The 115,343-nt window shown below is 54.7% G+C and carries 97 protein-coding genes, 3 tRNA genes, 1 pseudogene and 1 other annotated feature (2 of these 102 running past the window's edge); of the genes and pseudogenes, 42 read left to right on the plus strand and 59 right to left on the minus strand.

Features of this window, described 5'->3' with window-relative positions; all coding sequences use genetic code 11:
• Together ileS and ribF are read right to left on the minus strand one after the other, a co-directional pair.
• Window positions 1-326, minus strand: the 5' portion of a protein-coding gene (gene ileS, locus RAC60_RS04400) for an isoleucine--tRNA ligase (protein WP_058702078.1). 2,494 nt of this gene lie to the left of the window's left edge; the window shows 326 of its 2,820 coding nt (coding positions 1-326); its start codon is at window positions 324-326; the stop codon falls past the left edge of the window.
• 29 nt (window positions 327-355) lie between these two features.
• A complete protein-coding gene (gene ribF, locus RAC60_RS04405) occupies window positions 356-1,282 on the minus strand; it encodes a bifunctional riboflavin kinase/FAD synthetase (RefSeq protein ID WP_006117634.1) in 927 nt (308 codons plus the stop codon).
• Window positions 1,283-1,599: 317 nt separating this feature from the next.
• Between ribF and rpsT the strand changes: the two genes are divergently transcribed.
• The gene (gene rpsT, locus RAC60_RS04410) at window positions 1,600-1,863 is read left to right on the plus strand and encodes a 30S ribosomal protein S20 (RefSeq protein ID WP_006117633.1); all 264 of its coding nucleotides are present in this window, start codon (window positions 1,600-1,602) and stop codon (window positions 1,861-1,863) included.
• 346 nt (window positions 1,864-2,209) lie between these two features.
• Here rpsT and nhaA read toward each other — a convergent pair whose 3' ends face one another.
• The 6 genes from nhaA to tal form a co-directional block, all read right to left on the minus strand.
• Window positions 2,210-3,388 (minus strand): Na+/H+ antiporter NhaA, encoded by a 1,179-nt coding sequence (gene nhaA, locus RAC60_RS04415; protein ID WP_375092753.1) that lies wholly within the window; start codon window positions 3,386-3,388, stop codon window positions 2,210-2,212.
• A gap of 236 nt (window positions 3,389-3,624) precedes the next feature.
• Window positions 3,625-4,767 (minus strand): molecular chaperone DnaJ, encoded by a 1,143-nt coding sequence (gene dnaJ, locus RAC60_RS04420; RefSeq protein ID WP_006117631.1) that lies wholly within the window; start codon window positions 4,765-4,767, stop codon window positions 3,625-3,627.
• A 102-nt stretch (window positions 4,768-4,869) separates the two neighbouring features.
• Complete coding sequence (gene dnaK / locus RAC60_RS04425) at window positions 4,870-6,780, minus strand: molecular chaperone DnaK (protein ID WP_039338776.1); 1,911 nt, start codon at window positions 6,778-6,780, stop codon at window positions 4,870-4,872.
• A gap of 408 nt (window positions 6,781-7,188) precedes the next feature.
• The gene (locus RAC60_RS04430) at window positions 7,189-8,496 is read right to left on the minus strand and encodes an MFS transporter (RefSeq protein WP_375092755.1); all 1,308 of its coding nucleotides are present in this window, start codon (window positions 8,494-8,496) and stop codon (window positions 7,189-7,191) included.
• A gap of 104 nt (window positions 8,497-8,600) precedes the next feature.
• On the minus strand, window positions 8,601-9,188 hold the full coding sequence (mog, locus tag RAC60_RS04435; protein WP_006117627.1) for a molybdopterin adenylyltransferase: 588 nt from the start codon (window positions 9,186-9,188) through the stop codon (window positions 8,601-8,603).
• 97 nt (window positions 9,189-9,285) lie between these two features.
• Window positions 9,286-10,239 (minus strand): transaldolase, encoded by a 954-nt coding sequence (gene tal, locus RAC60_RS04440; protein WP_006117626.1) that lies wholly within the window; start codon window positions 10,237-10,239, stop codon window positions 9,286-9,288.
• Between the two features lie 207 nt (window positions 10,240-10,446).
• Between tal and yaaA the strand changes: the two genes are divergently transcribed.
• On the plus strand, window positions 10,447-11,220 hold the full coding sequence (gene yaaA / locus RAC60_RS04445) for a peroxide stress protein YaaA (RefSeq protein ID WP_006117625.1): 774 nt from the start codon (window positions 10,447-10,449) through the stop codon (window positions 11,218-11,220).
• Window positions 11,221-11,272: 52 nt separating this feature from the next.
• Here the strand turns inward: yaaA and thrC are convergent, their stop codons facing one another.
• The 5 genes from thrC to RAC60_RS04470 all read right to left on the minus strand — a co-directional run bounded on the left by thrC (window position 11,273) and on the right by RAC60_RS04470 (window position 16,998).
• Complete coding sequence (gene thrC, locus RAC60_RS04450) at window positions 11,273-12,556, minus strand: threonine synthase (RefSeq protein WP_006117624.1); 1,284 nt, start codon at window positions 12,554-12,556, stop codon at window positions 11,273-11,275.
• A gap of 3 nt (window positions 12,557-12,559) precedes the next feature.
• Entirely contained in the window at window positions 12,560-13,489 is a 930-nt protein-coding gene (gene thrB / locus RAC60_RS04455) for a homoserine kinase (RefSeq protein WP_006117623.1), read from the minus strand.
• Between the two features lie 2 nt (window positions 13,490-13,491).
• Window positions 13,492-15,954 (minus strand): bifunctional aspartate kinase/homoserine dehydrogenase I, encoded by a 2,463-nt coding sequence (gene thrA / locus RAC60_RS04460; protein ID WP_033740220.1) that lies wholly within the window; start codon window positions 15,952-15,954, stop codon window positions 13,492-13,494.
• 25 nt (window positions 15,955-15,979) lie between these two features.
• Window positions 15,980-16,099, minus strand: a sequence feature (Thr leader region).
• The gene (thrL, locus tag RAC60_RS04465) at window positions 16,038-16,106 is read right to left on the minus strand and encodes a thr operon leader peptide (protein ID WP_071988721.1); all 69 of its coding nucleotides are present in this window, start codon (window positions 16,104-16,106) and stop codon (window positions 16,038-16,040) included. It overlaps the preceding feature by 62 nt.
• Before the next feature lie 187 nt (window positions 16,107-16,293).
• Window positions 16,294-16,998: a tRNA/rRNA methyltransferase gene (locus tag RAC60_RS04470; protein WP_058702081.1), complete on the minus strand. Its 705-nt coding sequence runs from the start codon at window positions 16,996-16,998 to the stop codon at window positions 16,294-16,296.
• A gap of 601 nt (window positions 16,999-17,599) precedes the next feature.
• Here RAC60_RS04470 and arcA point away from each other — a divergent pair.
• Window positions 17,600-18,316: a two-component system response regulator ArcA gene (arcA, locus tag RAC60_RS04475; RefSeq protein WP_006117620.1), complete on the plus strand. Its 717-nt coding sequence runs from the start codon at window positions 17,600-17,602 to the stop codon at window positions 18,314-18,316.
• 40 nt (window positions 18,317-18,356) lie between these two features.
• Here the strand turns inward: arcA and creA are convergent, their stop codons facing one another.
• A complete protein-coding gene (gene creA / locus RAC60_RS04480; RefSeq protein ID WP_006117619.1) occupies window positions 18,357-18,830 on the minus strand; it encodes a protein CreA in 474 nt (157 codons plus the stop codon).
• A 197-nt stretch (window positions 18,831-19,027) separates the two neighbouring features.
• Between creA and robA the strand changes: the two genes are divergently transcribed.
• Window positions 19,028-19,894 carry an MDR efflux pump AcrAB transcriptional activator RobA gene (gene robA / locus RAC60_RS04485; RefSeq protein WP_006117617.1) on the plus strand — a complete coding sequence of 289 codons (867 nt, stop codon included), beginning with the start codon at window positions 19,028-19,030 and terminating at the stop codon, window positions 19,892-19,894.
• 46 nt (window positions 19,895-19,940) lie between these two features.
• Here the strand turns inward: robA and gpmB are convergent, their stop codons facing one another.
• Window positions 19,941-20,588, minus strand: coding sequence for a 2,3-diphosphoglycerate-dependent phosphoglycerate mutase GpmB (gene gpmB, locus RAC60_RS04490; protein ID WP_033740218.1), 648 nt, complete (start codon window positions 20,586-20,588; stop codon window positions 19,941-19,943).
• 60 nt (window positions 20,589-20,648) lie between these two features.
• Between gpmB and yjjX the strand changes: the two genes are divergently transcribed.
• Window positions 20,649-21,164: an inosine/xanthosine triphosphatase gene (yjjX, locus tag RAC60_RS04495; RefSeq protein ID WP_006117615.1), complete on the plus strand. Its 516-nt coding sequence runs from the start codon at window positions 20,649-20,651 to the stop codon at window positions 21,162-21,164.
• Here the strand turns inward: yjjX and trpR are convergent.
• Both trpR and sltY read right to left on the minus strand, forming a co-directional pair.
• Window positions 21,142-21,489, minus strand: coding sequence for a trp operon repressor (trpR, locus tag RAC60_RS04500; protein WP_033740217.1), 348 nt, complete (start codon window positions 21,487-21,489; stop codon window positions 21,142-21,144). The two genes, yjjX and trpR, sit on opposite strands and share 23 nt — an antisense overlap.
• 45 nt (window positions 21,490-21,534) lie before the next feature.
• Window positions 21,535-23,454 (minus strand): murein transglycosylase, encoded by a 1,920-nt coding sequence (gene sltY, locus RAC60_RS04505; RefSeq protein ID WP_058702082.1) that lies wholly within the window; start codon window positions 23,452-23,454, stop codon window positions 21,535-21,537.
• 270 nt (window positions 23,455-23,724) lie between these two features.
• Here sltY and atzF point away from each other — a divergent pair, with 270 nt between their 5' ends.
• The 9 genes from atzF to RAC60_RS04550 all read left to right on the plus strand — a co-directional run bounded on the left by atzF (window position 23,725) and on the right by RAC60_RS04550 (window position 37,759).
• A complete protein-coding gene (atzF, locus tag RAC60_RS04510; RefSeq protein ID WP_058702083.1) occupies window positions 23,725-25,521 on the plus strand; it encodes an allophanate hydrolase in 1,797 nt (598 codons plus the stop codon).
• A 2-nt stretch (window positions 25,522-25,523) separates the two neighbouring features.
• Complete coding sequence (uca, locus tag RAC60_RS04515) at window positions 25,524-29,141, plus strand: urea carboxylase (protein ID WP_058702084.1); 3,618 nt, start codon at window positions 25,524-25,526, stop codon at window positions 29,139-29,141.
• Window positions 29,142-29,150: 9 nt separating this feature from the next.
• Window positions 29,151-29,852, plus strand: a complete 702-nt coding sequence (locus RAC60_RS04520) for a GntR family transcriptional regulator (protein ID WP_058702085.1) — start codon at window positions 29,151-29,153, stop codon at window positions 29,850-29,852.
• A gap of 30 nt (window positions 29,853-29,882) precedes the next feature.
• Complete coding sequence (urtA, locus tag RAC60_RS04525) at window positions 29,883-31,151, plus strand: urea ABC transporter substrate-binding protein (protein ID WP_033740212.1); 1,269 nt, start codon at window positions 29,883-29,885, stop codon at window positions 31,149-31,151.
• A gap of 77 nt (window positions 31,152-31,228) precedes the next feature.
• Complete coding sequence (gene urtB, locus RAC60_RS04530) at window positions 31,229-32,794, plus strand: urea ABC transporter permease subunit UrtB (protein ID WP_375092982.1); 1,566 nt, start codon at window positions 31,229-31,231, stop codon at window positions 32,792-32,794.
• Window positions 32,794-33,870 (plus strand): urea ABC transporter permease subunit UrtC, encoded by a 1,077-nt coding sequence (urtC, locus tag RAC60_RS04535; RefSeq protein WP_033740211.1) that lies wholly within the window; start codon window positions 32,794-32,796, stop codon window positions 33,868-33,870. Before urtB ends, urtC begins: the two co-directional genes overlap by 1 nt.
• Window positions 33,863-34,654, plus strand: a complete 792-nt coding sequence (gene urtD, locus RAC60_RS04540) for an urea ABC transporter ATP-binding protein UrtD (RefSeq protein ID WP_039338787.1) — start codon at window positions 33,863-33,865, stop codon at window positions 34,652-34,654. The genes urtC and urtD overlap by 8 nt, the downstream gene beginning before the upstream one ends.
• Entirely contained in the window at window positions 34,655-35,353 is a 699-nt protein-coding gene (gene urtE / locus RAC60_RS04545; RefSeq protein WP_033740208.1) for an urea ABC transporter ATP-binding subunit UrtE, read from the plus strand. It abuts the gene before it with no gap.
• Window positions 35,354-35,641: 288 nt separating this feature from the next.
• The gene (locus RAC60_RS04550; protein WP_058702086.1) at window positions 35,642-37,759 is read left to right on the plus strand and encodes a TonB-dependent siderophore receptor; all 2,118 of its coding nucleotides are present in this window, start codon (window positions 35,642-35,644) and stop codon (window positions 37,757-37,759) included.
• A 38-nt stretch (window positions 37,760-37,797) separates the two neighbouring features.
• On the opposite strand, the gene RAC60_RS04555 is transcribed toward RAC60_RS04550, so the two are convergent.
• The 5 genes from RAC60_RS04555 to RAC60_RS04575 all read right to left on the minus strand — a co-directional run bounded on the left by RAC60_RS04555 (window position 37,798) and on the right by RAC60_RS04575 (window position 46,345).
• Window positions 37,798-39,030 carry an MFS transporter gene (locus RAC60_RS04555; protein ID WP_033740203.1) on the minus strand — a complete coding sequence of 411 codons (1,233 nt, stop codon included), beginning with the start codon at window positions 39,028-39,030 and terminating at the stop codon, window positions 37,798-37,800.
• Between the two features lie 78 nt (window positions 39,031-39,108).
• Complete coding sequence (locus RAC60_RS04560; RefSeq protein ID WP_058702087.1) at window positions 39,109-41,460, minus strand: GNAT family N-acetyltransferase; 2,352 nt, start codon at window positions 41,458-41,460, stop codon at window positions 39,109-39,111.
• Between the two features lies 1 nt (window position 41,461).
• A complete protein-coding gene (locus RAC60_RS04565; RefSeq protein ID WP_058702088.1) occupies window positions 41,462-42,754 on the minus strand; it encodes a lysine N(6)-hydroxylase/L-ornithine N(5)-oxygenase family protein in 1,293 nt (430 codons plus the stop codon).
• Between the two features lie 10 nt (window positions 42,755-42,764).
• Window positions 42,765-44,318, minus strand: coding sequence for a pyridoxal phosphate-dependent decarboxylase family protein (locus tag RAC60_RS04570; protein ID WP_375092757.1), 1,554 nt, complete (start codon window positions 44,316-44,318; stop codon window positions 42,765-42,767).
• A gap of 440 nt (window positions 44,319-44,758) precedes the next feature.
• A complete protein-coding gene (locus tag RAC60_RS04575; protein WP_375092759.1) occupies window positions 44,759-46,345 on the minus strand; it encodes a methyl-accepting chemotaxis protein in 1,587 nt (528 codons plus the stop codon).
• Between the two features lie 551 nt (window positions 46,346-46,896).
• Here RAC60_RS04575 and deoR point away from each other — a divergent pair.
• Together deoR and ettA are read left to right on the plus strand one after the other, a co-directional pair.
• Complete coding sequence (deoR, locus tag RAC60_RS04580; protein ID WP_033740198.1) at window positions 46,897-47,661, plus strand: DNA-binding transcriptional repressor DeoR; 765 nt, start codon at window positions 46,897-46,899, stop codon at window positions 47,659-47,661.
• Window positions 47,662-47,858: 197 nt separating this feature from the next.
• The gene (gene ettA, locus RAC60_RS04585) at window positions 47,859-49,526 is read left to right on the plus strand and encodes an energy-dependent translational throttle protein EttA (protein ID WP_006118292.1); all 1,668 of its coding nucleotides are present in this window, start codon (window positions 47,859-47,861) and stop codon (window positions 49,524-49,526) included.
• Between the two features lie 36 nt (window positions 49,527-49,562).
• On the opposite strand, the gene RAC60_RS04590 is transcribed toward ettA, so the two are convergent.
• Window positions 49,563-50,459, minus strand: coding sequence for a LysR family transcriptional regulator (locus tag RAC60_RS04590; protein ID WP_033740197.1), 897 nt, complete (start codon window positions 50,457-50,459; stop codon window positions 49,563-49,565).
• 96 nt (window positions 50,460-50,555) lie between these two features.
• On the opposite strand from RAC60_RS04590, the gene RAC60_RS04595 reads away from it, so the two are divergent.
• Window positions 50,556-51,557 carry a zinc-binding alcohol dehydrogenase family protein gene (locus RAC60_RS04595; RefSeq protein ID WP_375092761.1) on the plus strand — a complete coding sequence of 334 codons (1,002 nt, stop codon included), beginning with the start codon at window positions 50,556-50,558 and terminating at the stop codon, window positions 51,555-51,557.
• 43 nt (window positions 51,558-51,600) lie between these two features.
• Here the strand turns inward: RAC60_RS04595 and RAC60_RS04600 are convergent, their stop codons facing one another.
• From RAC60_RS04600 to serB, 10 genes are all read right to left on the minus strand, one after another.
• Window positions 51,601-52,356, minus strand: coding sequence for a molecular chaperone (locus RAC60_RS04600; protein ID WP_006118290.1), 756 nt, complete (start codon window positions 52,354-52,356; stop codon window positions 51,601-51,603).
• A gap of 1 nt (window position 52,357) precedes the next feature.
• The gene (locus RAC60_RS04605) at window positions 52,358-53,641 is read right to left on the minus strand and encodes a fimbrial protein (protein WP_058702092.1); all 1,284 of its coding nucleotides are present in this window, start codon (window positions 53,639-53,641) and stop codon (window positions 52,358-52,360) included.
• Window positions 53,642-53,655: 14 nt separating this feature from the next.
• On the minus strand, window positions 53,656-56,178 hold the full coding sequence (locus RAC60_RS04610) for a fimbria/pilus outer membrane usher protein (RefSeq protein ID WP_058702093.1): 2,523 nt from the start codon (window positions 56,176-56,178) through the stop codon (window positions 53,656-53,658).
• A 5-nt stretch (window positions 56,179-56,183) separates the two neighbouring features.
• Window positions 56,184-56,873 carry a molecular chaperone gene (locus RAC60_RS04615; RefSeq protein WP_058702094.1) on the minus strand — a complete coding sequence of 230 codons (690 nt, stop codon included), beginning with the start codon at window positions 56,871-56,873 and terminating at the stop codon, window positions 56,184-56,186.
• Between the two features lie 39 nt (window positions 56,874-56,912).
• Window positions 56,913-57,410: a fimbrial protein gene (locus RAC60_RS04620; protein WP_226374626.1), complete on the minus strand. Its 498-nt coding sequence runs from the start codon at window positions 57,408-57,410 to the stop codon at window positions 56,913-56,915.
• Window positions 57,411-57,711: 301 nt separating this feature from the next.
• Window positions 57,712-58,161, minus strand: coding sequence for a hypothetical protein (locus RAC60_RS04625; RefSeq protein ID WP_006121842.1), 450 nt, complete (start codon window positions 58,159-58,161; stop codon window positions 57,712-57,714).
• Window positions 58,161-59,078 (minus strand): transcriptional regulator, encoded by a 918-nt coding sequence (locus RAC60_RS04630; protein WP_375092763.1) that lies wholly within the window; start codon window positions 59,076-59,078, stop codon window positions 58,161-58,163. The genes RAC60_RS04625 and RAC60_RS04630 overlap by 1 nt, the downstream gene beginning before the upstream one ends.
• A gap of 322 nt (window positions 59,079-59,400) precedes the next feature.
• Window positions 59,401-60,639, minus strand: a complete 1,239-nt coding sequence (nadR, locus tag RAC60_RS04635) for a multifunctional transcriptional regulator/nicotinamide-nucleotide adenylyltransferase/ribosylnicotinamide kinase NadR (RefSeq protein WP_375092765.1) — start codon at window positions 60,637-60,639, stop codon at window positions 59,401-59,403.
• Between the two features lie 92 nt (window positions 60,640-60,731).
• A complete protein-coding gene (radA, locus tag RAC60_RS04640) occupies window positions 60,732-62,114 on the minus strand; it encodes a DNA repair protein RadA (protein WP_006121838.1) in 1,383 nt (460 codons plus the stop codon).
• A 13-nt stretch (window positions 62,115-62,127) separates the two neighbouring features.
• A complete protein-coding gene (gene serB / locus RAC60_RS04645) occupies window positions 62,128-63,105 on the minus strand; it encodes a phosphoserine phosphatase (RefSeq protein WP_033740188.1) in 978 nt (325 codons plus the stop codon).
• 107 nt (window positions 63,106-63,212) lie between these two features.
• Here serB and RAC60_RS04650 point away from each other — a divergent pair, with 107 nt between their 5' ends.
• Window positions 63,213-63,881 (plus strand): YtjB family periplasmic protein, encoded by a 669-nt coding sequence (locus tag RAC60_RS04650; RefSeq protein ID WP_033740187.1) that lies wholly within the window; start codon window positions 63,213-63,215, stop codon window positions 63,879-63,881.
• Window positions 63,882-63,994: 113 nt separating this feature from the next.
• Here the strand turns inward: RAC60_RS04650 and yjjG are convergent, their stop codons facing one another.
• The 3 genes from yjjG to RAC60_RS04665 are packed head-to-tail and all read right to left on the minus strand — an operon-like array spanning window position 63,995 to window position 65,517.
• The gene (yjjG, locus tag RAC60_RS04655) at window positions 63,995-64,675 is read right to left on the minus strand and encodes a pyrimidine 5'-nucleotidase (protein WP_006121835.1); all 681 of its coding nucleotides are present in this window, start codon (window positions 64,673-64,675) and stop codon (window positions 63,995-63,997) included.
• Window positions 64,676-64,694: 19 nt separating this feature from the next.
• Window positions 64,695-65,135: a ribosomal protein S18-alanine N-acetyltransferase gene (rimI, locus tag RAC60_RS04660; protein ID WP_006121834.1), complete on the minus strand. Its 441-nt coding sequence runs from the start codon at window positions 65,133-65,135 to the stop codon at window positions 64,695-64,697.
• On the minus strand, window positions 65,107-65,517 hold the full coding sequence (locus RAC60_RS04665; protein ID WP_006121833.1) for a DNA polymerase III subunit psi: 411 nt from the start codon (window positions 65,515-65,517) through the stop codon (window positions 65,107-65,109). The genes rimI and RAC60_RS04665 overlap by 29 nt, the downstream gene beginning before the upstream one ends.
• 105 nt (window positions 65,518-65,622) lie before the next feature.
• On the opposite strand from RAC60_RS04665, the gene rsmC reads away from it, so the two are divergent.
• From rsmC to RAC60_RS04685, 4 genes are all read left to right on the plus strand, one after another.
• Window positions 65,623-66,654, plus strand: coding sequence for a 16S rRNA (guanine(1207)-N(2))-methyltransferase RsmC (gene rsmC / locus RAC60_RS04670; RefSeq protein WP_054634539.1), 1,032 nt, complete (start codon window positions 65,623-65,625; stop codon window positions 66,652-66,654).
• Window positions 66,655-66,813: 159 nt separating this feature from the next.
• Window positions 66,814-66,900, plus strand: a tRNA-Leu gene (locus RAC60_RS04675).
• A gap of 30 nt (window positions 66,901-66,930) precedes the next feature.
• Window positions 66,931-67,017 (plus strand) — tRNA-Leu (locus tag RAC60_RS04680).
• A 28-nt stretch (window positions 67,018-67,045) separates the two neighbouring features.
• Window positions 67,046-67,132: transfer RNA gene (locus RAC60_RS04685), tRNA-Leu, on the plus strand.
• A 45-nt stretch (window positions 67,133-67,177) separates the two neighbouring features.
• On the opposite strand, the gene RAC60_RS04690 is transcribed toward RAC60_RS04685, so the two are convergent.
• On the minus strand, window positions 67,178-67,411 hold the full coding sequence (locus tag RAC60_RS04690) for a DUF1435 family protein (RefSeq protein ID WP_375092984.1): 234 nt from the start codon (window positions 67,409-67,411) through the stop codon (window positions 67,178-67,180).
• A gap of 257 nt (window positions 67,412-67,668) precedes the next feature.
• Here RAC60_RS04690 and RAC60_RS04695 point away from each other — a divergent pair, with 257 nt between their 5' ends.
• Window positions 67,669-68,763, plus strand: a complete 1,095-nt coding sequence (locus RAC60_RS04695; protein ID WP_039338799.1) for a diguanylate cyclase — start codon at window positions 67,669-67,671, stop codon at window positions 68,761-68,763.
• Window positions 68,764-68,963: 200 nt separating this feature from the next.
• Entirely contained in the window at window positions 68,964-69,428 is a 465-nt protein-coding gene (locus tag RAC60_RS04700; protein ID WP_162286091.1) for a YbaK/EbsC family protein, read from the plus strand.
• Here the strand turns inward: RAC60_RS04700 and RAC60_RS04705 are convergent.
• The 4 genes from RAC60_RS04705 to RAC60_RS04720 all read right to left on the minus strand — a co-directional run bounded on the left by RAC60_RS04705 (window position 69,425) and on the right by RAC60_RS04720 (window position 74,307).
• On the minus strand, window positions 69,425-70,645 hold the full coding sequence (locus tag RAC60_RS04705; protein WP_033740181.1) for an MFS transporter: 1,221 nt from the start codon (window positions 70,643-70,645) through the stop codon (window positions 69,425-69,427). The two genes, RAC60_RS04700 and RAC60_RS04705, sit on opposite strands and share 4 nt — an antisense overlap.
• Window positions 70,646-70,845: 200 nt before the next feature.
• A complete protein-coding gene (locus RAC60_RS04710) occupies window positions 70,846-71,832 on the minus strand; it encodes a nucleoside hydrolase (RefSeq protein ID WP_110267883.1) in 987 nt (328 codons plus the stop codon).
• A gap of 9 nt (window positions 71,833-71,841) precedes the next feature.
• On the minus strand, window positions 71,842-72,867 hold the full coding sequence (locus tag RAC60_RS04715) for a LacI family DNA-binding transcriptional regulator (protein WP_033740178.1): 1,026 nt from the start codon (window positions 72,865-72,867) through the stop codon (window positions 71,842-71,844).
• 45 nt (window positions 72,868-72,912) lie between these two features.
• Entirely contained in the window at window positions 72,913-74,307 is a 1,395-nt protein-coding gene (locus tag RAC60_RS04720; protein WP_006121824.1) for an MFS transporter, read from the minus strand.
• 585 nt (window positions 74,308-74,892) lie between these two features.
• On the opposite strand from RAC60_RS04720, the gene RAC60_RS04725 reads away from it, so the two are divergent.
• Window positions 74,893-75,447 (plus strand): histidine phosphatase family protein, encoded by a 555-nt coding sequence (locus RAC60_RS04725; RefSeq protein ID WP_324029112.1) that lies wholly within the window; start codon window positions 74,893-74,895, stop codon window positions 75,445-75,447.
• Here the strand turns inward: RAC60_RS04725 and RAC60_RS04730 are convergent.
• On the minus strand, window positions 75,444-76,394 hold the full coding sequence (locus tag RAC60_RS04730; protein ID WP_054634545.1) for a YncE family protein: 951 nt from the start codon (window positions 76,392-76,394) through the stop codon (window positions 75,444-75,446). The genes RAC60_RS04725 and RAC60_RS04730 overlap by 4 nt on opposite strands.
• 503 nt (window positions 76,395-76,897) lie before the next feature.
• On the opposite strand from RAC60_RS04730, the gene RAC60_RS04735 reads away from it, so the two are divergent.
• The 4 genes from RAC60_RS04735 (at window position 76,898) to RAC60_RS04750 (ending at window position 81,479) form a co-directional block, all read left to right on the plus strand.
• Entirely contained in the window at window positions 76,898-77,911 is a 1,014-nt protein-coding gene (locus RAC60_RS04735) for a glycosyltransferase family 32 protein (protein ID WP_058709271.1), read from the plus strand.
• 180 nt (window positions 77,912-78,091) lie between these two features.
• Window positions 78,092-80,383 (plus strand): phosphatidylglycerol--membrane-oligosaccharide glycerophosphotransferase, encoded by a 2,292-nt coding sequence (opgB, locus tag RAC60_RS04740; RefSeq protein WP_324029115.1) that lies wholly within the window; start codon window positions 78,092-78,094, stop codon window positions 80,381-80,383.
• Between the two features lie 234 nt (window positions 80,384-80,617).
• A complete protein-coding gene (locus RAC60_RS04745; RefSeq protein WP_375092771.1) occupies window positions 80,618-81,232 on the plus strand; it encodes a coiled-coil domain-containing protein in 615 nt (204 codons plus the stop codon).
• A gap of 85 nt (window positions 81,233-81,317) precedes the next feature.
• Entirely contained in the window at window positions 81,318-81,479 is a 162-nt protein-coding gene (locus RAC60_RS04750) for a hypothetical protein (protein ID WP_375092773.1), read from the plus strand.
• A gap of 21 nt (window positions 81,480-81,500) precedes the next feature.
• Here RAC60_RS04750 and RAC60_RS04755 read toward each other — a convergent pair whose 3' ends face one another.
• The 3 genes from RAC60_RS04755 to RAC60_RS04765 form a co-directional block, all read right to left on the minus strand.
• Window positions 81,501-82,208: a GNAT family N-acetyltransferase gene (locus tag RAC60_RS04755; RefSeq protein WP_039338805.1), complete on the minus strand. Its 708-nt coding sequence runs from the start codon at window positions 82,206-82,208 to the stop codon at window positions 81,501-81,503.
• Between the two features lie 152 nt (window positions 82,209-82,360).
• Entirely contained in the window at window positions 82,361-82,885 is a 525-nt protein-coding gene (locus RAC60_RS04760; RefSeq protein ID WP_375092775.1) for an RcnB family protein, read from the minus strand.
• 131 nt (window positions 82,886-83,016) lie between these two features.
• Window positions 83,017-84,183, minus strand: coding sequence for a serine hydrolase (locus RAC60_RS04765; protein WP_033740171.1), 1,167 nt, complete (start codon window positions 84,181-84,183; stop codon window positions 83,017-83,019).
• Between the two features lie 382 nt (window positions 84,184-84,565).
• On the opposite strand from RAC60_RS04765, the gene RAC60_RS04770 reads away from it, so the two are divergent.
• Window positions 84,566-85,234 carry a YecA family protein gene (locus RAC60_RS04770; RefSeq protein WP_033740168.1) on the plus strand — a complete coding sequence of 223 codons (669 nt, stop codon included), beginning with the start codon at window positions 84,566-84,568 and terminating at the stop codon, window positions 85,232-85,234.
• Between the two features lie 50 nt (window positions 85,235-85,284).
• Here the strand turns inward: RAC60_RS04770 and RAC60_RS04775 are convergent, their stop codons facing one another.
• From RAC60_RS04775 to RAC60_RS04790, 4 genes are all read right to left on the minus strand, one after another.
• Complete coding sequence (locus RAC60_RS04775; protein ID WP_033740167.1) at window positions 85,285-86,025, minus strand: FadR/GntR family transcriptional regulator; 741 nt, start codon at window positions 86,023-86,025, stop codon at window positions 85,285-85,287.
• Window positions 86,026-86,127: 102 nt separating this feature from the next.
• A complete protein-coding gene (locus RAC60_RS04780; protein WP_033740166.1) occupies window positions 86,128-87,525 on the minus strand; it encodes an MFS transporter in 1,398 nt (465 codons plus the stop codon).
• 141 nt (window positions 87,526-87,666) lie between these two features.
• Window positions 87,667-88,695 (minus strand): L-idonate 5-dehydrogenase, encoded by a 1,029-nt coding sequence (gene idnD, locus RAC60_RS04785; protein WP_375092986.1) that lies wholly within the window; start codon window positions 88,693-88,695, stop codon window positions 87,667-87,669.
• 42 nt (window positions 88,696-88,737) lie between these two features.
• Window positions 88,738-89,505: an SDR family oxidoreductase gene (locus RAC60_RS04790; protein ID WP_039338810.1), complete on the minus strand. Its 768-nt coding sequence runs from the start codon at window positions 89,503-89,505 to the stop codon at window positions 88,738-88,740.
• A 325-nt stretch (window positions 89,506-89,830) separates the two neighbouring features.
• Here RAC60_RS04790 and RAC60_RS04795 point away from each other — a divergent pair, with 325 nt between their 5' ends.
• Entirely contained in the window at window positions 89,831-91,084 is a 1,254-nt protein-coding gene (locus RAC60_RS04795) for an enolase C-terminal domain-like protein (protein ID WP_033740161.1), read from the plus strand.
• 135 nt (window positions 91,085-91,219) lie between these two features.
• On the opposite strand, the gene RAC60_RS04800 is transcribed toward RAC60_RS04795, so the two are convergent.
• Both RAC60_RS04800 and RAC60_RS04805 read right to left on the minus strand, forming a co-directional pair.
• Entirely contained in the window at window positions 91,220-92,557 is a 1,338-nt protein-coding gene (locus RAC60_RS04800) for an AAA-associated domain-containing protein (protein WP_164482913.1), read from the minus strand.
• A 10-nt stretch (window positions 92,558-92,567) separates the two neighbouring features.
• On the minus strand, window positions 92,568-94,304 hold the full coding sequence (locus RAC60_RS04805) for an ABC transporter permease subunit (RefSeq protein ID WP_054688189.1): 1,737 nt from the start codon (window positions 94,302-94,304) through the stop codon (window positions 92,568-92,570).
• A gap of 501 nt (window positions 94,305-94,805) precedes the next feature.
• Here RAC60_RS04805 and RAC60_RS04810 point away from each other — a divergent pair.
• The 7 genes and pseudogenes from RAC60_RS04810 to RAC60_RS04840 all read left to right on the plus strand — a co-directional run bounded on the left by RAC60_RS04810 (window position 94,806) and on the right by RAC60_RS04840 (window position 103,544).
• A pseudogene (locus RAC60_RS04810) lies at window positions 94,806-95,763 on the plus strand (hypothetical protein).
• 9 nt (window positions 95,764-95,772) lie between these two features.
• A complete protein-coding gene (locus RAC60_RS04815; protein ID WP_375092777.1) occupies window positions 95,773-96,369 on the plus strand; it encodes a hypothetical protein in 597 nt (198 codons plus the stop codon).
• Window positions 96,370-96,853: 484 nt separating this feature from the next.
• Window positions 96,854-97,450: a hypothetical protein gene (locus RAC60_RS04820; RefSeq protein ID WP_375092779.1), complete on the plus strand. Its 597-nt coding sequence runs from the start codon at window positions 96,854-96,856 to the stop codon at window positions 97,448-97,450.
• Window positions 97,451-97,929: 479 nt separating this feature from the next.
• Complete coding sequence (gene kduI / locus RAC60_RS04825) at window positions 97,930-98,766, plus strand: 5-dehydro-4-deoxy-D-glucuronate isomerase (protein WP_375092780.1); 837 nt, start codon at window positions 97,930-97,932, stop codon at window positions 98,764-98,766.
• A gap of 54 nt (window positions 98,767-98,820) precedes the next feature.
• Window positions 98,821-99,582 carry a 2-dehydro-3-deoxy-D-gluconate 5-dehydrogenase KduD gene (gene kduD, locus RAC60_RS04830; protein WP_039338815.1) on the plus strand — a complete coding sequence of 254 codons (762 nt, stop codon included), beginning with the start codon at window positions 98,821-98,823 and terminating at the stop codon, window positions 99,580-99,582.
• Window positions 99,583-99,926: 344 nt separating this feature from the next.
• Window positions 99,927-101,006: a glycoside hydrolase family 105 protein gene (locus RAC60_RS04835; protein ID WP_375092782.1), complete on the plus strand. Its 1,080-nt coding sequence runs from the start codon at window positions 99,927-99,929 to the stop codon at window positions 101,004-101,006.
• 30 nt (window positions 101,007-101,036) lie between these two features.
• A complete protein-coding gene (locus RAC60_RS04840) occupies window positions 101,037-103,544 on the plus strand; it encodes a hypothetical protein (protein ID WP_375092784.1) in 2,508 nt (835 codons plus the stop codon).
• A 163-nt stretch (window positions 103,545-103,707) separates the two neighbouring features.
• On the opposite strand, the gene RAC60_RS04845 is transcribed toward RAC60_RS04840, so the two are convergent.
• Window positions 103,708-105,048, minus strand: coding sequence for an aspartate aminotransferase family protein (locus RAC60_RS04845; RefSeq protein WP_033740150.1), 1,341 nt, complete (start codon window positions 105,046-105,048; stop codon window positions 103,708-103,710).
• Between the two features lie 63 nt (window positions 105,049-105,111).
• Window positions 105,112-106,476 (minus strand): ethanolamine permease, encoded by a 1,365-nt coding sequence (gene eat / locus RAC60_RS04850; protein WP_033740149.1) that lies wholly within the window; start codon window positions 106,474-106,476, stop codon window positions 105,112-105,114.
• Between the two features lie 244 nt (window positions 106,477-106,720).
• On the opposite strand from eat, the gene RAC60_RS04855 reads away from it, so the two are divergent.
• Both RAC60_RS04855 and RAC60_RS04860 read left to right on the plus strand, forming a co-directional pair.
• On the plus strand, window positions 106,721-107,725 hold the full coding sequence (locus tag RAC60_RS04855) for a phosphotransferase enzyme family protein (protein WP_375092787.1): 1,005 nt from the start codon (window positions 106,721-106,723) through the stop codon (window positions 107,723-107,725).
• A 138-nt stretch (window positions 107,726-107,863) separates the two neighbouring features.
• Complete coding sequence (locus RAC60_RS04860) at window positions 107,864-108,931, plus strand: AraC family transcriptional regulator (RefSeq protein ID WP_033740338.1); 1,068 nt, start codon at window positions 107,864-107,866, stop codon at window positions 108,929-108,931.
• Window positions 108,932-109,014: 83 nt separating this feature from the next.
• On the opposite strand, the gene RAC60_RS04865 is transcribed toward RAC60_RS04860, so the two are convergent.
• Window positions 109,015-109,689 carry an EAL domain-containing protein gene (locus RAC60_RS04865; protein ID WP_226374785.1) on the minus strand — a complete coding sequence of 225 codons (675 nt, stop codon included), beginning with the start codon at window positions 109,687-109,689 and terminating at the stop codon, window positions 109,015-109,017.
• Window positions 109,690-110,311: 622 nt separating this feature from the next.
• The gene (locus RAC60_RS04870) at window positions 110,312-111,454 is read right to left on the minus strand and encodes an alpha/beta hydrolase-fold protein (protein ID WP_052133195.1); all 1,143 of its coding nucleotides are present in this window, start codon (window positions 111,452-111,454) and stop codon (window positions 110,312-110,314) included.
• A 276-nt stretch (window positions 111,455-111,730) separates the two neighbouring features.
• Here RAC60_RS04870 and RAC60_RS04875 point away from each other — a divergent pair, with 276 nt between their 5' ends.
• On the plus strand, window positions 111,731-112,159 hold the full coding sequence (locus RAC60_RS04875) for a GNAT family N-acetyltransferase (RefSeq protein ID WP_205955934.1): 429 nt from the start codon (window positions 111,731-111,733) through the stop codon (window positions 112,157-112,159).
• 185 nt (window positions 112,160-112,344) lie between these two features.
• On the plus strand, window positions 112,345-112,557 hold the full coding sequence (locus RAC60_RS04880) for a hypothetical protein (protein WP_033740144.1): 213 nt from the start codon (window positions 112,345-112,347) through the stop codon (window positions 112,555-112,557).
• 151 nt (window positions 112,558-112,708) lie between these two features.
• Here the strand turns inward: RAC60_RS04880 and acpT are convergent, their stop codons facing one another.
• The 4 genes in view from acpT to RAC60_RS04900 are tightly spaced (at most 1 nt apart) and all read right to left on the minus strand, a layout consistent with a single transcriptional unit that may run on beyond the window.
• On the minus strand, window positions 112,709-113,293 hold the full coding sequence (acpT, locus tag RAC60_RS04885; protein ID WP_039338821.1) for a 4'-phosphopantetheinyl transferase AcpT: 585 nt from the start codon (window positions 113,291-113,293) through the stop codon (window positions 112,709-112,711).
• A gap of 1 nt (window position 113,294) precedes the next feature.
• Window positions 113,295-114,524: a beta-ketoacyl-ACP synthase gene (locus tag RAC60_RS04890; RefSeq protein ID WP_205957240.1), complete on the minus strand. Its 1,230-nt coding sequence runs from the start codon at window positions 114,522-114,524 to the stop codon at window positions 113,295-113,297.
• Complete coding sequence (locus RAC60_RS04895; protein WP_205951216.1) at window positions 114,521-115,252, minus strand: 3-ketoacyl-ACP reductase FabG2; 732 nt, start codon at window positions 115,250-115,252, stop codon at window positions 114,521-114,523. Before RAC60_RS04895 ends, RAC60_RS04890 begins: the two co-directional genes overlap by 4 nt.
• Window positions 115,249-115,343, minus strand: partial view of a 3-hydroxy-fatty acyl-ACP dehydratase gene (locus RAC60_RS04900; RefSeq protein ID WP_058708674.1) — the final stretch only. It continues 382 nt past the right edge of the window; 95 of the gene's 477 nt are visible here — the last part of the coding sequence; the start codon falls outside the window, past its right edge — the gene reads right to left on this strand; its stop codon occupies window positions 115,249-115,251. The genes RAC60_RS04895 and RAC60_RS04900 overlap by 4 nt, the downstream gene beginning before the upstream one ends.

The following is a 115,343-nucleotide window of genomic DNA, read 5'->3' on the forward strand; positions in this document are numbered from 1 at the left end:
ATCTGCTCAACTTTGTGCTCGATAGGCAAACCGTGACAGTCCCAGCCCGGCACATACGGTGAATCGTAGCCCGCCATGCCTTTCGACTTGACGATAATGTCTTTCAGAATCTTGTTAACAGAGTGACCAATATGAATGCTGCCGTTCGCATAAGGAGGGCCATCATGCAGGATAAAGGTTTTTTTCCCTTTTTTGGCTTCGCGGATGATGCCGTAAAGATTGTCATCATACCAACGCTGCAGCATTCCCGGTTCGCGTTTGGCCAGATCGCCACGCATGGGGAACCCCGTTTCCGGCAAATTCAGGGTAGATTTATAGTCACTCATCAGATTCTCGATTCCGTTTTTTGCTCAGGTTACAGGCCAAAAAATTGTCGGGCCGTTACCGTGTCTTTCGCAATTTGCTCTTTCAACGCGTCCAGTGAAGCAAAGCGCTGCTCGTTTCGTATTTTCTGCTTCAATACCACATCAATGTGGCGACCATAGAGATCCATATTGATGTCCAACAGGTGAACTTCAAGCTGTTGGCGTAAACCTTTTACTGTCGGGCGCGTGCCAATGTTGGCGACGCCGGGCAGGGGTTTCGGCCCCAGGCCCTCGACTTCTACCGCATACACGCCTTTGACCGGCGAGACGCAGCGGCGTAAAGGGAGATTGGCAGTAGGGAATCCCAGCGTGCGTCCCAGTGCATCACCGTGCACCACGCGCCCTGAGATACTGAAAGGATGGCCCAACAGCGACTGCGCCAGCGCCAGATTGTCCTCAGCCAGCGCCTGACGCACCGCCGTGCTGCTGATGCGTTTACCGCCGTCGCAAAACGTTTCTGTGCTGACGACGTCGAAACCGTATTCTACTCCGGCTTTCTGTAATAGCAGGAAATCCCCCTGCCGACCAGCGCCAAAGCGGAAATCATCCCCAACGGCCAGGTAGTTCACGCCCAGTTTGCTCACCAGCAATTCGCTGATAAAACTTTGCGCCGAGAGTGCGGCGAAGCGATGATCGAACCGCACGCACAGCACATAATCCACGCCGATTTCTGCCAGGTACCTGAGTTTTTCGCGCAGGCGGGTCAGTCTGGCAGGGGCATTGCCACCGGCAAACAGTTCCAGCGGCTGAGGTTCAAATACCATCACCATGACCGGCAATTGACGCTTCCGGCCTTCTTCCATCAACCGCCCCATCAGCGCCTGATGGCCGCGGTGCACACCATCGAAATTACCAATGGTCAGAACGCAGCCGTGATGCTGCGCATTAAGATTATGAATACCGCGGATAAACTTCATGGCTGACTCAAACCGGTGGAAATCGGCGGATTATACCCTCGAAAGCCGCCGAGGTTAACCCGTGAACACGCCTTTCATGCGTAACAGGCCGTATTTACCGGCACGCAGAGCCACAAAGAGAATTTTGTTGCGAAATACTGTATTCAGGACACAGAAGCTGGTAGAATCTTGCGCCATCAAATACGTAACCGAGTGTCGTGCAGGTTATCACTTGTGAACGACGCTTATTTGCACAAATCCATTGACAACAGAAGGTCCAAAAGGCATAGTCCTCGGCCTTTGATTTGTCTCTATCGAACATATTTGGGAGTTGGACCTTGGCTAATATCAAATCAGCTAAGAAACGTGCCGTAACATCTGAGAAACGTCGCAAGCATAACGCAAGCCGTCGCTCTATGATGCGTACCTTCGTTAAGAAAGTATACGCGGCGATCGCTTCAGGCGACAAAGCTGCTGCGCAGAATGCATTTAATGAAATGCAACCAATCGTGGACCGTCAGGCTGCTAAAGGTCTGATCCACAAAAACAAAGCTGCACGTTATAAAGCAAACCTGACTGCACAGATCAACAAACTGGCTTAATCGCCTTTTGTTTATCGCTTTGTTGAAAGAACCGGCTCTGAGCCGGTTTTTTTATGTCTGCGATTCACTGCCGACCTTCCTCTTTCCCGCTTCCTTCGCCAGACAGCCCGCGCAGGTGGCGAACCGCTTCAAAGCTCGCCTTTCTGTGACAACGGATAGCCCACGGACGACGGGAAAACGCTATCAGGCATAAGCGGTAGGTGCCCATGATTCAGCCTGTGCCGCCCCGATCCGATATCTGCCCTTTTCGCGTTATCCCCGTACGCAAAAAAGTAATCTGTTATGTTCGCCCTGGCTGCATAACCGCGTCGGGGAAGACAAAAAGGAGGCGTGCGCCTCCTTTCGTTTACCGCAGTTTATATCGCAATAATGCGTAACCCAGCACAGCCGAGAGCAGTGAACCGCTCAGAATCCCCAGCTTCGAGAATGTCACCAGCTGTTCATGAGCCGCATCAAAAGCCAGCGAGCTGATAAAGATCGACATCGTAAAACCAATGCCGCACAGCACGCCAATCGCCATGATATCGCGCAGCGTTGTGCCATTGGGCAGCACCGCCAGCCTCAGCGTCACCGCCAGCCAACAGAACAGGGTAATCCCTAATGGCTTACCGATCAGCAGGCCAAGGATGATGCCCAGCGGCTCGGGTGACAGCACATCGCCAAAGGTAATCCCCGTCAGCGAAATCCCGGCGTTGGCGAAGGCAAACAGCGGCAGAATCAGCCAGTTCACCCAGGGCATCAAGCCATGCGCCAGATGTTCAGCCGGCGAGTGACCGTCTTTCTCTTCCAGCGGGACAAAGAAGCCGACGACGACGCCCGCAAGCGTTGCATGGACGCCGGACTTCAGTACCGCAGTCCACAGCACCAGCCCGACCAGCACATAAACGGCGATATTACGCACATTACACCGGTTCAGGATGGCCAGCACGACAATGGCTCCTACCGCCACGCTGAGGGACGTGACTGAGAGATCGCTGGTATAGAACAGCGCGATAATGATAATCGCCCCCAGGTCATCGATAATTGCCAGCGCCATCAAAAAAACTTTCAGGGCCGTCGGGACACGGCTGCCCAGCAGGGCCAGCACGCCCAGCGCAAAAGCGATATCCGTCGCGGTGGGAATGGCCCAGCCATTGCGGGCGATCTCATCACCGTGATTAAACAGTAAAAACAGGATGGCAGGTGCCGCCATTCCCCCTAAGGCGGCAATAACCGGGAAGACGGCCCGATCGCGGCTGGCCAGTTCACCCGAGATGAGTTCACGCTTCACCTCCAGACCAATCAGCAGGAAGAACAGCGCCATCAGGGCGTCATTGATCCATAACAACAGATTTTTGCTGATATCCAGCTCACCGAAGCGAATCTGCACCGGTGTCTCCAGTAGCGCCTGGTAGCCCTGAGCGGTTGACGCACTGTTCGCGAGAACCATCGCCACCACGGCAGCCAGAATTAACACCATACCGTTGCTGGCATCACTCTCAATAAAACTTTTAATTAAATGCCTGATACGACGAGGTTTTGACAAAATGCACTCCTCCTGAGCGGAAAACACAATGCTGAGCAGTGTAACGATTCACTGAACCTGATAAAAAGCTAATTTATCCGCTTTTACGTAATGTCGACATTTTGGCGACAGCAAAGAGAAGAAGGAAAACAGGCAAGAGAAGACAGGGCCCTAAGTAACGGCGTACCTCCGCCCTGATGCTGGCATAAAAAAAGCGGAGAATGTTCTCTCCGCTTTAGTGACATACGTCCGTGCGATTAGCGGGTTAAATCGTCAAAAAACTTTTTCACGCCGTCAAAGAAGCTTTTGGAACGCGGGCTGTTGTGCTCGCCGCTGGGTCCACCAAAGCTCTCTTCCAGCTCACGCAGCAGCGCTTTTTGCTTGTCATTCAGGCTGACTGGGGTTTCCACCACAACACGGCACAGCAGGTCACCTACCGCACCACCGCGCACCGATTTCACACCGCGACCGCGCATACGGAACAGCTTACCGGTCTGGGTTTCTGCCGGTACCTTCAGCTTCACGCGTCCGTCCAGGGTAGGCACTTCAATCTCACCGCCCAGCGCCGCCATGGCAAAGTTGATCGGCACTTCGCAGTAGAGGTTGTTCTCTTCACGTTCAAAGATTGGGTGTTTTTTCACCGTCACCTGAACGTACAGATCGCCCGCGGGTGCGCCCTGCTCACCGGCTTCACCTTCACCGCTCAACCGAATACGGTCACCCGTGTCGACGCCCGCCGGAATTTTCACCGACAGCGTTTTGGATTTCTCGACGCGGCCATGACCATGACAGGCGTTGCACGGATCTTTGATCACCGACCCCCGGCCATGACAGGTTGGACAGGCCTGCTGCACGGTGAAGAAGCCCTGACGCATTTGCACCTGGCCTGCACCATGACAGGTCGAACAGGTTTGAGGTTTGGTCCCCGCTTTGGCACCGCTGCCGTGGCAGACATCGCACTCTTCTAACGTCGGAATACGGATCTCTTTGGTCACGCCGCGAACCGCTTCTTCCAGCGTCAGCTCCATGTTGTAGCGCAAATCTGAACCACGGGCTGCGCGCTGACGGCGGCCACCACCAAAGATGTCACCGAAAACGTCGCCAAAGATATCGCTGAAATCTGCACCGCCGCCGCCAAAGCCGCCGCCGAATCCCCCTCCGCCCATACCGCCTTGTTCAAAGGCGGCATGACCGTACTGATCGTAGGCCGCGCGCTTCTGGGCGTCCGTTAAGATTTCGTAGGCTTCTTTTGCTTCTTTAAACTTGGTTTCGGCGTCTTTATCGCCTGGATTACGGTCCGGGTGATATTTCATCGCCAGGCGTTTGTACGCCTTTTTGATTTCACGCTCGTCTGCAGATTTGGCGACGCCTAAAATCTCGTAGTAATCACTCTTCGCCATTTATTTAGCCCTTAACATGATCGCACGGGCGTGGAGAAAACTCCTACGCCCGTGCTGGTTTCAACGGCTGTCAGGGCAACCGTCGCGCCCGGTCAGGGGCAATTATTTCTTATTGTCTTTTACTTCTTCGAATTCAGCATCGACCACATCGTCATCTTTCTTCGCTGACGCATCGTGGGCATCCGCTGCACCCGCCTGAGACTGCTGTGCGGCTTCCATCAGTTTGCTGGAAACTTCCATCAGCGCCTGCATTTTGGCATCGATCTCTGCTTTATCTTCGCCTTTCAGCGCCGTTTCCAGCGCGCTCAGCGCCGCTTCGATTGGGGCTTTGTCATCCGCTGACAGTTTGTCGCCCGCTTCATCCAGCTGCTTACGTGTGCTGTGAGCGATCTGGTCACCCTGGTTGCGGGTCTGCACAAGCTCTTCGAACTTACGGTCAGATTCCGCGTTCGCTTCAGCATCACGCACCATTTTCGCAATCTCGTCCTCGTTCAGGCCGGAAGACGCTTTAATGGTGATCTTCTGCTCTTTACCGCTGTTTTTGTCCTTCGCTGATACGTGCAGGATACCATCCGCATCGATGTCGAAGGTCACTTCGATCTGCGGCATACCGCGTGGCGCAGGCTGAATGCCGTCCAGGTTAAACTGGCCCAGTGACTTGTTGTCGCTGGCACGCTTACGCTCACCCTGCAGCACGTGAATCGTTACCGCAGACTGGTTGTCTTCTGCCGTCGAGAACACCTGGCTGTGCTTGGTTGGGATGGTGGTGTTCTTGCTGATCAGCGAAGTCATCACGCCGCCCATGGTTTCGATACCCAGTGACAGCGGAGTCACGTCCAGCAGCAGAACGTCTTTCACGTCGCCACCTAACACACCGCCCTGTACCGCAGCACCGACCGCCACCGCTTCATCCGGGTTCACGTCTTTACGTGGCTCTTTGCCAAAGAACTCAGTCACTTTAGCCTGAACCAGTGGCATACGTGTCTGACCACCCACCAGGATAACGTCGTTGATGTCCGAAACGGACAGGCCCGCATCCTGCAGTGCGACTTTCAGCGGCTCGATAGAGCGCGCAACCAGATCTTCAACCAGCGACTCCAGTTTAGAACGGGTCACTTTGATGTTCAGGTGCTTAGGACCGGTAGCATCCGCCGTAATGTACGGCAGGTTAACATCGGTCTGCTGCGCAGAAGACAGCTCGATCTTGGCTTTCTCGGCAGCTTCTTTCAGGCGCTGCATCGCCAGTGGATCGTTGTGCAGATCGATGCCCTGGTCTTTCTTAAATTCTGCCACCAGATAGTTGATCAGGCGGCTGTCGAAGTCTTCACCACCCAGGTGTGTATCACCGTTAGTTGCCAGAACTTCAAAGGTCTTTTCGCCATCAACGTCGTCGATTTCGATGATAGAGATATCGAAGGTACCGCCACCCAGGTCATAAACTGCGATGGTGCGGTTGCCCTGGCCTTTATCCAGGCCGTACGCCAGCGCTGCTGCCGTCGGTTCGTTGATGATACGTTTGACTTCCAGACCTGCGATACGGCCAGCATCTTTGGTTGCCTGACGCTGAGCATCGTTGAAGTAAGCCGGAACGGTGATAACCGCTTCAGTTACGGGCTCACCCAGGAAATCTTCAGCCGTTTTCTTCATTTTTTTCAGCACTTCCGCAGAAATCTGCGGCGGTGCCATTTTCTGGCCTTTCACTTCCAGCCATGCGTCGCCGTTATCAGCACCCACAATTTTGTAAGGCATGATTTTGATATCACGCTGTACTTCTTCGTCCTGGAAGCGACGGCCAATCAGACGCTTGATCGCAAACAGGGTATTCTGCGGGTTGGTCACAGCCTGACGTTTAGCCGGTTGTCCGACCAGAGTTTCACCATCCTGTGTGTAAGCGATGATCGAAGGCGTGGTGCGATCGCCTTCGGCGTTCTCAAGCACACGCGCTTTGGTGCCGTCCATGACCGCAACACAAGAGTTGGTTGTACCCAGGTCAATACCAATAATCTTACCCATCTAAACATCTCCCACTTAAATTCGTTGCCAGTTTGGGTTGTGAACCTTTTATGTGGGCAGGTTGATGACATTCAACCCGACCTCACATGCTTTTTTTTCCAACGTCCACAACGCTCGATGACAAGTAAATGGGGTCGCTTAGAAGCGCATCAAGGGTTAAATGAAAAAAAATTTTCAACGGCCGCTCAGGCTGCCTTAACCAAGATAATAAACTGACGCGCTCCCTGACGAGAGTGCGGCAAAATGCCGCCTCGAAACAGTCCACGTTTCGGTTCTGTTCATCCATACAATGGGCAGTCCGGGTACGGTACGCTTTTATCTGGCGCAGGGCGCGGCGGCGAGCATCAGACTGCACGCCGCGGCTGGCAGAGAAAAAGAAAGCGCGGAGCCGGGCTCCGCGTACAGGGTTCAGGCCTGATTGATGCCTTCACTCAGGCAAGGCTCGTGGCTGATATCCTGTCTCAGCCAGACGCTGACGATCAGTCCCACCAGCGCCAGCGCCATGACATACCAGCCAGGCGCCAGGGGAGACACATTCATTAGCAATGTTACGCAAATCGGCGTCAGCCCGCCAAACACCGCATAGGAAAGGTTGTAGGAAAAAGACAGGCCGGTGAAGCGAACCTCGGCGGGGAACGCGCGCACCATGACAAAGGGCACAATCCCGACAACACCCACGCTAAGACCTGCCAGCCCGTAAAGCAAAAACAGGTAATCGGGATGCTGCGGTGCCAGCGAATAGAACAGCCCGCTGCACAGTGCGAGCAATACGCTTCCTGTGCTTAATGTCCGGCTGGTACCGAAGCGGTCCACCAGCAGTCCGGATACGATACAGCCCACACACAGCATAATAATCGCAATGCTGTTGGCTTTTAAGGTCAGCGCCGGCGCCATTCCATGCTGTTTCTGCAACCAGACCGGTGCCATCAAAATCACCACAACGATACAGGCCGACAGCATCCAGGTCAGCAGAATTGAAATCGCTACCGATTTTCGATGTTTCATGACCACGGTTTTCAGCGGCAGTTCCTGCGCCAGCGTTTTGCGCTGCTGCATCTCCACGAAAACCGGCGTTTCATGCAGCCAGCGGCGTAAATACATGGCGCCTAAGCCAAACGCCCCGCCCAGAAAGAAAGGAATGCGCCAGCCGCCATCGTGAATCGCCTGCTGCGTCAGCGTTGTATTAATTAAGGTTGCCACCACCGATCCCAACAGGATGCCAATCGTCAGGCCGGCGGTCAGCGTGCCGCAGGCAATACCAATGCGTTTGTAAGGTACATGCTCCGCCACAAACACCCATGCACCAGGCACTTCACCACCGATAGCCGCCCCCTGCAGCATGCGCAGAAGCAGCATCAACAGCGGCGCGGCAAGACCAATCGACGTCCAGGTGGGCAACGCGCCCATTGCCAGGGTGGGTAAGGCCATCAGCAATATGCTCAGGCTGAACATTTTTTTACGGCCCACTTTGTCGCCAAAGTGCGCCATGATGATGCCACCAAGCGGACGCGCCAGATAACCCGCGGCAAAAATGGCGAACGTCTGTAACTGGCGAAGCCAGTCGGGGATATCGGCGGGAAAGAAGAGTTCACCGATAACGGCGGCGAAAAAAACGAAGATGATAAAGTCGTAAAATTCCAGCGCGCCACCCAGCGCAGCCAGTGCCAGCGTTTTATAGTCCTGAGGTTTCAGGCGAGGCGTCTCAAGTGTGGTCATAGGCGTCCAGAGATAAAGAGAACGGTTGTAAAGCTGTGCTTACTATACCGTCAATTTATCACCACACCAGCCAGGCTGTAGCTTATTCCTGAAAAGCAGAATATTTAGTTATTTATCTCACGTATGGCGCTTTTTGGGCGAAAAGCTGCTACACATTCCGCGTGGGTTTCGACATAAGGTCCGTCGAGCAACTGTAAACAATAAGGTACAGCTGCAAAAATACCTGGGACCAGGACGTTGCCCTGCGCGTCTTTCAGCCCCTCCAGCGTTTCTTTAATGGATTTCGGCTGACCGGGCAGGTTAAGGATCAGGGATTGTTTACGAATCACGCCCACCTGGCGCGATAGAATCGCGGTCGGCACAAACTTCAGACTGATTTGCCGCATCTGCTCGCCAAATCCTGGCATCTCGCGATCGGCCACCGCTAATGTCGCATCCGGCGTCACATCACGACGGGCCGGGCCGGTTCCACCGGTGGTCAGCACCAGATGACAGAAGCGTTCGTCCACCAGCTCGCAAATGGCCTGCTCAATCATGGGCTGCTCATCCGGGACCAGTCGCGTTTCCAGTTCAAAAGGCGTGCTGATCGCACCGCTCAGCCAGGCTTCCAGAGCCGGAATGCCCTGATCCTGATAAATGCCGTTCGCTGCGCGATCGGAAACCGAGATCAATCCGATACGTAATGTGTTCATGATGTTGTTCGCTGTGGTTTACCGCAGTGCGGTGATAAGGAAAGGACGTAGTGAAAAGAATAACAAACCGTGGCGACGGTGCCGCCACGGTGAACGATTACAGCATTTCTGCCAGCATCTTCTCAAGTTTGCCCTGGTCGATGGCGAAGTTGCGGATACCTTCCGCCAGCTTGGTCACCGCCATCGGATCCTGGTTGTGCTGCCACAGGAACTCTGACTCGGTCATTTTCTCCGGACGCGCTTTCACTTCACCGCTGTAGCTCAGCTTACGCTCCAGCGAGCCCTCGCTTTCAGCCAGCTCCTTCAGCAGCGCAGGTGAAATGGTCAGACGGTCACAGCCAGCCAGCTCAATGATTTCACCGACGTTACGGAAGCTTGCCCCCATAACCACCGTTTCATAACCGTGTTGCTTGTAGTAGTTATAGATTTCAGAGACGGATACCACGCCTGGATCTTCGTGTGGCGCGTACTCTTTTTTATCGGTGTTCGCTTTGTACCAGTCGAGGATACGGCCTACAAAAGGCGAAATCAGATACACGCCCGCTTCCGCACAGGCACGCGCCTGGGCGAAGGAGAACAGCAGCGTCAGGTTACAGTTGATGCCTTCTTTTTCCAGCTGTTCTGCTGCACGAATACCCTGCCAGGTTGACGCCAGTTTGATCAGGATACGATCGTTGCTGATACCGGCATCGTTATAGAGTTTGATCAGGCTGCGTGCCTTGGCAATGCTGGCTTCTGTGTCGTAAGAAAGACGCGCATCCACTTCGGTCGAAATGCGGCCCGGGACCAGTTTAAGGATTTCCAGACCAATGTTTACGGCCAGTTTGTCAGAGACCAGTTGCAGTTGTTGCTCTTTATCGTTGCTCTGCTGACGTGCCCACGCGATCGCTTCATCAATCAGTTTACGGTATTCAGGGATTTGAGCAGCGTTAAGAATCAGAGAAGGGTTGGTGGTGGCATCCTGGGGTTGATACAGCTTCATCGCTGCGATATCACCGGTGTCGGCCACTACGGTGGTCAGTTGACGCAGGGAGGTCAGTTTGTCCGTCATGTTCTTTTCTCTTAGTTAACTGTCAGGGTGATAAAAGGCTGTTGGGATAATATCACGCGGCAACGGCGGTGCAAGGTCGGGGAATGCCGTTTACGATAGCGCGAACGAATGGGAGTGATTTGCCGATCCTTGCGGCTTTTTTGCTACACTCGCAGCAACAATGACTGGCTCTCCCCTTTCTGAAAGGGACTTACTGAGGACGCGACGATGTTGATGGTGATCTCGCCCGCCAAAACGCTGGATTATGAAAGCCCCCTGGCCACGCAGCACTTTACCCAACCTGCCCTGTTAGAAAAGTCACAACAGCTGATTCAGATTGCGCGTACGCTGTCGCCTGCGCAGATCGCGTCATTAATGAGTATCAGCGATAAACTGGCCCATCTGAACGCCGAACGTTTCAACAGCTGGCATCCCGACTTCAGCCTGGACAATGCCCGTCAGGCTATTCTGGCGTTCAAAGGCGATGTCTACACCGGTTTGCAGGCTGAAACCTTTAGCGAACACGATTTCGACTTTGCGCAGCAACATCTGCGGATGCTGTCGGGCTTATACGGTTTACTGCGTCCGCTGGATCTGATGCAGCCGTATCGCCTGGAGATGGGCATCAAGCTGGCGAATCCGGCAGGCCAGGATCTTTACAGCTTCTGGGGCGACCTGCTCACTGAAAAACTGAATGAAGCCCTTGCCCGCCAGGGCGATGACATATTGATTAATCTGGCGTCAGACGAATACTTCAAAGCGATCAAACCGAAAAAACTGCAGGCGCGCCTGATCAAGCCGGTGTTTCTGGATGAGAAAAACGGCAAGTATAAAGTCATCAGTTTCTATGCGAAGAAAGCCCGGGGATTGATGAGCCGCTTTATTATTCAGCAGCGCCTGACCCAACCTGAGCAGTTAACCCGGTTTGACCTTGAGGGTTATCGGTTTGTAGCAGAGGAAAGCAGAGACAACGAACTGGTGTTTAAACGCGCCGAACAGTAAACCTGCCCGACGCGCGACTGAATGCAGGAAGGTGGCACGAGCCACCTTTCTTTTATTTCAGCAAAAAGGCACGCAGTGAGGCAAAATCTGCCTTCATGGTATGCGACAGCAACGGCAGATCGGCACGCTCTGCCAGTTCAGTCGGCAGCGCCAGCTTCTGCTCCAGAATACTTTCCACGCTCTCCAGGAACTTCGCCGGGTGCGCCGTGCCAAGGAATAAGCCGTACTCGCCGTCCTGTAACTGGTCACGCAGCAAGCGCCAGGCAATCGCCGCGTGCGGCTCTGATACGTAACCCAGTTTCGCCAGATCACGCATCGCTTCGCGCGTCACCGCGTCGGATACCGCGCCGTAGGCTAAATCACTCAGGCGCCAGGTTTTGCGACGGAACAGCTCCTCAACGCGCGGCCAGTTATTCGGCTGGCTCACATCCATGGCGTTCGACAATGTCGCGACGGTCGCGTTAGGCTGCCATTCGCCGTTGCCAAGAAAGCGCGGCACCGTGTCATTGGCATTCGTTGCCGCAATAAACCGCTTGATCGGCAGCCCAAGTGACTTCGCCAGCAGACCTGCCGTCAAATCACCAAAGTTGCCACTTGGTACAGAGACGACCAGTTGATTACGTTTTTCCTGCGGCAGTTGCGCGACGGCTTCAAAGTAATAACAAATCTGCGCCAGCAGACGGCTGATGTTGATGGAGTTGGCTGAGTTCAGGCCGATAGCTTTCTTCAGTTCCTGATCATCAAAGGCCTGTTTGACCAATGCCTGGCAGGCATCAAAATCGCCGTCAATCGCAATGGTTTCGATGTTGCCGCCCAGCGTACAGAACAATTTCTCCTGCAACGGGCTGATTTTGCCCTGCGGATACAGGATCACGACGCGCACATTTTCCATGCCGTAAAACGCATGGGCGACGGCGGCACCGGTATCGCCAGAGGTTGCCGTCAGAATCGTGATCTGCTCATCTGAACCACTTACATAGGACAGCATCTGCGCCATAAAACGGCCGCCAAAGTCTTTGAACGCCAGGGTTGGGCCGTGGAACAGTTCAAGACAGGCGACATCATCGGTCACCGCTTTGATCGGTGCCGGAAAGGTAAAGGCCGTTTTCAGGCGTTCGGTCAGATGCGCCGCCGGCACTTCGTCGCCAATATAGGCAGAGAGGATTTTGCTGCTGCGTGTAACAAAATCCATCTCCAGCATGGCATCGATGTCGGTCAGTTCAAATTCAGGTAGCTCAAGCGGGAAAAACAGCCCTTGCTGTGAACCCAGACCTTGTTTCACCGCCTGGGCGAAGCTGACCTGCTCGTTATGATCCTTAAGATTGTAGAGTTTCATGCGTTATCCCAGTTTACGTGCGCCAGCCGTATCAAGACGGCAGATATGGACGAAGCCTTCATCGTTCTGCAGATAGTGCTGGCTCAGCCAGTCGGCCATCTGCTGTGCCGTTTCCATCTGGTTGCAAATGGCAAAGAGCGTGGGGCCAGAGCCCGAAATACCGCAGGCCAGCGCCCCGATATCCTGAGCAGCCTGACGTGCCTGGGCAAAGCCCGGTAACAGCTGAGTCCGGTACGGCTCAGCAATCACATCCTGCATCAGTTTAGCCGCCAGCGCGGGTTGGCGCGTATGGCAGGCATGAATGAATCCGGCCAGCAGTCGGCCGTGCTTGATGCAGTCCTGCTTCGCGTACTGCGCCGGTAAAATCGCCCGCGCCTCCGCTGTTGACACTTTGATGCCCGGATAGGCCATCACCCACAGCCAGTCGTCAAAGCCTGGCACCGCCTGGGTAATGATCCCATTTTCCTCGATCATCAGTTGAATACCGCCAAGGAAGCACGGCGCGACATTATCGTAATGTACGCTACCGGAAATGCGCCCTTCCAGCTCCCCCATTAACGTCAGGAGCTGGTTGTCATCCAGCGGTTTGCCACAAAATTCGTTCATGGCCATCAGACCCGCAACCACGGAACAGGCGCTGGAGCCCAGCCCCGAGCCTATAGGCATGTTTTTTTCCAGCGTGATCGCCACCGGCACGCTTTTGCCAATGGCTTCGCAGAACCGCTCCCAGCACTGATAAACGATATTCTCTTTAGGATCGCTGGGCAGTTTACTGACAAAGCGGCCAGTATTGCTCAGGCTAAAGCTGTCGGCCGCCTCGACCGAGACGCAATCTCCCAGCAATGAACCATCCACTGGCGAGACCGCCGCGCCCAGCACATCAAAGCCCACGCTGACATTGCCTATTGAGGCCGGCGCATGAATTTTTACCATCATTACACTCCCAACTTCCACGACAGTGTGCGCAGCAGATCGGCGAACACGCCCGCTGCTGTCACGTCATTTCCTGCACCGTATCCGCGCAACACCAACGGAATGGGCTGATAATAGCGGCTGTAGAACGCCAGTGCATTCTCACCGTTTTTCACTTTAAAAAGCGGATCGTTACTGTCTACTGCCTCGATCTTGACTTTGCACGCCCCGCCTTCTTCGATCACGCCGACCAGACGCAACACTTTGCCCGCCTCACGCGCCTGCGCCACTCGGGCGGCAATCGCCGCATCGACGTCGGGCAGTTGCTGCATAAACTGCTCAACATCGGCGATGGCGGTCAGGTGCGCTGGCAGCAACGGCTCAATCTCAATGTCGTGCATTTCGTGTTGATAGCCGGCTTCGCGGGCCAGAATGAGCAGCTTACGCGCGACATCCGTGCCGGATAAATCGTCACGCGGATCCGGCTCAGTGAATCCCATTTCGCGCGCCATGCGCGTGGCCTCCGACAGCGAGACACCTTCATCCAGTTTGCCAAAAATATACGACAGCGATCCCGACAGAATACCGGAGAAGCGGATCAATTCATCGCCTGCATTCAGCAAATTTTGCAAATTTTCAATAACGGGCAAACCGGCGCCCACGTTAGTGTCGTACAGGAACTTACGGCGCGATCCGGCAGCGGCGGCGCGCATCTTTTGGTAATATTCCCATGACGCGGTATTCGCCTTTTTATTCGGCGTCACTACGTGGAAGCCCTCAGCCAGGAAATCCGCGTACTGGTCGGCAACCGCCTGACTTGATGTGCAGTCCACAATGACCGGATTGAGCAAATGATACTCTTTTACCAGACGAATTAAGCGTCCCAGATTGAACGGCTCTTTGGCCTGCTCCATCTCGCCTTTCCAGTTACTAAGATCAATACCGTGTACATTGGTTAACAGCGCACGGGAATTGGCGATACCGCATACGCGCAAGTCGATATGCTTCTGTTTGAGCCAGGCCTGCTGGCGATGCAACTGATCCAGCAGCGCGCCGCCCACACCGCCAACGCCCACCACGAAGACTTCAATCACCTGATCGGTGGCAAACAGCATCTGGTGCACCACGCGAACACCGGTGGTGGCGTCGTCATTGTTTACCACGACGGAAATTGATCGTTCAGACGAGCCCTGAGCAATCGCAATGATATTGATATTGGCCCGCGCCAGCGCAGAGAAGAACTTGGCTGAAATCCCGCGCAGGGTACGCATTCCGTCACCCACGACCGAGATCACCGCCAGATTTTCGATAACGTCCAGCGCATCCAGCAGACCATCTTTCAGTTCAAGATAGAATTCGTCCTCCAGCACGCGACGGGCGCGGGCCTGCTCGCTCTGAGGGACGCAGAAGCTGATGCTGTATTCAGACGAAGACTGGGTAATGAGCACCACAGAAATGCCGGTGCGCGACATAGTGGCAAAGACGCGGGCCGCCATGCCCACCATGCCTTTCATGCCCGGGCCGGAGACGTTAAACATCGCCATATTGTTCAGGTTGGTGATGCCTTTGACCGGATACTCATCCTGCTCGCCGTTGCCGCTAATCAGCGTACCTGGCGCCTGGGGATTGGCCGTGTTTTTGATCAGGCACGGGATTTGAAACTGCGCGATAGGTGCGATAGTGCGAGGATGCAGAACTTTGGCCCCGAAATAGGACAGCTCCATTGCTTCCTGGTAAGACATGGATTTGAGCAGGCGCGCGTCCGGAACCTGGCGCGGATCGCAGGTATAAACCCCGTCCACATCGGTCCAGATCTCACAGCAATCGGCCCGCAGGCAGGCCGCCAGCACCGCCGCCGAATAGTCAGAACCGTTGCGGCCCAGCACCACCAGTTCACCCCGTTCGTTACCGGCGGTGAAACCAGCCATCAGGATCATGTTTTCTGTTGGGATCTGACTGGCTTCAATGCGGCGGGTTGACTCGGCGATATCCACGGTTGATTCCAGATAATGACCGATGGCCAGCAGTTTTTCGACCGGGTCGATCACGCTGACGCCATAGCCACGGGCTTCTAACAGCTTTTCCATAATGGCAATGGAGAGCTTCTCGCCCCGACAGATAATGGCCGCATTGACGCTGTCAGGGCACTGTCCTAACAGGCTGATGCCGTGCAGAACCTGTTTAAGTTGCGCAAATTCGCTGTCAACACGGCTTTTCAGCCCCTCATAGTCGAAACCGGGTTGTGCCTCGGCCAGCCCCTGCAGCAGTTCTGCGAAGATGCGCGTCGCATCACTCAAATTGGGCAACGCATCCTGACCGCTGATGGTTTTTTCAATCATCGCAACCAGGTGGTTGGTAATCTTTGCAGGTGCAGAAAGCACGGTAGCAACCTGTCCCTGTTGCGCATTACTTTCCAGAATATCGGCGACGCGCAGAAAACGCTCTGCATTGGCCACCGAGGTCCCACCGAATTTCAGCACTCGCATGATGTCAACTCTCCTGATTTTGAGTCAAAAAAAAACCCGCACTCGTGAGGTGCGGGCTTCTTTTTTTGTTTTTCCTGGATGCGTCAGCCCGCCCCGTTACCCATGGTAATGGTGGTGGTAATAATTGTGGTGTTCAGGCTGTGATTACGCATTCAGATTTATTTTCTGTCTGTCATTGATTGTCCGTCTGGTTCTAAGAAGTAAATCAAAGCGCACATCAAGTCAACGGTTTTATCCTTTGTGCAAAAAAAACTCGCCATGCTTAGCGTGTGATTGCAGGAAAAAAACCTGGCGAATCGTTTGGTATCGTGCGCTTAATTAACATCTGTCACTAAATAGTTACGCATTCCCCGAGGATTTCTCTGCGAGCTTTTTTTCCACATCATGTAACAGGCGATGCAGCATTGCACTGTCGCGCTGTTCCAGCAAACCAATACGCTGATTAATCCAGTCTGACATTTTGATGTCGTCGCTGACATCCAGTTGCTGGAGTAGCTGCGTCAGACGCTGGCGCAAGGCATGCAATTGCTGCGCATCGGCAAGCGGCGTAACGGGCGCTGTGACCTGGTTAAGGGCCGCTAACTGATAACAGTACACCATCACCGCCTGCCCGAGATTTAATGAAGGATAGTCCTGCGCCATAGGGATCCCGGTGAGCAGGTCAACATGATCCAGTTCCTCGTTGGTCAGCCCACTGTCTTCGCGACCAAACACCAGCGCCATGCTGTTTACCCACTGCCGCTTTTCAAGCAACCGGGCTTCAACCTGCTGGGGCGTGGCGTAGTAACGGAACCTGGCACGACTGCGCGCGGTGGTGGCGACGGAAAAATCGATATCCGCCAGCGCATCAGCCAGCGTAGCAAATGTTTTCACGTTATCCAGGATGTCCCCCGCGCCGTGCGCCACACGGCGTGCAGCCGGGTCCTGCCAGGCATCGCTGGCGACAATGCGCAGTTCACTAAAACCCATGGTTTTCATGGCACGGGCCGCTGCGCCGATATTTTCCGGCCGGGCGGGCGAGACGAGGATAAGAGGAAAAAGCATGATCATTCCATCAGTAAATGTAGACGGTGCAGTGTAACATGTAGCGTGATATTAAGAGGTATAAGCTTTGAGGTTAACACCCTGAAATACATGTTAAAACACGTTAAAAAAAGCCATTGCGTCCTTTTTTACCATAAAGTGCACATTATCAGAAACTTCAAAATAAAAGCCTTTCAATTCAGCCCCCTGTGATAGTAAGTTTCTAACATCCTGTTTTGTGCTGTGCTGTGCCTGTCGGTACAAAAATGACGTGTAATCGCCTTCTGCGTCAATTTTTCGGGATGTTTTTCACAGAAATGTTAACGTGCTACAATTGCATTTGATATAAGTCAACGAAGCGTTGTTTTTATGCTTAGCAGTTGTTGTTATTGCTGTTAGGTTGCTGTTAAGACAGTTAGTATATGTTTCAATTTATTATTCCGCAGGGCATGGAATTGTCGTTACGGCTGGCTGAGCGAACACGGTTGTTGACCTTGATAAAAGCTTATCACAATGACTTTCGTACAACGGTTCAGCAAAGCTTGCCGTTCTCCGCACTGGAGAGCACCTAACCGCTGTACGCCCTGTTTTCAATTTAGTTGGCAAAATTAGGTAGCTAAACATGCAGACCCCGCACATTCTCATCGTTGAAGACGAACTGGTCACGCGTAATACCCTCAAAAGTATTTTTGAGGCGGAAGGTTATGTCGTGTATGAAGCGACCGATGGTGCAGAAATGCATCAGGTATTGACCGACAATGATGTCAACCTGGTTATCATGGACATCAACCTGCCGGGCAAAAACGGCCTGTTACTGGCGCGTGAACTGCGTGAGCAAGCTAATGTGGCATTAATGTTCCTGACAGGACGCGATAACGAAGTTGATAAGATCCTTGGACTGGAAATTGGCGCAGACGACTACATCACGAAGCCATTTAATCCGCGTGAGTTAACTATTCGTGCACGTAATCTGCTGTTACGCACCATGAACTTACCGCTGCCTAATGAAGAGCGTCGTCAGGTCGAGAGCTATAAGTTCAACGGCTGGGAACTGGATATCAACAGCCGTTCATTGATCAATCCCAACGGTGAGCAGTACAAACTGCCGCGCAGTGAGTTCCGCGCCATGCTGCACTTCTGCGAAAATCCCGGCAAAATTCAGACCCGTGCTGATTTGCTGAAAAAAATGACCGGACGCGACCTGAAACCTCACGATCGTACCGTTGACGTCACCATCCGCCGTATTCGTAAACATTTCGAATCCACACCGGATACGCCAGAAATCATCGCTACCATTCACGGTGAAGGCTATCGTTTCTGCGGTGACCTGCAAGAGTAACGGCCTCAGAAAAACGCCCTTTCGGGCGTTTTTTTATGCGTTAATGCCAGGGCATAATCGGCACGGCACTCAGCGCATTTTTCGGCGAACCATCCACCACCTTATCCGAATACGCCAGGTAGACCAGCGCATTGCGCTTGCTGTCAAAGAAGCGAACAACCTGCAACTTCTTGAAAATCAGGGAAGTACGCTGGCGAAACACAACGTCACCCTGCGCTTTTCCTTTGGCGATCTTATCACTTAACTCAACCGGTCCGGTTTGCTGACAGGAAATAGCGGCGTCAGACGTGTCCTCTGCGAGTCCCAGTCCGCCCTTAATCCCGCCCGTTTTGGCCCGACTGATATAGCAGGTTACATTTTTAACATCAGGATCATCGAACGCTTCCACCACAATTTTGTGGTCCGGCCCAAACATCTTAAATACGGTATCGACCGAGCCAATCTCTTCGGCCAGCAGCGAACTGGAAAATAGCAGACCGGCGAAGGTGGCGATCGCAAGACGAGTTATTGTCATGAGTTACCATTGCAAATGTAATAGATGAGCATGTAATGTACTGTCAATTGATACAATAACCAATGCAAAAAGGGTATAAACTCCCGCGTTAGTGAATAGTACAACTACCCCAATCAAAGCCGATCACGTCTTTACGCTATAAGTACTATTATTCGTCGACTTCATTTAGCTGCGCCACCAGAGTATGAGGATGTTTTATGGACCAAGCCGGTATCATTCGCGATTTGCTTGCCTGGCTGGAGAGCCATTTGGATCAACCCCTTTCACTGGATAACGTTTCCATTAAGGCAGGTTATTCTAAATGGCATCTACAACGGATGTTCAAAGATGTCACCGGGCACGCCATCGGCGCTTACATCCGGGCACGGCGTCTTTCTAAAGCCGCCGTCGCGCTTCGCCTGACCAGTCGCCCGATTCTTGATATCGCCTTACAGTATCGGTTCGATTCCCAGCAGACCTTTACGCGTGCCTTTAAAAAGCAGTTTAATCAAACCCCTGCATGGTATCGCCGTTCATCTGACTGGAACTCCTTCGGCATTCGCCCACCGATTCGCCTGGGCAATGACACACTGCCGGAACACCAGTTCGTTACGCTGCCGGAAACCGTACTGTTTGGTCAGACACAGAGCTACACCTGCACGCTGGAACAAATTTCCAAATATCGTGATGAAATGCGCCTCCACTTCTGGCGGCAGTTTCTGCTGGAAACGGATACGGTGCCGCCAGTGCTTTACGGTCTGCACCAGGTCCGTGCCAGTCATGAAAAGGATGATGAGCAGGAGATTCTGTATACCACGGCGGTGCCTGTGGACAGCGCAACGAATATGCACTCCGGGCAGAACGTCAGCCTGGAAGCAGGCGACTATGTGCAGTTCAACTATGCAGGTCCCCGCGTAGATTTGCAGGAATTTATCCTGTTACTGTATGGCACCTGCATGCCGACACTGGGACTGACTCGCCGTCAGGGCCAGGATATTGAACGTTTTATTACCCATGGCGGAAAGAAACGGACCGAACCCCCAGCAGATATTAAGTGCGAGTATCTGATCCCGATTCGCCGTTAATCGCGTTTGTGATTATGCCGTCGCGATGACGGCATAATCTGTCAACTTACCGCTGGAGTTCGTCCAGCGCGGGCTCGTCAAGATGCGAAATATCTCCCGCCGTTTCGACCACCCAGCCCGCTGCCAGCCAGGCGCTTTGTTGATGATCAACGCGGGAAATCGAACAGTTACGCAGACGAAGACGACGTTCCGCATACGCAGGCAATCCCAGAATGGTGCTCACCAGCACGCCCAGCGCCATACCATGGCTGACAATCAAGGGGCGGCTGCCAGCCGGTAACGCCAGGCAGGCATTCAGGGCATCCTGCATACGCTGCGCCAGTTCTGTCATGGATTCGCCCTGCGGAATACGGCCACCCTCAGTGCCGTTAACCAGCGACGCGCGCCAGCCCTCTTCTTCCGCACTCAACTCGTCCAGCAGGCGTTTTTCCAGCACGCCCATATTCAGTTCGCGCAGGCGGGCGTCAAAGGTGACATCGCAGCCGCAGGCATCGGCAATGATTTCTGCCGTACGTCGGGTACGTCCTAAGTCGCTGGAAATGATATGGGTGATACCTGCGTGTTTAATCCGTTCACCGACCTGACGGGCCTGGTGCTCGCCTTTTGCCGTCAGCGGACTGTCGGAGTGCCCTTGAATGCGGCGTTCTGCATTCCATACCGTTTCACCGTGACGAACAAGATAGACCTGTAGCATGCGTAGTTTCCGTTATACTGCGACCAAAATCGCCTTTATTACCTGAGGGTTCAATTAATTATGTACCATGTCGTCGCAGCTACCACCAATCCAGCGAAGATTCGTGCGATTGCTCAGGCATTCAACGACGTTTTCGGCGAGGGATCCTGCCATACAGAAGGGGTGGAGGTCGAGAGCGGCGTGGCAGCACAGCCCCTCTCTAATCTTGAAACCCGCACCGGCGCACGTCAGCGCGTCATGAATGCCCGTCAGGTTCGCCCGGAAGCCGATTTTTGGGTCGCGATTGAAGCAGGCATTGAAGAAGAGAGTGCGTTTGCCTGGATAGTGGTGGAAAACCACAAGCAGCGGGGTGAATCACGTTCAGCCAGCTTTACGCTGCCGCCGCCCGTGATGGCGGGTTTACGTGAAGGCCGTGAACTGGGCGACGAGATGGCGCGCCTGACCGGCATAGAAAACATTAAACACAAAGGCGGTGCGATAGGCACGTTAACCCATGGTCTGCTCAGCCGCTCCAGTGTGTATCATCAGGCGTTAATTCTGGCGCTCTGCCCGTTTACACATCCTTATTACGCGTAATCGACTCCGGGTGGCGCAGTTGGGCCTCCAGCCAGCGCTTGAGTGCGGGAGGCGCCTCTTTCAGGCTGTTCGATCCCCGGGTGATGGTCGCGATGCCGACGCCAAGCTCATTTTTCAACTCACGCTGGCTCATGTCGCCGTTCAGCAGCGATTCGATGATACGCAGACGTGTGCCAAAGGCTTCACGCTCATCGGGCGTCATCATGAGTTGCAGGAGCGGTAACGCATGCTGGTCGGCAAACGCCTGCTGAATCAGATCAACAAAACGTAGCCAGTTCGACTCCGCAGCCTGTTCAGTTTCGGGTGGCACAGCAGGTTGGTTCATGAGAGGGCTTCCGTACTCACTAAAGAGTACGGAAGCTTAACACAGCTAGTAACGGCGATTCCACTCAGCATCTGACAGGATCTTGTCAGGCTGGCCCAGGAAGTAGCGATAGTAGGCATCATAAGCCAGCACATTCTTCACGTAACCCCGCGTTTCGGAAAACGGAATGGTTTCGATGAAGGCGACGGCACTCAGATTGCCCGCGGTGCTGTTTTGCCAGGTCCGTACGCGACCGGGCCCGGCGTTGTAGGCCGCCGAGGCGAAGATCCGGTTCTTATCAAACTGCTGATAGACATAATCCAGATACTGCGTGCCAATCTGGATATTGGTTTGCGGATCGAACAGCTGAGACGGATTCACATAGCCAGGAATGCTAAACATCTTCACGGTATGCGTGGCGGTGGCGGGCATAATTTGCATCAGGCCACTCGCACCGACCGGGGAACGCGCTTTCGGGTTCCACGCACTTTCCTGACGGGAAATCGCCATCGCATAGCTCTGCGGAATGGTTTTCCCCTGTGTGTTCTGCTTATAAAGATTCTGCCATGCCAGCGGGAAGCGTTCTTTCAGGCTGTCCCACATTTTTGCGGTGATGGTGGCCTGTACGCTGAGATCCCACCAGTCCTGCTCGCTTGCGTAACGCGCCAGCATCTGCTGCTGGACATGGTTTTTGCTGTTAATCAGGTTGGCCCATTCGCTTCGCGCCAGATTATCCAGCCCCCAGTACATCAGCTCGCGAACCCGGGCCAGCTCGGGCCCCTGTATCGTGGCGCTGTCGGGTTTCGGTGCGGCATCTACCTGCAGAGGATAATTCACGCCCAGACGCTGTGCAGCCACCATCGGGTAAAAGCCGCGTGACGTCATCAGTTTGCGCAGAATCTCATCGGCTTCTTCTTTGCGATCTTTGGAATAGAGCAGATCGGCCTGCCAGTATTGCCATTCGTCTTTCTCTTTCGCTTCTACCGGCAGACGGGCAATCCAGGTATTCAGGCCACGACGGTCATTTTCACTCAGCGCCAGGCGGACGCGCCGCTCCAGCAAGGCAGTTGATTCGCTGTTCATCACCACCGCATCGCGCCAGCGCGCTTGCTCAGAAGTCAGATCGCTGCCCATCATGCGCCAGACCACAATCTCCTTCAGCGCCTGCTCATCCTCCGGCCCCATTTTTTGCGCCCGGACCAGTTCGGGAATCATGCTGCGGGCATTTTCCATATCGGCACGCGCCACACGGGCGAAGGCAAAGATAGTGGCCTGGCGCGTAAAGTCGGTGGCGCCAACGCTGTTGGCAAAAGTCGTTACGGACTGGGGATCTTTCTGCAGCGTCAGTAAGGCATCCGACATCGTCTTGTAATCAGCGGGCAGCATCTTCGCCAGATAGCTGACCAGGCTGTCATTGCCCGCTTTCATCGCCAGACGAATGCGCTCCAGCACCGTAATAGGCGAGAGCTGCCCTGAGGCCTGCCAGACTGAAAACAGCTTGTCACAGTCATTCGGCAAGGCGGTGCCGCGCAGCCAAATCGCTTTTGCGCCCGCAAAGGCCGCCTGCTGCTGACCGGTAGACCATTTTGCATAATACCAGTTGCAGCGCGCCTGCACCGGCGTCGGTTCATCCGGGCTGAAATTCAGTACGCCTTGCCAGTCCTGACGATGGGCCAGCACGTTCACAAACCGTGTTTTCAGCGACCGTGCCGGGGGCAAGGTGGGATACTTTTGAATGAAGTTCTGCACCGCCAGGCTGGTTTCCTGATCGAGATCCTGCGCCAGCAAACGGTATTCTAAGTAGGGATAAAGCGGATAATCCTGCAGCGTCGGTAACAGTTGATCGACTGTCGCCATCTGGTTACTGTCCCACGCCTGTTTAATCTGTTGATATCGTTGCCGTTGTTGATCAAGCGAATCAGCCCATGCGCTGCCGGCCATGCTCACCAGGCAGATCCCTATCATCCCGTTACGCCACTTCTCCACGTAAATCTCCTCTGTTGCTGGGCTCTGGCAGGGTGCCAGACGTTATTCATGCTAACCAGGGGAAGCCACTCTTGCCATGTTCTTCACAAAATTTACCTTTGCGCAGGCGTGGCGCACCGCAATGTCACACGTTCTGCGCTACGGCTGTGCATTTTATCATCACATAAACTTATGGCATGCCGCTTTATCTCTTTGATTCATCAAGTTAAAAATCTGGCACAGCCTTTGCTCTGTTGAATGCCATCTTGTATACCAGTTGGAATTTATTGCATGGCTTCAACATCTGGCTTGACCCTTAGCGAATGGCAGCAACGCGCCCGGCAGCACCCACAGCAGCTTCACACGTTGCTGGCAACCCACCTGGCGGAACAGGAACCCAGTGATAATGCCTGGATCTGTCTTGCCAGTCCGGCGCAACTCGAAGCACAAATCACGCCGCTTCTGGCACGCTATCAGCAGGATCCCGACGCGCTTCCTTTGTTCGGTGTGCCGTTCGCGGTCAAAGACAATATTGATGTCGCAGGCTGGCCGACCACCGCCGCCTGCCCGGCGTTTAGCTACACCGCTGAAGAGGATGCCTTTGTGGTGGCTCGCCTGAAAGCAGCAGGTGCGGTGGTCATCGGCAAAACCAACCTTGATCAGTTTGCAACCGGCCTGGTGGGCACACGCTCACCTTATGGCGCGGTGTGTAATACCTTTGATCCGGATTTTGTCAGTGGCGGATCCAGTTCCGGATCGGCCTCGGTACTGGCGCGTGGCCTGGTGGCTTTCTCACTCGGCACTGACACCGCCGGGTCAGGTCGGGTGCCGGCAGGGTTTAACAATATTGTCGGCCTGAAACCGACAAAGGGCTGGTTCTCTGCCCGTGGTGTGGTCCCGGCCTGTCGCCTGAACGATACGATTTCGGTGTTTGCGCTGACGGTTGAAGACGCCTTTACCGTGGCCAGCCTGGCCGGTGGCTACGACGAGAAAGACGCCTATTCGCGCGTGAATCCCCGTACGGCCCCAGCAGGCATGAAAGCCCGTCCTGATTTCGCCATTCCGGCTACACCGGAATTTTACGATGATGCCGCCGCCGAAGCCGCCTGGGATGCCGCGCTCAGCGCACTGAAGGCGACCGGCGCGACGTTGCATCCCATTGACTTTACCCCTTTCCGCCAGCTCGCCGAGCAGCTTTATCAGGGTCCGTGGGTCGCCGAGCGCACCGTCGCCGTAGGCGAGATGCTTAACCAGCCAGAGAACATGGATCCGGTGGTCCACGGCATTGTGGCGAATGGCCTGAAGTACAGCGCCGTGGATGCCTGGCAGGCCGAATACCAGCGTGCCGAACTGGCCCGGCACATTCAGCAGGTTCTGGCCTCGTTTGATGCGCTGGTGGTGCCCACCTCGCCCACCATTTACACGCTGGACGAAATGCAGCAGGAGCCGGTGCTGTATAACGCGCATTTTGGCACTTATACCAACTTCACTAATCTGGCCGATCTTGCTGCACTGGCCCTGCCCGCCCCGTTCAGAAACGACGACCTGCCGGCGGGCATTACGCTCATCGCTCCCGCCTGGCATGACCGCGCGCTGGCGCAGTTTGGCCTGCGCTGGCAGCAGGCTCTGGCCCTGCCTCTCGGCGCAACCGGCCTGCCACTGCCGCCCTCCCCGATGGCGCTTCCTCCATCCCACGATCATGTTCGTGTGGCCGTCGTCGGCGCACACCTGACCGGGATGCCCCTTAATTTCCAGCTCACCACGCGCCAGGCCGTTCTGGTGGAAGAGACGCAGACCGCCAGCCAGTATCGCCTGTTTGCCTTATTAGAGGGTCCGATTAAGAAACCCGGCCTGATGCGCACAGAACAGGGGACGGCCATTACCGTTGAACTCTGGGATATCCCGCTGGCGCGCTTCGGTGAGTTTGTGGCGGAAATTCCTGCCCCACTGGGCATTGGCAATCTGACGCTTGCCGATGGACGTGTGGTGAAAGGCTTTATTTGTGAAGGTGCCGCGCTAACCGGCGCGCTGGAAATCACTGAATTTGGCGGCTGGCGTAACTGGCTTGCCTCGCCTGGGAGTAACTAATTATGTTCAGCACAGTCCTGATTGCTAACCGGGGTGAAATTGCCTGTCGCGCCATCCGCACGCTGAAACGTCTGGGCATTGAAAGCGTGGCCGTGTTTTCCGATGCCGACCGCAACGCGCAGCATGTGAAAGAGGCGGATATCGCCGTGGGTCTGGGCGGCGACAAAGCCAGTGACAGCTATCTGCGCGTCGACAAAATTCTGGCGGCGGCGCAGGAAACGGGCGCCCAGGCGGTCTGGCCCGGCTATGGTTTTCTGTCAGAGAGTCTGCCCTTTGCTGCCGCCTGTGAACAGGCCGGTATCGTGTTTGTCGGTCCCACGGCTGCGCAAATTGGCGAGTTTGGGCTGAAACATCGCGCCCGTGAGTTAGCCGCGCAGGCCGGAGTACCGATGACGCCAGGCACGCCGCTGCTCAACACACTTGATGACGCCCTCAGCGCAGCCGAATCCATCGGTTATCCGGTGATGTTAAAAAGCACGGCAGGCGGCGGAGGCATTGGGCTGACGCGCTGTGCCGACGCCGGGGCACTGCGCAATGCCTGGGAGAGCGTCCGTCGACTGGGCGAACAATTCTTTAGTGACGCCGGCGTTTTCCTCGAACGCTGTATCGATCATGCCCGCCACGTGGAAGTGCAGATCTTCGGTGATGGCAAGGGCACCGTGGTGGCGCTGGGCGAGCGCGACTGTTCGCTGCAACGCCGCAACCAGAAAGTGGTGGAGGAAACCCCCGCGCCCTGCCTGCCCACGGCCACGCGCGCGGCGTTGCTCGCCTCGGCCGTTCGGCTGGGTGAGGTAGTCAATTACCGCAGCGCGGGGACCGTAGAATACATTTATGATGCACAGCAGGACGCCTTCTATTTCCTGGAAGTGAATACCCGCCTGCAGGTTGAGCATCCGGTCACCGAATGCGTCACCGGCCTCGACCTGGTGGAATGCATGTTGCGCGTCGCCGCTGACGAAGCGATCGACTGGCCGCGCCTGCAGCAGGCACCGCAGGGCGCGTCGATTGAAGTCCGTTTGTACGCCGAAGATCCGTTAAAAAACTTCCAGCCCAGCCCCGGCGTGCTCACGCATGTCAGTTTTCCTGACGATGTCCGTGTGGACAGTTGGGTGACGACCGGCAGCGAGGTTTCCAGCTATTACGATCCGATGATCGCCAAGCTCATCGTCCATGCGGACACGCGAGAGGCGGCGCTGAAAAAACTGCAATGCGCACTGAACGCCACACAACTGCACGGTATCGCCACCAATCTTGATTATCTGCGGCAGGTCGTGGCCACCGAGGCGTTCCGTAGCGGCAAGGTCTGGACACGTTTTCTGGACAGCTTTACGCCCGCGGCAGCCGTAGTCGAAGTGCTGCAGGCGGGCACGTTCAGCTCCATCCAGGACGTGCCGGGCCGTCTGGGTTACTGGAATATCGGCGTACCGCCGTCAGGTCCGATGGATGATTATGCCTTCCGCCTTGCCAACCGCATCGTCGGAAATCACGAGTCGGCGGCCGGGCTGGAATTTACCCTGCAGGGCCCAACGCTGCGCTTTCATTGCGCGGCGACCCTTGCTCTCACAGGGGCAGACTGCGGTGCCACGCTGGATGGCATCCCTGTCAGCAACTGGCAGCCGATAACGGTCAATGCTGGCCAAACGCTGACACTGGGTCGCGCCCAGCGCGGTTGCCGCTGTTATCTGGCTATCCGTAACGGCTTTGATGTCCCGGAATACCTTGGCAGTCGTTCCACCTTTTCTCTGGGCCAGTTTGGCGGGCACGCCGGTCGCACGCTTCGGGTTGCCGATATGCTGCCTGTCTCGCAACCGTCACTGGCAGCCTGCACCACGCCCGCGCCGGTCAGCGCTCCGCAGGCACTCAGCCCGGCGCTGATCCCAACGTACACCAGCGAATGGCACATTGGTGTCCTGTACGGACCGCACGGCGCACCTGACTTTTTCACCCAGGCCGCCATCGATGAATTCTTTGCCAGCGACTGGCAGGTTCACTACAACTCCAACCGCCTTGGTGTACGTCTGGTCGGGCCTAAACCGGCCTGGACGCGCGCTAACGGCGGTGAAGCGGGCCTGCATCCGTCCAACGTGCACGACTGTGAATACGCGATTGGCGCAATCAACTTCACCGGTGACTTTCCGGTCATCCTGACCCACGACGGTCCCAGCCTCGGCGGCTTTGTCTGCCCGGTGACGATAGCCAAAGCCGAACTGTGGAAGGTCGGCCAGGTCAAACCGGGCGATAAAATTCGCTTCCATCCCATCAGCGTCGAAGAAGCCGTCGCGCTGGAAAATGCCCAGTTGCAGGTCATCGCCACGTTGCGTCCGCACACGGCGCAGACGTTTGACGTGCCGTCGCTGGCCGACAACCGCTTTGGCTCCGCTACCGTGCTCGCCGCCGTTGCCGCCACCGACACCACACCGCAGGCGGTATATCGTCAGGCCGGCGATAAATACATTCTGATCGAATATGGCGACAACGTGCTGGATCTGGCGCTCCGCCTCCGTGTTCATCTGCTGATGGCGTCGCTGCGTGAGCGACCGGTTGACGGCATCGAAGAGCTCTCCCCCGGCGTGCGTTCACTGCAAATTCGCTATGACAGCCTTACCCTGTCGCAGTCCCAGTTAATGTCCGAGCTGCTGGCCCGGGAAGCCATGCTCGGTGATGTCAGCACGCTGAAAGTGCCCTCTCGCATTGTCTGGATGCCGATGGCGTTTGAAGACAGCGCTACGATCGGTGCCGTCGGACGTTATAAAGAAACCGTGCGCGCCAGCGCGCCCTGGCTACCCAATAATGTCGATTTTATTCAACGTATCAATGGATTATCCGATCGTGAACAGGTCCGCGATACGCTGTTCAATGCCAGCTACCTGATTTTGGGCCTGGGCGATGTTTATCTGGGTGCACCCTGCGCGGTGCCGATTGATCCCCGCCATCGCCTGCTCAGCTCCAAGTACAGTCCGGCCCGTACCTTTACCGCAGAGGGCACCGTCGGCATCGGCGGCATGTACATGTGCATTTACGGCATGGACTCTCCCGGCGGTTACCAGCTGGTCGGCCGTACGTTACCCATCTGGAACACCTTCCTGAAAAACCCGCAGTTCGGTGCCGGTGAGCCCTGGCTCCTGCGCTTCTTCGATCAGGTGCGCTTCTATCCGGTGAGCGAAGAGGAACTGGCGCAACTTCGTGATGATTTCCGCGAGGGCCGTGCTGCGCTGCGTATCGAAGAAACTGAATTCGATTTTGCCGCTCACCAGGCGTTTCTGGCGGCGAACGCCGACGACATTGCGGCGTTTCGCCAGCGCCAGGCCGCGGCATTTGAGCAGGAGGTCCGGCTCTGGTCGCAGGAGGAGCCGGAAGCCCCCGCTTCCACTGAGGCCGAGTCAGACGCGCCCGCTGAGGATAACAGCGCGCAGGCTGTACAGGCAGATATGAACGGCAACATCTGGAAAGTGCTGGTGCAGGCGGGCGAGACGGTGAATGCCGGACAAACGCTGGTGATTGTTGAGGCAATGAAAATGGAACTGGCCATTACGGCTCCCTGCGCGGGTCGGGTGAAACGCGTGGCCTGCCAGGCCGGCCGCCCTGTCAGCCCTGGCGACACGCTGCTGTGGCTGGAATAAGGAGCGCCGATGACGACCCGATCAACACGAAGCAAAGCCCGCCCGGAAGCACTGGCAGAACGGGTTTACCAGGCACTGAAAAACGACATTTTTGAGTTCCGCCTGATGCCCGGCGACCGCTTCAGCGAAAGTGAGATTGCAGAGCGCATGGCAGTCAGCCGCACCCCGGTTCGCCAGGCCCTGTTCTGGCTGGAGCGTGAAGGCTATGTCGACGTGTGGTTTCGCAGCGGCTGGCAGGTGAAAGCCTTTGATTTTGCCTACTTCGAAGAGCTGTACGATTTGCGTACCGTCCTGGAGTGCGAGGCGGTCACGCGCCTGTGTGCGCTGCCGCCGACCCAGTGCGCCGACCGGCTACGCGAGCTGTATCAGTTCTGGTGTGAAGCCGCGCAGGTAGAAGATGGCAAGCGGGTTTCACAGCATGATGAGGCGTTTCATATGACGCTGGTCGCCGCTGCGGGCAATGCGGAAATGGCGCGGATCCATGCCGAGCTGACAGAGAAAATCCGCATTATCCGGCGGCTTGATTTTACCCGGGAAGATCGTATCGCGGCGACCTATCGCGAACACGCACAGATTTTGCGAGCCATTTTATTGCAAGAGACCCGCGACGCCCGCCAGATCCTGACAGGGCACATTGCCGTCAGTAAAGCGGAGGTCAGAAAAATCACGCTACACATGCTCCAGCAGGCCCGGCTTCAACCCATTGAATAACGTATCCATACCATTAGGGGTTTACCATCGATGAAAAGACGTTCATTGCTTAAAGCTTTTGCTCTCTCAGCTACCGTCGCGGGCATGGGGTTCGCCTGGAGCGCTCAGGCGGCTGACACCATCAAAGTAGGCATCATGCACTCCCTTTCCGGCACCATGGCCATTTCTGAAACGCCACTTAAAGATGTCGCCCTGATGACCATCGATGAAATTAACGCCAAAGGCGGCGTGCTGGGGAAAAAACTGGAGCCCGTAGTGGTGGATCCGGCCTCAAACTGGCCGCTGTTCGCCGAGAAAGCCCGGCAACTGCTGACCCAGGACAAAGTGGCTGTGGTGTTTGGTTGCTGGACCTCGGTATCGCGCAAATCCGTGCTGCCGGTCTTTGAAGAACTGAATGGTCTGCTCTTCTATCCGGTGCAGTACGAAGGTGAAGAGATGTCGCCGAACGTCTTTTATACCGGTGCAGCTCCAAACCAGCAGGCGATTCCGGCGGTGGAATACCTGATGAGCCAGGATGGCGGCGGGGCCAAACGTTTCTTCCTGCTGGGAACAGATTATGTTTATCCCCGCACCACCAACAAGATTTTACGCGCCTTCCTGCATTCAAAAGGCGTGCAGGATAAAGATATCGAGGAAGTGTACACCCCGTTTGGCTACAGCGATTACCAGACCATCGTCTCTAATATCAAGACGTTCGCCGCTGGCGGCAAAACCGCGGTGGTCTCCACCATCAATGGCGATTCCAACGTACCGTTCTACAAGGAGCTGGCTAACCAGGGCATCAAAGCCACCGATATCCCGGTCGTAGCCTTCTCGGTGGGTGAAGAGGAACTTCGTGGGATTGATACTAAACCGCTGGTCGGTCAGCTGGCAGCCTGGAACTATTTTGAATCCTTAGATAATCCGACCAACGCGAAATTTGTTGCCGACTATCGGGCTTATGCAAAAGCGCACAATCTGCCGAATGCCAGCACCGTGGTAACCAATGACCCGATGGAAGCCACCTACGTAGGCATTCATATGTGGGCGCAGGCCGTCGAGAAAGCCGGTACGACCAATGTGGATAAAGTGCGTGCGGCCATGGCCGGTCAGACCTTTAAGGCCCCGGACGGGTTTACCCTGACGATGGATCAGACCAACCACCATCTGCACAAACCCGTGATGATTGGCGAAGTTGAAGAAAACGGTCAGTTTAACGTGGTCTGGCAGACGGACAAACCGGTACGTGCCCAGCCCTGGAGCCCGTATATTCCCGGCAATGATAAAAAACCGGATCATCCCGTGAAAACGACGCAGTAAAACTCAGACCGCCCTCGCGCTGGCTGTGAGGGCGGCCGTCAGGACATCCTATGCTCGCCCTTTTGATGAGGCTCACCATGATGCTTCGCCTGAATTTTTTAGCGTTATTGCTGCTTCTGCCGCTGTTTGCCAGCGCCGGACCCGCTACGGACTTTGCCGCCGCCAGCCGAACTCAGCAGGCCGATCTGCTGCAACAGTGGGCCGCTGCGCCAGATGCCCGCCGTTTACCCTTGCTGGAAGCGTTAAAAGCGGAAACCGTCGTAACGGATCAGGACCACCATCCCTTTAGTAAAACCGGGAATACGCTTCAGCCACTGGATGACGCCGCACAGCCCAACGGCGACGTTAAAAAGCTGTTTATGAACAACCGCCTGCGTGTACTGGTCGCCAGTGCTCTCGCCGCCCATCAGTTGGTAAGCCCTGATGCCGGCGTGCGCCTGCGCGCGGCGCAACAGTTACAAAACGACGCGGCCGCTGACCTGCTTCCGCTCATAGAGAAACGCCTCAGTGTTGAAACGGATCCTCAGGTTCATGCTGCGCTGGCCATGACGGCGGCCAGTCTGCAGTTGACCAGCCCGCAGCCGATGGTGCGGCTTAGAGCGGTCAAACTGCTGGGCGAATCCAGCGATCCTAATACTCAGGCCAGCCTGCAGCGCCTGACGCAGCCCGCAGCCGAGCCCGATGAAACGGTACGCGAGGCAGCGGCAGACAGCCTGAAGCAGATGAAAAGTCGCCTGATGTGGGGCGATCTGCTGGGACAGGCATTCAGCGGGCTCTCGCTGGGATCGATCCTGCTGCTGGCCGCGCTGGGCCTGGCCATCACCTACGGTCTGCTGGGGGTGATCAATATGGCGCACGGTGAAATGCTGATGCTGGGCGCGTACGCCACCTGGCTGGTACAAAACCTGTTTCAGCAGTTTGCTCCGCAGTATATCGCCTGGTATCCGCTGCTGGCGCTGCCGGTCGCGTTTCTGATGACGGCAGCCATTGGAATGGCGCTGGAGCGCACCATCATTCGCCATTTGTATGGCCGCCCGCTGGAAACCCTGCTCGCGACCTGGGGCATCAGCCTGATGCTGATTCAGCTAGTGCGTATGCTGTTTGGTGCGCAGAACCTGGAGGTCGCCAATCCCGCCTGGCTGTCGGGCGGATTGCAGGTGCTGCCCAATCTGGTTCTGCCCTGGAACCGCATTGCAGTCATCCTGTTCGTGGTGTTTGTGCTGATACTAACCTGGCTGCTCCTCAACCGTACGCGGCTGGGGATGAACGTGCGCGCCGTCACCCAAAACCGGACCATGGCCGACTGCTGTGGCGTGCCGACGGGCCGCGTGGACATGCTGGCATTTGGTCTGGGTTCCGGTATCGCGGGGCTGGGCGGCGTCGCCCTGTCGCAGTTAGGCAATGTCGGGCCAGAACTGGGCCAGGGCTACATCATCGACTCTTTCCTGGTGGTGGTGCTGGGCGGCGTCGGCCAGCTTGCCGGAACCGTGGTCGCCGCACTGGGACTGGGCATTCTCAACAAAGTGCTGGAGCCGCAGATGGGGGCCGTATTGGGGAAAATCCTTATTCTGGTGTTGATCGTGCTGTTTATTCAAAAACGTCCGCAGGGACTGTTTGCCGTGAAAGGAAGGGTGACTGACTGATGACGCAACCTCTCACCTTACGTCTGACGCGTCAGGCACCGCGCCTGACGCTGGGCATTGGCGCAGTCGTTACGCTGCTGCTGCTGATCATGCCGTTCCTGGCACTGCTGCCCGCCTCGCATCCGCTGGCGATCTCCACCTATACCTTAACGCTGGTCGGTAAAATTCTGTGCTACGCCGTGGTCGCGGTGGCGCTGGATCTGGTGTGGGGTTATGCGGGCTTACTTTCTCTGGGGCATGGCCTGTTTTTTGCGCTGGGCGGCTATGCGATGGGCATGTACCTGATGCGCCAGGCCTCCGGGGACAGCCTGCCCGCGTTTATGACCTTCCTGTCCTGGGATCGGCTGCCGTGGTTTTGGGCAGGCACGCAGCATTTCGCCTGGGCGCTGTGTCTGATTGTCCTCGTGCCGGGCCTGCTGGCGCTGGTGTTTGGTTTCTTTGCCTTCCGCTCGAAAATCAAAGGCGTGTATTTCTCAATCATGACCCAGGCGCTGACCTATGCCGGCATGCTGCTGTTCTTTCGCAACGAAACTGGTTTTGGCGGTAACAACGGCTTTACCGGTTTTACGACCCTGCTGGGCTTTAGTGTGACCTCAACCAACACGCGCATCGGCTTGTTTATTGCTACCGTCATGCTGCTGTTAGCAAGCCTGGTGCTGGGCTTCGCGCTGGCCCGCAGTAAATTTGGCCGGGTGCTGACCGCTGTTCGGGATGCCGAAAACCGCCTGATGTTCTGCGGTTACGATCCCCGGGGTTTTAAGCTGTTCGTCTGGACCCTCTCGGCCATGTTATGTGGCCTGGCAGGCGCGCTCTATGTGCCTCAGGTTGGCATTATTAACCCCAGTGAAATGTCCCCGACCAACTCCATTGAAGCCGCTATCTGGGTCGCACTTGGCGGGCGCGGTACGCTTATCGGTCCGCTGCTCGGGGCCGCCATCGTCAACGGTGCGAAAAGCGTCTTCACCGTGGCTTTTCCGGAGTACTGGCTGTTTTTCCTGGGGATGATGTTTATTTTGGTCACGCTGTTTCTGCCGCGTGGCGTGATGGGTTTACTGCGCCGGAGAAAAGATGACTGAGACCCTGTTCACCCAAACTCTGCCAGCCGATCGTTATCGTGCCCGGCGCGATCCGGTCCTGCAGTTGGCTAACATCACCGTAACCTTTGAGGGGTTTCGTGCGCTTAACAATCTCTCTTTACAGATTGGCGTCGGTGAACTGCGCTGCATCATTGGCCCTAATGGCGCAGGTAAAACCACGCTGATGGACGTTATTACCGGCAAAACGCGTCCCGACACAGGGCAGGTCATTTACGATCAGGATAAAAACCTCATCGCCCTGTCGCCGGTCGAGATTGCCCGTAGCGGAATTGGGCGCAAATTTCAGAAGCCGACAGTGTTTGAAGCGCTGACGGTATTTGAGAATCTGGAGATTGCCCTGAAAACCACCAAAACCGTCTGGGCCAGCCTGCGTGCGCGCCTTGACAGCGCGCAACGGGATCGGATCGATGAGATCCTGACGCTGCTGCGGCTTAGCGCCGCCCGCCAGCGACCGGCAGGTCTGCTGTCGCACGGCCAAAAGCAATTTCTTGAAATCGGCATGCTGCTGGTGCAGGAACCGCACCTGCTGCTGCTTGATGAGCCCGCTGCGGGCATGACCGATGCGGAAACTGACTACACCGCAGAACTGTTTCGCAGTCTGGCGGGCAAGCATTCACTTATGGTGGTTGAGCACGATATGGGCTTCGTGGAAACCATTGCCGATCACGTCACCGTTTTGCATCAGGGAGCCGTACTGGCAGAAGGTTCCCTGCGCGAGGTACAGGCCAACGAGCAGGTCATTGACGTTTATTTGGGGCGCTAAATGTTACAGGTATCTGAACTGCATCAGTATTATGGCGGCAGCCACATTCTGCGTGGCCTGTCTTTTGAGGTTAAACAGGGTGAAGTCACCTGCCTGCTCGGCCGCAACGGTGTGGGGAAAACCACGCTGCTGAAATGCCTGATGGGCTTAATACCGGCTAAATCGGGCGAGGTGCGCTGGCAGGACAATATCATCAACGGGCGAAAGCCCCACCAGCGCGTGCAGGCCGGCATGGCTTACGTGCCGCAGGGGCGGGAGATTTTTCCGCGTCTGACGGTTGAAGAGAATCTGCTGATGGGCCTGTCACGCTTCTCATCCTCGCAGGCAAAGCAGGTGCCTGAAGAGATTTACCAGCTGTTTCCGGTATTGTTCGATATGAAATCCCGCCGGGGCGGCGATCTGTCCGGCGGCCAGCAACAGCAGTTGGCCATTGGCCGGGCGCTGGCCAGCCGTCCACAGTTGCTGATCCTCGACGAGCCTACCGAAGGGATTCAGCCTTCAGTGATCAAAGAGATTGGCCTGGTGATCCGCCAACTGGCACAGCGCGGCGACATGGCGATTCTGCTGGTCGAGCAGTTTTATGATTTTGCCGCGGACCTGGCCGACCGCTATCTGGTCATGTCGCGCGGTGAAATTATCCAGCGCGGGCGCGGTGAAGAGATGGAAACGGATAACGTGCGGAGCCTGGTCGCCATCTGATTCTCCTCCTGTCAGGCAGGTCGGCGCGCAGGCTGACCTGCCTGGATCGCGGCACCCTGCGCTTTCTTCCCACCTGAGCCATGCACGCCCACGGTACGCATCCGTGACCGGCCCGTTTCTTTTCCGTCGTTAAATTCTTGTGTAATAACGCACAAGACATCTTGTAATAAATAACAGTAAGTATAATAATTCTCATTTGCATTCAATGTGCATAACACCTTTGTCACATGACTTTCTGCGCCTTTCTTCTGCCGGGCGCGTTGTATTTGCCTTTGTAAGGGATAAACAATGAGAATGCCTTTTGGCCCGAAACGGTTAGCGCTACTGTGTTCCATCGCCATTGCCGCCCCTGCGGTCTCCTTTGCCGCCGATACGCTGGTGGTGACAGCAAAGCCGGAAGAAACATCGACCACGCCCACTGAAGGCTACACGGCGACCGTCAGTAAAGGGGCAACCAAAACCGATCGTCCTTTGATCACCACCGGTCAGTCCGTTTCGGTCGTGACGCGCCAGCAAATGGCCGATCAGGGCGCAATGGATGTGAATCAGGCGCTTAACTACACTGCAGGTGCCTTCACGAACTTCGCTGGCGCAGCCACCCGCTACGACACGGTCTCTCTGCGCGGCTTCCACGGCGGCGATGTCGATAACATTTTCCTGGACGGTCTGCGCCTGATGAGCGATCCCGGCAGCTATAACGTGCTGCAGGTCGATCCCTGGTTCCTCGACCGTATTGATGTGATCAAAGGTCCTTCTTCTGCCCTGTATGGACAGACGGTGCCGGGTGGCTTAGTGATGGAAAGCTCCAGACGTCCGCAGTATGCGCCTGAGGGACATTTCCGTTTGTCTACCGGCAACCATAACACCAACAGCGCTGCGTTTGATTACACCAATGCCATCAACGATCAGTGGGCGTTTCGTCTGACCGGCATAACGCGCAACAGTGATACGCAGTACGATCATACACGCGAAGAAAAATATGCGATTTCGCCTTCACTGCTGTGGCAACCTGATGAGGATACGTCACTCCTGCTGCGCGCTTATCTGCAAAAAGATCCGTCCGGCGGCTATCACAGTGCCGTGCCAGGGGACGGCAGCATCACCGAACATAACGGGCGTAAGCTCAGCACCGGTTTCTATGATGGCGACAGCGCGCTGGATCAGTTCAAGCGGCGGGAGCAGATTTACAGCGCGGAATTCGCTCACCGCTTTAATGAAACCTGGGCGTTTCGCTCGAATGCCAGCTACTCCCATTCCAATGTCGATCTGGATCAGGTTTATCAGATTGGCTGGGCATCACCGCAGTCAGAACTGCTCAATCGCAACTATTCCGGCTCGCGTTCGTCGCTGCAGGCGTACGCGATTGATAACCAGCTGGAAGCCGACTTTGATACCGGTCCGGTGGATCACAAGGTGGTGCTGGGTGCGGAATACCATCAGTACACGAACGATTTACGGGGTGCCAGCGGCCCGGCCAGTTCACTCAATGCGCTGAGAGGTCAGGCCATGGGCGTGAATCCGGCTTACGTGTTTACAAATTCACAGCGTCGTTACTATCAAACCGGCGTGTACCTGCAGGATGAGCTGAAATGGGACAAATGGCATCTGGATCTCTCAGGCCGCTACGATCGCATCGTGTCTGAAAACCGCCAGTACAGCACCGATACCCAATATCGTCGTCAGGATGATCACGTCAGTGGCCGGGCGGCGCTGCTGTATGCCTTCGATAACGGGATTTCGCCCTACGTCAGCTATAGCCAGGCGATTACGCCACAATCCCTTTCCGGACGGGATGGCAACCTGCTGAAGCCAACGACCTCGGAGCAGTATGAGACCGGCATTAAGTACCAGCCCGTGGGCACGTCCGATCTCTACTCCGCCGCGATCTACGACCTGACACAGAATGATGTCGGTAACCGCGTGGTAGTGGGCTCCTATTATGAACCGGCTGGCAAAGTGCACTCTCAGGGCCTCGAACTGGAAGCGCATAATCAGCTCACCCCGCGACTGAGCACGCTGGCGAGCGTGACGGTGAACCATGTGCGCTTCAAAGATTCCATCGACGGCAATAACGGCCACACGCCTTACGTGACGCCTGACTCGATGGCGTCTGCCTGGGCGAAATACCAGTTTGATGCGGGAATCAGCGTCGGTGCTGGCGTGCGTTACATTGGTCGGCAGTGGGCAGACAATGAGAACACCACACGTCTGCCTTCCGCTACGCTGTTTGACGCCTCGGTCCGCGCTGATTTAGGTGCCTGGAACAGCAACCTCAAAGGCGCGTTTGTGCAGCTTAATGCCAATAACCTGACCGATCGCGACTACGTTTCTGCCTGCTACGGCACGGGCTTCTGCTACTGGGGCGCAGAGCGCACCGTGGTGGCGACCGTCGGCTACGATTTCTGATCCCTGCCAGGGCGGCAATCCGTGCCGCCTGTCAGCGCTTATGCCACAGCGGCGCAATGTCGCCGCTGTTTTTCTCGCAGAAAAACACGTACTAACCACAGCCACAGCACACCACAGATCAGATTCAACAGGCTGAAGCCTGCGGTACCGCCATGAAAATAGGCCGCTTTGCCTGCCTCAATCCCAAAAGCAAAGACCACCATACTGACCATGCCCAGCATCGCTGCCACGCTGCCCTTCCCTGCCTGACTGGAAAATAACGTCAGTCGGTACAGTCCGGCATTGACCATCCCGCTGCCGAAGCCGTACAGGCTGAGGCCAGCAGTGAGCCCAATGTAGCTGTCCGCCTGCCATAACGTGCTCAGCGCAGCGATCAAAAGCCCTGTAACCACAGGCCAGGCCCCCAACCGTAACGGCTGCTCGACGGAGAGACGGCTGGCCAGTCGTCCCAGCGTGAGATTCCCGGCAATCATTGCCATAAAGACCGGCAGTTGAAGCAGTGCGTAATCCAGTCGGCTCAGGCCCAGACCGTGAATCAGGATAACAGGCGAAAGCGCGACCCATGTCAGGCAGGGAATCGTCACCAGGCCAATAGCCAGCGAACCGCACATCACCTGGCGGTCTTTTAGCAACGCATAATAGCCCGCCGCCAGCGACGGCAGCGATACGGAGGTGCGTCTGTCACCTGCGGTTTCCGGCATCGACAGGCCCAGGCCAATGAGCGACAGCGCGGCCAGAGCAGCGAAAAACAGAAACAGTGTGCGCCAGTCTGCGACGGCCAGAAACGCCGTACCCGCCAGCGGCCCGGCCAGCGGAGCCAGCAGCGCAACGTTCGCCATCAGCGCCATCATCTTTACGCTGAGTGCCTCGTCAAAAGCCTCCTGAATGGCGGCATAGCCCACCGCACCGATAAAGCACAGGCTGATGCCCTGCAGAAAGCGCAGCAGGATAAATGGCCCGATGCCCTGCACCCAGTGCGTCGCCAGACAGGTCAGCATAAAAAACGCAACACCGGTCAGCAGGACCGGACGGCGGCCCAGCTTGTCGGACAGCGGCCCCAGGAGCCACTGTAACAGCATCCCGCCCATCAGATAGGCGGTCAACGAGGTGGCCACCCACTCCGGGCCCACGTGAAAAGCCTGTGTGACCCGCAGCATGCCGGGCTGAATCATGTCATGGGCGAGATAGGTGGCAAACTCAAACAGCACCAGCGATAAAGGAAATAACAGATGTCGTCGCGTCAGGCGCGAGACAGGTTGAAAACGAGCCATCGTCAGTATTATCCAGTAAAACGAGAAAAACGCGGCCGCCAGGGCGACCGCGCTGATGGGAAGGCGGTGATGATCCCGTTAACGCCACCGGGCGACAGGATTCTCCAGCGTGCCGGCAAACTTGAGGTTTTCGGCAGGATCGGACAGGTTGATCATCTGCTGATTATTGGCCAGCTGCAGGCGGTTCAGACAGGAGCGGGTAAAGGTGGGCGCAAACATATCGTAGCGAGCAAATTTACTGGCCAGCTGCGGATGCGCCTGCTGATAATCCTTCACGCACTGTGCAACCAACTGCCAGAACTGACTCTCGGGCAGCGTGCCTGACTGGTGCAAAATCGCGCTGATAAAGCGGAAGATACAGTCAAAGACGTCGGTAAAAATCGACAACAGCTTCAGTTCTTCAGGCACGTCTACCGCCAGACGCTGGACGTTCTCCGGCAGTACCGCCTCCGGGTTCATGACGGCGATTTCTTCGCCAATGTCTTTCATGTAGGCGCTGACCGGCACATTGTTTTCCAGCAGCAGGATAAGGTTTTCGCCGTGGGGCATAAACACCAGATCGTGTTGATAGAAGCAGTGCAGCAGCGGACTGAGGTAACAGTTAAGGTAACGTTCAACCCACTGTGCCGCGGGGAGGCCTGAGTCGGCGATCAGTGCGGGCAGTAACGGCTGCTGATGGTGATCAACATGCAGGAACGCCGCCATGGTCATCAAGCGCTGGCCGGGCTGCAGATCAGGAACCGGATTATCGCGCCACAGGGCCGCAAACATTTTCTTATAGGCGGAATCGCCCTTAATGGCACGTTCGTAATGGCGGTTGTGATAGCCCACGGCGGCCACCTCGCGCAGGATGCGGAAGTTGCAGCGCTGAAGCCAGCTGTCGTTTGCCACCAGCGTTTCCAGCCATTCATTAATCGCAGGCGTGGTCGCCATATAGTACGGCGACAAGCCGCGCATAAAGCCCATGTTGAGCACCGACAGGGCGGTTTTCACATAGCGCTTGTGAGGCTGGCTGCGGTTAAAGAAGGTACGAATCGACTGCTGCGCCTGATACTGGTCATCACCGATGCCCAGATAAATAATGTCCCGACTGGCAATATCCGCCGCAAACACCGTCAGCAGCTTGTTCTGCCACTGCCACGGATGCACGGGCATAAAGATATAGTCCTCGGGTTCCACCCCGTGGCTTGTCAGCTGAGCCGCGAACCGATCCAGAATGGACTGCCCTAGCTCCTCCTGCAGCAACTGCGTATAGCTCAGCGCGCTGAGGCTGGAGAAATGTGCATGACGACGATGCACGGCTACCCAGATGAGATTTACCGGCGCGGCGGCCTCTGGAGCATAAGCCAGGTAATCCCGCGCATCGAAGCCGATGCGGCCGTTATTGGCGACGAAGCAGGGATGCCCTTCCGTCATGGAGGATTCCACGGTCTGGAAGTCCGCTTTTACCAGCGCCTGGCTGTCTGGATTCTGCTTCTGCAACTTAAATACGCTGCTGCATAAGGTGCTGCTGATCTCTTCCATGTAGGTGGCTAACAGCGCCTGAGGAATGCCGATCTGCGCATTAAACTCCTCAATAAACTGCAGCGCATCCAGCGGTAACGCCCGACCATTCTCCTGCTTTTCCAGTGAGGCAACGTCGATATCCCAGTGGTCCAGCGCCAGACGCTGAGCGGAAAAATGGTACTCTGCCTCGGCACCCGGCACGGCCAGGCGATAACGTCCTGGGTGCATTTCGTCGGGGACGATCAGCTTTTCATGCGCGAATTCGGCAATCGCTTTACGAATCAGTAAACGGTTAGCCTGCAGCCAGTGAGGTCCGGTGAGATGGGCACCGGTTAACAGTGAGGTGGCGTGATTCATTCGTGAGTCCTGCAGTAATGCCTGTTGATAATCGTCGCGCTGACAGAAGGCGAGCCAGGCGGTTTTGTGGCCCATATCAATGGTGTGCTGGTAGCGAAAACCCGCACGTTTGTTCAGGCGATGGATTTTGTCGTTGCGCACATCCGGTTCGACCACCACGCGACTGACCTCGGGGCGGCTGAACAGGTAGTCCATAACGGTGCTGAAGACCTGCCAGCTAAATTCCCTGACCGGGGTTTCCGCGGGCGCGATCAGAATATGCATGCCGTAGTCGTCCGGCTGAGCGGGATAGTATTTACCTACTTCATCCTCGCGGGCGCGATAGCATTCGACAAGGAAGGCCGGTTCACCATTGCAGCAGCCGATCAACGCCGCATGCGGATCCCTGGCCGTCAGCTGGTGGTAAAAGTCGGCGACCTGCTCTGGTGTGTCATTCTGCATTCCCCAGAAGCGGGCATAGTCGCGCGTCACCCAGCGATGAATCAGCGTGGCGTCAGCGGCCTGCATAGGGCGGAGGGTAAACTGGCCTGCCGGGCGGGCGGCAGTGAAAAGCGTTAACTGTGACATATTACGATTCCGATTGAGCCGGGAAAGTCTGGAAGGCAATCTGCCGTTCGACGGGATAGATCTCTTTGCCGGTGATTTCACGCAGCAGCACCGAATTGCGATAGCAGGCCATGCCCAGATCCGGTGTAACGAAGCCGTGCGTGTGCAGCTCCGCGTTCTGCACGAAGATCTGGTTGTGGCGATCAATGCTGTAGTTACGCTGAACGTCGTAACGGCCCTTCTCGTCCCAGCGCAGACGCTGGCTGATGCCTTCAATAAACATCGGCGGACGATACTGATAGCCCGTTGCCATCACCAGACCGTGCGTACGGCGGGTAAAGGCACAATCCTGCTCCTGCTGATGCAGCGCGAGCTCGAACTCTCCGTTGGGTAATGCGCGCATTCCGGTCAGTTCTGAATGGGTGAACAGATTAACGTTCAGCGCGCCATCCAGTTGCTTAACGTACATCAGATCGTAAATAGCGTTGATCAGCGTGCTGTTGATGCCTTTATAGAGATTTTTGTGGCGCGCATTCAGCGCATCGCGTTTCTCACCCGGCAGCGCGTGGAAATAGTCCACCCATTCTGGCGAGGTCATCTCCAGCGTCAGTTTGGTATATTCCAGCGGATAAAAGCGTGGCGCACGGGTTATCCAGTTCAGCTGATAGCCAAACCGATCGATCTCCGTAAGCAGATCGTAATAGATCTCTGCCGCGCTCTGCCCGCTACCCAGTACGGTAATGGACGGTTTTTTCTGCAAATCCGCCTTATTCGCCAGATACTGACTGGAGTGCGTAAAACGCGACCGGAATGGATGGCTGCAGGCAGGCAGCCAGGCTTCAGGACCGGTGCCCAACACCAGCCTGCGGGTCAGCCAGTCCTGCTGCTGCCCACTGACCGTATCGACTGCCCGCACGCGGTAGCACTGCAACGCTTCGTCGTAGCTCACATAGTCCACGCGCGTGTTCCAGCGCAGGTTACTCAGCTTTGAACAGGCCCACTGACAGTACTGGTTGTACTCTTTACGCATCAGGAAAAAGTCTTCGCGGATATAGAACGAATACAGTTTTCCTTTCTGCTTCATATAGTTCAGCAGACTGTAAGGACTGGTGGGATCGGCCAGCGTCACCAAATCGGCCATAAACGGCGTTTGCAGATGCGCACTTTCCAGCATCATGCCGGTATGCCAGTCAAAGCCCGGATTCTGATCCAGAAAGAGGCCATTCAGCCCTTCAATAGGTTCACTCAGACAGGCCAGGCTGAGATTGAAAGGACCGATGCCAATTCCGATAAAGTCATAAATGTTGTCGTTCATCGTACCGTTCTCACTGGTTAGCGGCTTGCAAAGTCAGGTCACGTGCCTGCTCCCGGCCGTAATGGACAATCAGGGCAATGACGTCTTCCATGTCAGCCACCGTAGTGGTGGGATTCAGCAGGGTAAATTTGAGGTACTGGTGACCCTCGACTTTCGTACCGGCGATCACCGCGTTACCCGAGCGGAACAGCGCCTTGCGGATACCGGCATTGATGGCATCCAGCTGTGCGGCCCGCATGTCAGGCCGGGGTACGAAACGGAAGATTTGTGTGGTCAGTTCAGGCGCATGCAGCACCTCAATGGACGGATGGGCTTTCAGCAACTGATGGGTTGCCTCGGTCAACGTCAGGATGGTATCGAATGCTTCCCCCAGCGCCGCCGGGCCCATGATGCGCAACGTCAGCCACATTTTCAGCGCGTCAAACCGGCGCGTCGTCTGAATACTTTTGTTGACCAGGTTTGGCGTCCCTTCCTGCTGGGCGCTGAGCGGATTGAGGTAATCGGCATGGTGCGTCACATGGCTGAGGTGCTGTTTATCGCGCACGAAAAACGCCCCGCAGCTGACGGTCTGGAAGAATGACTTGTGGTAATCCACCGTCACCGAGTCCGCTTTTTCGATACCACTGAGGCGCTGCCGCTGCGTTTCAGATACCAGCAGGCCACAGCCGTAAGCCGCATCAACATGCATCCAGATGCCGTACTGCTGACACAAATCCGCGATAGCGTTCAGCGGATCGATACTGCCAAAATCGGTGGTGCCACTGGTGGCCACGACGGCGATGGGAATCAGGCCCTGCGCATGGCAGTGCTCAATTTCGCGCTCAAGCTGTACGCTGTCCATGCGGTAGTGTTCGTCGTAATCCACGGAAATCACCGCATCGTAGCCCAGGCCAAGAATCGCCATCGACTTCTGAATACTGAAATGACTCAGTCGGGAGGTCAGCACGCGCCATTTCGCGGCCTCCGCCGGCAACCCTTTATGCTTGATCAGGTGACCCGGATGGTGCGTGGCGCACCAACTGTCCCGCGCCAGCAGCATCGCCATCAGGTTGGACTGCGTACCGCCACTGGTAAAGATGCCGTCTGCGCTCGCAGGCAGGCCGATGCGGCCCAGCGTCCAGTCAATGACCTTCTGCTCAATCAGCGTGCCGCCCGCGCTTTGATCCCAGGTATCGACGGAGCTGTTTACCGCCGCCATGATCTGCTCTGCCAGCAGCGAGGGCAGCACAACCGGGCAGTTAAGATGGGCGACATATTTGGGGTGGTGGAACCAGACGGCATCGCGCAGGTAAAGTGACCGCAGCTCTTCCAGCGCGGCTTCGTTGCTGCCCAGAGGCTGATCAAGGTCGACGGCGCTGAACGCCGGGGCCAGCTCATGGGGCAGGATTCCGCTGAACGGCTTCTCCACGCGCTGCACCGTGCTGCTGATCAGCGCCAGCGCCGCGTGCGTTTGCAGCTGCCACGCCGTAATCTGCGCCTCGTTAAAGATGACGTCCTGAGCCGCAGGAATATCTTCAGACAGATGTCGGCGCGGGACCGACAGAGTTTGCTTACGTAACACCATATCCTGTTCCTTTGTTTAAGACGTAAGTCGCCTGGCCGCCCCGGTAAAAGGGCAGCAGATCGTGCCAGACCGCACGTGTCAGTTCAGATTCGGTAATCTTTAGCCGGTACAGCTAACCCATCAGCCCTGAAAAATTGAGAATTTATGTTCGCAAAAATCCAAAAAACTACATTTTGTGTGGTTTATTTGTATTTACTGAGTGATTGTTAACGAAAATGACAACATAAATAATAATCATTATCATTCAATTTATGGAAGTGTAACCATTCTCATAAGTATGACTAATATCTATTTACGTGATCTTGATCACAAAAAGTAGGCGAAAGGAGCCGCCAGGCTGACAAAACAGGCTTCCCCACGGCCCTGATTCCGTAGGGAAGTGCTGTTTTCAAGATGTGAATACAGATGACGGGATGCAGAGGCTCAGCCCCGGCACGGTTCTACATTGCGGTCTGGGCATCAAGCCTGAATACACTGACGTTCTCAACCAGCGAGCTGACCTGCTGGTCTAATGCCCGTGCGGACTGGGCTGACTGCTGTGATAAGGTTGCGTTTTGCTGCGTCGCGGCATCCATATGCGTCACCGCCAAATTGACTTGTTCAATACCGGCACTCTGTTCAGCGCTGGCAGCAGAGATATTCTCCATGAGCGTACACAGCTGTTTTACGCTCTCAACGATCGCCTGCATGGATGCCCCCGCGCCTTTTACAAGTGAATTGCCTTGCGCAACCAGCGTCACCGATCGATCCGTGAGTCCCCGAATCTCGCGGGCCGCCGTAGCGGAACGCTGCGCCAGTGCACGGACCTCTGAAGCGACAACGGCAAAACCGCGTCCGTCGTTACCAGCACGGGCGGCTTCTACCGCCGCGTTAAGGGCCAAAATATTCGTCTGGAAAGCAATGCCGTCAATTACCGTAACGATGTCATTAATTTCGCGTGAAAACTGATGGATATCTTCCATGGCAATGACCACTTTTTCGACCACCTCACCGCCATCATCGGCGCGCTGGCGCGTATCACGTGCAATGATGCTGGCATGATGGGCATTTTCTGCATTGATTTTTACAACAGAGGTCAGTTGTTCCATTGACGCCGCCGTTTCTTCCAGCGCACTGGCTTGCGCTTCATTACGTGAAGAAAGCTCACGGCTGCCATGTGCCACCTGATCTGTCGTGGCCGCAATGCCCTCTGTTCCACCGCGAACACCGATCACAATGCGTGTCAGGCTCGTATTCATATCGCGCAGTGCGGCCATCAATTGTGCCGTTTCATCACGTCCGCTGACGCTAATACGGGCGCGCAGGTCACCCGCTGCTACCGTTTTGGCTATCGTGATTGCCTGTTTCAACGGTTGCGTAATGCTCTGGATAAGCCACCATGTAATTCCCGCGCCCACTAACAGGATGCATCCCATTGCGATCAGCAACAGCAGGCGCGTTTGTTGGTAATGCGCAAGGTTACTCGCATCAATGTCCCGATGCATTTCCTGCGCACGCGCTAAGGTCGACGTGACCAGCGCATCGATTTGCTGGGTGGGCGCACGATCAATGCCCGTTACCTGATGATCGACCCGCGCGGGGCTGCTGATGTCGTTGATAACATAGCTGTTCAGCGCCGTCAGGTACTGGCGTTCCAGCCCGGCATGCGCCGCGCGCGCCTGCTCAACCGGGGCAACTGGCAGGTTCAGCTTGGCCTGAATCTGACTGAGCCGGGTCAATAATTGCTGCGTTTTCTGGCTTTCATTCAAAAAGGCCGTTTTATATTTATCAAATGTATTTTGTCCTTGTGTCCCACGCAGCAGAATATTCTTCCACTCCTGCACTTGTATTTTGAACTGCACCTGCGCGCTGCGCGCAGTATCAATACTTTCTGCAATGAGCATCTCCTTTGCCATAACGGCCTGACTGTTCTCTAAAGCCTGTCCGTTAACACGTAATCCGTTCACCCCCATCAACAGGGTTGCAAGCAGCAGCAACGTGGCAAGAAAACCGAGTCTTTGACCAATTTTAAATCGATTGAGCTTCATAAAAACTGTTACCTGATGAATAAATAGGAGAACAAACGTGACTTTCGTCACATTGATTATCGTCCTGGCGGGTAGCAACCTTTATGGAGCCGGTTGAGGAAATAACGTGACACTTTTGTGACAGAAAGCCCCCAAATAGCGACATTTTTACCCATAATATCTTGCCTTGCGCTTTCACAGCCTGTGCGCTTTGACCTGTAGAGGAGGTTGCTCAGCGGGCATTGCCGGTGCGACCTGCGCACTGGCATATTGCGCTGCGGTATAAGCCGTCCGATATCGCGCAAAGACATTGTTAAAATTTCAACATCACACATCGGCTTATTGCAGGTTACAGTACGGTTCCCCGGTTGGCATGCCAGCGATTTACGGGATAATCGCTTTGCAGGTAAGATAAAAAACGGATGCGTCGAGCATGCAACGCCTTCTTTTTTTGCCTTTATCAAAGGTCACGAAGTGAAAACGGGCGAGTTGAACGCCCCCGTTACCGGCCACCTTCGCGGTGTAACAGACATATGACGTCCACCTCAAGGAATACAGGTTCAGAGATGACAATGGAAACCCGCCGCGACGAACGTCTGCGCAAACTAGCTCTGGCACTGAAGCGCACCGATAAACTTCACCTGAAGGATGCCGCCCGGTTGCTGGACGTCTCAGAGATGACGATTCGCCGGGATCTGAGCGAACCGACATCCAGCGTCGTCCTGCTCGGCGGCTATATCGTCAGCGATCCCAGAAGCCAACCCGGTCACTATTTTGTCTCCGATCAGCACGGCCAAAACGCCACCCGCAAACAGCAGCTGGCGCAGGCGGCGGCAGGTCTGATCGGGGAGAACGATACCGTCTTTTTCGACTGCGGGACGACCTTGCCCTATGTGGTGGATGCCATTCCGGATGCCCTGCCCTTCACCGCCATCTGCTGTGCCATGAATACCTTTCTGGCATTAAAAGAAAAGCCCGCCTGCCATGTCATCCTGAGCGGCGGTGAATTCCATGCGGATAACGCCTTATTCACGCCGGTGGGCGGACAGTGCATTCTGGATGACCTGTGCCCTGACCTGGCCTTTATTTCTGCGGCAGGCGTCAGCCACGATCAGGGCGCGACCTGTTATAACCTTAATGAACTGCCCATGAAACACCATGCCATGCGGCGCGCCCGCCAGCGGATTCTGGTGGCGGACAGCAGTAAATACGGGAAAGTGTTACCGGCCCGCATTGGCGCACTTTCACGCTTCGACCTGCTGGTCAGCGACAGCGCGCCAGATGCCACGCTGAGTCAGTGGTTAGCGCAACAGTCTATTCCCGTGCGCCTGCCCTGACTTCAGCCTGTCCACCGGCGTTCTGATGCGCGTTGCCCTGTGCCGTGTCGGTCTGACAACGGACATAAATCAAACAGTTATTCTGAACCCGCGGCCGCCATCGAATAATCCCGTCCCCTCGGCTGTGATTAGGCGGCGAAAAAGGCTAAACTTCGACATCATCCAAACGACAAACAGACCCAGAGGCTCAATACAACGTGGCTCAATTCGTCTATAGCATGCATCGCGTTGGCAAAGTGGTACCGCCAAAGCGTCATATTCTGAAAAACATCTCCCTCAGCTTCTTCCCCGGTGCGAAAATTGGCGTACTCGGCCTGAACGGTGCCGGTAAATCGACGCTGCTGCGCATCATGGCAGGCATCGATAAAGACATCGAAGGGGAAGCCCGTCCACAGCCCGGTATCAAAATTGGTTACCTGCCGCAGGAACCGCAGCTCAACCTTGAGCACACCGTGCGTGAATCCGTTGAAGAAGCGCTGTCGGAAGTGGTTGGCGCGCTGAAACGCCTTGATGAGGTTTATGCGCTTTACGCCGAAGAAGATGCGGATTTTGACAAGCTGGCAGCTGAGCAGGGACGTCTGGAAGAGATCATTCAGGCCCACGACGGCCATAACCTGAACACACAGCTGGAACGTGCCGCCGATGCGCTGCGCCTGCCAGACTGGGACGCCAAAATCGCGAACCTGTCCGGTGGTGAACGCCGCCGTGTTGCGCTGTGCCGCCTGCTGCTGGAAAAGCCAGACATGCTGCTGCTGGACGAACCGACGAACCACCTGGACGCCGAATCGGTCGCCTGGCTGGAACGCTTCCTGCATGACTTCGAAGGCACCGTGGTCGCGATTACCCACGACCGATACTTCCTGGATAACGTCGCCGGCTGGATCCTGGAACTCGACCGTGGTGAGGGGATTCCGTGGGAAGGTAACTACTCTTCATGGCTGGAGCAGAAAGATGCCCGTCTGGCACAGGAAGCCTCGACTGAAGCGGCCCGTCGTAAATCTATCGAGAAAGAGCTGGAGTGGGTACGTAAAGGGCCAAAAGGCCAGCAGTCTAAAGGCAAAGCCCGTCTGGCACGCTTTGAAGAGCTGAACAATACCGACTACCAGAAACGTAACGAAACCAACGAACTGTTTATTCCGCCGGGTGCCCGCCTGGGTGATAAGGTGCTGGAAGTCAGCCACCTGCGTAAATCCTACGGTGACCGCGTGCTGATTGACGATCTGTCGTTCTCGGTACCGAAAGGTGCCATCGTCGGCATCATCGGTCCGAACGGGGCCGGTAAATCCACGCTGTTCCGCATGATGTCCGGTCAGGAACAACCGGATTCCGGAGAGATCGTGCTGGGTGAAACCGTGAAGCTGGCCTCTGTCGATCAGTTCCGTGACAGCATGGATAACGCCAAAACCGTGTGGGAAGAAGTCTCCGGCGGCCAGGACATCATGCGTATCGGCAACACGGAAATGCCAAGCCGCGCCTATGTCGGGCGCTTTAACTTTAAAGGCGTCGATCAGGGCAAACGCGTCGGTGAGTTATCCGGTGGTGAGCGGGGCCGCCTGCATCTGGCAAAACTGCTGCAGGTTGGCGGCAACATGCTGCTGCTCGATGAACCGACCAACGACCTGGACATTGAAACCCTGCGCGCGCTGGAAAACGCCCTGCTTGAATTCCCTGGCTGTGCCATGGTGATCTCGCATGACCGTTGGTTCCTTGACCGCATCGCGACGCACATTCTGGACTACCAGGATGAAGGGAAGATCGAGTTCTTCGAAGGTAACTTTACCGAATACGAAGAGTACAAGAAACGCACGCTGGGCGCGGATGCGCTGGAGCCGAAGCGCATCAAGTACAAGCGTATTGCCAAATGATTCAGGGGCGGCAGCAATGCCGCCCTTTTCTTTTCCTCAGCGGTAAAAGTCGCGAAATACCGACGACTGCAACGCAAATTCAATAAACCTCATCAACGCGGGCGAATTCAGTTTACGACTGGGATAGACCAGCCACAGCTCGTTTCCCTCAACCGTCCATTCCGGTAACACCTGCACCAGGCGCGCATCGCGCATCTCCCCGTCCGTTAAGAAACGCGGCAGTAGCGTAATGCCGGCATGCCCCAGCGCCGATTCGCGGGCATAGAGCAAATTGTCGGTCAGGTGCGCGGGCGGCAGCAGCCAGCGATGATACTGACTGTCGCGTTTAAGCACCCACTCGTTCCAGGCGCGGTGCGCGATACAGCGATGTTCAGCCAGCTGCTGCGGATGAGTAACCGGCGGATGCTGATCGAGATAAGTCTGCGAGGCCACCAGCAATCGCTCGCAGTAGCCGACACGCCGCCCAATCAGAGACGATTCCTGTGGCTGGCCGGTGCGTAAGGCAAGATCAAAGCCATCCTGTACCAGGTCGCGAATCTCGTCTGAAACGGAAATGTCCAGCGTGACATCAGGATAACGCCGTAAAAACGCGGCGTTACAGCGCGCCAGTAGGGTTGCCCCAATGCCCGCCGGACTGGTGATGCGCAGGCGACCGCTGGGATTTTCCCGCAGGTTGGCAATCGCCTGTTCGGCGCGTTCGCTGGCCTGCATCATCTCCTGACAGTGCAGCAGATAACGCTCCCCGGCAAAGGTCAGGTTAAGCTGGCGCGTCGTTCGGTTTAACAGCCGGATGCCCAGCCGCTGCTCAAGCTGGCTGATACGTTGACTGACGCTGGATTTGGGCAAACCTGCCCGCTCTGCCGCAGCGGTAAAGCTGCCGCACTCCGCCACCAGCGCAAACAGCGCCATATCCTGCCACTCACGAAACGCCATTGTTCACCTCAGACGAACACTCTAATAACTATTGTCCATCTTATCAGCCTGGCGGTGGGGTTCTACACTTGAAGAAACACTACAGGAGAATAAATTATGTCTGTCCGCGCGATTGCTGTTGATCCCGAAAACCCAAAAAACTTCACCGAAATTTTCCCGGAAACGCCTGTACCCGGCGAGTATGACCTGCGTGTCCAGGTAAAAGCCGCCTCGGTCAACCCGGTGGATACCAAGGTGCATAAAGGCGCGATCAAAAATGGTTTGCAGGTACCGCGTATCCTCGGCTGGGATGCCAGCGGCGTGGTGCTGGAAACCGGCAGCAAAGTCACGGGCTTCAAGCCCGGGGATGAAGTGTACTATGCAGGCGATATTACCCGCCCGGGCAGTAACAGCACCGAACAGTTAGTCGATTCCCGTATCACTGGCCATAAGCCGAAAACGCTCGACTGGGCGGCCTCTGCGGCGATTCCTTTAACGGCGCTTACCGCCTGGGAAGGTTTGTTCGAGCGACTGGATATGGCAGCCGCGCGTGACGATCAAACGCTGCTGATCGTTGGCGGCGCAGGCGGTGTAGGCTCTCTGGCGATTCCGCTGGCGAAAATGCGCAGTAAGGCGAAAGTGATTGCCACCGCGTCACGGGAAGACTCTGCCCAGTGGTGCCGCGATCGCGGGGCCGACCTGGTGATCAACTATAAAGACATGCCCGCTGAGCTGGAAAAGCACGGCATTAAGCAGGTCGACTACATTTTCTGCCTTAACGACACTGACGGCCACTGGGAAACCATGAGCCAGCTCATCGCGCCCCAGGGTCATATCTGCACCATCGTCGAGAACGAACATCCGCTGTCAATGGATCAACTGAAGCTTAAGAGCGCCTCGCTGCACTTTGAGTTTATGTACACTCGCAGCATGTTCACCACGCCGGATATGGCGCAACAGGTTGAGATTCTGAATAGCGTTGCCCGCCTGTTAGATGACGGAAAGCTGCAAACCACCCTGAGTGAAACCCTGCACGGGTTAAGTGTGGAAACCCTGGAAGCGGCCCACCAGCGTGTACTGGAAGGCCATATGCGCGGCAAAGTGGTCATGGTTTACTGATCACCTGCGGATGCCGGTCCGTGCGGCATCCGCTCGGCCCGTTTCACGGGGCTTCCTCGGAGGGAGCCACAGGCGCGGTAAAAGCCTGCGGGTTCCCCTCATCGTCCAGCGCCGTGTAATCAACAAGGATCTGGCTCGCCGCGGAAGGCGACGCGTTTCCCATCAGGGGATACTCTTTGCTGGAAAAAGGCGCGAGCGTTTTATCCCCGTCCAGATAAACGGTGTAGCCTTTTCCGCCTGCCCGCACGGTCATTTTGCCCGGCGTGAAAAAGTAGCCACTACGGTTGGTGGCACGAATGAAAACCTGCCCCTGCATTTTCCTGACCTGAAAGGTGACGGCGTTCACACGTGCCGTAAACGGTATCGCCTTCTTAAACGGTCTGTTGATCACTTTAAGTTGGGTATTCAGCGCCATGCTGATCTTATCGCTGCCCGGCTGTATCGTTCCTTTTTTTACGGCGCTGATTTCGTACAGATTGAGCCAGTAAAGGGATTCTCGATCCTGTGGCAGCGTTGCGGCCAGCTCAGTGCGTAAAACGGTAATCTGTTTTTTTTCATCTTTGTTCAGCGTAAAAACGCCGGGAAGCGCGACAAAAGGAAAGGCTTTACTGCCCGGCGATTTTTCCGGTGCGCCGCTGTCGACCCAGGTCTGGATCAGCACGGGTGCGTCGCCGCTGTTAACCAGCAGTAACGGGGTTTGCACCTCGCCGGGATGGAAGATCAGTCGGCTTTGCTGCGGAATTACCGCGGCCTGAGCGTTAATCACGATACACATCCATAACCAAAGAAACGTTTTCATCTTATTGCAGCCGAATGAGGATAGATGCGGTTGCATCAACATGGCCCGCCGTCACCGTTTTACCCGGGAGCTTTGCTAGACGGGCGTTGAAAGTACGCTGATACAGTTTCTCGTCATTCTGCTGGCTGCCGCTGATCACCTGCGCGTCCTCCAGCACCGGTCGCCAGCCCGCACTCCCGCTGAAGCTGCTCCAGCTTAAAAAGGAGACGGGCTGGCCACCTGACGTTTCCAGCTGAATGCCCACGCCTTTCGCCAGCGACGGTAAACTGTCGTAATGATCGGACACCAGGTAGCGCGAAAGACCGTCTCCCGTCGTCAGTCCCAACTGCTGCGCCTGCAGCCACGCGGCGTAGCTCGGTTGAAACCCCAGAGACAGCTGACCCGACTGAACGCCAGAGAGGTTTTCGGTTCCGTTCGCACAGGCCAGCGTAATGCTGAGCGGCGCCGTCACCGCCTGGCCTTCATTGAGCGCATTGATGCTGATGCCGGGGAAAAGGACGTTTGCGGTATAATTCTCCACCCGGCAGCCCTGGGTCATATTTTGCGTCAGAGTGGCGACCGGCGCGGTATTCATCCCAAAGGCCATGTAACGTCCGGTTCCCCAGGTTTCAAAATGGTTCCAGCTGTCCTGACCCGCTTCGGGCACATTCATCCCCGGCCCCATAAACACCACATAGCCATTGGGCTGGTTGCAACTGTAGGAGCCAGTGTAATTATCAGCCGCCGCCCAGAGGCAGCCCCACGACGCGTAACCCGGCGTGCGGTTGTTTCTGTCGGTACGAATGAGCTCCGCGCTGATGGGGCTGAAGTCGCGTCCCCGGATCAGGATTTTATTTCCCTGTATTTCATACTGGGTGAGCGGTACTTTTTGCCAGATACGGGTAAAGGGCCTGCCACTGCGCACGTGAACCAGTTTTAACGCGGTATAGGGAAAGTAGGTCTGGAAATAACTGTCCCCCATGTCCCAGGCGCCGCCAACGTTACTGTCGCCATTGGTGGCGAAGACCTCATACAGCTGATCTTTATCGGCAAGATCACACTGGTACAACACACGGTCGGGATTGCTGTTATTGACAGCCGGTACGACCCGAAACACCGAGCGAGCCAGCACCGTGCCGGCCGGCTGATAACGCAGATTCATTAATGCGATATTGCCGAAGTTAAGTGGCGCACCGCAGGCATCACAGCCCTGATCGACCGGGTTTACCCGGGTGCAGGTCGCGTAAGCCGGGAGCCATGCGGTCAAAAAAAAGAATGTCATTACCGCTAAAACGCGTTTCATCATTAACACCTTAGAATCTAAAAACGACAGACGGCATCCGCGTAGGTCATCACCGCGTCAGGTTCAGGTTGAGGAATGTGGTAATCCATCACACAGGACGATTGCGCATCGTCACCCCAGACGGCTTTCAGTCGGCCCTGGGTTTTCGCCACACGTAACCAGGCATTGCCGCCCTGGCCAAACGTGCCCACGCGCTTGCCCGTCTCATCCAGCAGATCCGCGCCCACAGGCACCATAGCATCGCGATTCGTGCGGGTTTTCAGCATCAGGGGATAACCGCGTAAGGTTCTGAACGACACCTTCACCATCGCACCGGCATAAGGCGCGACACTTTTTTCGCTGTCCTGAATTTCCACATGACCGTCGCTGCCGCTGGCACCCAGCGTAATGGTGTTGTAGTGATACGGGTTGAGCGAAGGGACCAGCGCATAGCCAAAGCGATCGATTTCACTGCCCTGGCTGTTCAGGATCCGTGCGCCCCTGGCCCCTTTCGCCTCGACGAGGGCGAAGGTATCGCCCAGATAATGGCCTAACGTCACACCACCGCTGTGGATCACCGCCGCCCCCATGGCGTTAACGGACATCTGATTAAACCGTGAAGAGGTCGAGGCAGTACCGGTCACGCTGGCCTCAGAAAAGGTTTTGCCCAGGCTGCCGCTTACTGTCGTGTCACGCTGCTGCTGATCGCGATTCACATTCAGGCTGTAGCTGGTGCCGCTCTCACCACTCAGCCCGCTGAGCGACGCTGTGTAATTACTGCCGTTCTGGCTTCCACGGGATCCCCCCAGAGCCAGGTAAGGTGAAGTGGCGTCCGTGCCCAGCGGCACAGAGACACTGACCTGTAACTGGGTATCTTTATAAAACGTCTCGTCTGCGTACTGAGCCATGACAGCTCTGCGCGGATCGGTGGCATAGGCTCTGCGCGAATACTGGCGGGACAGGGAAATATTCAGTGCGATGTTTTTGGGCAGCACCGTGCCATAACCGACCTGAAACTGTGTCGTCCGTGAGCGACCGTCATAGTAATTTTGCTTCGAGCCGGAGAGATAGATGTTGCCCCACTGCCCCAGCGTCTGATTCAGGGTCATCTGCAGGCGGGTACGCTGCATATATTCGCTGGTAATACTGTTGCGGCCCGGCGTTTCCGCATTATTCAGTGCAATCACGTCGTTGAGATCGCGGTAACCCTGGGTGGAATACTGGTAGCCCGCAAACGTCAGAGTGGTATTCGTGGGCTGAAAGGTCCGGCTGTAACTCAGTGCGTAACGCCATCCCTGGGTCGACTCACCGCCGTTCAGAACCGCGCTGGAATACGCGCTGTTAAATCCCACGGCCCCTATGTCTGAAGCCCAGACGCCGCCAGCCAGCACGGCATGATAGCGTTCGCCCAGCCTGACGCCGCCGTTCAGCGTAATGGCATTGCTCAGGCCGTGCCTGACGGTTAACTCAGTAAAGGTGTTGGCTTTGCTGTAATCCCTGACTTTACCGGCGGCAAAGTTGTAGTCTGTCCGGCCTGGACGCAGCGACTGCGGTAAGACCGCATACGGCACGCTAAAACGATGCAGGCTGCCGTCAGACTCCTGAACCTCCACGCTGAGATCGCCGCCATAGCTCACCGGGCTCAGGTCATTGATCGTAAACGGCCCTGGCGGCACGGTTGTCTGATATATCCGTTGCTTGCCCTGCCAGACCGTCACGCGGGCATTGCTGTTTGCCACGCCGCGCACCAGCGGTGCATAACCCCGAACAGAATCCGGCAGCATACGATCATCAGAGTCCAGACTGACCCCGTTGAAACTGACCGCCGTAAACAGATCGCCGTTACTGAAAAGCTCGCCTATGCCCGCCTCACTTCGCAATGACGGCAGCGCACGTTGTACCCAGGCCCTGGCGCTTTGCCAGCGATTGCCGACCTCGTCATGCGTAAAGTTTCCCTGTTGACGAAAACGCCACATGCCGACATTGATGCCACTGTTAATACCCAGATACGTGGATTCGAAACGCTGCGCATTTTTATAATCGGAATAGAACTGGTTCAGATTGTAATTCACGAACCCCATGGTCGTGCCCGCCGTCAGGTTTTCGGGCGCGATATAGCCGACGGGCCGCTGAACCCGCATCGCCTGTGGGACGGTAACGTCTACACGCAGGCTGCCCGTATTCACGTTAACTGACGCGCCCGTCAAAAGCGCATCGGGCCTGGCACAGTCTTTCGCCTTGAGCGCAGTGAGATAGTGGGCTTTGACGCCGAAGGCCTGATAAAAGGACAACGGCAGGCATACCGAAAGCGCTCTGCCCGCACGAACGATATCAACCGACGTGGACTGTTGAAATTTACCGTTGAGATAAAGATCGACATCATAGCGGCCGGGCTGGAACCAGGCGTCCTGCACATTGTCAGGCATCGCAATCTGTCCAGGCAGCATTTCGCGCACTAAAGCAGGATCAAACAGATAGTCATCCTGACCTTCAGCCGCCTGACCGCCCCGGAGGAAAAGCAGACTCAAAGCGAACAATAAGAATAATGAGACTATATTCATTTCTGCTACTTTTCGTTCACGTTTATTCTTTCGTCGGCACCAAAATCATTAATAAGAACGGCGTTAAGCGTATATCCCTGAAGGGATGACTGGCCTTTTAACGTAATACGCTGCTCACTAAACGGTGCCAGCGTCACGGCTTCATGCCAGGGAACACGGTTATTTCCTTTGACCAACGCAAAAGATCGAATATTGGCGTAAAAGGGCGAGGCATTGCGGAAGACGATGTCATGTCCCTGAATATGGTATGAGAGCGCATTCTTCAGGTTATCCATGGAAAAATTCAGTCCATTTGGGCGAACGATAACCTTTACTCTGTTCTTAATAATCAAATAGAGTTTATTCTTATCCTCCAGCCCTTTTTTTAACGAGGGGATCTCGGTGTAATCCATATAAAACAGTGACTCTCTGTCCTGAGGAAGATTATTCTCCGTCACGTTGAGCTTTACCGTTTGGCCGGCTTCAGGAGCAATCCTGAATATTTGCGGCAACGCCACAAAAGGGGGGACAGAATGATTATTGAGATTGATCGCCTGAATCTGAATCAGCGCTGGCTGATCGCCAGTATTCGTAAACTGAAGCGTTTTTTCTTTTTTCGCACCCTCTACAATGACGCGCGTGCCATTTAATACGACGCTTGCCTGACAAAACATGGCTGAAAAGGCCAGAAAAAGAAGAACAAGAGACTTCAACACAGGGTTCTCCTGCCCCCTTAAAATAAGGGGGCCTGATGATTAGGGATAGCTGACAGAATATTGAACGCTACTTAAAACCGTACCGGCGCCCGCCTTTCCAGAGTCGCTGTAATAGACGACTGAAAAGTTTTGCGATGCGCTGGTGCTTCCGCTTTCCAGCGTCATACCGGTGACCCTGGCCGTCCCACCCGACAAATCTATCGCGTTGTCGTTACTGTCCAGTAAACGCAGCGCCACGTTTTCGGCGGTGCCGGTATTGAGTAAATCGCCGGTGGGTGAAATATTATTGCCAGCCAGATTAATTGCCATTGCCTGTGTTGATCCGGCGTCCGGTGCGACGCAACCGGTTAAGTTAATCGTAAAAGGTGTTTTACCGGCGGTTGATTTTGCTGTACTCAGCTCGGCCGTTGAAACGGTCGGCAGCAAAATAATCGGGCTGCCGGTTGCATCATTAACATTGACGTTACAGGTTTGTGCATTGACCTCGCCCTGAAAGCGAATTGTATTTTCTGAGGCTGCAAAAACATGGCAAGACATTAAACTCGCACTCCATACAACAAGCGTCATGCAGCGTGAAAAAGAGCTGGCTTTCATTGATTCCCTCTTATGCTTTTTGATGAATAAAGATGCGCATTGGCGGCGAGGATCATAAGGCGCACGGCAGGGGAACGGTGTGTGAAGTGTTCTGAGCTTATGTGAAGGAATGCACCATCAAATAGAAAGATATTTAAATTCAATTAGATGGTGTTAATCCTCTGTTACTGAAATGAGAGTCCCCTTAAGATAACCACAGGCCGGGAACCCACAAAGAACGTTAACGATCGCCACGTTTTATGGTTTATTTTTCGCAGAGGTAAAGCGGAACAGGGCCCGAATAAAATGTCCAGGTGTCAATACCCGTCCTTTTGATGACAAAGGGAAACGTCGCCCCCACGTTAATAAAAAATGCCGGCAGCCACTTTTGCTGTTCCTGCTGGGACATTTGATTATCCGGGGACGATTCGATTAATGTTGACCGGGCAAGGTACAGATCGCCCTCGCGCTGATAAGTAAACCGGATAATTTTGCTCAGACGAGTAACGTTATTATCGTGATCGGTGAGTCGGCCGGTGATGGCGATAACACCGTGACCCTCTCGCATATCATGAGAGGTGATGACGGAAAATGTCTCACCATTTCTGATGTAATTACTGTTTGCAATACAATGGACAGAATCCTGTCTGAATAAAAACACGACAATGCCTGCTGCTGTCATCACGATTACAGCCAACAGAAAGGTTAACTTCACTACTTACTCCTTATATAATAATACGAAATACAGTCGGGGGAACCGAAAAACGAGAGTGCATTTTTACATTGCAGTACCGAAATGCGTTCACCATTGGTAAATGCCGTGATATAAATCTTTCGTCGTTCTGTACAACTGACTTTACTGTCAACGGCGATGCGCGCGACCAGGCCATTACCGGCTTTTTCATTGGCGTATATTTCACATCCATTCATATCAAACCGTTTAATAAAAATCATCTCGTTGCGGTGAAGTGAAAAGGTCATGATGGCAAAACCACAAACCAGTATCGTCATCACCGCCAGTCCCGTGATAAAAAGATGCCGTGTCGAAATAGCATAGCGATAAGCGCCTTTGCTGACAGTGAATTCAGCAGGATCAGGACGGCTGATGGGCTGTTGAGATTCTGGCTCAGAATACGGTGCGTTCTTAATAAGGTTTTCTGAAATATCCTCATCATCCTGAATAACGGATTCCGTTGTATCGCACGCACTCGCCTCTTCACCGGACGTAGCGAAGGGCGGAATATTCTGTTCGTCTTTCTGGTCGTTTTTTCCTGCCCCAGCGTCCTCATCAGCAGGCGCAATTGTCGACTCCTCAATAAGAATCGCATTTGCCAGCATGAAGCCACGGCGTGGAATGGTCCTGATCACATCCTGACGGATATTGCATGCCAACAGCGCTTTTCTGATGAGCGAAATACTTTGATATAACGCATTGGCACTGACCTCCATCCCAAACCGTCGCCAGGCATACTGATAAAACGCCTCATGATCGACAATTTCGCCCTGCCGCGCGATCAGCAATTCAAAACAATATGAGACTGAAGAATGCAGCTTCAGCGTCTGATTATTACCAACAATTTCCCTTTTCCCAGGATAAAAAACCACTTCATTACCAATACTTATCTTTTTCATATTATTAAATCCGGATATATCCTTATTTCTGTCTTATGAATGCTCCCTTAATATAAGCCAGTAAATAATATTGAACTTACATTTAACATAAACAAACAGAAGAAATAAAATAATTTCAGACTTTAAATACGAAATAATGTTACTCAGGAATTCAAAATTCTTTATTTTGTTTGTGTATGTTACGTACGTTATTTGGAGGGCGCGGTATTTCGCAAAGCATTATTTTTTGTAAACAAAAAGGCGGGAAAATAACAGGGGCAGAAAACAGGACGTGAGGAGCGGCAGGGTGTCCCCTCACCGCCCCGGCGTGCAGGCAAACATCTCAAAGGGCGCTTTGTTCGCCCAGCATACCGTTCACCAGTTCAATACAGCGCAGGAAGCGCGCGTCATAATCTTCTTCCTGCACATGAACGAAGTCGATGTTGTTTTCACCTAACATCGCTATCAACATGCTCTGGAACTCGCGGCGATCTACAGAGCTGCCCAGGCTGCGTAACCCGTCCGCTACCCAGGGTACGTTGTTTTCCAGCAGGATCACCAGATCGAAGCGATACTCGTCAATCATGGCCTGAACAAACGGATGCTCACGGCCTTCATACTTTTTACAAAATGCCTGGGTCGTGACGAAATCGGTATCAATAAATGCCACTTTATTGGCATATTTCACCGCAAAATCGATGTACTGTGCATGGCCCAGCGCGATCTTGTCGTAGTCTGAATACTGAAGCGCCATCTCATCGCCGCCCAGATGTGAAAAGACATAGTCGCGGCCATATTCCCAGGCGCTGGACGTGTTAAAGATGTTCGCCAGCTTATTCACCAGCATCGATTTCCCACTCGACTCACCGCCCAGAATGGCCACGGTGCGCACAAAGAAGGGCTTCACTTCGGTGGGGATGTAATCCCAGAAGCGGAAAGGATCCTGACGAATCTGCGTGCCGCTGATATTCATAAACGATCGGTTCGGATCAATCAGTATGGTTTGAATGCCCAGATGCTGTTGATACATCTCAGCATCAGGTGCCTCACTGGTATAGACGCAGTCTGCCGCAATCCCCTGCTCTTCCAGAAAGATCTTTACCCCTGCGCTCCACACATCCCAGCCATGAGGATAGGGCTCAATCCCCTCTTCATCGAAGGCGTGAATGCGAATATTTTTCTGGTACTTAAAGGTTTGCAGTAACCAACGCAGACGATCACTGACGGTGGGCTGCTGCGACATGGCGCTGTTTTCAAACAGGCTCAGATCGCGCGGCTCGTCGTAGCCCATGATGATATGCAGCTCATCGACCTGACTACAGGCGCGCTGAATCAGATAGATATGACCAGTATGGAGCGGATAAAACTTGCCAAAAATCACCCCTATTTTTTTATCGCGACGGGGGAATTCCAGGCCGAGAAAACGGTGCAGTGCCTCCAGCTTTTGCGCGCTGGGGCTTTTAATTTTCGCGTTAAGCAGTTGGCTTAAATACCCTTTGGTCATGCCACTGGCATCGGCCACCTGTTGAAGCGTGTGGCCCTGCTGGCGAATCGCCGTTTTTAAATAATCAAACGCCGACATGTGGTGCCTCCTGCAAGCAATGTTCAACGAGGGGAAGAGCGTAGCCTGTCGTCTGCCCGGTGACCATACGGCCACCGGACAAACGGACTCGCTTAGAGATCATCAAGGATAGCCAACGCATCCGCCAGCTTCTTCGCGCTGTATACGCGCATGCCCTCAATCGGCTTTTTCGGTGCGTTACCCGCCGGCACGATCGCCCGCTTAAAGCCATGTTTAGCCGCTTCAGCAATGCGCTCCTGTCCGCTGGGCACCGGACGAATCTCTCCGGCCAGTCCGACCTCGCCAAAGATAACCAGATCCTGCGGCAAAGGGCGATCGCGCAGGCTGGACACCATCGACAGCATCAGGGCCAGGTCAGCACTGGTTTCCGTGACTTTCACGCCGCCGACCACGTTGACGAACACATCCTGATCCGCCATTTGCAAACCGCCATGACGATGCAGCACTGCCAGCAGAATGGCCAGGCGGTTCTGTTCCAGACCGACCGCAACCCGACGCGGATTGCCCATCATCGAATGATCCACCAGCGCCTGAATCTCCACCAGTAAAGGACGGGTGCCTTCCCATAACACCATGACCGAACTGCCGGACGTGATCTCTTCACCACGCGACAGGAAAATGGCGGATGGGTTGCTCACCTCACGCATGCCCTGCTCGGTCATGGCAAATACGCCAAGTTCATTGACGGCACCAAAGCGGTTTTTATGGCTACGTAACGTCCGGAAGCGGGAATCGGCATCGCCGTCCAGCAGGACGGAGCAGTCAATGCAGTGCTCCAGAACTTTTGGCCCGGCCAGCGATCCGTCTTTGGTCACATGGCCTACCATGATAATTGCCACGCCACGGGTTTTAGCGAAACGCGTCAGATAGGCGGCCGTTTCACGCACCTGCGCCACGCTGCCCGGCGACGACTGGATATCCGCCATGTGCATCACCTGAATCGAGTCGATCACCATGATTTGCGGCTGCTCCTGCTCCGCAATCAGGCAGATCTGTTCAATGCTGGTTTCCGACAGCATGTTCAGATTGTCACTCGGCAATCCCAGACGATGGGCGCGCATAGCGACCTGCTGTAATGACTCCTCCCCGGTGACGTAGAGGGTTTTCATGCTCTCGGCTAAACGGCACATCACCTGCAACAGCAGCGTCGATTTCCCGGCGCCGGGGTTACCGCCAATCAGAATGGCACTGCCCGGTACCACACCGCCACCCAGTACGCGGTCAAACTCTTTAAAACTGGTCGAAAAACGGGGCAAGGCTTCCAGACTGATTTCGGACAGCTTTTGCACCCGACTGGTTCCGGCATTGCCTGCATAACCGCTGAGGCGCTCATTGCGCGCCGCCGCCGGTGAGGCAGCAATACGGACCTCGGTAATCGTGTTCCAGGCGTGACAGGCGCTGCACTGCCCCTGCCAGCGTGGATAATCTGCGCCGCACTCGTTACAGACAAATGCGCGTTTTGCCGCTTTGGCCAAAACAACTCCTCAGTTAACGCTCTTCGTGAATCAGGCTACCGGTCAGGATGCAAAACACGCCCATCAAATCGGCATGGCGAATCGTGACGGCGGTTTGCTCATTGACTTTCGGTTTGGCATGGTAAGCAATGCCCAGCGCCGACGCTTTTATCATCAGCAAATCATTGGCACCGTCGCCGATCGCCACGGTCTGCTCTGGCGCAATCTCAAAACGCTTCGCCAGCTTTTTCAACGTCTCTGCTTTGTACTGTGCGTCAACGACAGGACCCAGCACCTCGCCGGTGAGTTTTCCGTCCCGGATTTCCAGTTCATTAGCGGCTATTGCCGCCAGATGCAGCTTATCGCGCAGGAACTCGGCAAAATAGGTGAAGCCACCTGAGGCAATCGCGACCTGCCAGCCCAGCGCCTGTAATTTTTTGGTCAGCGTGGTCAGACCCGGCATTAAGGGCAGTTCGTCGCGCACCTGCTTAAGAATATTGGCATCCGCCCCTTTCAGCGTCGCCACGCGCTGGCGCAGGCTGGCGGTAAAATCCAGCTCGCCGCGCATCGCCCGCTCGGTGACTTCTGCCACCTGCTCGCCGCAGCCCGCCAGTTTGGCTATCTCATCAATACATTCGATTTGGATGGCGGTGGAATCCATGTCCATGACCAGCAGGCCCGGCGTTTTCAGGTGGGGGATTTTCCCCAGCGGCGCTACGTCCAGCGCCAGCTCGTGCGCCAGTTTGCTGGCAAACGGCGTCAGGGACCCCGCCAGGCGGATAACCTGATAGTCGTCGACGTTCCAGGCGCTGACGATCACCATGGCGGCCCCAAGCTGATGCTGGTAATCGGTCAGACGCTGTTTATCCAGACCGCGGCCATAGAGTAACCAGCCGGTTCGGCCAGCACGGTAATCCAGCGGCATGACTTCATCACCGCTCAGTGAAAGGGGCAACCCCGGCCAGAGAGAGACATCAGCAGGCAGATCGCACCAGGTAAGATGATTTGACATCAGGGCTCCTGTAGGAACAACAAAACCACGCAAGAGGCTACCTTGTCTGCGCTGCTTCTGGCAACATAATATCCAGGCTTTCTGTCGTCACGTGATTCGGATAATTAATGGCTAAAACCGCACTGAAATTTCGCTTACATCGCACGGTGATTGTTTTGATTTCACTGGCGCTGTTAGTGGTGCTTATGCAAGGCGCATCCTGGTTTAGCCTTGGCCATCAAATGGCCCGTTCTGAACAGGCAGAAGAGCTGGCCCAGACGCTGACCCGGCAAGTGGCTTTCAGTCTGAAACCCTTAATGGATAACAGCGAAGACAATCGTAGCCAGATTGAGGCCATCATCAGTCAGATGACCGACAACAGCCGTATTCTGGATGCGTCCGTCTACGCAGGCGATGGCAGCCTGGTGGCGCACAGCGGCGAAAATATCAACGTGCGCGATCGGCTGGCGCTGGATGGCAAGCGCGCGGGCAGTTACTTTAATCATCAAATTGTCCAGCCGCTCAGCGGCAGCAATGGCCCAGCTGGCTTTCTGCGCGTTACGCTGGATACGCACGTGCTGGTCACCGAATCACGCCAGGTGGATAACACCACCAATATTCTGCGCCTGATGATGCTGCTGGCGCTGGCCATTGGCATCATCCTGAGTCGCACGTTACTGCGCGACCGTCGCACGCGCTGGCAGCAGTCTCCGTTTTTGCTCACGGCCAGTACGCCTGTGAAAGAGGATGACGAAGAGGACGAGAAAAAAGACGACGCCGCGAAACCTTCCGCGTGACGGAAGGGTTTACAGGTCAACGTCTGACAGCCCTCTCCTGCTTTCCTTAACGCTTAGCCCAATGTAAAAGGCCCGTTTCACGGGCCTTACTGACGTTGCACTTCGGGCGAGAGTCAGCCTCTGAGCAGCGCTTCCAGCTCTGATAACGTGTTCACCCGCCAGTCGGGTTTAATTGCGTCAGGCAAGGGGCGCGTCCCATGGTCAACCCAACAGGTTTTAATACCGGCATTCATGCCGCCAAGGATATCGGATTCCGGCGTATCGCCGACCATCAGCACCCGATCGCGCGGTGGGTTTCCCAGCTGCGCGAGCGCATAGTCAAAGATTCTGGCGTCAGGCTTAGGCACGCCCACTTCTTCTGACACCACCAGCGCAGAGAAGTAATCAAGAAAGCCGGTACGCTCCAGACGGCGCTGCTGCAGGGCGGTAAAGCCGTTGGTAATGATGCCCATTTTGACGCGGCCGTGTAGCAGCGTCATCAGGCTGTCTGCGCCCTCCAGCGGCAGGCAAATTTCCGCCATCGCTGACAGAAAGCCATCGTTAAGAATGGCCGGCGCCACGCTCAGTTTTTGCCCCCAGCCGGCAAAGCGGCGAGTCTGAAGCTCCAGTGCGGATAACTGGCCATTCTGGTATTCCACCCATAACGGCTTGTTGACCGCCTGGTAATCTGCAAAATCCTGGTCGGTAAACCGGACATCGTACCCGGCAAACAGGCGTTGCAGGCCGGCATACGAATCAAAGTGAAACAGCGTGTCATCTGCATCAAACAGAATGCAATCCCAGTTATCTAACATCGACATTCCTTACAAGCGGCTACAGCGTCAGCGCCATGATCAAGGCATCTTCACGGCCACTGGCGCAAGGGTAATAGTTGGGACGGCGGCTGACCTGGTTGAAATCCAGCTGTTCGTACAGCGCGATGGCCGGTGCATTGGACGCACGCACCTCCAGCCACAGCGTCATCACATCGCGTGCAAGCAGTTGATCGATTAAATGCTGCAGCAGCGCCCGCCCGAAGCCGCGCCGTTGATACGCCGGATCGACAGCGATATTAAACAGCGAAGCTTCATCCAGCACCACCTGGGTAATGGCAAAGGCGGCCATCTGGCCCTCGACATCCAGCCGCAGGTTGAGAAACCGCTCGCCCTGGTTGCTGATAAAGGTCTCTTCGCGCCATGGAAACGCATGGCTACGGCACTCAATCGCGAAAGCCTGGGGAATCGCGTCAGGCGTGAGAAAAGAAATGGCTGTCATGTTCACACATTTGTTGCCAGAGCGCGCGCCGGGCGGCACCGCTACTCAGGAGTTCATTGAAAGAGGCGCTCGATAACGCCACGCCGTTAAAGGATTGCTCGCTCTCAACGCCCAGCAACCACCCTGCACAATTCAACGTTTCCGGCAGCATTTGCAGCTGATCCGGCGTAACGGTCATGACCTGCGTGGGTTTCAGACCGAGCGTGTGCAGAACATCACGCAGGAAAGGCTCCTGCAAACCGGGCGGATTTTCCGCCACGATAATCAGTTGGGTATCCGGCAAAAGCCGCACGGCGATTTCGCCCTGGAGCACGCGCGGGCGGCGCAGTTGATACTGCGTTATCCCCATTTGCTGTAAAAGCCAGTCGCGCCTGGACGTCATGGTATACCTGCTTTGCTCGCGGAATGCGACGCTATGCTAGCAAACCCATCGAACATGCGCCAACAAACCACTATAATCTCCGCTCAGATCTTACAGGAGCCCGACATGTCTGCTTTTACCCCGGCCAGTGAAGTCATTCTGCGCCACAGTGATGAATTTTCCACCCGCCACGTTTTATTTGCTGGCGACCTGCAGGATGACCTGCCCGCACAGCTGGAGACCGCCTCTTCCCGTGTGCATACCCAACAATATCATCACTGGCAAAACCTGAGCCGCCGCCTGGGCGACCAGGCGCGTTATGGACTGGTTGCGCAGGCCGACGATGTGCAGGGTTGCGATACGCTGGTTTACTTCTGGACCAAAAACAAACCTGAAGTGCAGTTTCAGTTGCAGAACCTGCTGTCGTTACTGCCCGTCGGCTGTGATGTGTTTGTCGTCGGTGAGAACCGCAGCGGCGTGCGCAGCGCAGAAGGCATGCTGGAGCAGTGGGTGACCCTGGAAAAAATCGACAGTGCGCGTCGCTGCGGTCTTTATCACGGACGTCTGGAGAAGCAGCCCGCCTTTGATGCTTCGGCCTTTGGCAACCGCTATCAGCTGGATGACCTGACCATCCATACCTTACCCGGCGTTTTCAGCCGCGACGGCCTGGATGCCGGCAGCGCGTTACTGCTTTCAACATTCACGCCCCATACCAAAGGCAAAGTGCTGGATATCGGCTGTGGTGCAGGCGTGATTGCGGCGTCGTTACCGGCGCATTCGCCCAAAGTGCGCCTGTGGTTATGCGATGTCCATGCCGCCGCAATCGAGGCCAGCAAAGCCACCCTGGCCGCTAACGGTCTGGAAGGCGAAGTGTTTGCCAGTAACGTCTTTTCCGATGTCACCGGGCGCTTTGACATGATTATCTCCAACCCGCCGTTTCATGAAGGCACACAGACCAGCCTGGATGCAGCACAAACGCTGATTCGTGGTGCCGTTAAGCACCTTAACAGCGGCGGAGAACTGCGCATTGTGGCGAATGCCTTCCTGCCTTATCCCCAGGTGCTGGACGAAACCTTTGGCAATCATGAAGTGCTGGCGCAGACCGGTCGCTTCAAAGTTTACCGTGCCGTTTACGGTCGCGGTGCGAAAGCCCGTTAATCTTTTTTCTGCCTTTTTCGCCCTTTTTGCGTGTTGCCAGGCTGAAAACGTTGCTTTTTGCAGCGATCGTTTCCGTCTGGCGAAATATGTGTTGACGCATTGAGTAAAATCTCTAAAATGCGCCTCCGTGGTTGTAATACGGTAACGTATTACGGGTATGCGAAGGTGGCGGAATTGGTAGACGCGCTAGCTTCAGGTGTTAGTGTCTTAACGGACGTGAGGGTTCAAGTCCCTCTCTTCGCACCAAAATCACAGATTTCATATCGCGAGCACTGCGCGAAGGTGGCGGAATTGGTAGACGCGCTAGCTTCAGGTGTTAGTGTCTTAACGGACGTGAGGGTTCAAGTCCCTCTCTTCGCACCAATGCGGTGATATGAAAAGACAACAGGATGCGAAGGTGGCGGAATTGGTAGACGCGCTAGCTTCAGGTGTTAGTGTCTTAACGGACGTGAGGGTTCAAGTCCCTCTCTTCGCACCAACGTTGTCTTCCCTCTCTTTTTCTTCTGCTCCCTTTGTACTGTTACTATCCGGTTAATCTCGCGCTAATCGCGGCCAGCACGCTCGCCAGCGCCAGACAGGAAGGCAGTAACACATAATGCCGCATCCGTTGATTAAACAGCATCAGCACTGTCAGCAGTAACGCCACCAACATCATCATACGCCACTGCCCGAAGCTGGGTTGCCACAGCGTCATAGCTGGTATTACCGCACAGGCCAGTACGCCCGCCCATGCACTGTCCAGTTTTATCCTGCGCATCATCGTCTCCTCATCTGTCATCGCTGTCAGGACAGTACCTGATCACAGGGATGATAACCATTCCCATTATCATATGATAACTATTCTCAATGCGCAGCTTGTTTTTTGTGGCCCGGCGGGAAGATGACAGAGAAACAAGAAAATGCTAAATTGCGGCTGATTACACAATTTATAACAGCAATATTAAATCTGTCGATCGGCTGAAATCATTTGCCGGCTTTTGCTTTGTTATTTCAGGGCCGTCACGAGTATTAATAATGAAAATAGAATCTTATGATGAATTGAAACACAGCAAATACCGCCTTTCTTTCATGCTCTTTTTGTTTTTAAACGCTGCAGTTTCACTTTTTTGTCTGCTCCCTTTAGCAGAAAACAATGAAACACAAGTTACTTTACCGGTGATTATGGTGGCTTTCTTCAGTATGACGATGCTGGCCACGTGTTTAATAAAGGCAAAACTAAAATTACCCCTGTTAAATCCTGTGGCGTTGATTTTAGGCGGGTTATGGGCGTGGCATATTCAGCACCGCTACCAGTTTGTTTCTTTGACGGATGGTGGATTTCTGATTGTCAGTCTGCTGTGCGTTTTTTTTATCAGTGCGATTGCCTTAAGCGATTATTTAGTGGCGTTTTGTTTGCACATCACGCCCGCAATGCTCACCGTGCTGATGCTGGATCACGGACAGCATTTGCCCTTGATTTTATTGACCATTGCCCTGCCGCTGATCGGGTTTTCTTTACAACATTTAATGCGCCGACGTTCGGAAGATTTTACACTGCGCTTAATGTATCAATTATATGAAGAGAAAGAATCGTTTAGCGATCTCAGTATGCTCGATCCGTTAACCGGTTTATATAACCGCCGCGGACTGAAGAACCGCCTTGATAACATTCTGGATAATCATGCGGGCAGCCATTATGTGTTATTGCTTGATATCGACCATTTTAAGGCCTACAACGATAATTACGGCCACGCGATGGGCGATCAGGCACTGGCCCGCGTTTCCGTCGCTATTCGTGACGCCGTTCGGTCACGTGATGTGGTAACCCGTTATGGCGGCGAAGAATTTCTTGTGCTGATGACCAATGTGAATGCCTCGATTGCCATGAAACTGGCTGAACGTATTCGGCAATATGTCGTCAACCTGGAAATACCGCATATGTTTAATGAGCGCGTTTCTACGCATGTGACTATCAGCGCAGGCATTGCCCCTATTTACGATGATGAATTTGATCAGGCGGTTGCGAATGCCGACCGTGCGCTTTACGTGGCAAAAAATCAGGGGCGCAATACCATCCTCGCCTGGGAAGATCTCCCCGTACTTCACAACACCGTCAGCGAGATCGGCTAACCGCCGTGCCGGGTCGCAGGACCACCAGCCGTCGGCACGTACATCGTACATCACCGGGGGCCGTCTGTCCCCGGCCTGACGGCCATGGCTCTCTCTGTAAGGTACCGTTATGCATTCTGTTACCTATTCTTTCGCTCTGCCGTTTACACCACCGCGGGCTTATGGCAATTTCTACGCCTTCGATTAGTCGGGAGTAAAAAATGAGCCTGGAGTCTGTACGCCAGTTTTTTGCCGAGCGTGCGCCGGAAATCGACATCATTGAGATGCCATACAGTACGGCAACGGTAGAAATGGCTGCACGTGTTCACGGTGTTGAACCGGGACAAATTGCGAAAACGCTGTCACTTAAAGTGAAAAATGAGGTGATCCTGGTGGTCACACGCGGTGATGCACGGTTAGATAATCGTAAGCTGAAAGCGGTGATGGGTGCGAAAGCGCGCATGCTGAGTGTGGACGAAGTGATTAACTGGACCGGGCATCCTGTGGGCGGCGTCTGCCCTTTTGGCCTGGAAAACCCGGTGACCGTGTATTGCGATATCTCGTTAAAAAGCTTTGATGAAGTGTTGCCTGCCGCAGGATCGATTCACAGCGCTGTCCGCATTTCGCCGCAGCATATGGCTGAACTCACTGCGGCAAAATGGGTAGATGTCTGTGAAACGCGCTAGTGCGTCTGCTTTGCCACCGTTCCCGAAATTGTCATGCCGCGCGTTTCCCGGCCAAAGGCGACAAACAGGCAAATCAATACTGCCACCGTCCCGGCTACAATGGCCATACCAAGACCGTAATTGCCGCCATGCGCTTCAGCAATGCGCGACTGCAGCGTCGCGTTGACGGACGCAATGAGATTCCCCAACTGATAAACAAAGCCGGGCAACACTGCTCTTGCGTTTCCCGGAACCAGTTCGTTCAGGTAAGTCGGGATCACGCCCCAGGCGCCCTGCACCATAAACTGCATCAGGAAGGCACCAAGACCAATCGTCCAGGAACCGCTGGAAAAGGCCCACAACGGCAACACAGGCAGCGTCAGCAGCGCCGCGATAATAATGGCTCGCTTGCGCCCAATGCGTTCTGACAGCGTACCGAAGAAAATGCCCCCCAGCATCGCAGCGATGTTGTAGGCGATAGCAATAATACTGACCGTGTGCGCATCAAACTGATGCTGCACTTTGAGGAAAGTCGGATACAGATCCTGCGTGCCGTGGCTGAAAAAGTTAAAACAGGCCATCAGCAGCACCATGTAAATACATATTTTCCAGTGCTGGCGCAGGACGGGCATCAGGGCACTGCTTTCTTTACGTTCACGCGCAGCCAGCCAGACCGGGGATTCCGGGACTTTAAAGTAGATGAACGGCAACAACAGAATCGGGACAGCGCCGATAAGAAACATGCCACGCCAGCCTACCATGTCGAAAACCAGACCGAACACAATGGACGCCAGCAAATAGCCACAGGGATAACCCGCCTGGAACAGTCCCGACATCAGACCGCGTGAACGATCGGGTATCGTCTCCATTGCCAGCGAGGATGCCACGCCCCAGATTCCGCCCATGGCAATACCGTAGAAAACACGAAAGGCCAGAAATGCGGTGAAGGTGGGTGACCAGGCGGACAACAGCTCAAACGCCGAAAAAAAGACGATATTCAGCATCAGGATAGGCTTGCGGCCATATTTTTCCGCCATCCGGCCAAACAGTAAGGCACCCAATGGGCGCACCGCCAGCGTCAGCATGATAGCGACCGACACGTCGGTGACGGAATTATGGAAGTACTGAGCAAGATTACTCAGGACAAACACCAGAATAAAAAAGTCGAAAGCGTCCAGCGTCCAACTGGCAAAACAGGCGAAAGCCACATTGCGCTGGGTCGATGTCCAGTCAAGCATACAAGTCTCCTCTCTGAGACACTCTGGCGCTCCGCCCAAAAATTTTCTGGTGGCTAACGAAGAGTGATGTGATTGTTAATCAAATGTATACATCATGTTTAGGAGGAGAGCGTATTGCGTAATTGTGAGGCAGTGGATCAGGCTGTAAGAAAGCGTGTCTGACTTCCTGCCAGCAGGTCAGGCGACGAATCGCCTGTACGTTATTCAGGAAGGTGTTGAAATGCCGACTCAATGATGGACAGCAAAAGAGCGTTATCCACACTGTGCAGCACATGTACCAGCGCACCGCTGTCCGGTGGGATACCGACATCCAGCCGCAGGGGTTGACGATAACGCCAGCTTTTCCCGCGTGTGGCTCCCGGACGAAGCTCAATATCGACCCGGTAATCCGTGCCCCAGGCGACACGCTGATTAAGCAACCAGGCGACAACCAGCGCATCATGAATCCAGCAACCTGGCAGATGCCGGGTCTGCATTGAATAATCTATCCAGGGCTGCAACGTTTCCCGCACAAAACGGGTCAGCGGATGAGCGTGCCGGGTAAGACGTTTGAGATCGGCCTGGGTCAGCATGGTTTGTGTTGTCACATCCATCGGCACCAGGGTAATGGCAGCACCGCTGTGCAACACCTGATGAGCCGCCTCGGGATCCACACCGAAATTCGTGTCTTTGATGTAGTCTTCCAGCGCAAAGACACCCCCCATAATCACAATCTCGGCTACCGCTTCGGCCATTGCGGGAAAACGCTGCATGGCCAGCGCCACATTGGTCAACGGGCCAATCGCAATCAGGGTGATCTCGCCGGGATTATCACAGATGAGCTGCCCCATCGCCTCAGCAGCATCGTTTCCGTCAGCCGGTAATGCCGCAGGCTGAGGAACGCCCTGCCATAACGCCATCAGGTCGAGTTGTTCGACCCGCTTATCCAGCAGCGCGCGCCAGGGCGCAGGATCTTCGCACAACGCCCGCGTTGCCCCCTGTACGACAGGAACCGCACAGCCCAGCCGCGCCATTAAGTCTTTAGCGACTCGTGCACCGACATCACTCGGGGTATTCCCGGCGACCGTCGTAATTAACTCCAGCGAGAGCCCTGGTGAGGCTAACGCCAGGGAAAGGGCCAGGCCATCATCAGTATTGGCCCCGGCAATCCCGTTCCCCGGATCGCAATCAATAATCAGTCTTTTCATTAGGTCGCTTTATTTGTTTTGTTCTGATGGCCGACAGCCACAAGATTCACCAATCTCAAGTTGGTGTGGGAATGCTTCAATCCGTGCCTCGCCATTCCACGCTTTCAGCATATGAATCGCACAGCGTGCCATCTCTTTAACCGGCTGGCGCACGGTGGTTAATGCCGGAACATGGTAGGCGGATTGATCGGTTCCGTTAAAACAGACCAGGGCCACATCGTCCGGCACACGAAGGCCATGCTGGCTGAAGGCGCGAATGCAGCCAATCGCCTGACCTTCGTTGCTGGCAAACAGGGCGCGCGGCACCCGTTTACTGGCAATCATACGTAAAGCAGCCTGATAGCCGCCCTCACGTGTATAGGTTGCGGGGAAAATATTGGCATCATCGGCTGGCAAACCATACGCCCGCAGCGCATCGCGCCAGCCCTGAATACGATCCTGCGCATTCAGCATGTCCCGGGGACCGCTGATCATCCCGACCTGCTGATAGCCATGGCTGAGTAAATGCGACGTCACCTGAAACGCCGCGTCACGCTCATCTACCCGCAGCATGCTGACACCGGGTTGTGGGTCGACCCGATCCAGCATGACCAGCGGTGTCCCGCTGGCTTTGATGATATCGATGAAAGGATGGCGATCGACACTGGTGTAAAACAGACCGTCGACCTGACGGTTCAGCAGCCCCTGAATCAGCTCCAGTTCACGCTTGCGATCGTCGCCGGCATCACCCAACAGCATCACATGGCCGTGGTTGAGCGACTCCTGAAGCAGCATATGCGCCATGGAGGCGACGAAGGGATTACTGATATTGGGCACCACCAGCCCAAACGTTTTGGTATTCCCTGACGCCAGGGCACGCGCGGCGGCATTCGGGCGATAGCCGGTCTGCTCTATTGCCGCCAGTACCCGTTGCCGGGTCGCGTCCGCGACCGGACGCGGGCCATTATTGATGACATAACTCACCACAGCGACGGAGGTCCCGGCAGCTTTAGCAACGTCACTCCGCGTCACGGCGGTTTTCACCTGTTTCGCCACTTCCCCTTCCTCACTTAACGTGCACTGCCTTTAGCATAGCCTGTTTCAGATAGCGTCCTCTGGCAGGTTAAGGTCGCGCCCACGTGTTTCCGGTGCCACAAACGTAGTCAGGAAACCAATCGTGGCCATCACGGAAAAATAGACGGCGATAGACCACCAGTGTCCGGTATAAGAGAGCATGGCCGCCGCAACTAACGGGGCGGTGCCGCCTGAAATAATAGAACCCAGCTCTTTCGCGACCGCCATCTTGGTATAACGGTGATTCACGCCAAACATCTCCACGCCCCAGGCCGCCTGTACGCCAAAGATGCCCAGAGAAGCCAGCGCCATGCCGACCACAATCACCGGAATCACGATGGCCGGTTCACGCGTATCCAGCAGGGTAAAAGCAGGCCAGGCATAGATCATCAGCAGCAGGCAGAACATGCGATAGACCACACGGCGACCAAAACGGTCAGACAGCCAGCCTGCAAACGGAATAATCAGGAACCCCAGCAATGAGGCGATAAACACCGCCGTGGTGGGCACGGATTTATCTACCATCAGCACCTTGGCGACATAGCCCACAATAAAGCCCTGGGCCAGATAAGAGGGGCCGTTTTCACCGATGCGCAGCCCGACCATTGTCCAGAAGGCACGTGTGCGCTGAAAGAACGGGCGTGTATCCGCTTCAGAACGATGCGCGGCAATCACCTGGGCGCGCGTTTCGGCAAGCTCTGCTTTCTTACGCTCGAATACCGGTGTTTCACGCAGATTACGACGGATCCACAAGGCCACCAGAGCGATCACCGCACTGCTCAGGAACGGAATGCGCCATCCCCACTCCAGCAGACTCTGCTTGTCCATTTGCACCACCAGCAGCCAGACCAGCGAGGCCAGCAACGTGCCGCTGTTAGAGCCGAGTGCAATGACCGATGACACCAGGCCACGGCGCCTGACCGGTGCATATTCACCCAGCATAACGGTTCCGCCTGAGAGTTCGGCGCCCGCTCCAAAGCCCTGACTGAAGCGTAACAGCACCAGGCAGGCCGGCGCCCAGATGCCAATCGAAGCATAGCTGGGAATCAGCCCAATCAACGTGGTGGAGGCGCCCATCAGGATAATGGTGGTGACCATGACGACCTTGCGGCCTTTACGATCGCCCAGCCAGCCGAAAAACAGGGCACCGATCGGACGGGCAATAAACCCAACGGACCAGGTGGCAAAACTGGCAAGCAGTGCCATCGCGGGCGTTTGTTCGGGGAAAAAGACATCACCAAAAATGATGCCCGCAGCCAGGCCATAGAGCGCAAAATCTGCATACTCCATTGCCGTGCCTAACCAACAGGAAACCGTAGCGCGCCAAAAATCTTTGCGGCCGGCTGAGGTGTTAAACCGCTCATCTGCGGCGGAGGTAGAAGGCAGTGATGCCTGTGTCGTAACGGAGTGCTGTGCCGTCATAAACGCTGTCCCTTGAAAATATGCAGATAGATAAATGCCATTCCGAGAGACAATTCCCTGACTGTAAGCAGAAGAATCGCTCTGGTGGCGACATTCAGTTGGCTAACCATGATGAAAGGAAAGTTAAAAGATTCCCTGGTGTTGGAATCCGCAGTATCGCGAGCTTCGCCGCTGTATTTTTCAGCGGTCGTATAAGTCTGGCGAATGTAACTTGTTCCTCGATCGGCCTACCGTGCATCGGGCACCGAGAGCAATCACTGGAAGCTAGTTTATCTACGCGCGTAGATAAATCAATAGCACTTGAGAAAATTTGTTAGATTTTCTTTAGTATCAAGCTGCATCGGATGCTATTTTTAACGCAAAATCAGAGGGTTAATTGTAACCTGACGCGCAAAAAAACAGCATAACGCTAGACCCGGTTCACTTTTCTTTTATCATTAAGCCAAACTGGCCGTCAGAACCTTTCATCAGATGCTGTTGTCGCATACTGGTGTGACTGCAAAATGACAACGCACCACGTTTGTATCGCGTACAGTCGCGCAGAGCCCTGTCCGCACCTGACCTGGAGGACGCTGTTTAGACGTTATGACCATTATCCTGATGCGACACGGCAAACCCGCCCACCCTTTTGCCCGCCGTTTGAGTGCGCAGGGCATGGCGGACTGGTGCGAAGCCTATGATCTTGCGCTGGTCAGCGATGGGCCGCCTGAACGCAGCATCAATATCGCGCGCAACGCCGCGGTTGTCGTCTGCAGTCCGTTACCCCGCGCCCACTCATCGCTGGCGCACCTGGGGTTGCGCCCCCATCATGTCGATGCGCTGTTCAGTGAAGTCGGCATTCCGCTGCTGCGGGCCGATCGCCTTCAGTTACCCACCTTTGTCTGGCAGGCCATTCTGCGTGCGATGTGGTTGTGTGGTTACGCGGGCGAGACCGAATCACTGCAACATGCGCGCGCACGGGCGTCGCGCGCCGCAGAAAGGCTGATCGCCTTATCGGAGAAAGGCACGGTTTTATTGCTGGGTCACGGCATTATGAACAAAATGATTGCCCGCGAACTGCGTAAGCGTGGCTGGCAGGCCGAAAAGCATGCCAGCAGCCGTCACTGGAGTTCCGCGATTTATCATCGCCCGTTTATTTAATCGATCTGGAAGTAGCTCAGCGTTTCATAACCCGCGCCCACTTCTGCGGTCATCACCACGGTCTGGCGCATCAAATCAATCACGCTTAACGTCTTATTGTCATCATGCGTGATCAGCAGCTTTTTTTTGTCCGGGCTGAAACAGCCATCGAGCGGTTGTCCAGCCAGCGTGATTCGCCCCAGCGGATTAAGCAACTCGTCAAACAGTGTCACAGTCGGCTCCTGATCACCCATTGCCATAAGGTAGTCCCCATCCGGACTAAAGCGCACTTTCTGGCAGGGATGCTGATGATCGGGCAAAGCCAGCCGCTGGCGGATACGATGACTCTGGCGATCCACCACATACAGCAAGGGCGCATCGGCGGCGCTGGCGATCAGGTAGGGATGTTTGGGTGAAGCTGTCAGACCCGAAACGGGGCCCGGCATAAGCACCGTATCAATGACGCGCCCTTCCGCCTCACAGAGATCCACCACGGTGATAGTGGCGTCCTGCTCGTTGTCGGTAAATAATTTGCGGCCGCTCGGAGAGAGCGTCAGGCGATGGGTATTATCCAGCGGAATGGGAATGGTCTTTTCAACACGATGCGTCTGCGGGTCGATCACCACGACGGCCGTTGGATTCTCGCAACACAAATAGACTTTGCCATCCCGCCCTAACTGACCGCTGTGGGGCGCTTTAGACGGCGACAGATCAATGTAGTCGGTAATTTCCCGCCGTCGAAGATCAATTACGGCGACTTTGTGCCCGGGATGCGGGAGTTCACTTCGCATCGCATCGCCGTACAAGGGCAAAAAAGCTTTTCCCCAGGGCGCAAGCATCAGCAGTTCATGCAGCCGCGTCGGAATCACGTCCACGGCCTGGCTGACGGCAAACGTGTCGGGATCGAGAAACAGCGCACGGCGGGTTTGTCTGTCGATCGCCAGTAATCCTCGAGAGTCAAACGACATGGCATCTCCTTTATCATCGGTAAGCTTAAAGCGTAGACAAGGGTTATCGGGCTGCGTACACCTGAGAATTGATAAAATATGCTAAATAATTTTTTTATCCCGATTTAGCCTGTATCCCTTTGACAGCTTCACAGTGTATCGGTTTTTTTTGAAGTTAAATGTTCAGCATGGCTGACAGACTCAGTTTGTCATAAACAAATAAACCATTAGCGTGAATAAATATTTATTTTTGTTTCCGGCTGAGCGTTATTTCCGTTTTATCCTAAAGTGTTTATCAGGCATAGCGAATGACTACATTGTGTTCTATTAAATAATCTGGCGTGGTTGATTTCGCCTGTTCAAAACGTCGTTGCCACATGCCATCGTCACATCACCCGGCAAGACGAATAAGCATTGCAGTACAGCGATGCCTGCTTTTATAGCGGTTCAGATACAGGCTGGCAGTTAAGCACGTTATTTTGACGACCGGCATAAAACACAATAACCAAAATAACAGGTGAAATATGACTTCGCATCGCCGTTCTTTGCTTCCGCTCTGGCGCCATTGGGAAAAACTCGCCTTCACCAGCCGTATGCTGCTGACGATGAAACAGCACCGTGCCCTCAGTGCGCCAGAATATGATCCTGGCCTTGAACACGATGTGGAACTGACCGCGGTGCCTAAGTCACTGCCTGCCATTGCCAGAACGGTCTGGCTCTATTGGCCTGGCGAACGGTTACCTGCCTCTGTCGCCTTAACAATTCGCAAACTTCGTCGCGATAATCCGGATCATGATGTTCATCTGGTGACTCCGCAAACGCTGAGTCATTGGCTGCCTGAGTTGCAGTTCATCTCTTCAGATCTGACGCAGGCGCTAAAAAACGACATCATCCGGCTGGAACTGCTGCTCCGTTATGGCGGCATCAGCATTGATTGTCATACCTTACTGTTTGAAGATCTGACGTGGATACATCAGGCCCACAGCCTCAGCCCCAGGGATTTGATCGGCTATTACCGCCAGGAATCCACCTGTCATTCACTCAGACCGGTGATTGATACCAGCGTTCTCGCCGCGCCCGTCCAAAACCCGTTTATCCGGGAATGGCTCAAACAACTGGCACCGGTAAAATATGTCGGTATGCATAACTATCTGCTGGAGTTAAAGAAACGCAGTGACTTCCCTGCGCTGAGACAAAACCTCAGCCATCCTGACAGTGAGCTGCCGTCGCTGGCCCACCAGTTGGCGATGGACGAACATCGTCGGGTCAATTTCCTTTTGCGTAAAGCCGAAGCGAGCGCCGGGTATTATCACAGGGTTGATGCCGGTAACAGCACGGCGTTTGTCCGCTGTGTTTTATTCCAGCAACGTCCTCTTACGCCTCCTCCGGTGATCAAACTGAGTGCCCGCGAACGCACACATCTTGATTTCAACCTTAAGCTGCGCTTTTACAATCGCTCCAGCCTGATAGGTGAAGTCATGCATCAAACTCTGTCGTCGCCCGCCAGACTGCTGGCCCCCCAGGAGCAGCGCGCGTAATCCGTCACGGGTTCTTCAGCATTCGCGATGGCGTGTTTTTATCTGTTGGCAATGTGAATCTGCCGCCAAAATGGCGGCAGACAGGTTGCAGCCCGATGACAGCCAAGCTAGATTGAGCCGCAATTTAATGAAAATGTCCCCCTCAGAAGAGACAGGTTCACATAATAAGAGGATGTGACGTTGCCCGAATTCGTGTCAGTGCTCCTTTTTCTGACCGCGATTGCTGTTTATTCCTGTAAAGCAGGCCGAAACAGAATCTGGTTTTGCCTCGTCCTGGTGTTGCTCATGCTGTTTGTCGTGCTGAATGCCACGCTGTTTGCCAGCAATTATTTTACGGGCGAGGGCATTACCGATGCCGTGGTGTATACACTGACAAACAGCCTGACCGGTGCGGGCCTGAGCAAATATGTTGTGCCCGGTCTTGGCCTGCTCATCGTGCTGTTTTTACTCTTTTGCGCCTTATCATGGCTGCTCCGACGCCGTAAGCGCCCTTTTCACCCTGGCTGGAGCCTGGTCGCATTTATCTGCGCCGCCGGTGCGGTGCAGACCACGCCGGCTTTTCATCAGGTCAGCACACTGATCACCTCTTACTCACTGCGGGACGACTCTGACTTCGACACCGTTTATAAGGTGCCGAAGAACCGCATTGAGCGGCCTGCGCTTAATGTCGTGTATATCTACGCTGAAAGCCTGGAGCGCACCTATTTCGACCAGATGGCCTTTCCGGGTCTGGCCCCCGAATTGAATCGCGAGAAAGAGCAAAGCCTGGACTTCAGTCAGACCGAACAACTGCCCGGCACGGATTACACCATTGCCGGTATGGTCGCATCGCAATGCGGCATTCCCCTTTTTGCCCCTTTCGACGGCAATGCCTCCGCTTCTCTTTCCAGCTTTTATCCACAAAATATCTGCCTGGGCGATATCCTGAAGAACTCGGGCTATGAGAACTGGTTTATTCAGGGGGCCGATTTACGCTTTGCAGGCAAAGATGTCTTTTTGCATTCCCACGGTTTCGATGCCGCACATATGTACGGTGCACAGGAGCTAAAAGATCAGGTGCGCGATCCCACGTACCGCAATAACTGGGGATATTATGACGACACGGTGCTGGATAAGGTTTACGACACTTATGCCTCGCTGTCACGCCAGCAAAAACGGTTTGCGCTGTTTGCGCTCACCGTCGACACGCACCATCCCGACGGTTTTATTTCTCGCGGTTGCCAGCGCAAAAGCTACAGCTATGCGGGCAAATCCAACCAGTCGTTCAGCGCGGTATCCTGCTCACAGGAACATATCGCCCGACTGATCGCCCGTATCAAAGCGTCCCCGTGGTTCGCTGACACGGTGATTGTGGTTGCCTCCGATCATCTGGCGATGAACAATACCGCGCACCCTTTTCTGATAACGCATCCCCGCCACGATTTGTTTATGGTGATTCGCGGCGATCGGCCTGAGACCGACGTGATTGATATGAAACGCAGTACGCTGGATAACGGCGCCACGTTGCTGGATATCCTGGGCGGGGATAATGCGATTGGCCTGGGCCGCAGCAGTCTGTCAGCGGTGTCGTTATCCAGTCAGTTTGAGGACATGAAAACCAAAGTTTTAAGCTGGAAGCCCGATATTATTCAGCTCTGGAATTTTCCCAGCAAAATCGACAGTTTTATTATCAATCAGGCCAAAAATACTTTCAGCTTTTCCGGAACCAGCTTTAAATTGCCGATTCTGTTGCGCGTAACAGATAAACATATAGAGCCGCTGCCGGAAGGGGAATACTCCGCGCCGTTGCGTTTCCAGCTGGCCGATTTCAAAGCAGATGAGAAGTTTATCTGGGTCGATCGCTGTTTCAAAATGGGCCGCATCTGGCAACCTTCTCTGGCACTGTCCGGTGACTGGTGCGTTGCGATGGGGCAACCTGCGGGTCAGCCCACCGTCACACGCGTTGATACGCCTCAGTGGGAAGGTCAAGCCCGGTTCCCGGCAGACACTCTCAGCAATGCCCGCTACCAACTTGCTGTGGCACAGCTGCGCATCGAAGATAATGCGATTCGTTATGACGCTGAAAGCTTTCTGTTTGCGATCCCCGGCGCGCCAGCCAGTGTGAAGCAGTTTAGCGGCATTTCGCGCCAGGAAAGCTGGGGACGCTGGTCGAATGCCCGTCTTGCCCCCGACGTGACGATTGAGTTTGTCGATCCGTTGCCCGCGCACTTTGATCTGGTGATCACCGCTCGTGCCTACGGTCCGAACATCCACCGGCCAATACCGGTCAGGGTGGGCGATACTGAGCAGTTGCTGACGCTGGGGGAGATTCCCTCTACCCATACGCTACGTTTTGACAATCCTGAAGGAAGCCACCGGTTAACGCTCTCGCCGCCCGAGCCGCAACTCAGTAACCTCAACAATATCGCCGGACAAGATCCGCGCAAACTCGGTATTGGTCTGGTCGAGCTCAAGGTCGTTCCCCTTCCCTGAGTGGTCATGCCACTGACGTTGGCTGCCGGCATTGAAATGGCGATGTCGGCAGCAGCAAAGCGCTCATCTTTTTGCGAAGCGCCACGCAAAAAAATGATTATTACCTGTTTAACTAATTGATATTTTTGGATTTAATCCGCAAGATATTGCCTCTGTACTGTGACTGTTTCGGCTTGCCTGTCATGATGCCATCACGGTGTGATGAAACGGGAAGAGGCATGAATGGCGACCGCAATGATGAATACACATAAAGCGTTTAAACGTCTGCAACGGGCAGGCATCAATGACCGTCAGGCAGAAGTGATGGTCGATATTTTTGCGCAGATACAGCAGGACAACGCACTCTCGCGCGCTGATGTCATGCAGGCTTTTACGCGTCATAACCAGCATATTCTCAGGCTGAGTAAGCAGTCTGAGAATATGGAGACCGATCTCAGCGTGTTAAGAACCGACTTCGGTAGCCTGAAGAGTGATGTCAGCATACTGAGAACGGACTTCGATAGCCTGAAGAGTGATGTCAGCATACTGAGAACGGACTTCGATAGCCTGAAGAGTGATGTCAGCATACTGAGAACGGACTTCGATAGCCTGAAGAGTGATGTCAGCGTACTGAGAACGGACGTCGACACCCTGAAGAGTGATGTCAGCATACTGAGAACGGACGTCGACACCCTGAAGAGTGATGTCAGCGTGCTGAGAACAGACGTTGACAGCCTGAAGAGTGATGTCAGCGTGCTGAGAACAGACGTTGACAGCCTGAAGAGTGATGTCAGCGTACTGAGAACGGACGTCGACACCCTGAAGAGTGATGTCAGCGTACTGAGAACGGACGTCGACAGCCTGAAGTGATGTCAGCGTACTGAGAACGGACGTTGACAGCCTGAAGAGTGATGTCAGCGTGCTGAGAACAGACGTTAATAGCCTGAAAACCGATGTGAACAGGCTGACTATGGATGTCAGTACGCTGAGAACCGATGTGGATGAAATCAGGACGGATGTCGGCGGGTTAAAAAACGATATGTGCTGGGTTAAACGTCTGCTTATGGTCATGACCACCACTCTGCTTATGGCGGCCATGAAATACATGCTTGTCTGAACGACCAGGCAGGGGCAGATCTCAGCCCCGAAGCGTTTCCAGCTTTTCTCGTTGCTGGCCTTCACGGGTGAAGTTGGTCTCTGCCAGCCAGCGTTCAAAACCCGCTTTCACCTGCGGCCATTCGCTGTCAATGATCGAAAACCAACTGGTATCGCGCGTGCGACCTTTATAGATGCGGGCCTGGCGAAAATCCCCTTCAAACTGGAACCCCAGACGTAACGCGGCCCGGCGAGAAGGCAGATTGCAGCTGTCGCATTTCCATTCATAACGTCGGTAGCCAAGCTGTTCAAAGGCGTAACGCATTAGCAGAAAATGTGCCTCTGTCGCCATTCTTGTCTGCCGAAGTAAGCGGGAGAAGGTGACGAATCCCACCTCCATCACACCATTCGCCGCGTCAATACGCATCAGCGATAGCGTCCCCACAGCCCTGTCGGTTTTTCGATCAACCACACTGAAATGCAGCGGATCCCGACTCGCCTCCATGGTTCTGGCATGAGCTAACCATGCGGCCTCATCATCAAAAGGACCATCTGAAAGGTAAGTCCAGTCACGACCATCTTCCGCCAGTGACCAGGCCTGCCAGAGTGCCGCCCCATGCGCAGCGACGCTAAAGGGTTCAAGCCGACAGACCTGTCCCTGAAAAATCTCGCGTTGTGGTAAAGGGCGTGACTGCCAGTCGGGCATTGATTGCCCTACCGGTTGACCATACTGATTGAGGTGCTGTGCCATCGTGCCTCCTGCGTTTCGGTTAATCAAAACACGTTGCCACGTTACGCAGAGGTTGAGAAGTCTTACTCTGATAAAACGAAAAAAAACGGCCCCGTGACGAGGCCGTTATTTCACATTCTCCGGTTGCGTCGTGCCGACGTCCGGCGACGGGGTTATCCGCGGAAGAAGATATCGCCTGATTTACCCATGACGATCTTACCGGTGTCATCGGTAATCAGGATGTAATTGGCATTGATATAAGCCCAATGCGTACCGGGCTGAGGCGCAGGCAGGTTACGTTTCTGCCACTCCGTGATGGTATAGGTCTTGCTGCGGTATTTATCTGGCACGGTATCACCGATTTTATGCTCTTTGTAATCGATGATGATGGTGCTGAGATCGTAGTTCGGCTTACCGGGATTACCCTCCGCATGCGATGGCGTGGTTGGCGTAATACCGTCGTTAGAGTCAGAACTCGCAGGTGCCTGGGACTGAACGGGTGCCGTTTCGGGTTGAGCCGCATTACTGCCTGGCTGTACGTTCGACTCGCCAGACGGGCTGGCAGGCGCAGCAGGTTGAACCTGCTGCGGCGGCGGCACATTGTCGGTGGTTTCGCCTGCGGCCTGAACAGCAGGGATAAGGCTCAGCGAGCCGAACAGTAAACCCGCTGAAATTAAAGCAATTTGAGTCCTGCGCATAATAATTTCCACATTGAATTGATTTTAATAACAGTAGACCACTCTGAAGACAATCTGAACAGGATTACCGTTCCATCACTCATAAAGGTAAGTGTAAGGAATCGCAACGTATTCCGGCTCCTGCTTACACCTTACCTGTCTTTTTCTGCCAGGTTAAGCAGCAATGTGATACCCAGGTAGTTACTCCAGTTAAACGCGTTTTGCAGCACCACAATCGCATTGCCAGCCTCTCTGTCAAAACCGATAAATGCCGAATAACCACCAATATAGCCTACCTGATAAGTGATGTTTCGCCCTTCCAGCCGGTCCGTTACCCAGGCGATGTTCTGCGTCTGGTTGCCCTGTTGGTATACGCGTTTATTCACCCCGGCGAACGCGCGGTTGATTTCAGGATACGGACCGGGCGTCAAATGTGCCCGCAGATAGACGCTGAGATCGCGGGCATTGCTGTACAGACTGCCTGCAGCCATCATATTACGTCTGAAGCGCCAGTCCGGCGTAATATCGCCGCGCGGAATAAACTTTGGCTGATCGCCAGCATGGCCCAGCGCCCGCGTGGGGAAACCGCTGAGGCGCTCAGGCACAAAACTCGTTTGCGTCATTCCCAGTGGACGAAAGATTCGCTGACGGGCCAGCCTGTCAATATCACTGTGGCATCGGGTGCGTAAGATATAGCCCAACAGCGCATAACCCAGATTTGAATACTGAGGAACGCGGTGACGGGGTGCCCTAAAGTCAGCCAGATAGCTGAGCACCCGGTCATCGTCGAGATTGCCGTAAAAATTCTGCCCCGTGCGAAGATAAGTCATGAACTGTATAAACATCGCCAGGTCCATGTCCTGGCGCGGCAATCCTGACGTGTGCGTCACCAGTTGTAACAGCGTGATACGACGGGCATCCGGGCTCAATGCCACCGTTGCGGGTAGCAGGGTTGCCAGCGTATCTTCCCAGCGCAGTTGCCCCTCATCGACTTGTTGCGTGATCACCTCTGCGGTTACGCCTTTACTCAAGGAGCCCAGCGCAAACAAGGTATCAGGCGTAATTGGATAACGATGGACATCGTCCGTCACGCCGGCGCTGTAGAACAACGTGGGCGCGTTTTTGTGGATAATGGCAATGCTGATGCCGGAGACCTGTTTGCGCTGCATGTAATGGCGCACCAGGTCATCCAGATTATCGTGGAAGGCGCTGTGAGTCAGATAAAGCCTGTCGCCCGTGGGGGCGGACGTTTGCGACAGTGTGCCGCAGGCGGTTAACCCTACCGCACCGATCGTCACTATGCCGAACCGTGTCAACATACCGCAGCATCCGGTCAGCAGGCCGGATAACGTCCGGATGAGCGTCTTTTTTCTGGTCACGTCCTCGCGCCCGTCTTATTGTCGTATCAGGGCGCTGACGAAAAGCTTCATCGCGATCCTGCAAGATGATACCGCTGTGCTTATATCGGCACAGTCAGCTAAATCTTTATCCGGTTGCCAGGCGGCGTTCCGCCTGTCGTTCCCTCTGGCATCAGGCCTTGCGGAGCCGGGAGAGTAACATAGCGACTGAGAGAATGCCTCTGTCGTGTTCCTTATTGCGTTGTGCATCTGATGGCGCTGCCATCAGATGCATAAGCGTGTACACTGCGCGCTTTTACACGCAGTCAATTTTCTGCTGAACCAGAAACGCCCGGAGAGAACCATGAAAGAAGGTCCATTAAGCGAGAAAGAGCTGCAGTGGCTTGATGATATGCTGGAAAAATACGGTAGCGAAGCATCTATTCTTGATGTGTCCGAACTGGATGGCCTGCTCACCGCCGTACTGTCAGGCCCGACAACGGTTGAACCCAACCGCTGGCTGGTTGCGCTCTGGGGCGGCGAAAAGCATATCCCTAAATGGAGCAATGAGCGCGAAATGACGCGCTTTATGGAGCTCTGCTTTCAGCATATGAATGATATCGCTGACCGCCTGTCCGAGTTTCCGGAGCAATTTGAGCCGCTGTTTGGCGTGCGTGAAATGGAAGGTCTGGAATTCACCGTGGTGGAAGAGTGGTGCTATGGCTATATGCGCGGCGTAGCGCTGACGGACTGGTCTGCGCTGCCTGCCGAACTGCATGAATCACTGGACGTCATCGCGCTGCATGGCAAGGAAGAAAACCTCGAAAAAGTCGATGCGTTAACGCCGGAAGAGATGGAAAGCAGCATGGATGCCATACGTCCTGCCGCTCTTGCGCTGCACGATTACTGGATTGCGCAGCCTGAGGCGATTCCTCAGGTTCAACAGCCTGTCACGGCAGCAAAGCAGCCCGGTCGCAACGATCCCTGCCCGTGTGGCAGCGGTAAAAAATACAAGCAGTGCTGTCTGCACTAAGCCACTCGGGGCCGGTAACCGGCCCCATTCACTGTTACAGGTACATGACATTAACGCGGCGCGGGAACGGGCTGCGCAGGTGACAGACCTTCGCCGTTCTTAATCCTGTCGATAGCCACCACGTTGTGCTTCATCGCGTCATTCAGCACCTGCACTGCCGAAGACGCATCGCGGTTTTTAATCGCCATAAACACCTTAATATGCGCTTCCACGCTCTCAAGGGTGATACCCAGCGAGCGATTCAGCTCTTCCAGGTAATAGTAGTAAATGTCCTTAATTGACTTCATCACGTTGTAAAACACGCTGTTATGGGAAGCCCGGATAATCGCCAGATGAAATTCATAATCGGCCTCCGAGTATTTCTTGTAATCCCCTTTGTTGATGAGCATGTTATTCAGGGCCTGCTCAAGCAGGGTAATGTCGTCTTCCGTCGCGTGTTCAACTGCCAGCTCGACACATTTAAACTCGACGGTCTGACGAAACACCATCATGTCATTAAACGCTTCCCGACTCAGGTGCATCAGCGGTCTGGCACTGCTGTTCAGCATCTGCGGCGTGAAATCTTCGCACACATAGCTGCCGCTGCCCTGACGGGTGATGATAATGCCAAGATCACGCAACCGCTGCACCGCACTGCGCACACTCACCCGGCTGACATTGAAAGAGTGTGTCAGCTCCGCTTCAGAAGGCAAGCGAGCGCCCGCGGGCCAGCTACCGTCCAGTAGCCGGGCCTTGATTTGCTCGAACACTTCGTTAACAACGTTCTGTTTCTGAATGGATTTTATGCTCACAACACCTTCTCATATGATGTCCTACATGATGCCATTCTATCTCATCCTTTCAGACAAAGTCCTGTGTTGACACTGTAAAGCACGCCGTTCGAAAACAGGTCATTATTCGCCGCGACGCGGGCTGAGCGCGGACACCCTGTGCTGACTGATGGCAGACTGTGCCTCCACCGCATCGGCTTCTGCGGTCAGATCGCGATCGGCCACCTCAGGCATGATCAGTGACGCCAGCAGACCGATGCAGGAATAACAGATTAACATCACCGCAATCGGGTGCCAGGAGCCGGTAAGTTGACAAAATATCCCCGCCAGCAGAGGACCTAATCCGGTGGCAAACAACCCGCCAATTTCTTTTGAAATCGCCATTTGTGCGAAGCGGTTTTGCGAACCAAACATCTCTGCCATGGTGATCCCTTCAATAGCGGCCTGGCCCAGCACCGCGATGTTATGAATCACGATCAGGCACACCATAATGGTGCTGACAGCCTGGGACTTGTCGACGATCAGTGAAATCATCGGGTAGGCCAGGAGGATCGAGCCGACGGTCAGTATGCGATAAGGAATGCGCCGCCCGACCCTGTCTGAGAGCCAGCCGAGCAGGGGAATCGTCAGAAAACCAATCACGGAACTGACCATGATGGCATCGGTGGGAATCGCTTTATTAAATAACAGCGTTTGCACCATATAGCCTGCCAGGAAGGTCTGAATAATCCCCGAATTTCCGGCCTGGCCAAACCGCAGGCCGGTTGCTATCCAGAACGCTTTCCCCTGAATTAACTGAAAAATGGACTGACTTTCCTTCGACCGGAGCGTAACGGTTGCGGATGCTGCCACATTTTCAAACACCGGGCTTTCTTTCAAATTAAAGCGCAGCCAGAGCGCAAACCCCATCACAACAAAACTGGCCAGAAAAGGAATACGCCATGCCCAGGCGACGACCTCTTCGTTAGTGAAAAACAAGAACATGACGGCCCAGATAGCGGTGGCACTCAAGGTGCCGCAGTTAGTGCCCATGGCAACCAGGGAAGCGATAAGGCCTTTTTTCCCTTTGGGCGCATATTCCGCCAGCATCGTACTGGCCCCGGCGATTTCTGCCCCTGCCCCTAATCCCTGTATTACGCGCAACGCGACCAGCAATAAAGGCGCCAGAATACCGACCTGCTGATAGGTCGGTAACACACCAATTAATGTGGTGCATATGCCCATTAATGCGATGGTCATAAACAGCACTTTTTTTCGGCCCACGCGGTCGCCCATTTTGCCAAAAAAGACGGCGCCCACAATACGCGCGATATAACCTGCGCCGTAGGTGCCCATGGCCAGAATTAACGCCATTGCGCCTGATTGCCCGGGAAAAAAGACTTCATGAAAAACCAGAGCCGCACCGAGGGAATATAACTGGAAATCCATAAACTCCAGCGTGGTACCCAACCATCCTGAAACAGAGGCCCTGACAAGATCAGACGTATTACGTTCTTTTGTACGCGTATGTGAATGACTCATGTTTTACCCCGAGGCCAACCCGGCGTTGACAGGTGAATAATAGACAGGCGAGCGCAGTCCACGCGAGACGTGAGAGCATTTCACTCGCCCTGATCATTAAGGTTATTTGCACGCTGAATAACAGCGCTGTTGTGAATGAACTTAAAAGACGACTAACACTTTTGAATGCTGCGTTTTATCACTGGCGGCCTGCAAAGCCACTTCAATATCCTGATGCGCATACTGACCAGACAGGATCGGTCGCGGATCGATAATGCCTTTTTCCAGCCATTTCACTGCAACCGCAAATTCATCAATAAAACGAAAAGAACCTTTCCAGCTAATTTCTTTTACCAGCATCTGCGCGACGGGAAAATGAAGCGGGCTTTTTCCCATGCCAATTTGAACCACCGTGCCACCTGGCCGCGTCGCCAGGATACTGGTGCTGATGGCTGCCTCTGCCCCGCTGGCCTCCAGTGTGACGTCAAAGTAGCCCCGGTGTTCACAATAGCGGGCCATGGCCGCCGTATCGGCCGGGTCCACGGCGACATCGGCCCCCATTTCACACGCAATACGACGACACCGCTCGCTGAGATCACAGGCCACAATTTCCGCTGCGCCCGATGCTTTTGCTGCGGCAATGGCTAACGCGCCTATGGGGCCTGCGCCCATTACCAGCACCTTTTTGCCCACGATACTGCCTGACACATTAAGCGCATGAATGACGACCGCGGTGGGCTCAGCAACCGCCATCACGCTGGCCGGAACCTGCTCGTCGTAAGGCACACACTGCTGCGCGGACACCACGACATACTGTGCAAACCCGCCTTCCACATGCGGCGTGAACTGCGCACTGCCCATGAAGCGCATGGTTGGGCAGGCATTTTGTTTCCCGGCCTGACAATATTCACATCGCCCGCAGGGCTGCGACGGGTTAACCGCCACTTTCTGTCCGGGTTTGAGGGCAGAAGATTCCGGCGCATGATAAATCCGCCCCACAAATTCGTGTCCGATAATAAAAGGATGCTGAATGACGGATAACCCGGCCCGCCCTTCGTGATAATAATGAATATCGGATCCGCAAATGCCGCCGCACTCCACTTTTATCACGACGTCATCTTCTGCGTAATGCAGCTCGCGCTCTTCTACCACAATGTCTTTTTTACCCTTTGCCACACAGGCCTGGGTCATTAAGCTATGCACAATGGTTTCCCCTTTGCAGGTCAGTAAGGCTCACAACACGGCCAGCCAGCCGCCATCAACGTAAATCATCTGCCCGTTGATATAATCTGACGCGCGCGAAGCGAGGAAAACGGCGGTACCGGCCACTTCGTCTGGCCGGCCCCAACGTTGAGAGGGATTGCTGCTTTTCACCCAGCTATCAAACCGGGCGTCGTCCACCAGCGCACGGTTCATGTCGGTTAAGATATAACCCGGCCCAATCGCGTTGGTCTGGATATTAAACTGCGCCCATTCGGCCGCCATTGAGCAGGTCAACATCTTGATTCCGCCCTTGGCCGCCGTATAAGGCGCAACCGTCGGGCGCGCGGCCTGACTGGTTAACGAACCGACATTGATGATTTTCCCGCCCTGGTGACGGGCGATCATGCGCTTTGCCGCCGCGCGTGAAACCAGGAAGGCGCTGGTCAGGTTGGTATCAATGACTTTTTGCCACTGTTCAAGCGCCAGTTCCAGCATCGGTTTACGGTACTGAATGCCGGCATTATTGATAAGGATATCCACCGCAATCGCCTGCTCATCCAGCGCGGCAAATGCCTGTTCAATTTCGCCTTCATCTGTCACATCGAATACCCGCCCCGTGGCGTGATAACCTTTCGCCACGAGTTGTTCAACCGCCTCATCCAGCCCCGCTTTACGCGTGCCGTTCAAAATCACCTGTGCCCCGGCCGCCGCCAGGGCTTCAGCATAGGCATAACCCAGCCCACGAGATGAACCGGTGATTAACGCCGTTTTCCCGGTCAGATCGAACAGTGCAGTCATATTCCACCCTTAAATATGTATGACAACTATCTTATTAAGGTGAATTTACGCGCAGATTAAATCAATACATAATGATGCGTTATGAGGCGTCTATCACAAAGCCCTCACTCTGAAATTTATTAGGATGCTGTATTTTAAGAAAATAAATCTTAACCACGTGCATAAAGTTCAGTCATTAGATCCCCATCACAGAATCGAAAGCTAATAAGGGCAACGGCCCGGCTTTGTGATAAAACAGTCATGTTGTATGACAACATACCTTTTAGCCATGAGCAGCAACGAGCACGACGGTGGCGGTAAGTGGCCTGATAAAAGAGGAGCGATTGTGAGTAATCTGTCCATCACGAATGTTAAAACCATTCTGACTGCGCCCGGCGGCATCGATCTGGTCGTGGTTAAAATCGAAACCAACGAGCCGGGTCTGTATGGCCTGGGCTGCGCCACCTTTACCCAACGCATCTATGCGGTACAAAGCGCCATTGATGATTACCTGGCGCCTTTTCTGACGGGCAAGGATCCGGCAAGAATCGAAGATATCTGGCAGTCTGCCGCCGTCAGTGGCTACTGGCGCAATGGTCCGGTCATGAATAACGCCCTGTCCGGTGTCGATATGGCGCTGTGGGACATTAAAGGCAAACTGGCCGGATTGCCGGTTTATGAGCTGCTGGGCGGCAAGTGTCGCGATGGTATTGCGCTCTATGTGCACACCGATGGCGCAGACGAAGTCGAAGTGGAAGACAGTGCCCGCGCCAAAATGGAGGAAGGTTATCAGTATATCCGCTGCCAGATGGGCATGTATGGCGGTGCCGGTACCGACGATCTCAGGCTCATCGCGAACCGCATGGTCAAAGCGAAAAATATCCAGCCTAAGCGTTCACCGCGCAGCAAAACAGCGGGCATGTACTTTGATCCGGAAGCCTATGCGAAAAGCATTCCACGCCTGTTTGATCATCTGCGCAACAAGCTGGGTTTTGGCGTAGAGCTTCTGCACGATGCGCATGAGCGCATTACACCGATTAACGCCATTCATATGGCTAAAGCCCTGGAGCCGTACCAGCTGTTTTTCCTGGAAGATCCGGTTGCGCCAGAGAACACGGAGTGGCTGAAGATGCTGCGCCAGCAGTCCTCTACGCCCATCTCAATGGGCGAGCTGTTCGTGAATGTGAACGAATGGAAGCCGCTGATCGACAATAAGCTGATTGACTATATTCGCTGCCATATCAGTTCCATTGGCGGAATTACGCCGGCGAAGAAAATTGCTGTTTACAGTGAATTAAACGGTGTCCGCACGGCCTGGCACAGCCCCGGCGATATTTCACCGGTCGGCGTGTGTGCGAATATGCATCTGGACCTGAGCTCACCAAATTTTGGCGTTCAGGAATACACGCCGATGAACGATGCCCTGCGTGAAGTGTTTCCCGGCTGCCCGGACGTCGAGCAAGGCTATGCGTACGTTAATGACAGGCCGGGATTGGGTATCGACATTAATGAAACGCTGGCGGCGAAATTCCCCTGCGAAGGCGGTAACCCCACCTGGACGATGGCCCGTACGCCCGATGGCACGGTCTGGCGTCCCTGAATCCGTTAACGGGAAGCAAAGGCGCAACAGGGTGCCTTTGCTTTATTCTTCCCGGTCCTGTAAACGAAACGAGCTCGCGTTCTGACCAAGGGCCGGGTCAGTGCCCCCGAGTCGCTCCCGGTTCATCCACCCCAATCAGAATTCGACGTCTTCCAGGCTAAAGTACTCGGTCTGGTCGTTATAAGAGAAGATCTCCGCATAACGGCCCCAGTTAATCACACTATCCAGCGTCTCTTTAGCCGCACTGTCGGAAAGCGAATCTTCCAGTTCCTGTTCAAAACGCACGCGCGGTGCACGATGTCCCGGACGCTCATCCAGTACCGTTTTGATCAGGGCGGCCAGCGGCACGTAACGCAGCAGATGATCGGCAAACATCACCTTACGCTGCTGCGTGTCTGACTCGGCAAACACCCGGGCGGGCGGCGTCAGGAAGATGTCCCCTTCCCGCACGTCCGCAAAGCCCAGCGACTGAAGCACTTCGGCTATCGGGAACAGTTCATCGACTTCCAGATGCAGCGAACGGGCCACCTCTGGCATGTCGGCGCGGCCGTGGTACGGTGCTGCTGCCAGGGTTTCGATCAACCCGGCCATCAGGTTGGTTGACACATGCGGCAGCCGCGTTCCCAGTCTGAGGCTCTTTTTCACATTATCGCTGGTAGGCCGTGCGGTCATTTGGGTATAAACATCATCGACCAGCCGACGAAAAGCCGGATCCAACCGGTTACGCGGATGGCCAAAGGGCACTTTGATTTCTGCCACTACGCGCCCGGGGTTAGAGGACAGCACCAGAATGCGGTCACACATAAAGACGGCTTCTTCGATATTGTGGGTGACAATAAGCACCGATTTCATCGGCATCTGTCCCTCATTCCACAGATCGAGTAAATCGGTACGCAGCGTTTCGGCGGTTAATACATCTAAGGCGGAAAACGGCTCATCCATCAACAATAAGGTGGGATCGACGACCAGAGCGCGTGCAAAACCCACACGCTGACGCATGCCGCCCGATAATTCACGCGGATAGGCGTTTTCGAAACCGTCCAGACCGATGAGGTCAATGGCCGCCAGCGCACGCTTTCTGCGTTCCGCTTTCTCCACGCCCAGCGCTTCAAGTCCGGCTTCTACGTTCTGTAGCACCGTTAACCAGGGAAACAGCGCAAAGGTCTGGAACACCATCGCCACGCCTTTGGCGGGGCCGTTCAGCGGTGCGCCCAGGTAGTCAACGGAACCCGAGCCGGGCGTAATCAGACCAGAAATAATGCGCAGCAGTGTCGATTTTCCCGAACCAGAGCGGCCCAGCAGCCCCACTATCTCGCCTTCATGCAGAGTCAGATTGACGTCATCCAGAATCAGCACTTCACCGTGCGCTTTATCGTAACCGTGCTTAATGTCTTTTACCGTCAGGACCGCCTGGCGACCGTCCGTTTTTTTGGTCGACACGTCTGCATGGTGTGTGGGTTGATTGTTTAACATCTCGGGTCCCTTAATTAGCACGGAATTTTGATTCAGCGTAGACGTACAGCGGCCGCCACAGCAGACGGTTGAACAAGGTGACAAACAACGACATCACGGCGATACCAAGAATAATCCTCGGGAAGTCCCCAGCGGCCGTGGTTTGCGCGATATACGCCCCCAGGCCGTGGGCGGTGACCTGCGTATTTCCCCATTGTACAAATTCGGACACGATGCTGGCGTTCCAGGCTCCGCCGGAAGCGGTAATGGCACCGGTAATGTAGTAGGGGAAAATGCCGGGCAGCATCACCTGACGCCACCACTGCCAGCCGCGAATATGAAAGTTTGCGGCAGCCTCTTTGTAATCATTGGGAAAGGCGGTGGTGCCCGCCACGACGTTAAACAGGATGTACCACTGCGTACCAAGCACAATAAGCGGAGACAGCCAGATATCCGGATTCAGCCTGAAGTGCACAATCATAATGACGAACACCGGAAACATCAGGTTGGCCGGGAACGCCGCCAGGAACTGGGCAACCGGCTGAATTTTTCCGGCCAGCGCAGGACGCAGGCCAATCATCACGCCCAGCGGCACCCAAATCAGCGATGAAATCAGAATCAACACGGTGACGCGCAGAAGCGTAATCAGCCCCAGGCCGAAGACATGTTTCACGTCCGCCAGCGTGACACCGATTTGCACATAGGTAATAACCCGCCAGACCACATACAGGGTCAGTAAAATGACGAAGGCGCCCCAGATAAAGTCACCCAGACGCGAGCGGGATTCCGTGCTGCTTTCGGCCCGGACCGACCTGGAGGCAGGCCAGCGCCACGAGATACGCGCCAGCGCAGACAGCAGCAGGCGCAGCGGCGTAAAGATCTGGTGAATCAGGCGCGTACGGCGCATCAGATCACGCACCCATGAGGTCGGCGCACTCCCCGAACGTGTGTTTTCCATGCGGAACTTATCCGCCCAGGCCACCAGCGGCCTGAACAACAGCTGATCATAAGCCAGAATCACGATCACCATGGTAAGCAGCACCCAGCCCACCGCATGGATATCTTTATGCAGAATCGCCTGTGCCAGATAGCCGCCCACGCCGGGTAAGGTAAAGGTGTTGTTACCCACCGTGATCGCCTCTGAGGCGACAATAAAGAACCAGCCCCCCGACATCGACATCATCATATTCCACACCAGTCCCGGCACGGCGAAAGGCGCATCCAGCTTCCAGAAACGTTGCCAGCCGGTCAGATGAAAGCCACGTGAGACTTCCACCAAATCGGCCGGTACGGTACGTAGCGACTGGTAAAAGCTAAAGGTCATGTTCCAGGCCTGACTGGTAAACAGGGCAAATATCGCCGCCAGTTCTACGCCCAGCACCTGCCCGGGAAACAGGGCAATAAAAAAGGTCACGGTAAAAGAGATATAACCCAGCACCGGCACGGACTGCAGGATATCCAGAATGGGCACTAACACCTTTTCTGCCCGGCGACTTTTGGCCGCCAGCGTGCCGTAGATTAGGCTGAACACCAGTGAAGCCAGCATCGCCACCAACATCCGCAGCGTGGTGCGCATGGCATATTCCGGCAGATTAGTCGGATCAAGGGAGATGGCCTGGGTTTTCAGGCTGTCAATCGGCATCAGCGTTTGATGAAAGCCCACCGCCACCATTGCAATCAGGCAAATAATCAGGGGAAATGCCACGGCATCCCAGACGTTTGGCAGCAACCGTCTGTTAGCCGCCAGCATGGTGAATCGGAAGTTCATGAGCCCTCTCTTCTTTTCATCACGGAGCGACTGAAGTATTTCAGGTGAGGGATTATCAGTCAGGATTATTAAACGTATGCTCACCTGATAGCGGGGTTTTTATTAATTTTTTATGAAAGCCCAGTCCCGGTTTTTGCTGGCACGCGCAATGCTGTCCTTTTCTTAATACAAACAGACTGAATGATGTGGCAAAGGCCCCAACAATTTACGCCCATGCCTTACGCGACAAAGGCATCCTCGGCGCGTAAAACCCACGACATAATCACAGTTTGCTCTGTTTTTTGATGCCAGTGGTTGCTGAGACTGAGGGTTTAAAATATAAACATTTTTAATATTTTTTGTACAGGCGCATGCGACAGGTTCTGGCAGCAAGCCATCTCTGTCTTGATAATCCATTTACTTAACGAATCGATTATTAAGACTGTTCTTAATCTCTCACCTTTCGCTGCGCTTTACTCTTTAACGGCACTAACCTGCCTTTCATTATCAGGGAGTGATCGAATGGCCTTACCACAACCGTATTCAAATTCTCTTCCGGATTACGGCGTGGGCCGACGGATGGGGCTGGTGTCAGCTGATGACATTGATTTTAACGCACTGGCGAATCGTCTGGATTGCATGCGGGACTTTAGCCAGGTCGGCATCATCTATTCTGACGGCCCACAGCAATGGCTGGTCCGGCCTTCGCGTTATCACCCTCAAGCCAGCAAAAGTCGTGTTAGCCATGTAGTAATAACGAAGGTCGATGCTATAAATCCTCAGGTTGCCATTAAGCCGCTGACGGAAACACTTAGTAAGCCTTCGCTGGCTGGCGAGATGATATCGACGATATTTTCATGTGGTGCTTAATTATTACGGGATTTCTTGCGATAGGTTCTGCCGTTGCCTTACCTTTGACAGCAGGAGCATCGGGTATTGTAGCAGGCATGATTATCGCAGGGGGTTTAGCGACAGGTATGCAGTGCGCCATCGGTAGCGCGCGATTATATGCTATCTACGAAGGTCAGGAAGACTATGTCGCGTGATTGATTCACAGTCATGGTATGTTGCAACAACGACCGCGCTGGATGTTATATCACTTGCCGGAGCGGGTGCCGGTCTAAAAAGCGCGATCGAAACGTATAAGGTAATGAAAGCGCCCTCTTCTGCAAAGGCCATCGACTGGCTTAAAACGTTAAGTCGCGCTGAGCGAAAAAAAATTACAGAGGAAATCATCCGCGCGCAAAACCCCGGTATTTCAAATGGCGGTATCAGGGCAGCCATGAAAGCAGGTGTGTACCCTAAACGTTATCCGGCCGAGGCTATACAAAAATCTCTTCAGCGTGAATTAACGTCTGCACTGGTGAATTCATCGGCGTTTGCTGGAAGCGCATTGACAGGCACGCTAAAAAACCCGCAAAAAATTGTCCAGTCCGGGAAGTATATCATCGGCGTCATTCAGTCACTTCCCTCTACATAAGTTGTTAAAATGAAATACATTAATAAAACAATTAAGCTCAGCGAAAAAACGAACAAAGAAATAAATGTTAGTGGCGTTGATGAGCTGGAGCATATTAAAGATGACATGAAAGAAAAAATGGGTATGCCAATCGGATTACACACTTTTGGCGCCCCCTTAGTCATCAGTATGGTGCTGACGTTGATCAGCTTCTCCCTGCCTCAGTTTTCATTGTGGTTATTCATCTATGACCTGATGGGGTGGCAAAAACATGCTGTCTTTATCGGTATAATTGCTGCAGCGTTTATCTATGTCCTGGTCTTGTTTACAACAATGATGCTGGTTTCACGCGGAATATATTTGGCACTAAGAGCTTATATTTCCATCCTGTTTTTGGTATTAATGACTACTTTAGTGTTTCTCTTTCTCACCATGGTTTCATCAATGAGTGGCAATAATAATTATTCGCTATCTTTTGCAGGTGCATTATTAAGCGCTGCGTTAAGTCTGACCGCTCTCAAGTGCCTTAACAGTCAAATGTTTTATAAGTCCTGCGCTTTTATGCTTCATAATCGGGCCTGGCGAAAGCAACTGGAACTAAAAAGGAAAACAACCTCGTTTAAATAGACTAAAAAAGTGGCCTGGTTAGGCTCATAAGGTCGGTGCACCACTACAATCGCCGCACTTGATATCATCTGGTTCAGGAGAGGGTTTAAAAAGCGTTGATAAAACGCATAAGGTTCTGAAGGCAACGACGTCTTCTGAAAACCTGATTAACTGGCTTAAAACACTAAGTAGAGCTGAACGCAGACGTATTGCTGAGGAAACAATACGGCAACAAAATCCTGGCATCTCAAACGGCGGTATTAAAGCGGCTATAGGCGGTATTAAAGCGGCTATAAAAGCAGGGAATTATCCTAAACGATATCCTTCTGATGCCTTGCAAAAATCACTTCAGCGGAAGTTGGCCACAGCGTTTGTTAACAGCTCTGCGTTTATGGGGAGTGCGCTTACAGGTACAATAAGGAACCCTCACACTATCCCGCAGTCCGGGAAGTATTTGACTGGGGTCGTTCAGTCTTTTTTAGTAAATTAATTAGTTAATTAAATCATGCTAATGCAACTTAAAAGAACGCTTGAACTTAGTAAAATGGTTAATGAAAAAATGTCTACGGATGACGCCGATGAACTCGAACAGCTCAAAGATAACATGAAGGATTTGATGGTCTCGCCTATAGGATGGCATACTATGGGCATCCCATTGCTGATCAGTTTTGTTCTCTCTCTTCTGGCTTTTACTGTTCCTCAAACCTCTATATGGGAAACTGTTTTTTCTCTTATGGCATGGCCTGATAAAGCGTTGTCAGGAGGCGTCATTGTTACTGGTTTTATCTATTGCTTAGTCATGTTCCCCTCATTAACATTAATCGCTCGTGGAAACCATACTGCCCTAAAAACATACATTAACCTCATATATTTCACATTAGCGGTAGTGGCAATCTATTTCTTAAAAACGCTAATTTCCGCGCTATTCGGCGGTTCTGTTACAACCTTTACTTTAATTTCATCCTGTATCGGCATGGTATTTTTTCTTGTTGCGTTATCGTGCCTTAACAGTCATCTTTTTTTCAAAAGTAATGCGTTTTATTTGCACAACCGCGTCTGGCGAAAGCAACTCAATCTCAGAAATAAAACGCATTCAAAATAGTCTTTTAAAACCTCAATAAAAACCCGTGGTAACCATGGGTTTTATCATCTTACAGAATTTCCCACAGCGATTATCCAGACGGTTCTGACAAAACTGTCACATCCACATCGTTTGAATGACGTTTCCTTGTAGAAGATAAAGAAAGTTATTTATTTTATTTAACTGAGCCACTAAATCCTTTCGCACACGCTTTTAACGATAATTCCCATTTTACATCAGACAGAAATTCTCAAGCCTGTTTTATACAACTCATCGCAACAGGCCCGTTTTTTTGTAACAGAACTCGTAATTAATGTTGCTCATACAAGCCCGAACACGCATAAAAATCAGACATACCTCACCCTTTAAAATAAAAAATCAAAACAACGTTTCATTTTTAATTGAAAGTCATTGGTGTGCCGAATAGGATGCGTGCAACTGGAATCAATAAGCCATTTATTACGTGTTGCATTTACTATTCTATTTAACGGGAGATAAACGTGGATATCAGACAAAGCATTCACAGCGCGCACGCCAACACGCTGGATACACAAGGCCTTCGCGATGAGTTCTTAATCGAGAAAATCTTTGTCCCGGATGATTACACCCTGACTTACAGTCATATCGATCGCATTATTGTCGGCGGGATTATGCCTGTCACACGGGCTGTCGCGATTAACAATGAGGTGGCGAAGCAACTGGGCGTCAGTGACTTCCTGGAACGCCGTGAACTGGGCATGATTAATATTGGCGGTCCCGGTAAAGTTACCGTGGATGGCAACGACTATGAGATGGGTCATCGCGAGGCGCTGTATATCGGCAAAGGCAGCAAAACGGTCGTGTACGCCAGTCTGGATCCACACCAGCCTGCAAAGTTTTATTTTAACTGCGCGCCAGCCCATAAAACCTTACCCATTCGTAAAGTCACGGCAGCGGATGCGGCCTCGGTCACGCTGGGCGATCCGCTGTCCAGCAATCGTCGAACTATCCACAAGTACCTTGTCCCCGAGGTAGTGGAAACCTGCCAGCTCAGCATGGGGCTGACCCAGCTTGAACCCGGCAATCTCTGGAACACCATGCCCTGTCATACCCACGCGCGCCGCATGGAAGTCTACCTCTACTTTGCTATGGCCGATGACGCCTGTGTGTTCCATATGATGGGAGAACCCCAGGAAACGCGTCATATCGTGATCCATAACGAACAGGCGGTGATCTCACCCAGCTGGTCTGTTCACTCAGGTGTGGGGACGCGTGCTTACAGCTTTATCTGGGGCACCGTCGGTGAAAATCAGGTGTTTGATGATATGGACCACGTCGCAGTCAACGATCTGCGCTAACCCATGGCGGCATGATGCAGTAAGCACAAGGCGATACGCCTGAAAGGAATCATTATGATACTGAACACATTTTCTCTACACGGTAACGTCGCGGTGGTCACGGGTTGCAACACCGGCCTGGGCCAGGGAATGGCGATAGGTCTGGCGGAGGCAGGCTGCGACATCGTAGGCATTAACCAGGTTGAGCCCGATGAAACCCAGGCGCGTGTTACCGCACTGGGGCGACGTTTCCTGAGCCTGAAAGCCGACCTGCGCAAGATTGACGCGATCCCTGCCTTGCTGGACAGCGCGGTTGCCCACTTTGGTCGTATCGATATCCTGGTCAACAACGCCGGACTGATTCGCCGTGAGGATGCCATCAACTTCAGTGAACAAGACTGGGATGATGTGATGGACCTGAATATTAAGAGTCTGTTCTTTATGTCTCAGGCCGTGGCCCGACACTTTATCGCACAGGGCAGCGGCGGCAAAATCATCAATATTGCCTCAATGCTGTCGTTTCAGGGTGGGATCCGTGTTCCGTCCTATACAGCATCAAAGAGCGGCGTCATGGGCATCACGCGGTTACTGGCAAACGAGTGGGCCAAATACCGGATTAACGTGAATGCTATCGCACCGGGCTATATGGCTACCGATAACACGCAGCAACTCCGGGCCGATGCGCAGCGTAATGCTGACATTCTGAATCGCATTCCGGCCGGGCGCTGGGGACAGCCGGACGATGTCATGGGGCCAGTGGTGTTTCTCGCCTCGCCAGCATCCGACTATATCAATGGTTATACCCTGGCCGTGGATGGCGGCTGGCTGGCACGTTAACCAGCATACGCTCATCGCCATCTGTGTGGCGGTGTTATTACGCATCACTGATACTCAGCGCGGAAATTATATTCGGGCCCTTGTTACGCGTTATTTAAATGTCAAGAATTAAACAACACAGTTTATATCGGTGTTAAATCGTCGCGCGTAAAAACGGGTAAGGTTCGCACCACGTAATAATGGCATCAATAAAAGAGGACGCTGTTTTTTACCTGAAACGTTTACGCCTTTTGGGCGGGCAGCATTAAACACGGCCATTTGAAGCTGACGATTATCGCGTAAACCGCGAGGGCCAGGCATGAAAAATAATCACCATGGAATAATGATAAAACACAGGAATAACAATGACTACGCAATCTATTGAGCATCAACTCAATCTGTTACTGACGGGTTTTACACAGCTAAAAGACGAAGGACGATTTAACGAACCCAATATTGATGGCACCGCGGGAGATTATATTTCCTTCGCCAACTGGGAATGGCCGCAGGGCGTGGGATTATTTGGCCTCGTCCGGTTATGGGAACTCACGCAACGCAAAGATATTTACCAGCTTATTGAGACCTGGTTCCAGAATAATATTCAGAAAGGCCTGCCGCCCTTAAATATTAATACCACGGCACCGATGCTGCCGCTGTCGCTGCTGTGGGCTCACAATCGTGATCCTCAGTATCAAGCGGTGCTGGATCACTGGGCCAACAGGGTAATGACCGCGCTGCCGCGTACGCCGGAGGACGGGTTTCAGCACGTCGTGTCCGACGGCATTAATCCCATGGAAATCTGGGATGATACGCTGTTTATGGTGGTGCTGTTTCTTGGCCACTACGGCATGGCCGCCGGGCGACAGGAACTGGTGGAGGAAGCCGTGCGTCAGTTTTTACTGCATGCCCGCTATCTTAACGATCCGCAAACCGGTTTATGGTTTCACGGCTGGAGCTTCGCCGAGAAGAATAATTTTGCTCACGCCCGCTGGGCGCGCGGCAATGCCTGGATCACCGTTGGCATTATTGAGTTTCTGGAACTGACCGCGCTTCGCGGTGGCGTACGTGACTATCTGCTGGCGTGCCTGAAAACGCAGGTGAATACCCTCATCGACCTGCAATCCCCGCAGGGCGCGTGGCACACCCTACTCGATCATCCCGACAGCTACAAAGAAATCTCGGCCACGGCCGGGTTTGGCTATGGGCTGTTAAAAGGCGCGCGTCTGGGCTATGGCGATGACCGTTGGTTACAGGCAGGGTTGCGCGCGCTGGAAGCCGTGCAGCGAAATATTGATGACGAGGGCACCGTGCACAATGTGTCTTATGGCACCCGCATGGGAAGAACCCTGCAATTTTATAAAGACATTCCGCTTCAGCCGACCGGCTACGGTCAGGCGCTGGCCATCTTATGCCTGACCGAAGGGTTAAGGCACACCCAAAAATAATAATAACGCTGACACCAAGAGAATCGAATTATGACACAGACAACCTATTGTCACTTTCCGCTGCAACAACGAGATGCTGTGCGCTACTGGCAGCTCTCGGCAGTGGCTTCACAACCCTATGACGTGGACGATGTTCCCATGTCGGGCGAGATGGATCCTTTTTTCTTTCTGAGCAAACATAAAAACTTTATTCCGCATACCTATCCCTGCCGTACTGAATTTCAAAAACAGTTCGCCGGCAAAAAACCCTGTCCGTTTGGCGACCGCACGCTGACAAACTGGTGGTTTCCTTTTGGGTCCGATCGGGTCGATTTGTCGGGGTTTTGGTTTCGCGCCACCCGCATTGGCGCACAGGCCGAAACCGCTCTGGTCGCAGCCGCGCCCGGCAGCCGTCGTTTTCGCCTGACCACCTGTGGCGCAGCACTGGTCACCCTGAACGGCGAGGAGGTTGCCTGGCTGGCCGATTATCAGCGCAACCTGGAAAGCCAGGTTGAATTTACGCTTAACCTTCAGGCTGGGTTAAATACGCTTCGCATCTGGTTTGACGATCTGGCCGAACGCGATGTCCGCTTCTTTTTCCAGTTGGATTACGTCGAGGGGGATCCGCTGCAGGTTGCGCTGGCGGTGCCGGCGGAGGCAGAACAGGTGCGGCATATGGAGTCGATGCTGGAAGGGATGGCATTTGAACAACCGACTTATACGCAGGGGCCGGTTCGCCTGTGTTTCCCGTCCCCTGCGCCAGACACTTTCGATCTGAACGTTTTGGTTTCCGGCGATTTTATTTCGCTGGATGAGCCGGTGCGGCTTCGTACCGTTCTGGAGAAAGGCGAAGGGGCCGTCACGCTCGCCGAGAGCGACACATTGCCCGCCGATTTTCGCCGTTTTGCTGTCAGCCTGAAAAAAGGCGCTTTCCACATCACCCGCACGCTGGGCGTCGAAATCTGCCACGCTGAACGCCAGGCGCAGGTGCCTGACACTTTGGCAGCTAGGGCAGAAGAAGCCCTGAGGCACGTTGCGCTGCACGGCGAGTACAGCAGTGTAAAAGCGCTGGCACGCTTAGCCTGCGGGATGGATGACGCGGAAACCCAGTCGATGCTGGAAGGCGTTCTGCCTTCCGTTGAAGCCTGTCACGACTGCGCCGACTTTACCCTGGTGCCGCTGCTCTGGTGCCGGATCCAGTGGGCCGATCGCCTGGCCAGCGCCACACGGGAAAAAATCGATCGGGCCATTTTAGGCTTCCGCTACTGGATGGATGAACCGGGTAATGACGTGCAGTGGTACTTCTCAGAAAATCATGCCCTGCTGTTTCATACCGCCGCATACCTGGCAGGCAGCGCCTTTCCTGACGCGACGTTTATCCGATCTGGGCGAACGGGCCGTGAGCAGGCCGCAGCCGGTCTGGCGCGCGTGCGGGCCTGGCTCGATCATTTCGAGCAGTGCGAGATGGCCGAGTGGAATTCAGCACCGTACTTCCCGATAGACCTGAAAGGTCTGAGCGCCCTTGCCGCCCTGGCAGAAGATGCGGACATCGTGACGCGCAGCCAGCGGGCCATATTGCGCCTGCTGGAGCAGCTCGCCCGCTCATCACATCAGGGCATGCTGACCGCCTCGCAGGGACGTTCCTATGAGCACACGCTGTGCGCAGGCCGCTCGCTGGAGCTGTCGGCGATCTCTCGCCTGCTATGGGGAAAAGGTTACTACGGCTGCCGCTTCCATGCCCTGCCGCAGCTGGCCCTGCTGTTGCAGCAGAAAAAATTACCCCTTCCGCCCGGCCAGGCAAAGGTCGCCTGCTGGCAGGGTGACACCGCGCAGGAATGGTATTTTGCCCAGGGGAAAAACCGCATTGCCCGCCTTTATCACTATAAAACCCGCCACGTGGCTATGGGTTCGCTTGCCGGTTACCGCTGGGGCGAGTGGGGTTATCAGGAAACCCCGATTCATTTAAGGATTGGCGACGTGCCTGAGGCGCAAATCTGGATCAATCATCCGGGCGAAAAGCTGCACGGCGGTTTTGGTCGCCCTTCGTACTGGGGAGGATGTGGCACATTGCCACGCGTTCAGCAATATCGTGGCCTGGCCATCGTGATGTTCAACGTTCATGACGATCAGCCCGATTTTACCCATGCCTGGCTGCCGCAGCGCTATTTCGATGAGATGCGCGTCTGTGAGCAACGCATTTTGCTCCGCAGCGGTAACGGCATGGTGCAGATTTCTGGCAACCAGCCTTTCCGGCTGACAACCCGCGGTCCCGCGCAGCACTGTGAAGCCCGCTTAGCGGGAAAAGAGACCTGCTGGCTGATTCGTCTGAATGACGATCCGCAACTCAGCACGTTGGAAGAATTTGACTCGCGCTTCGCCCAGATTAGTGTCGAACAGCGTGAGGACGGCACGATTTGCGTGAACGATCCCCTTTACGGCGACGTGTTCTTCCAGCCGAATGGTTGTGTCTTTGGCCAGGGCCGGTTGCTGGATCCTGACAGCTGGACCCTTGCGGGGGAAAGCCATGAACTGGAGTTGCCTTCGGGCGCCCACGCTTAAGCTGAGAATGCGCAGGCCCGGCGGCTGCCAGGCCTGCGCGGCCACGTAAAGGACAGGAAGCTCAGCGCCAGAGGATTTTTCTCTGGCGCTGCAAACGGATGGGCCTGTATGCCGCTGACAGGTTGCGTTCCGTCTGCATGGTCCCTGTTTTTTGGGATGGCGTTCAGCTCTGTAATTTCCTCAGGCAGCGATCCATGGCACTGACTACCCAGTCGATATCGTGCGTCTGGAAACAGAGCGGTGGGCGGATTTTCAGCACGTTACCGTATGGTCCGGCAACGGAGGTCAGTACAAAGGCCTCACGTAACGCCTCCACCAGATCGAGTGCCAGACGTTTGTCAGGCGCTTTGCTTTCTCTGTCCTTCACCAGCTCAAAGCCGATAAACAGCCCTGCCCCACGGACTTCACCGATGCACGGATACGTTGCCTGCAGGGATTGCAGCGCCGCCAGCAGTGCAGCACCGGTTTTCAGGCTGTGCGCCTGAAGTTCTTCCTGTTCAATGACATCCATCACCGCGTGCGCCGCCGCCATGGAGACCGGGTTACCACCAAAGGTATTAAAGTAAGGTAGCGCATCGCTAAACGCCGCCATGACCGGCGCTTTCGCCATCAGCCCCGAGACCGGAATGCCGTTCCCCATCGGTTTGCCGGTAGTTACGACATCCGGAACCACGCCGTGTCGGGCAAAGCCCCAGAACGCCTCGCCGGTGCGGGCAAAGCCAGGCTGCACTTCATCGGCAATAAAAATGCCGCCATTCTGATGCACCACATCAATCGCCGGTTTTAAAAAGCCGGGCTGACCGGGTAAAACGCCGTCTGACGAGAAAATTGAGTCGGCCAGGAACCCCGCAAATTTAATGCCGTGCGCAGCCATATCATCGATTTGCTTCTGAATTTCCTGCGCAAACCAGGCCCCCTGATCCGCCGTCTGAATGCGATAAAAGTCAGGCGGGGCCACCAGCCGTGTATGCGGTGATAACGGCTGACCGCTGCCCAGCGCGGGCGAAACGCCGGAGGTAAGCGCACTGGTGCCGTGATAGGCTTCTTTGGACACGATGATGCCCGTACCACCGCTCCAGCACTGGGCAATGCGGATCGCCAGATCGTTTGCCTCGGATCCGGTACACATATACATGGCCCGATCGATCTCGGCCGGCATCGTGGCCAGAATGCGATCGCTGTACGCAAGGATCGACTCATGCAAATAGCGCGTATGGGTGTTTAACTGCATCATCTGTTTATGTACGGCATCCACGACCGCCGGATGACAGTGACCAATACTGGCAACGTTGTTATACATATCCAGATACTGATTGCCCGCCTTATCCCACAGATACTGGCCCTTTCCGCGCACCAGATGCACCGGATTGCGGTAAAACAGCCGATAGGACTCGCCCAGTACCTGACTGCGCTTATCGGTCAGTTGTCGAATGTCCGGTGCCAGCGTTTCCGCGTTTTCAGCACGAAAGCTGTTGGTATCCATTATGGTTGAACGTACCGTCATCGTGACTCCTTGGTCTTTGTGCTGCCCGGCGGCACGTTACGCACCGCCAGGCGGGTATAAACGTTAATCGGTTTCTGCGGCAACAGAGCGCTGCGCGACAGCACCGCGGCGGGAGTGCGTGGTCAGGAAGTAGAGATAGCCCGCCACCATAAAGCCCACGAACAGCGCGCCGATCTGCGGGTTAAACCACAGCATCGCGATCAGGCAGATCACCGAGCCACACAGGGCGATGGCGGGGATCACCGGATAACCCGGTGCACGGTAGCTACGTGCCAGTGTCGGATCCGTGCGACGCAGTTTAAACAGGCTCAGCATACTCATGATGTACATGACGATCGCCCCAAACACCGACATGGTGATCATCGCGGCGGTCAGGCTCATTCCCTGAAAGCTGATGCCATCAGAGAAAATGGCAACAATGCCGACAACACCGCCCGCCAGGATCGCCCGGTGCGGTGTATTAAAGCGCGACAGTTTTGCCAGTGAAGGCGGCAAATAACCTTCCCGCGCCAGCGCAAAGAACTGACGCGAATAGCCCATGATAATGCCGTGGAAACTGGCAATCAGGCCGAACAGGCCAATCCACACCAGCATGTGCATCCAGCGTGAATCGTTACCGACCAGCATTTTCATGGCCTGCGGCAGCGGATCGTTAATGCCTGACAGCGTGCGCCAGTCACCTGCCCCTCCGGCAAACACCATGACGCCCATCGCCAGCACCACCAGCGTTAAAATACCGCTGATGTAGGCGCGGGGAATGGTCCGGCGTGGGTCTTTTGCCTCTTCGGCCGCCATGGCAACGCCTTCAATGGCGAGGAAAAACCAGATGGCAAAAGGAATGGCGGCAAACATCCCGGATACCGAGGCCAGAGAGAACGTATCCTGCCCAGCCCAGCCGTGGGCGACAAAATTCGTCAGGCTGAAGCCCGGCGCGACCACGCCCATAAACACCAGCAGTTCAATCACCGCCAGCAGCGTCACCAGCAGCTCAAAGGTTGCCGCAATGCTGACGCCGATGATGTTCAGTCCCATAAAGATCAGGTAGGCACAGACCGCAATGAGCTTAGGATTCACTTCCGGAAACTGCACATTGAGGTAGGCGCCTATCGCCATAGCAATGGCCGGGGGCGCAAACACAAACTCGATTAAGGTGGCAATGCCCGCAATCAGCCCGCCGGTATCACCGAAAGCACGGCGACTGTAGGCAAACGGTCCTCCGGCCTGCGGAATGGCGGTCGTCAGTTCGGTAAAGCTGAAGATAAAACAGGTGTACATGGCGGCGACAAAAAACGTCGTGACCAGAAAACCCAGCGTACCCGCGGCTCCCCAGCCATAGCTCCAGCCGAAATATTCTCCCGATATAACCAGTCCCACAGCGATGCCCCAGAGTTGCAGGGTACCAAGGGTGGGTTTCAGTTTCTCTTTCATCACTGCGTTCCCCGTCTGTGTAAAGTGAAAAGGCGATGCCTAAAAAGCTGACGGGTAGATGATGGACACAGCCGCAACAGAAAAACTTGACCGCAGAAAACAGAAACACGTCGGCTGGGGTCAAGTTGACCCGGGTCGGGTTGTGACGCCTCTGCCGAAGTCAATTTTTGCCTGCTCTCAGGTCAAGCGCGCCAGGCCGGTTCAGCGCCATGCTGCCTCCATACGCAGAGAAAGGGAGACAGACATGAGCATTAAGCAATATGACACCTTAACGAACGACAGCATTCTTCAGCTTGCCCACCAGGCGTTGCTGGCGTATCCGGCCTGTTTGCACGCAGAGGTCAAACTTCTGTGCCGTTCCGAGAACGCCACCCTGTCTGTCAGCACGCCGCAGGGCCGGTACGCGTTACGTATTCATCGCGGCGATTACCACGCTAAGCAGGATATTGAAAGCGAGCTGCACTGGCTGGATGCGCTTCAGGCCGCAGACATCTGCGTGCCGGTGGCGGTGCGCGACGGGCACGATAACCGCATTCAGACGCTGCCGCTGCCGGACGGCAGTGAACGCTATGCTGTGCTGTTTCACTGGATCGAGGGCGATATGCTCACCGATGCGGTCGATCCGGCCGCCTTTCGCCAGTTAGGCCGCATCACCGCGCAGCTCCACCACCACAGTCGTCGCTGGCAAAAGCCACAAACCTTTCGCCGTATCGTCTGGGATCATCACACGATGGTTTCCCCTACGGGTCACTGGGGTGACTGGCGCGATGTGGCCGGTTTAGCGCCATCACAACATGGCGTGATCGAAGAAACGCTGTCGCATGTCGGCCGTGAGATGGCAGCGTTTGGCCAGTCGCCCGACCGCTATGGTCTGATTCACGCCGACCTGCGCCTGACCAATCTGCTGGTACACAAAGGCGAAACGCGGGTCATTGATTTTGATGACTGCGGAATGGGCTGGTATCTGCACGATCTTGCCGCCGCGATCAGCTTTGTCGAACACCATCCCAGCGCCCCACAGTGGGTGGAAAACTGGCTAAACGGCTACGAACAGGTGGCGCACGTTAGCGATGAAGAGCTGGCGATGATCCCGTCCATGCTGATTCAGCGCCGCATTCAGCTGACCGCCTGGGTCGCTTCCCATCGCGAAACAGAAATGGCGCGCAGCCTGGGCGACGGGTGGGCGAACGACACGGTACGCCTGTGCCACCGCTATCTCGAAGGGGCCCGATTGCCGATTGGCGTCTAGCGCACTCTGGCGGTGCCTGAATGACAGCTCGCGGTGCAATCTTCACGGGGGCGATGCTAAGTGCCTGTTAACTGGTGCCTGACGGCTGGTATGTTTCTTGCAGAAGGTAACGATGTTCAGTTGCAGGCGGAAAACATCATGACCAGCAGATTTCCAGAGGCCGCCATAACGGCCATGTCCAGCGCGGGTAGCAGTCACCGTGGCGTCCTGTCGGCCGCCGCGACGGGACTGGGTGATTTCATTAACGCCCAGGGTGGCGATGTGGATCGTATTTTCGGCATCAGCGGGATCGATCCGGATACGCTCGCCTGCCCGACGCTGAGCCTGGACCTGGTCAATTACTGTCGGGTGCTGGAAGAAGCGGCCAGCCAGGCGGGCGTGGACAACTTCGGTTTACAGTATGGTCATCAGTTCCGGCCACAGTCTCTGGGTCTGATTGGCTATATTGGCCTGTGCTCGGCCACGCTGGAACAGGCGCTGCAAAACGTGGTCAATGCCTTTCCCTACCATCAACACAACACCTGTATTCGTCTGACGGAGCGCAGCGACTGCTGGCAGCTGGATTATCAGGTGCGTCACGGCGCGATTCTGCAGCGCCGTCAGGATGCAGAACTGACGTTAGGCATGTTTCTTAACCTGATTCGCCACGCGGCAGGACGCCACTGGGCACCGCGTGAAGTGCATTTCGAGCATCCGCGCCCTGAGCACTGGCACGAGCACTGTAAAGTCTTTGATGCGCCGGTCTATTTCGATCAGCCCTTTAACTCGATGATCATCGCCAAAACGGATCTGGGCCGCAAAATGCCGGATCACGATCCCATGCTGCTGCTGGTGATGCAGGATGCGATCCGTCGGCTCAGCCCGCCCGTCATCATTCAGGATACCGTTAATCAAACCCGCACCGACATTCACCTTCAGCTACTCAACGGCGAACCCTCACTGGACATTATCGCCGAAAAACAGGGACTGTCTGCCTGGTCGTTACAGCGGCGACTGCGCGATGAGCAAACCAGTTTTTCCGCCCTGGTCGACAGCGTCCGTAAAGAGATGGCGACGCATTACCTGAAACAACACCATCTGTCGGTCTCTGAAATGGCCTTGCTGTTAGGCTATTCTGAAGTCAGCGCCTTCTCACGCGCCTTTCGCCGCTGGTTCGGTTGTAGCCCACGCGACTGCCGTAAATCGCAGGGCACGGTTTTTCTTTGACAGCATCAGGCTGTCTGGCCAACGCATTATGCGGGCCTTTCTTATTGAAGAAAGAAAACCCGGTTTGAATTATCGCTGAGCGGTTACGCGAGCGTATCGAATAAAAACGCCTCAAACAAATAGCCCTGAAATGCCGCAGCGTGCGGTCTGGCGAATTCGAAGTGTTGCGCCGTTTCGACGCCTTCTACAATAATAAATTCACAATAGTGTTTAATTTCCGCCAGCGTGGCTTGCCAGACGGGGCTGTTTTGATGCCGCCAGAAAAAATGCTTATCCATTTTCACGGCTTCATACATTCCACGCTGTAAACAGGGAAAGTGGGAAGCCGCACTGCCAAAATCATCCAGCCATAACGTGTATTTATTATGTAATTCCCGGAGTAAGGGATTATTTAATCCCTGCGCAAGATCGGGAAAGTGTTCCGCGACTTCAATGCGAAGAAAAGAGTGCGCTGTGGCGAGCTCAACAATATCCCGTTCTTCCAGCAGCGCAAAAGCCATTTCCAGATCGACATTTACAGAACACAGCAACTGGTTTTCTTCAAAAAAATGACGCTTCTTATCGATTAAAGAAAGTTGTTCTCGTAACAGCTTTATTTTCTGTTGTTTATTTAATTTCGCAATATGAAAACAGGGGGTTCCCGGTGCGGCGAATCGCGTCAGAACTTCTACAGCAATTAATGTCGACGCGTTGTTAACGACAGGTTCAGCAATGAACCACCAGGCACGGTTGTTATTATCGAGATTGTGGATTTCCATTCCCATGCTCTGATTCAACGCGATGAATTAGCCTGATTATTGATCGCTACAGACTATCAATCAAATGTTATTTATCGGGTTAAGCTATGATTTAACCTATCAAAATTAAAAGATTGATCGTTAATCCCTTGTTATTTAATAAGGTTTCAGGAATTAAAATCTTTATTTTATGCTGGCCCGGATTGCGGAGCCTTTTACAACGCCTGCTGCATAAGGTATTGACCCGATTTCCTGCCCGCAGCTCAACGCGCCTGTATCCTTCGCGTGCTAAGAATTAAGCATTGCAGACCAGTGAAAAATGGAGACAGTGAGGAAAAATAAAAAGGATAATATTGCCGCATCCGGTTAACGGGTAACTTAAATACATCAATACCGGTCATTTTGAAAAATGGCTGACGCAGGTTTTTCCCACACGGCGTTTACAGCATTTACTATCGACGTTGGCAGTGATTTTTTACTTACCTGACACGGCAGGCTGAAGAAATAAATAAAAACGCTATTTAAAGGACGTGCAGGGTATTTCAGCGACGTTGTTTAGCGTCGTCGGGGAAGAATGCTGTGAATAACGGTGATTCCGTAAATGCTGCCCTGAATCACCGTCACAGGAAGGGATCGGGCCTGACTATGGCTGCTGCGGTTTAAACACCTGCTGCACAAATTCGATATACGCAGGTCGCCAGACATCCATCTCATGCCCCAACCCCGGATATTGAGTGTAATGGAATTTTACGCCCTGCTTTTCCAGCTCGGCTTTGAGTCCGGCAATGTCTTTGCCGGTCACGATATCTTTATCGCCCACTGCCAGCGTAACGTTTTTCAGCTGCTTATTCACCGCCTGCGCCTGACTCAGCTGGCGTGTCACAGCCTCATTCGGCACCGTACTGGTGGTCACGCCGCTAAAGCTGGCCAGCCAGCCAAAGTCGTTCAGGTGCGTCATGCCTGACACCAGCGCCTGATAGCCGCCCTGAGACAGTCCGGCAATCGCCCGGTCTGCCGGTTTGCGACTGACGGTAAAGCGCTTTTCCACCAGCGGGATAATGTCCTGCATCAGTTCCTTATCGGCGGCGGCGGCATTGAGGGGATAAAAGTCTTTGCGACGGTCGGCTGGGGGAAAGTTTTCAGGAATGGCCTGCACGATGTCCGTTTCGGTATCGGGCACCACAACCAGCATCGGCGTGATTTTGCCTTCGGCCAGCAGGTTGTCCATGATCTGCGGCAGGCGGAGCTGCGAGATGGCGGACAGCCCGGTATCGCCAAAACCGTGATAGAAGTAGAGCACCGGCAACGGTTTACCGTCTGCCTTATAGCCCGGCGGTGCCCAGACAAAGACCTGACGTTCGGATTTCAGTGCGGTGGAATGATACGTCAGCGTCAGCACATCGCCGTGCGCCACGTTACGCTCATCCAGAATGCTGCCCGGCACCAGAATCATACTGGTGTTCACCTGGCGCTGCGGTTTGGTAAAGCGGCTGCCGGTATCCGGCGTGCGGAAACCATCCACATCAAAATAGTACTCATATAAATCGGGCTTCAGCGGCTCGCTGGTCCACGACCAGATGCCGGCACTGTCCTTTTTCATATCATGGGACTGCTGACTCAGCGGCGTGGCCCCCGTGACCACAGCAACCTGCTTCGCGGCGGGCGCAAACAGGCGAAAGGTAATGGAGTGATCGGGATTCAGCGCGGTGATATAGCGGCTCACGGGGATGTGAGTATCCGGGGTTTGCGGTAACGGTGCGGCAAGCAGTGCGGGTCCATATCCCATCAGCAGGCTTCCGGCCACCAGAGATAAACAGGTTAATTTTTTCTTCATTTTGCGTCCCGATAATTGAATTGATCACGCGGTATTTATTACATTTTTTCTCCGGGAAGCGAGGTGATAGCGTCGCAAAAAGCGCAGGCTGTGATGAACGTCAAAGAATGGCGTTAACCTGCCGTCAGCCTCACCGGCGCGCGATCGCCCCGGCGCGTTGAGATGCTGTTCAGGCGTAAACCGGTAAGGTCATGACATCAACGGTTCAATGATGATTTGCGAGGCACTATGCATATTACCTACGAAAAACTGGCCGAGCGGCATCTGAAAGAGATGTATGAAATCCGCTTCTCGGTGACGGAAAACCGGCTGCATGCTCACCAGATCCGCTATCTGCAGCGTGAGCAGGCGCTTGACGATATCCGCCAGGGCGGTGGCTGGATCGCCAACGTCGATGACGAGTACGTCGGTTACGGGCTGGGTATTTATGCGCCCGATCCGTTAATCGGTGGCCTGTTTATCAAGCCCGCGTTTCAGCGGCTCGGGATAGGTAGCCAACTGCTTGAAAACATCACCGACTGGTTCAGACAACAACAGGCCCGGTCGATGATGTTGACCACCGACACAGGTTCCCCTGCTGAACGTTTTTATGAAAAACACGGCTGGCGCGCGGCGGGCACTGATGAATATGGCCAACGGATTATGCGCAAGCCCTGAACCCGGTGTTGCCTGCGCAAACCCCAGTTATCGCAGGCACACGTTGTGCCAGACCTTTGCCATCGGGTCTATCCACTTTTTTTACAACCGTCGTACAACAGCCCTGCACTTTTTTGCCCACTCATGCTTCATTACGGTTATTGTCGCAGCGTAAACACAGCACTCCCGATAAGGATTAAGAAACGATGCGTAAACTTCCCCTTTTTGTGGTCACGCTTGGCCTGTTAATGTCGGTTGCCTCTCAGGCACAGGCAGAAGGCTGCCTGAAAGGCGCGCTGGTCGGCGGCGTAGCCGGGCACCTTAAACACCATGCGGTTGCCGGTGCCGTGGCGGGCTGCGCGGCAGGACATTACCTGGCGAAGAAGCATAAAGACGAAGAGAGTAAGCAGAGCCATTAAAAGCGGCGACAGGGCTGACGGAGCAGCCCTGTGATTCACAACAGTATCTCCCTCTTACAGCCATGCTTATCGCGCCGGGGCACCGTTTTCCCTGTCAGGGAAAAGAACTGCATAAAGCCTGTTGACCTTTTCGATGTGCATCACGCAGGCGTCACAATGTTCCTGTCACCTTAATTGTCTCAGGCGTCAACTCAAACGGCGTTGGCGTGCAGACCGCCAGACTCAGCTCGCCTGTCTGCAGCGCGCTGACCGACAGCGCTGACGGTGCGGTGCTGTCGATGCTGGCCATCTGCCAGGCACTCCCGCCGCGCTGCTTGATGATAGCCTCTTTGATCGTCCAGATGCGCCAGAAGGCCGCTAACTGCTGGGATACCGGTTTGGCCGCAATCTGCGCCCGCTCACCCGGACTGAAGAGATTTTCAGCCAGGCGCGGCCAGTGAGGTCGCGGTCGTATGACTTCAATATCACAGCCCACCTCCCCTTCATCACTGAACAGCAGAGCAATCGCATCCCCGCTGTGACTCAGGCTGAATCCCCGTTGTACCTCTGGGGCAAATGCGGGTTTGCCATTCACCCCATACCGCATCGCGGGAACCGGCGTTATTGCCGCAGAGAGCAGCGCGCGCCCGGCAAGCCAGCTGGCACGGCGCGCGCCTGTGGGTGCCTGATCGGTCAGCTCGGGTGCAAGCGGTGCCACACTGAGTTGAGAAATCTTGCCCAGAAAGATTTGGTACATATCAGGCAACGCGCTTGATGATGAGGGACGTATTGATCCCACCAAACGCAAAGTTATTGCTCTGGAAAAACTCGCAGTCAATTTTGCGGGATTGCCCCATGATATAATCCAGTTCGCCGCAGTTCGCGTCCGGTTTGGTCAGATTCAGCGTAGGCGCAAACCAGCCCTCGCGCATCATTTGCAGGCTCATCCAGGCTTCCAGCGCGCCACAGGCACCCAGCGTGTGACCGAAATAGCTTTTCAGTGATGAGATCGGGACCTGATTGCCATAAATCGCGGCGGTGGCCTGACTTTCAGCCAGATCGCCGCGATCGGTGGCGGTGCCGTGTGCGGAAATATAGCCGATGTTCTGCGGACTTAAGCCTGCCATGGCGAGCGCTTTTTCCATGCAGATTTGCATCGTCTCGCGCTGCGGCTGGGTTATATGGGCTGCATCACAGTTAGTGGTGAAGCTGACAATCTCGCCATAGATTGTCGCGCCGCGCGCTTTCGCATGTTCCAGCTCTTCCAGAATCAGCGTACCCGCACCCTCGCCAATCACCAGGCCGTCACGTTTTTCATCGAAAGGCGATGGCGTGGTGGTCGGCGCATCGTTGCGCTGACTGGTGGCAAAAAGCGTATCAAACACCGCCGCTTCCGAAGGGCACAGCTCTTCTGCGCCACCGGCCACCATCACCGTCTGGTAACCATGACGAATCGCTTCCCAGGCATAGCCGATGGCCTGGCTGCCGGAAGTACAGGCGCTGGATGTCGGGATAACGCGACCGCGCAAACCGAAAAACAGCCCGGTATTCACGGCGGTGGTATGCGGCATCATCTGGACGTAGGTGGTACCGGTAATGTTGTTGGTGTGCTTTTCCGTCAGCATGGTGGCGAATTCACTCACCGGGCCGGTGCTGCCGGTTGAGGAGCCATAAGCAATGCCGGTTTCACCGTTGGTCAGCACGGGATCGCCGATCAGGCCTGCATCTTCCAGCGCCAGCTCGCTGGCGCGGGTGGACATCAGAGACACGCGGCCCATGGAGCGGATGCGTTTGCGCGTGTAGTGCTCGGGCAACCGGAAGTCGTCGATGGGCGCGCCCAGCAACGTATGCAGCCCGTCATAGACCTGCCATTCCGGCATCCTGCGCACGGCGTTTTCGTATGCCAGCAGCCTGGCGGACACGTCCTGCCAGTTTTCACCAAAGGCGGTGACCCCGCCCATACCTGTAATCACGACACGCCGTGTCATAACATCCCTCCGTTGATGGAAATCACCTGCCGCGTTACATAGCCCGCAATATCGGACATCAGGTAGCGGGCAAGACCGGCCACTTCCTCCGCCTGCCCCATGCGTTTCATTGGGATCAGGGACATGGCTTCTTTCAGTGCGGTCTCTTCCATGTCGAGCATGCCGGTATTGATCAGCCCCGGCGCGATGCAGTTAACGGTGATTTTGCGTTTTGCCAGCTCAATCGCCAGGGCTTTGGTGGCCCCAATAATGCCCGCTTTCGCGGCGCTGTAGTTCACCTGACCGCGGTTGCCCATCAGCCCCGACACCGAGGAGAGCGTAATAATGCGTCCGCCCTGCCGGGCGCTGATCATCGGCATGATGCATGGCTGGATCACGTTGTAAAAACTGTCCAGGTTGGTGTGAATCACGCTGTCCCAGTCATCGTCGCTTAAGGCCGGGAAGGCGGCATCGCGGGCAATACCGGCATTGCTGACCACGCCATACCAGGCGCCATGTGCCTCGATATCCTGTTCCAGCACGTCGCGGCACTGTTGACGCTGCGCGACATCAAACTGCAACAGACGGCCTGCGCCACCGGCCGCGAGAATGGCATCCAGTGTCTGCTGCGCGCCGCTGGCATCATGATGATAGTGGACGCCAATCACAAAGCCGTCCGCCGCCAGCTGGCAGGCGATGGCACGACCAATACCTTTGCTGGCACCGGTAACCAATACTGAACGACTCATGTGGACGCTCCTTGTTGAAATAAAGAATGAAGTTCGTCGGCGGTGGGTTGAAAGGTGTTCACGCGGCCCGTGGCCAGGACCACTTCATCCG

The sequence above is a fragment of the Pantoea sp. BR_17 genome, from assembly GCF_041955125.1.
GTDB lineage: Bacteria > Pseudomonadota > Gammaproteobacteria > Enterobacterales > Enterobacteriaceae > Pantoea > Pantoea stewartii.

Coding starts and splice junctions, on each gene's coding strand:
- ribF (WP_006117634.1), bottom strand. CDS start 1,282: ATGAAGTTTATCCGCGGTATTCATAATCTTAATGCGCAGCATCACGGC.
- dnaJ (WP_006117631.1), bottom strand. CDS start 4,767: ATGGCGAAGAGTGATTACTACGAGATTTTAGGCGTCGCCAAATCTGCA.
- dnaK (WP_039338776.1), bottom strand. CDS start 6,780: ATGGGTAAGATTATTGGTATTGACCTGGGTACAACCAACTCTTGTGTT.
- RAC60_RS04430 (WP_375092755.1), bottom strand. CDS start 8,496: ATGACCACACTTGAGACGCCTCGCCTGAAACCTCAGGACTATAAAACG.
- mog (WP_006117627.1), bottom strand. CDS start 9,188: ATGAACACATTACGTATCGGATTGATCTCGGTTTCCGATCGCGCAGCG.
- tal (WP_006117626.1), bottom strand. CDS start 10,239: ATGACGGACAAACTGACCTCCCTGCGTCAACTGACCACCGTAGTGGCC.
- yaaA (WP_006117625.1), top strand. CDS start 10,447: ATGTTGATGGTGATCTCGCCCGCCAAAACGCTGGATTATGAAAGCCCC.
- thrC (WP_006117624.1), bottom strand. CDS start 12,556: ATGAAACTCTACAATCTTAAGGATCATAACGAGCAGGTCAGCTTCGCC.
- thrB (WP_006117623.1), bottom strand. CDS start 13,489: ATGGTAAAAATTCATGCGCCGGCCTCAATAGGCAATGTCAGCGTGGGC.
- thrA (WP_033740220.1), bottom strand. CDS start 15,954: ATGCGAGTGCTGAAATTCGGTGGGACCTCGGTGGCCAATGCAGAGCGT.
- RAC60_RS04470 (WP_058702081.1), bottom strand. CDS start 16,998: ATGCTTTTTCCTCTTATCCTCGTCTCGCCCGCCCGGCCGGAAAATATC.
- arcA (WP_006117620.1), top strand. CDS start 17,600: ATGCAGACCCCGCACATTCTCATCGTTGAAGACGAACTGGTCACGCGT.
- creA (WP_006117619.1), bottom strand. CDS start 18,830: ATGACAATAACTCGTCTTGCGATCGCCACCTTCGCCGGTCTGCTATTT.
- robA (WP_006117617.1), top strand. CDS start 19,028: ATGGACCAAGCCGGTATCATTCGCGATTTGCTTGCCTGGCTGGAGAGC.
- gpmB (WP_033740218.1), bottom strand. CDS start 20,588: ATGCTACAGGTCTATCTTGTTCGTCACGGTGAAACGGTATGGAATGCA.
- yjjX (WP_006117615.1), top strand. CDS start 20,649: ATGTACCATGTCGTCGCAGCTACCACCAATCCAGCGAAGATTCGTGCG.
- trpR (WP_033740217.1), bottom strand. CDS start 21,489: ATGAACCAACCTGCTGTGCCACCCGAAACTGAACAGGCTGCGGAGTCG.
- atzF (WP_058702083.1), top strand. CDS start 23,725: ATGGCTTCAACATCTGGCTTGACCCTTAGCGAATGGCAGCAACGCGCC.
- uca (WP_058702084.1), top strand. CDS start 25,524: ATGTTCAGCACAGTCCTGATTGCTAACCGGGGTGAAATTGCCTGTCGC.
- RAC60_RS04520 (WP_058702085.1), top strand. CDS start 29,151: ATGACGACCCGATCAACACGAAGCAAAGCCCGCCCGGAAGCACTGGCA.
- urtA (WP_033740212.1), top strand. CDS start 29,883: ATGAAAAGACGTTCATTGCTTAAAGCTTTTGCTCTCTCAGCTACCGTC.
- urtB (WP_375092982.1), top strand. CDS start 31,229: ATGATGCTTCGCCTGAATTTTTTAGCGTTATTGCTGCTTCTGCCGCTG.
- urtC (WP_033740211.1), top strand. CDS start 32,794: ATGACGCAACCTCTCACCTTACGTCTGACGCGTCAGGCACCGCGCCTG.
- urtD (WP_039338787.1), top strand. CDS start 33,863: ATGACTGAGACCCTGTTCACCCAAACTCTGCCAGCCGATCGTTATCGT.
- urtE (WP_033740208.1), top strand. CDS start 34,655: ATGTTACAGGTATCTGAACTGCATCAGTATTATGGCGGCAGCCACATT.
- RAC60_RS04550 (WP_058702086.1), top strand. CDS start 35,642: ATGAGAATGCCTTTTGGCCCGAAACGGTTAGCGCTACTGTGTTCCATC.
- RAC60_RS04555 (WP_033740203.1), bottom strand. CDS start 39,030: ATGGCTCGTTTTCAACCTGTCTCGCGCCTGACGCGACGACATCTGTTA.
- RAC60_RS04560 (WP_058702087.1), bottom strand. CDS start 41,460: ATGTCACAGTTAACGCTTTTCACTGCCGCCCGCCCGGCAGGCCAGTTT.
- RAC60_RS04565 (WP_058702088.1), bottom strand. CDS start 42,754: ATGAACGACAACATTTATGACTTTATCGGAATTGGCATCGGTCCTTTC.
- RAC60_RS04570 (WP_375092757.1), bottom strand. CDS start 44,318: ATGGTGTTACGTAAGCAAACTCTGTCGGTCCCGCGCCGACATCTGTCT.
- RAC60_RS04575 (WP_375092759.1), bottom strand. CDS start 46,345: ATGAAGCTCAATCGATTTAAAATTGGTCAAAGACTCGGTTTTCTTGCC.
- deoR (WP_033740198.1), top strand. CDS start 46,897: ATGGAAACCCGCCGCGACGAACGTCTGCGCAAACTAGCTCTGGCACTG.
- RAC60_RS04590 (WP_033740197.1), bottom strand. CDS start 50,459: ATGGCGTTTCGTGAGTGGCAGGATATGGCGCTGTTTGCGCTGGTGGCG.
- RAC60_RS04595 (WP_375092761.1), top strand. CDS start 50,556: ATGTCTGTCCGCGCGATTGCTGTTGATCCCGAAAACCCAAAAAACTTC.
- RAC60_RS04600 (WP_006118290.1), bottom strand. CDS start 52,356: ATGAAAACGTTTCTTTGGTTATGGATGTGTATCGTGATTAACGCTCAG.
- RAC60_RS04605 (WP_058702092.1), bottom strand. CDS start 53,641: ATGATGAAACGCGTTTTAGCGGTAATGACATTCTTTTTTTTGACCGCA.
- RAC60_RS04610 (WP_058702093.1), bottom strand. CDS start 56,178: ATGAATATAGTCTCATTATTCTTATTGTTCGCTTTGAGTCTGCTTTTC.
- RAC60_RS04620 (WP_226374626.1), bottom strand. CDS start 57,410: ATGTCTTGCCATGTTTTTGCAGCCTCAGAAAATACAATTCGCTTTCAG.
- RAC60_RS04630 (WP_375092763.1), bottom strand. CDS start 59,078: ATGAAAAAGATAAGTATTGGTAATGAAGTGGTTTTTTATCCTGGGAAA.
- nadR (WP_375092765.1), bottom strand. CDS start 60,639: ATGTCGGCGTTTGATTATTTAAAAACGGCGATTCGCCAGCAGGGCCAC.
- serB (WP_033740188.1), bottom strand. CDS start 63,105: ATGTCAAATCATCTTACCTGGTGCGATCTGCCTGCTGATGTCTCTCTC.
- RAC60_RS04650 (WP_033740187.1), top strand. CDS start 63,213: ATGGCTAAAACCGCACTGAAATTTCGCTTACATCGCACGGTGATTGTT.
- yjjG (WP_006121835.1), bottom strand. CDS start 64,675: ATGTTAGATAACTGGGATTGCATTCTGTTTGATGCAGATGACACGCTG.
- rimI (WP_006121834.1), bottom strand. CDS start 65,135: ATGACAGCCATTTCTTTTCTCACGCCTGACGCGATTCCCCAGGCTTTC.
- RAC60_RS04665 (WP_006121833.1), bottom strand. CDS start 65,517: ATGACGTCCAGGCGCGACTGGCTTTTACAGCAAATGGGGATAACGCAG.
- rsmC (WP_054634539.1), top strand. CDS start 65,623: ATGTCTGCTTTTACCCCGGCCAGTGAAGTCATTCTGCGCCACAGTGAT.
- RAC60_RS04690 (WP_375092984.1), bottom strand. CDS start 67,411: ATGCGCAGGATAAAACTGGACAGTGCATGGGCGGGCGTACTGGCCTGT.
- RAC60_RS04695 (WP_039338799.1), top strand. CDS start 67,669: ATGAAAATAGAATCTTATGATGAATTGAAACACAGCAAATACCGCCTT.
- RAC60_RS04700 (WP_162286091.1), top strand. CDS start 68,964: ATGAGCCTGGAGTCTGTACGCCAGTTTTTTGCCGAGCGTGCGCCGGAA.
- RAC60_RS04705 (WP_033740181.1), bottom strand. CDS start 70,645: ATGCTTGACTGGACATCGACCCAGCGCAATGTGGCTTTCGCCTGTTTT.
- RAC60_RS04710 (WP_110267883.1), bottom strand. CDS start 71,832: ATGAAAAGACTGATTATTGATTGCGATCCGGGGAACGGGATTGCCGGG.
- RAC60_RS04720 (WP_006121824.1), bottom strand. CDS start 74,307: ATGACGGCACAGCACTCCGTTACGACACAGGCATCACTGCCTTCTACC.
- RAC60_RS04725 (WP_324029112.1), top strand. CDS start 74,893: ATGACCATTATCCTGATGCGACACGGCAAACCCGCCCACCCTTTTGCC.
- RAC60_RS04730 (WP_054634545.1), bottom strand. CDS start 76,394: ATGTCGTTTGACTCTCGAGGATTACTGGCGATCGACAGACAAACCCGC.
- RAC60_RS04735 (WP_058709271.1), top strand. CDS start 76,898: ATGACTTCGCATCGCCGTTCTTTGCTTCCGCTCTGGCGCCATTGGGAA.
- RAC60_RS04745 (WP_375092771.1), top strand. CDS start 80,618: ATGATGAATACACATAAAGCGTTTAAACGTCTGCAACGGGCAGGCATC.
- RAC60_RS04755 (WP_039338805.1), bottom strand. CDS start 82,208: ATGGCACAGCACCTCAATCAGTATGGTCAACCGGTAGGGCAATCAATG.
- RAC60_RS04760 (WP_375092775.1), bottom strand. CDS start 82,885: ATGCGCAGGACTCAAATTGCTTTAATTTCAGCGGGTTTACTGTTCGGC.
- RAC60_RS04765 (WP_033740171.1), bottom strand. CDS start 84,183: ATGTTGACACGGTTCGGCATAGTGACGATCGGTGCGGTAGGGTTAACC.
- RAC60_RS04770 (WP_033740168.1), top strand. CDS start 84,566: ATGAAAGAAGGTCCATTAAGCGAGAAAGAGCTGCAGTGGCTTGATGAT.
- RAC60_RS04780 (WP_033740166.1), bottom strand. CDS start 87,525: ATGAGTCATTCACATACGCGTACAAAAGAACGTAATACGTCTGATCTT.
- idnD (WP_375092986.1), bottom strand. CDS start 88,695: ATGACCCAGGCCTGTGTGGCAAAGGGTAAAAAAGACATTGTGGTAGAA.
- RAC60_RS04790 (WP_039338810.1), bottom strand. CDS start 89,505: ATGACTGCACTGTTCGATCTGACCGGGAAAACGGCGTTAATCACCGGT.
- RAC60_RS04800 (WP_164482913.1), bottom strand. CDS start 92,557: ATGTTAAACAATCAACCCACACACCATGCAGACGTGTCGACCAAAAAA.
- RAC60_RS04805 (WP_054688189.1), bottom strand. CDS start 94,304: ATGAACTTCCGATTCACCATGCTGGCGGCTAACAGACGGTTGCTGCCA.
- RAC60_RS04815 (WP_375092777.1), top strand. CDS start 95,773: ATGAAATACATTAATAAAACAATTAAGCTCAGCGAAAAAACGAACAAA.
- RAC60_RS04820 (WP_375092779.1), top strand. CDS start 96,854: ATGCTAATGCAACTTAAAAGAACGCTTGAACTTAGTAAAATGGTTAAT.
- kduD (WP_039338815.1), top strand. CDS start 98,821: ATGATACTGAACACATTTTCTCTACACGGTAACGTCGCGGTGGTCACG.
- RAC60_RS04835 (WP_375092782.1), top strand. CDS start 99,927: ATGACTACGCAATCTATTGAGCATCAACTCAATCTGTTACTGACGGGT.
- RAC60_RS04840 (WP_375092784.1), top strand. CDS start 101,037: ATGACACAGACAACCTATTGTCACTTTCCGCTGCAACAACGAGATGCT.
- RAC60_RS04845 (WP_033740150.1), bottom strand. CDS start 105,048: ATGACGGTACGTTCAACCATAATGGATACCAACAGCTTTCGTGCTGAA.
- eat (WP_033740149.1), bottom strand. CDS start 106,476: ATGAAAGAGAAACTGAAACCCACCCTTGGTACCCTGCAACTCTGGGGC.
- RAC60_RS04855 (WP_375092787.1), top strand. CDS start 106,721: ATGAGCATTAAGCAATATGACACCTTAACGAACGACAGCATTCTTCAG.
- RAC60_RS04860 (WP_033740338.1), top strand. CDS start 107,864: ATGACCAGCAGATTTCCAGAGGCCGCCATAACGGCCATGTCCAGCGCG.
- RAC60_RS04865 (WP_226374785.1), bottom strand. CDS start 109,689: ATGGAAATCCACAATCTCGATAATAACAACCGTGCCTGGTGGTTCATT.
- RAC60_RS04870 (WP_052133195.1), bottom strand. CDS start 111,454: ATGGGATATGGACCCGCACTGCTTGCCGCACCGTTACCGCAAACCCCG.
- RAC60_RS04875 (WP_205955934.1), top strand. CDS start 111,731: ATGCATATTACCTACGAAAAACTGGCCGAGCGGCATCTGAAAGAGATG.
- RAC60_RS04880 (WP_033740144.1), top strand. CDS start 112,345: ATGCGTAAACTTCCCCTTTTTGTGGTCACGCTTGGCCTGTTAATGTCG.
- acpT (WP_039338821.1), bottom strand. CDS start 113,293: ATGTACCAAATCTTTCTGGGCAAGATTTCTCAACTCAGTGTGGCACCG.
- RAC60_RS04890 (WP_205957240.1), bottom strand. CDS start 114,524: ATGACACGGCGTGTCGTGATTACAGGTATGGGCGGGGTCACCGCCTTT.
- RAC60_RS04895 (WP_205951216.1), bottom strand. CDS start 115,252: ATGAGTCGTTCAGTATTGGTTACCGGTGCCAGCAAAGGTATTGGTCGT.